The organism is Nocardia sp. NPDC049149 (assembly GCF_043197455.1).
Lineage (GTDB): Bacteria > Actinomycetota > Actinomycetes > Mycobacteriales > Mycobacteriaceae > Nocardia.
On record NZ_JBICTD010000003.1, the window covers coordinates 687,130 to 802,472 of the forward strand.

At 66.7% G+C, this 115,343-nt stretch carries 82 protein-coding genes and 1 tRNA gene (1 of these 83 running past the window's edge); 44 read left to right on the forward strand and 39 right to left on the reverse strand.

The features are described 5' to 3' along the window. Positions 1 to 548: 548 nt before the first annotated feature. Positions 549 to 1,433 carry an NAD(P)H-binding protein gene (locus tag ACGFNJ_RS14055; protein WP_393447115.1) on the reverse strand — a complete coding sequence of 295 codons (885 nt, stop codon included), beginning with the start codon at positions 1,431 to 1,433 and terminating at the stop codon, positions 549 to 551. 226 nt (positions 1,434 to 1,659) lie between these two features. Between ACGFNJ_RS14055 and ACGFNJ_RS14060 the strand changes: the two genes are divergently transcribed. From ACGFNJ_RS14060 to ACGFNJ_RS14080, 5 genes are all read left to right on the forward strand, one after another. Continuing rightward, a complete protein-coding gene (locus ACGFNJ_RS14060) occupies positions 1,660 to 2,010 on the forward strand; it encodes a hypothetical protein (RefSeq protein WP_393447117.1) in 351 nt (116 codons plus the stop codon). Next, on the forward strand, positions 2,007 to 2,435 hold the full coding sequence (locus tag ACGFNJ_RS14065) for a MerR family transcriptional regulator (protein ID WP_393447119.1): 429 nt from the start codon (positions 2,007 to 2,009) through the stop codon (positions 2,433 to 2,435). Before ACGFNJ_RS14060 ends, ACGFNJ_RS14065 begins: the two co-directional genes overlap by 4 nt. A gap of 858 nt (positions 2,436 to 3,293) precedes the next feature. Further along, a complete protein-coding gene (locus ACGFNJ_RS14070) occupies positions 3,294 to 3,917 on the forward strand; it encodes a transglycosylase SLT domain-containing protein (protein WP_393447121.1) in 624 nt (207 codons plus the stop codon). Positions 3,918 to 3,990: 73 nt separating this feature from the next. Then, positions 3,991 to 4,305, forward strand: a complete 315-nt coding sequence (locus tag ACGFNJ_RS14075; protein WP_393447123.1) for a hypothetical protein — start codon at positions 3,991 to 3,993, stop codon at positions 4,303 to 4,305. An 84-nt stretch (positions 4,306 to 4,389) separates the two neighbouring features. Further along, on the forward strand, positions 4,390 to 4,878 hold the full coding sequence (locus ACGFNJ_RS14080; protein ID WP_393447125.1) for a DUF1992 domain-containing protein: 489 nt from the start codon (positions 4,390 to 4,392) through the stop codon (positions 4,876 to 4,878). A 90-nt stretch (positions 4,879 to 4,968) separates the two neighbouring features. Here ACGFNJ_RS14080 and ACGFNJ_RS14085 read toward each other — a convergent pair whose 3' ends face one another. Beyond that, positions 4,969 to 5,436, reverse strand: a complete 468-nt coding sequence (locus ACGFNJ_RS14085; protein WP_393447127.1) for a MarR family winged helix-turn-helix transcriptional regulator — start codon at positions 5,434 to 5,436, stop codon at positions 4,969 to 4,971. Between the two features lie 63 nt (positions 5,437 to 5,499). Between ACGFNJ_RS14085 and ACGFNJ_RS14090 the strand changes: the two genes are divergently transcribed. Together ACGFNJ_RS14090 and ACGFNJ_RS14095 are read left to right on the forward strand one after the other, a co-directional pair. Continuing rightward, entirely contained in the window at positions 5,500 to 6,477 is a 978-nt protein-coding gene (locus tag ACGFNJ_RS14090; protein ID WP_393447129.1) for a pirin family protein, read from the forward strand. A gap of 134 nt (positions 6,478 to 6,611) precedes the next feature. After that, positions 6,612 to 6,905, forward strand: a complete 294-nt coding sequence (locus ACGFNJ_RS14095; RefSeq protein WP_393447131.1) for an excalibur calcium-binding domain-containing protein — start codon at positions 6,612 to 6,614, stop codon at positions 6,903 to 6,905. 62 nt (positions 6,906 to 6,967) lie between these two features. Here the strand turns inward: ACGFNJ_RS14095 and ACGFNJ_RS14100 are convergent, their stop codons facing one another. Next, positions 6,968 to 7,189 (reverse strand): DUF3618 domain-containing protein, encoded by a 222-nt coding sequence (locus tag ACGFNJ_RS14100; protein ID WP_069159793.1) that lies wholly within the window; start codon positions 7,187 to 7,189, stop codon positions 6,968 to 6,970. Positions 7,190 to 7,424: 235 nt separating this feature from the next. Between ACGFNJ_RS14100 and bcp the strand changes: the two genes are divergently transcribed. Beyond that, positions 7,425 to 7,898: a thioredoxin-dependent thiol peroxidase gene (gene bcp / locus ACGFNJ_RS14105; protein ID WP_393447133.1), complete on the forward strand. Its 474-nt coding sequence runs from the start codon at positions 7,425 to 7,427 to the stop codon at positions 7,896 to 7,898. A gap of 321 nt (positions 7,899 to 8,219) precedes the next feature. After that, complete coding sequence (locus ACGFNJ_RS14110; protein ID WP_393447135.1) at positions 8,220 to 8,444, forward strand: hypothetical protein; 225 nt, start codon at positions 8,220 to 8,222, stop codon at positions 8,442 to 8,444. A 111-nt stretch (positions 8,445 to 8,555) separates the two neighbouring features. Here ACGFNJ_RS14110 and ACGFNJ_RS14115 read toward each other — a convergent pair whose 3' ends face one another. Next, positions 8,556 to 9,302 carry a TetR/AcrR family transcriptional regulator gene (locus ACGFNJ_RS14115; RefSeq protein WP_393447137.1) on the reverse strand — a complete coding sequence of 249 codons (747 nt, stop codon included), beginning with the start codon at positions 9,300 to 9,302 and terminating at the stop codon, positions 8,556 to 8,558. A gap of 99 nt (positions 9,303 to 9,401) precedes the next feature. Between ACGFNJ_RS14115 and ACGFNJ_RS14120 the strand changes: the two genes are divergently transcribed. After that, complete coding sequence (locus ACGFNJ_RS14120) at positions 9,402 to 10,358, forward strand: ABC transporter ATP-binding protein (RefSeq protein ID WP_393447139.1); 957 nt, start codon at positions 9,402 to 9,404, stop codon at positions 10,356 to 10,358. A 68-nt stretch (positions 10,359 to 10,426) separates the two neighbouring features. Continuing rightward, positions 10,427 to 11,155, forward strand: coding sequence for an ABC transporter permease (locus ACGFNJ_RS14125; protein WP_393447840.1), 729 nt, complete (start codon positions 10,427 to 10,429; stop codon positions 11,153 to 11,155). A 58-nt stretch (positions 11,156 to 11,213) separates the two neighbouring features. Here the strand turns inward: ACGFNJ_RS14125 and ACGFNJ_RS14130 are convergent, their stop codons facing one another. Then, the gene (locus ACGFNJ_RS14130) at positions 11,214 to 12,506 is read right to left on the reverse strand and encodes a hypothetical protein (protein ID WP_393447141.1); all 1,293 of its coding nucleotides are present in this window, start codon (positions 12,504 to 12,506) and stop codon (positions 11,214 to 11,216) included. A 236-nt stretch (positions 12,507 to 12,742) separates the two neighbouring features. Here ACGFNJ_RS14130 and ACGFNJ_RS14135 point away from each other — a divergent pair, with 236 nt between their 5' ends. After that, a complete protein-coding gene (locus tag ACGFNJ_RS14135) occupies positions 12,743 to 13,363 on the forward strand; it encodes a TetR/AcrR family transcriptional regulator (RefSeq protein WP_226887505.1) in 621 nt (206 codons plus the stop codon). Between the two features lie 2 nt (positions 13,364 to 13,365). On the opposite strand, the gene ACGFNJ_RS14140 is transcribed toward ACGFNJ_RS14135, so the two are convergent. The 3 genes from ACGFNJ_RS14140 to ACGFNJ_RS14150 all read right to left on the reverse strand — a co-directional run bounded on the left by ACGFNJ_RS14140 (position 13,366) and on the right by ACGFNJ_RS14150 (position 24,265). Next, positions 13,366 to 14,181 carry an alpha/beta fold hydrolase gene (locus tag ACGFNJ_RS14140; RefSeq protein ID WP_393447143.1) on the reverse strand — a complete coding sequence of 272 codons (816 nt, stop codon included), beginning with the start codon at positions 14,179 to 14,181 and terminating at the stop codon, positions 13,366 to 13,368. Positions 14,182 to 14,451: 270 nt separating this feature from the next. After that, positions 14,452 to 14,889, reverse strand: coding sequence for a holo-ACP synthase (locus ACGFNJ_RS14145; RefSeq protein ID WP_069159786.1), 438 nt, complete (start codon positions 14,887 to 14,889; stop codon positions 14,452 to 14,454). 10 nt (positions 14,890 to 14,899) lie between these two features. After that, positions 14,900 to 24,265 (reverse strand): fatty acid synthase subunit beta domain-containing protein, encoded by a 9,366-nt coding sequence (locus tag ACGFNJ_RS14150; RefSeq protein ID WP_393447146.1) that lies wholly within the window; start codon positions 24,263 to 24,265, stop codon positions 14,900 to 14,902. A gap of 387 nt (positions 24,266 to 24,652) precedes the next feature. Here ACGFNJ_RS14150 and ACGFNJ_RS14155 point away from each other — a divergent pair. Next, positions 24,653 to 24,734 (forward strand) — tRNA-Leu (locus tag ACGFNJ_RS14155). A 578-nt stretch (positions 24,735 to 25,312) separates the two neighbouring features. On the opposite strand, the gene ACGFNJ_RS14160 is transcribed toward ACGFNJ_RS14155, so the two are convergent. Further along, a complete protein-coding gene (locus tag ACGFNJ_RS14160) occupies positions 25,313 to 26,665 on the reverse strand; it encodes a lipase family protein (protein ID WP_393447148.1) in 1,353 nt (450 codons plus the stop codon). Between the two features lie 374 nt (positions 26,666 to 27,039). Between ACGFNJ_RS14160 and ACGFNJ_RS14165 the strand changes: the two genes are divergently transcribed. The 3 genes from ACGFNJ_RS14165 to ACGFNJ_RS14175 all read left to right on the forward strand — a co-directional run bounded on the left by ACGFNJ_RS14165 (position 27,040) and on the right by ACGFNJ_RS14175 (position 30,664). Beyond that, positions 27,040 to 28,473 (forward strand): ATP-binding protein, encoded by a 1,434-nt coding sequence (locus tag ACGFNJ_RS14165; protein WP_393447150.1) that lies wholly within the window; start codon positions 27,040 to 27,042, stop codon positions 28,471 to 28,473. Positions 28,474 to 28,551: 78 nt separating this feature from the next. Beyond that, positions 28,552 to 29,592, forward strand: coding sequence for a GlxA family transcriptional regulator (locus ACGFNJ_RS14170; RefSeq protein WP_393447152.1), 1,041 nt, complete (start codon positions 28,552 to 28,554; stop codon positions 29,590 to 29,592). 178 nt (positions 29,593 to 29,770) lie between these two features. Further along, positions 29,771 to 30,664: a DMT family transporter gene (locus tag ACGFNJ_RS14175; RefSeq protein ID WP_393447154.1), complete on the forward strand. Its 894-nt coding sequence runs from the start codon at positions 29,771 to 29,773 to the stop codon at positions 30,662 to 30,664. A gap of 7 nt (positions 30,665 to 30,671) precedes the next feature. Here the strand turns inward: ACGFNJ_RS14175 and ACGFNJ_RS14180 are convergent, their stop codons facing one another. Beyond that, positions 30,672 to 31,118: a MarR family winged helix-turn-helix transcriptional regulator gene (locus ACGFNJ_RS14180; protein WP_393447156.1), complete on the reverse strand. Its 447-nt coding sequence runs from the start codon at positions 31,116 to 31,118 to the stop codon at positions 30,672 to 30,674. Between the two features lie 69 nt (positions 31,119 to 31,187). Between ACGFNJ_RS14180 and ACGFNJ_RS14185 the strand changes: the two genes are divergently transcribed. From ACGFNJ_RS14185 to ACGFNJ_RS14195, 3 genes are all read left to right on the forward strand, one after another. After that, the gene (locus ACGFNJ_RS14185; RefSeq protein WP_393447158.1) at positions 31,188 to 31,562 is read left to right on the forward strand and encodes a cupin domain-containing protein; all 375 of its coding nucleotides are present in this window, start codon (positions 31,188 to 31,190) and stop codon (positions 31,560 to 31,562) included. A 33-nt stretch (positions 31,563 to 31,595) separates the two neighbouring features. Next, entirely contained in the window at positions 31,596 to 31,970 is a 375-nt protein-coding gene (locus tag ACGFNJ_RS14190) for a cupin domain-containing protein (protein ID WP_393447160.1), read from the forward strand. 160 nt (positions 31,971 to 32,130) lie between these two features. Beyond that, on the forward strand, positions 32,131 to 33,165 hold the full coding sequence (locus tag ACGFNJ_RS14195; RefSeq protein ID WP_393447162.1) for an asparagine synthase-related protein: 1,035 nt from the start codon (positions 32,131 to 32,133) through the stop codon (positions 33,163 to 33,165). A 41-nt stretch (positions 33,166 to 33,206) separates the two neighbouring features. On the opposite strand, the gene ACGFNJ_RS14200 is transcribed toward ACGFNJ_RS14195, so the two are convergent. Both ACGFNJ_RS14200 and ACGFNJ_RS14205 read right to left on the reverse strand, forming a co-directional pair. After that, positions 33,207 to 33,590 (reverse strand): RidA family protein, encoded by a 384-nt coding sequence (locus tag ACGFNJ_RS14200; RefSeq protein WP_393447164.1) that lies wholly within the window; start codon positions 33,588 to 33,590, stop codon positions 33,207 to 33,209. 10 nt (positions 33,591 to 33,600) lie between these two features. Continuing rightward, positions 33,601 to 34,947 carry an MFS transporter gene (locus ACGFNJ_RS14205; RefSeq protein ID WP_393447166.1) on the reverse strand — a complete coding sequence of 449 codons (1,347 nt, stop codon included), beginning with the start codon at positions 34,945 to 34,947 and terminating at the stop codon, positions 33,601 to 33,603. A 107-nt stretch (positions 34,948 to 35,054) separates the two neighbouring features. On the opposite strand from ACGFNJ_RS14205, the gene ACGFNJ_RS14210 reads away from it, so the two are divergent. Beyond that, positions 35,055 to 35,960, forward strand: coding sequence for a LysR family transcriptional regulator (locus ACGFNJ_RS14210; protein WP_393447168.1), 906 nt, complete (start codon positions 35,055 to 35,057; stop codon positions 35,958 to 35,960). Positions 35,961 to 35,967: 7 nt separating this feature from the next. On the opposite strand, the gene ACGFNJ_RS14215 is transcribed toward ACGFNJ_RS14210, so the two are convergent. Further along, positions 35,968 to 36,765 carry a hypothetical protein gene (locus ACGFNJ_RS14215; protein WP_393447170.1) on the reverse strand — a complete coding sequence of 266 codons (798 nt, stop codon included), beginning with the start codon at positions 36,763 to 36,765 and terminating at the stop codon, positions 35,968 to 35,970. A 208-nt stretch (positions 36,766 to 36,973) separates the two neighbouring features. Further along, entirely contained in the window at positions 36,974 to 37,204 is a 231-nt protein-coding gene (locus tag ACGFNJ_RS14220) for a hypothetical protein (RefSeq protein WP_393447172.1), read from the reverse strand. Positions 37,205 to 37,727: 523 nt separating this feature from the next. Between ACGFNJ_RS14220 and ACGFNJ_RS14225 the strand changes: the two genes are divergently transcribed. Next, entirely contained in the window at positions 37,728 to 38,825 is a 1,098-nt protein-coding gene (locus ACGFNJ_RS14225) for an ATP-binding protein (protein ID WP_393447842.1), read from the forward strand. 37 nt (positions 38,826 to 38,862) lie between these two features. Next, the gene (locus ACGFNJ_RS14230) at positions 38,863 to 39,465 is read left to right on the forward strand and encodes a hypothetical protein (protein WP_393447174.1); all 603 of its coding nucleotides are present in this window, start codon (positions 38,863 to 38,865) and stop codon (positions 39,463 to 39,465) included. A 4-nt stretch (positions 39,466 to 39,469) separates the two neighbouring features. Here ACGFNJ_RS14230 and ACGFNJ_RS14235 read toward each other — a convergent pair whose 3' ends face one another. Both ACGFNJ_RS14235 and ACGFNJ_RS14240 read right to left on the reverse strand, forming a co-directional pair. Continuing rightward, positions 39,470 to 44,809: a hypothetical protein gene (locus ACGFNJ_RS14235; RefSeq protein WP_393447176.1), complete on the reverse strand. Its 5,340-nt coding sequence runs from the start codon at positions 44,807 to 44,809 to the stop codon at positions 39,470 to 39,472. A 364-nt stretch (positions 44,810 to 45,173) separates the two neighbouring features. Beyond that, entirely contained in the window at positions 45,174 to 47,747 is a 2,574-nt protein-coding gene (locus ACGFNJ_RS14240) for a LuxR C-terminal-related transcriptional regulator (RefSeq protein WP_393447178.1), read from the reverse strand. A 68-nt stretch (positions 47,748 to 47,815) separates the two neighbouring features. On the opposite strand from ACGFNJ_RS14240, the gene ACGFNJ_RS14245 reads away from it, so the two are divergent. From ACGFNJ_RS14245 to ACGFNJ_RS14275, 7 genes are all read left to right on the forward strand, one after another. Beyond that, positions 47,816 to 48,664 (forward strand): hypothetical protein, encoded by an 849-nt coding sequence (locus tag ACGFNJ_RS14245; protein ID WP_393447180.1) that lies wholly within the window; start codon positions 47,816 to 47,818, stop codon positions 48,662 to 48,664. A 95-nt stretch (positions 48,665 to 48,759) separates the two neighbouring features. Then, complete coding sequence (locus ACGFNJ_RS14250) at positions 48,760 to 49,533, forward strand: hypothetical protein (protein WP_393447182.1); 774 nt, start codon at positions 48,760 to 48,762, stop codon at positions 49,531 to 49,533. Positions 49,534 to 50,003: 470 nt separating this feature from the next. Further along, positions 50,004 to 50,507, forward strand: a complete 504-nt coding sequence (locus ACGFNJ_RS14255) for a hypothetical protein (RefSeq protein WP_393447184.1) — start codon at positions 50,004 to 50,006, stop codon at positions 50,505 to 50,507. A gap of 137 nt (positions 50,508 to 50,644) precedes the next feature. Further along, the gene (locus ACGFNJ_RS14260; protein ID WP_393447186.1) at positions 50,645 to 51,157 is read left to right on the forward strand and encodes a hypothetical protein; all 513 of its coding nucleotides are present in this window, start codon (positions 50,645 to 50,647) and stop codon (positions 51,155 to 51,157) included. Between the two features lie 199 nt (positions 51,158 to 51,356). Further along, complete coding sequence (locus ACGFNJ_RS14265; RefSeq protein WP_393447188.1) at positions 51,357 to 52,082, forward strand: hypothetical protein; 726 nt, start codon at positions 51,357 to 51,359, stop codon at positions 52,080 to 52,082. Between the two features lie 409 nt (positions 52,083 to 52,491). Continuing rightward, on the forward strand, positions 52,492 to 53,709 hold the full coding sequence (locus tag ACGFNJ_RS14270; RefSeq protein ID WP_393447190.1) for a cytochrome P450: 1,218 nt from the start codon (positions 52,492 to 52,494) through the stop codon (positions 53,707 to 53,709). Between the two features lie 142 nt (positions 53,710 to 53,851). Continuing rightward, on the forward strand, positions 53,852 to 55,684 hold the full coding sequence (locus ACGFNJ_RS14275) for an acyl-CoA dehydrogenase family protein (protein WP_393447192.1): 1,833 nt from the start codon (positions 53,852 to 53,854) through the stop codon (positions 55,682 to 55,684). Here ACGFNJ_RS14275 and ACGFNJ_RS14280 read toward each other — a convergent pair. Next, complete coding sequence (locus tag ACGFNJ_RS14280) at positions 55,662 to 67,112, reverse strand: winged helix-turn-helix domain-containing protein (protein ID WP_393447195.1); 11,451 nt, start codon at positions 67,110 to 67,112, stop codon at positions 55,662 to 55,664. The two genes, ACGFNJ_RS14275 and ACGFNJ_RS14280, sit on opposite strands and share 23 nt — an antisense overlap. Before the next feature lie 512 nt (positions 67,113 to 67,624). Here ACGFNJ_RS14280 and ACGFNJ_RS14285 point away from each other — a divergent pair. After that, positions 67,625 to 68,170, forward strand: coding sequence for a hypothetical protein (locus ACGFNJ_RS14285; RefSeq protein WP_393447197.1), 546 nt, complete (start codon positions 67,625 to 67,627; stop codon positions 68,168 to 68,170). Between the two features lie 22 nt (positions 68,171 to 68,192). Here ACGFNJ_RS14285 and ACGFNJ_RS14290 read toward each other — a convergent pair whose 3' ends face one another. The 3 genes from ACGFNJ_RS14290 to ACGFNJ_RS14300 form a co-directional block, all read right to left on the reverse strand. After that, entirely contained in the window at positions 68,193 to 70,781 is a 2,589-nt protein-coding gene (locus ACGFNJ_RS14290; protein ID WP_393447199.1) for an AAA family ATPase, read from the reverse strand. 94 nt (positions 70,782 to 70,875) lie between these two features. Beyond that, complete coding sequence (locus tag ACGFNJ_RS14295; RefSeq protein WP_393447201.1) at positions 70,876 to 71,424, reverse strand: hypothetical protein; 549 nt, start codon at positions 71,422 to 71,424, stop codon at positions 70,876 to 70,878. A gap of 14 nt (positions 71,425 to 71,438) precedes the next feature. After that, on the reverse strand, positions 71,439 to 72,281 hold the full coding sequence (locus tag ACGFNJ_RS14300) for a glutamate ABC transporter substrate-binding protein (protein ID WP_393447203.1): 843 nt from the start codon (positions 72,279 to 72,281) through the stop codon (positions 71,439 to 71,441). A gap of 292 nt (positions 72,282 to 72,573) precedes the next feature. Between ACGFNJ_RS14300 and ACGFNJ_RS14305 the strand changes: the two genes are divergently transcribed. Continuing rightward, a complete protein-coding gene (locus ACGFNJ_RS14305) occupies positions 72,574 to 72,951 on the forward strand; it encodes a hypothetical protein (RefSeq protein ID WP_393447205.1) in 378 nt (125 codons plus the stop codon). Between the two features lie 302 nt (positions 72,952 to 73,253). Here the strand turns inward: ACGFNJ_RS14305 and ACGFNJ_RS14310 are convergent, their stop codons facing one another. The 5 genes from ACGFNJ_RS14310 to ACGFNJ_RS14330 all read right to left on the reverse strand — a co-directional run bounded on the left by ACGFNJ_RS14310 (position 73,254) and on the right by ACGFNJ_RS14330 (position 78,597). After that, positions 73,254 to 74,174, reverse strand: coding sequence for a transglycosylase SLT domain-containing protein (locus ACGFNJ_RS14310; protein ID WP_393447207.1), 921 nt, complete (start codon positions 74,172 to 74,174; stop codon positions 73,254 to 73,256). 330 nt (positions 74,175 to 74,504) lie between these two features. Beyond that, on the reverse strand, positions 74,505 to 74,927 hold the full coding sequence (locus ACGFNJ_RS14315) for a hypothetical protein (RefSeq protein ID WP_393447209.1): 423 nt from the start codon (positions 74,925 to 74,927) through the stop codon (positions 74,505 to 74,507). A gap of 3 nt (positions 74,928 to 74,930) precedes the next feature. Next, positions 74,931 to 75,260, reverse strand: a complete 330-nt coding sequence (locus ACGFNJ_RS14320; RefSeq protein WP_393447211.1) for a hypothetical protein — start codon at positions 75,258 to 75,260, stop codon at positions 74,931 to 74,933. 96 nt (positions 75,261 to 75,356) lie between these two features. Then, positions 75,357 to 76,091 (reverse strand): MerR family transcriptional regulator, encoded by a 735-nt coding sequence (locus tag ACGFNJ_RS14325; RefSeq protein ID WP_393447213.1) that lies wholly within the window; start codon positions 76,089 to 76,091, stop codon positions 75,357 to 75,359. 139 nt (positions 76,092 to 76,230) lie between these two features. Further along, positions 76,231 to 78,597 carry a tetratricopeptide repeat protein gene (locus tag ACGFNJ_RS14330; RefSeq protein WP_393447215.1) on the reverse strand — a complete coding sequence of 789 codons (2,367 nt, stop codon included), beginning with the start codon at positions 78,595 to 78,597 and terminating at the stop codon, positions 76,231 to 76,233. A 217-nt stretch (positions 78,598 to 78,814) separates the two neighbouring features. Between ACGFNJ_RS14330 and ACGFNJ_RS14335 the strand changes: the two genes are divergently transcribed. Beyond that, on the forward strand, positions 78,815 to 79,267 hold the full coding sequence (locus tag ACGFNJ_RS14335) for a hypothetical protein (RefSeq protein ID WP_393447217.1): 453 nt from the start codon (positions 78,815 to 78,817) through the stop codon (positions 79,265 to 79,267). Positions 79,268 to 79,330: 63 nt separating this feature from the next. Here the strand turns inward: ACGFNJ_RS14335 and ACGFNJ_RS14340 are convergent, their stop codons facing one another. From ACGFNJ_RS14340 to ACGFNJ_RS14350, 3 genes are all read right to left on the reverse strand, one after another. Then, on the reverse strand, positions 79,331 to 80,278 hold the full coding sequence (locus ACGFNJ_RS14340) for an EamA family transporter (protein WP_393447218.1): 948 nt from the start codon (positions 80,276 to 80,278) through the stop codon (positions 79,331 to 79,333). After that, a complete protein-coding gene (locus ACGFNJ_RS14345; protein WP_393447220.1) occupies positions 80,271 to 81,134 on the reverse strand; it encodes a prephenate dehydrogenase in 864 nt (287 codons plus the stop codon). The genes ACGFNJ_RS14340 and ACGFNJ_RS14345 overlap by 8 nt, the downstream gene beginning before the upstream one ends. A gap of 377 nt (positions 81,135 to 81,511) precedes the next feature. Beyond that, entirely contained in the window at positions 81,512 to 82,288 is a 777-nt protein-coding gene (locus ACGFNJ_RS14350; protein WP_393447222.1) for a TetR/AcrR family transcriptional regulator, read from the reverse strand. Positions 82,289 to 82,724: 436 nt separating this feature from the next. Between ACGFNJ_RS14350 and ACGFNJ_RS14355 the strand changes: the two genes are divergently transcribed. The 4 genes from ACGFNJ_RS14355 to ACGFNJ_RS14370 all read left to right on the forward strand — a co-directional run bounded on the left by ACGFNJ_RS14355 (position 82,725) and on the right by ACGFNJ_RS14370 (position 85,390). Next, positions 82,725 to 83,582, forward strand: coding sequence for an NAD(P)H-binding protein (locus ACGFNJ_RS14355; RefSeq protein WP_393447224.1), 858 nt, complete (start codon positions 82,725 to 82,727; stop codon positions 83,580 to 83,582). Continuing rightward, entirely contained in the window at positions 83,579 to 84,094 is a 516-nt protein-coding gene (locus tag ACGFNJ_RS14360; protein WP_393447226.1) for a DUF1772 domain-containing protein, read from the forward strand. Before ACGFNJ_RS14355 ends, ACGFNJ_RS14360 begins: the two co-directional genes overlap by 4 nt. A gap of 169 nt (positions 84,095 to 84,263) precedes the next feature. Further along, positions 84,264 to 85,142 (forward strand): hypothetical protein, encoded by an 879-nt coding sequence (locus tag ACGFNJ_RS14365; RefSeq protein ID WP_393447228.1) that lies wholly within the window; start codon positions 84,264 to 84,266, stop codon positions 85,140 to 85,142. Then, positions 85,139 to 85,390: a hypothetical protein gene (locus ACGFNJ_RS14370; protein WP_393447230.1), complete on the forward strand. Its 252-nt coding sequence runs from the start codon at positions 85,139 to 85,141 to the stop codon at positions 85,388 to 85,390. The genes ACGFNJ_RS14365 and ACGFNJ_RS14370 overlap by 4 nt, the downstream gene beginning before the upstream one ends. A 122-nt stretch (positions 85,391 to 85,512) precedes the next feature. Here the strand turns inward: ACGFNJ_RS14370 and ACGFNJ_RS14375 are convergent, their stop codons facing one another. Next, positions 85,513 to 86,958 (reverse strand): MFS transporter, encoded by a 1,446-nt coding sequence (locus ACGFNJ_RS14375; RefSeq protein WP_393447232.1) that lies wholly within the window; start codon positions 86,956 to 86,958, stop codon positions 85,513 to 85,515. A 391-nt stretch (positions 86,959 to 87,349) separates the two neighbouring features. Here ACGFNJ_RS14375 and nadA point away from each other — a divergent pair, with 391 nt between their 5' ends. From nadA to ACGFNJ_RS14390, 3 genes are all read left to right on the forward strand, one after another. Further along, a complete protein-coding gene (nadA, locus tag ACGFNJ_RS14380) occupies positions 87,350 to 88,381 on the forward strand; it encodes a quinolinate synthase NadA (RefSeq protein WP_393447844.1) in 1,032 nt (343 codons plus the stop codon). A 45-nt stretch (positions 88,382 to 88,426) separates the two neighbouring features. Next, positions 88,427 to 90,028 (forward strand): L-aspartate oxidase, encoded by a 1,602-nt coding sequence (locus ACGFNJ_RS14385; protein WP_393447234.1) that lies wholly within the window; start codon positions 88,427 to 88,429, stop codon positions 90,026 to 90,028. A 518-nt stretch (positions 90,029 to 90,546) separates the two neighbouring features. Beyond that, positions 90,547 to 93,006 (forward strand): ATP-binding protein, encoded by a 2,460-nt coding sequence (locus ACGFNJ_RS14390; protein ID WP_393447236.1) that lies wholly within the window; start codon positions 90,547 to 90,549, stop codon positions 93,004 to 93,006. Positions 93,007 to 93,010: 4 nt separating this feature from the next. On the opposite strand, the gene ACGFNJ_RS14395 is transcribed toward ACGFNJ_RS14390, so the two are convergent. Beyond that, on the reverse strand, positions 93,011 to 93,517 hold the full coding sequence (locus tag ACGFNJ_RS14395; RefSeq protein WP_393447238.1) for a DUF4254 domain-containing protein: 507 nt from the start codon (positions 93,515 to 93,517) through the stop codon (positions 93,011 to 93,013). 391 nt (positions 93,518 to 93,908) lie between these two features. On the opposite strand from ACGFNJ_RS14395, the gene ACGFNJ_RS14400 reads away from it, so the two are divergent. From ACGFNJ_RS14400 to ACGFNJ_RS14410, 3 genes are all read left to right on the forward strand, one after another. After that, complete coding sequence (locus ACGFNJ_RS14400) at positions 93,909 to 94,904, forward strand: zinc-binding alcohol dehydrogenase family protein (protein ID WP_393447846.1); 996 nt, start codon at positions 93,909 to 93,911, stop codon at positions 94,902 to 94,904. Positions 94,905 to 95,093: 189 nt separating this feature from the next. Beyond that, entirely contained in the window at positions 95,094 to 96,317 is a 1,224-nt protein-coding gene (locus tag ACGFNJ_RS14405) for a hypothetical protein (protein WP_393447240.1), read from the forward strand. A gap of 227 nt (positions 96,318 to 96,544) precedes the next feature. After that, entirely contained in the window at positions 96,545 to 97,813 is a 1,269-nt protein-coding gene (locus ACGFNJ_RS14410) for a hypothetical protein (RefSeq protein ID WP_393447242.1), read from the forward strand. Positions 97,814 to 97,821: 8 nt separating this feature from the next. Here ACGFNJ_RS14410 and ACGFNJ_RS14415 read toward each other — a convergent pair whose 3' ends face one another. The 6 genes from ACGFNJ_RS14415 to ACGFNJ_RS14440 all read right to left on the reverse strand — a co-directional run bounded on the left by ACGFNJ_RS14415 (position 97,822) and on the right by ACGFNJ_RS14440 (position 106,466). Then, positions 97,822 to 100,488: a discoidin domain-containing protein gene (locus ACGFNJ_RS14415; protein WP_393447244.1), complete on the reverse strand. Its 2,667-nt coding sequence runs from the start codon at positions 100,486 to 100,488 to the stop codon at positions 97,822 to 97,824. A gap of 161 nt (positions 100,489 to 100,649) precedes the next feature. After that, positions 100,650 to 101,537, reverse strand: a complete 888-nt coding sequence (locus ACGFNJ_RS14420; protein WP_393447246.1) for a helix-turn-helix domain-containing protein — start codon at positions 101,535 to 101,537, stop codon at positions 100,650 to 100,652. A 98-nt stretch (positions 101,538 to 101,635) separates the two neighbouring features. Continuing rightward, on the reverse strand, positions 101,636 to 102,463 hold the full coding sequence (locus ACGFNJ_RS14425) for an SAM-dependent methyltransferase (RefSeq protein WP_393447248.1): 828 nt from the start codon (positions 102,461 to 102,463) through the stop codon (positions 101,636 to 101,638). 133 nt (positions 102,464 to 102,596) lie between these two features. Beyond that, complete coding sequence (locus ACGFNJ_RS14430) at positions 102,597 to 105,215, reverse strand: LuxR C-terminal-related transcriptional regulator (RefSeq protein ID WP_393447250.1); 2,619 nt, start codon at positions 105,213 to 105,215, stop codon at positions 102,597 to 102,599. Positions 105,216 to 105,370: 155 nt separating this feature from the next. Next, positions 105,371 to 105,970, reverse strand: a complete 600-nt coding sequence (locus ACGFNJ_RS14435) for a dihydrofolate reductase family protein (protein WP_393447252.1) — start codon at positions 105,968 to 105,970, stop codon at positions 105,371 to 105,373. A gap of 181 nt (positions 105,971 to 106,151) precedes the next feature. Continuing rightward, positions 106,152 to 106,466 (reverse strand): WhiB family transcriptional regulator, encoded by a 315-nt coding sequence (locus ACGFNJ_RS14440; RefSeq protein WP_393447254.1) that lies wholly within the window; start codon positions 106,464 to 106,466, stop codon positions 106,152 to 106,154. 140 nt (positions 106,467 to 106,606) lie between these two features. Between ACGFNJ_RS14440 and ACGFNJ_RS14445 the strand changes: the two genes are divergently transcribed. Next, positions 106,607 to 106,987, forward strand: coding sequence for a DUF1707 domain-containing protein (locus ACGFNJ_RS14445; protein WP_393447256.1), 381 nt, complete (start codon positions 106,607 to 106,609; stop codon positions 106,985 to 106,987). A gap of 44 nt (positions 106,988 to 107,031) precedes the next feature. On the opposite strand, the gene ACGFNJ_RS14450 is transcribed toward ACGFNJ_RS14445, so the two are convergent. Next, the gene (locus ACGFNJ_RS14450) at positions 107,032 to 108,576 is read right to left on the reverse strand and encodes an amino acid permease (protein ID WP_393447258.1); all 1,545 of its coding nucleotides are present in this window, start codon (positions 108,574 to 108,576) and stop codon (positions 107,032 to 107,034) included. Positions 108,577 to 108,755: 179 nt separating this feature from the next. On the opposite strand from ACGFNJ_RS14450, the gene ACGFNJ_RS14455 reads away from it, so the two are divergent. Next, positions 108,756 to 109,811, forward strand: coding sequence for an SPFH domain-containing protein (locus ACGFNJ_RS14455; protein ID WP_393447260.1), 1,056 nt, complete (start codon positions 108,756 to 108,758; stop codon positions 109,809 to 109,811). 22 nt (positions 109,812 to 109,833) lie between these two features. Here ACGFNJ_RS14455 and ACGFNJ_RS14460 read toward each other — a convergent pair whose 3' ends face one another. Together ACGFNJ_RS14460 and ACGFNJ_RS14465 are read right to left on the reverse strand one after the other, a co-directional pair. Continuing rightward, on the reverse strand, positions 109,834 to 114,705 hold the full coding sequence (locus tag ACGFNJ_RS14460; RefSeq protein ID WP_393447262.1) for an NAD-glutamate dehydrogenase: 4,872 nt from the start codon (positions 114,703 to 114,705) through the stop codon (positions 109,834 to 109,836). An 84-nt stretch (positions 114,706 to 114,789) separates the two neighbouring features. Next, positions 114,790 to 115,343, reverse strand: partial view of a hypothetical protein gene (locus ACGFNJ_RS14465; protein WP_393447264.1) — the 3' portion only. Its footprint extends 130 nt past the window's final position; 554 of the gene's 684 nt are visible here — the last part of the coding sequence; its start codon lies beyond the right edge, outside the window — the gene reads right to left on this strand; it ends in the stop codon at positions 114,790 to 114,792.

Genomic DNA, 115,343 nt, shown 5'->3' on the forward strand with positions numbered 1-115,343 from the left:
GCCTGACGACGCGGAGCGCGAAGGCCGTCGGGATACACCCGAGAAGATGGGCAGGAAAGAGCGAAGCTCCGAGTCCGTTGCCGGATCGGAGCTTCGAGGTCGATATCGCCGAAGTGACTGGGAGAGTGGAGGTTTCACAGCAACTCAGCGGGTGAAGGCGCAGCTGTGGCGCTGCAGAAATCATCACTTAAGGCCCGGATCGTTGTCAACGGCCCGCATCGACTCGGCACGGCGTCTCACCGAACCTCGGCGTGCGGGCCGCTCGGCCCGAGCTCCGGACCAGCGCGGCAGACTCCGGAGTTACCGAGATGTCTCACCGATCGATCGGCCCGCAGGCGTTCCTAGTGCGCTAACACACACTTCGAATAGTCTCCCTGCAGATCGCCACCCACCCACCACGACCGTCGAGAGGTCCCCCGTGAGCGCCGGAGCTGCGTGCTTGCCGGGCAGGATTCACCGCGGTCGCCTGCGCACTATGCGTGTATCGCGCTGGAGGTGGCCGGGGTCGTCGCGTTGCTGGTCACCGGAATCTTTGCGCTGAGCGCGAATCAGGTGCTCGACTTCTGTCGATCGGTCAACGTTTCCCATTCGGCGGCAATGGAATCCGCGATCGGAGTGGTCGGATGGCCGATCAAACGGCTCAATTCGCCTGTGACGGTGGATAGTTGGCCGCGGGCGATGGCGGCGTCGGCGTCGGCTACCGCGGCCGCCTCGGCCGGCGGGACACCTGCGTCGACCATGAGCCTGGTGTAGTCGGCGACAGAGAGATCGGTGTAGGCGATGCGACGGCCGGTTCGGCGGGAGACCTCGGCGGCGTAATCGGGCATGGTCCACGCCGTGTCGCCGGACAGTTCGTAGGTCATGCCCTCGTTGCCCTCGGTGGTGAGCACAATGGCCGCAGCCTCGGCGTAGTCGGCGCGGGCGGCGGTGGCCACCCTGCCCGCACCCGCGGCGCCGAAGACGGAGTCGGCCGCCAATGTCCAATCGAGGTGGCCGGTGTAATTCTCGTTGTACCAACCGTTTCGAAGCAATGCGTAGGGGACGGGTGCGGCGGTGACCAGCTGCTCGGTGTCGTTGTGCGGGTCGGCGATGTCGAAGGTCGCGGCGGGGCCGCCGAGGATGCTGGTGTAGGCGAGCAGCGCCACCTCGGCCGCGGCGGCCGCGGCGATCACGGCGCGATGCTGATCGACGATGCCGGTCATCGAACTGGTGGAGATGAGCAGGACACGATCGCCGCGATGGAACGCGCCGCGCAGGGAGGCGGGGTCGTGATAGTCGGCGACATGGACCTCGACGCCGCGGGCCGCGAGGTCGGCGACCTTTTCGGGGTTGCGGACGAGCGCACGCAGTCGGTGATCCGGCGCGCGCCGCAACAGCTCCTCGACCACCAGGCGGCCGAGTTTTCCTGCGGCTCCGGCAATCACGATCGTCATCACGGCCCTCCCTCGGTCGGCGCGGACGTCACGCGTCCGCAGATTCAACTGTAAGCAAGATTTGGGCGCTTGCGCAAGACATTTGCCTAAGGCTTTCGCTTTAGACTTTTGTCCTATCCGAGCCGCGCGCTTCGACCCGCACGGCCGAGAACCTGTGACGACCGAAGGGGCAAAAGCCCCTTCAAGGCTTGCAATCGGTACCCGGGTACAGGCTTACCGTGGGGATATGACGATCCACAGCACGTCAGGGAGCTGGGTTCCGGATGCCTGCACCTTGCCCACCGCGGCGCAGCCGCTGCGCGTGGCCGAATTCGACAGGTTCTTCGCCACGTACGTTCTTCGGTCGACCCGACCGGAACGCACCCGGCTCGAGCTCCACATCCCCGTCGACGCGATAGCACCCGGCAAGGATCTAGCGCAGCGTGAAGTCGCGTGCTGTTCCTTCTTCACGTTCGACTTCGACCTCGACGCCGCAGGCCCTGTCCTGCGCATCGAGGTTCCGCCGACTCGTGTCGACGTCCTCGACGCAATCCAGGATCGGGTACAAAACGCAGTCGGACAAAGAGATTCACGATGAGCGCAGAACTGCGGACCGGCGAGGTCGCCGCAGCCGCCGGGGTGAACGTGCAGACATTGCGGTACTACGAGCGACGCGGCCTGTTGCGCGATCCCGGCCGGTCACTGGGCGGGCACCGGCTCTACCCGGCGGAGACGGTGACCACCCTGCGGATCATCAAGGCGGCACAACGCCTCGGTTTCACTCTCGATGAGGTCGCAAAACTGCTTGCGGACAACAACTTTCGCAGTGACCACGACGGCCTGCACGCGCGAGCGGGCGCGAAGCTCGCCGAGGTCGACGCCAAGATCGCCGAACTGAGCACGGTGCGCGACGCTTTGCGCGCGGCACTGGCCGCCGGATGCGACGACCTGCTCACCTGTAGCGAAATCCCCAACTGTCCACTGCCATTCGGCGATCCCGACGCGTCGACAGCCGGTCACTGACACAGCGACGCCACCGCCGACGCGACCCCTCAACACTGAGAGGCCGCGCCCAACGCAGGCTGCGCCGTTGAAGGCTGCGCTTCGTCATCCGGCTGCCAATTCACACCCCACAGCTGAATTCGAAGCCAAATCATCTCGAGTATGACAACGGGGTCTGTGGCGAACTATCCGCCGAACGGCGGACAGCGAGCCGAGCGCCTGCCCGTCGGCACCACTCGGCATGTCCAGCCCGTGATCGGGCTGCATCATGGCTCCCAATCCAGACCAACACCCCACCGTCACACGCGAGATCCGTGGCGTTAGCCGGAAATTTCTGTGACGTATCGCACGTTCGGTTTAGCGGCAAACTCCCTGCACAGGTAACGAATCGGCATCTACCCGGGGGTAACTCCAAGATCGGTAGCACCATTCGTTCAGTCTCCGTTTACCGTGCGTTAACTTATTGTGACCATTCTGCGATCAGGTCATAAAGCGACCTGGAGTTTGGTTACACCGAGGAGTTGTTCACACGCATTCGGAAAACGACCGCAATGGTAGGCCCAATGCCCGCCGCGGTCGGCGGAGCGGGATCCGGCAACGGACCCGCGAACCCCAACTTTCCCAGTCTCTCCGCATTGAGGATGCGGAGTTCCGCGACATCGCGGCCGGGCTCGCAGTGAGCGCCCCGGCACCGCAGCCCTAGCGCGTCGCGTCCAGGGGACGAGCCCGTCCCCGTCGAGGGGACCAGCCCGTCCCCCACAACAAAACCCACAACTGCATATCGACCCGTCCGGCGAGCGCACACCACGCCCGTCCTGGATCCGTGCTGCCTGCGCACGCCCGGATCGCCCTGTCCCCGAGCAAGGAACTGATTACGCAATGCCTGACAGACGCTTTTCTTCTCTCCGCCGCACGTCGCTCCGCGAGGGCGTGACGATCGCGATCGCCGCCGCAGGCGTCGTGGCCGTAGCGGCCTCCTCCGCGGTGTCCGTCGCCGACGACGGCGTCTCGTTTCGCATCGCCATGGTCGCCGAGCAGGACCCGGCCGCCGCTCCCGTCGCCGCGGCCCTGCCCGCGCCGATGCCTGCGCCACTGGTCGTCCCCGCGCCGCTGACGGTCCCCGTGCCCGAGCCGATCCCGGCACCCGAGCCGATCCCGGCGCCGATGCCTGCCCCGGTCTACCCGAACAACCTCGACGGCTGGATCCGCCAAGCCCTCGACGTCATGCAGGCCAACAACATCCCCGGCAGCTACGAGGGCATCCGCCGCAACGTGATGCGCGAGTCCACGGGCAACCCGCAGGCCATCAACCTGTGGGACTCCAACGCCGCCAAAGGCATCCCGTCCAAGGGCCTGCTCCAGGTGATCGACCCGACCTTCCGCTCGTACCACGTCGAAGGCACCTCCTGGGACATCTACGACCCGGTCGCCAACATCGTCGCCGCCTGCAACTACGCCGCGCACAACTACGGCTCGATGGACAACGTCAACAGCGCGTACTGAGTCCAACCCCCGCTGGCTTCGCCGGCGGCCTTCCCCTAGGGTCGTTCACCATCCGACCCTTTGGACTCCCGCGATGACCGATTACGCACACAGCGACACGGCGGCCAAGAGCCGCGCCGAGAAGGCCAAGCGTCTCGCGAGCTATATCTGGCACCTGGGCATCACCGGACCCGAGCTGCTGGCGATGCCGGTGACGACCCGGCGCAAGCTCGCCAGAGCAGCCGAAACGAATCCGCCGAGCACCGAGGAAACCTGGCAGACGGTCGCGGAGCTGCTCGCCGAGAAAGACGAGTGGGCCGCGCGAAACCCCGACCACCCCTCGGCCGGGCGCAAGCACGTCGACGAGAAGTTGATGTGGGTGAAGCCGCCGATCACACCGTGGTTGTGAGGCCGAAACCGTTGTAGCGCACCAGCTACTGCGTCGGCGCGATCGGTAGCATGGTGGCATGCACCCGCCGTCGAGGATGACGCGATGACCGAGCGCAAACCACCGAGGCAGTCCTTCGAATCGTGGATCGACGCGCAGATCCGCGAGGCGACCGAGCGCGGGGAATTCGAGAATCTGCCCGGTGCCGGTAAACCAATTCCCGTCGGGAACGACGACGAGAATTGGTGGCTGACGGGCTACCTCCGTAAAGAAGGGGCGAACGCAGCGGCGCTGCTCCCTCCGTCGCTGGTGTTGCGGCGCGATATCGAGCGGCTGCCGGAGACCGTGCGCGGGTTGAGTTCGGAGCGGTTGGTGCGGGACGAAGTGCGCGAGCTCAACAAGCGGGTGGTCGAGTGGTTGCGGCTACCGCACGGGCCGTACGTGCCGGTCGCTCCGGTGGACGCGGACGAGATCGTCGCGCAGTGGCGGGCGGCGAGGCAGCCGAAACGTCCTGCCACGCAGGCAGATACGCCGAAGGTGGCGAAAGCAGCCAAGAGCCCCGGCTGGTTTCAGCGCCTCTTCCGCCGCCGCTGATCGACGCAGGCGCGGGAGCCACGGGCACCCTCTAGATCAACGAGACCCGGTGGAGGCCATCGACGCGGCTCATCAGTCCGCCGATCATTATCAGACATCGATCGCGGCACGGGTCGAGTTCTCCACCGCGGCAACGACTTTGTCGGACAACGCCCGCATCGCGCGCGCCTCGGCGGGAGTGACGCGATCGATGAACACCTCGCGCACCAACTGCACGTGATTGGGCGCGGCCCGTTCGAGCAGACTACGGCCCGCCGCGGTCAACTGGACCAGCACGCCGCGCGCGTCCTCGGCGACCGGCTGCCGATCGACCAGCCCGCGCGCGTCCATCCTGGCCAGATGCTTGGACAACCGGCTCTTCTCCCAGCACACCTCGGCGGCCAGGTCCTTCGCCCGCAAACAATCCCCTGGCGCCGCCGACAATGCGACCATCAGTTCGTAGTCCGCCGCCGACAACCCGTCGCTCGTCAATCCGGCCGCGAGCGCCGCGTCCAATCGCTGCCGCATCCGCACGTAGGCCAGCCAGGTCGCCTGCTCCTCGTCACTCAGCCACTCCATGGGAATGAAGTCTAACCGCCTTTGGTTGACATGGACACCAACTCCCCTCCCCAGGAGGTCACGATGCCCGCCATCACCGTCCCCGACATCATGGTCCTGCCGCGCCTGCCCAAGCCCACCGAGGCCATGCGCAACCGCACGGTCCACACCGTCGTCAACGCGCCGAAACAGCGCGAAGGCGCGGGCTTCGAAGTGCGCAGGCCGTTCCCGAGCCTGGACCTGCGCACCGCCGATCCCTTCATCCTGCTCGACCAGATGGGCCCGGTCGCCTACGAGCCGCACGAAGCCAAAGGCGCACCGTGGCACCCGCATCGGGGATTCGAAACCGTCACCTACGTGCTGGACGGAACTCTCGTGCACCACGACTCCAACGGCGGCGGCGGCGTGATCAGCGAGGGCGACACCCAGTGGATGACCGCGGGTTCCGGCATCCTGCACGACGAGCTGCCCGCCGAGCAATTGGTCATGACCGGCGGCTGGTTCCACGGCATCCAACTGTGGGTAAATCTGCCGCGCGCACAGAAATTCGCCACTCCGCAGTACCAGGACTTGCGCGGTTCGGAACTGACGCTGGTCAGCTCGCACGACGGCGGCGCACTGGTTCGCCTGATCGCGGGTTCGGTCGGCGGCTTCGACGGACCGGGCTCCACCCATACGCCGATCGCCTACGCGCACGCGTCGATCAGCCCGGGCGGGCAGCTGGAAACCCCATGGCCGCAACATTTCACGGCAATGGCGTACGTGCTGTCCGGTTCCGGCACGGTCGGCGTCGATCGTCGGCCGGTGCGCGAGGGACAGCTGGCGGTCTTCGGACCCGGCGACGCGCTCACCATGAGCGCCGATGCGCTGCAACATAATCGGACCGGTGATCTGGAAATGTTGTTGCTCGGCGGGCAGCCGATCCGGGAACCCGTTGTCCAATATGGTCCGTTCGTGATGAACACGCGCGCCGAAATAATTCAGGCAATGGACGACTACCAGGCAGGACGGATGGGAAACATCCCGGCCGAGCACCTGGCGGGCCACCGATTGGGCGAATGAATCGCCGCCAGACACCGATCCCCTAATGCCCTAGTTCTCGGGTGACGCAGTTGACAAGAGGGCGAGCCGTCACAACAGTGGATGCGGCGTCCGGTCGGACGCCTATCCACCGCAGCAACTATCTAGAGGAATACATGAACGTTCGCCGGCTCACCCTCAGCTTTGCCGTCGCGGGACTGACCCTCCTAGCGGCGCCGGCCGCGCTGGCCCAGCCCTCAGGTTCCGCAGGAACCGGCTCGTCCGCCGTCGACACCGGCTCGGCCGCAACCGGATCGGCCGGTCTCACCCAGACCGGTTCGGCAGGCGGCGCCTTCGCCAACTGTGACGACGCCAGGCGTGCCGGACGGGCACCGCTTTTTCGGGGGGAACCGGGCTACGGCCCGCACCTGGACCCAGACGGCGACGGGTTCGCCTGCCCCACGGTCTGACCGCCGTAAAAACAGAACACCCGGTGTGAGCACACACCGGGTGTTCTGCTGTGTGCGCTAGCTCAGCGGAAGATCTTGAGCAGGATCAGCCCGAACACCAGCGCGGCCGCGCCGATCAGGCTGTACTTCACCTTCGGCTCGTTGAGCTTGCGCAGCACGATCTGCTTGCTGTCGCTCGCAATCCGCTGCGGATCGGCGCGCACCGCGAGTTCGTCGAGCGTGCTCGCCAGCTGTGTGCGCGCGGCCTCGATCTCCTGCTCGATCCGCTCGGTATCCCTTGCCACGTTCAGGCCTCCTGTGTTTGATGTGCCGCGCCCAGGGCTCGAATCGCGGTGCGTCCTCGGCCTTCGCACGGTCACCCTCAGCTCCCGGACGAGTCTATCGGTCCGCCCGAGGTACTCCGGCGAGCTGTCCGTCCGCACAGTGATCCGGCGCCGGATTCCAGGCCTGCCTGTCGGTCCGCACAGTGTCGTTCCGTCCGTGCGCACCATGTCCGAGGCTTCGGTTACCGTGCAGGACGTGACCGATACCCCACGACTCTCCCCGGGTGACACCGCCCCCGATTTCACGCTCCCGGACGCCGACGGCAAGGACGTTTCGCTCGCCGACTACCGCGGCCGCAAGGTGATCGTTTACTTCTACCCCGCCGCGAGCACCCCTGGCTGCACCAAACAGGCCTGCGACTTCCGCGACAACCTCGCCGAGCTCGACGGTGCGGGGATCGACGTGCTCGGCATCTCGCCGGACAAGCCCGCGAAGCTGGCCAAGTTCCGCGATGCGGAGCAGCTGACCTTCCCGCTGCTCTCGGACCCGGATCGGGCCGTGCTCACCGCATGGGGCGCGTTCGGCGAGAAAACCATGTACGGCAAAACCGTCACCGGCGTCATCCGCTCCACCTTCCTCGTCGACGAAAACGGCAAGATCGAGGTGGCCCAATACAACGTCCGAGCCACCGGCCACGTAGCCAAACTCCGCCGCGACCTGTCGGTGTAGTCGCGATCCGCCTCCACTGGAGCTGGTCAGCTGATCACCGGGCACTGATGGCGGCATCGCCCGAGAAGCCCCCGCCACCAGTGCCCCCTCGGCCCGAATCCACCCTTGGTCCCGAGGCGACGGGGCTTGGGTGCCGATACCGTGCCGCTGGTGGTGGCGTCAACCGGAAGCGGTTGTCCCACTGGGGATATGGCTTCGGGGTGAAGGGCTGCTTGGTGGGCCCACGGGATCGGGGGCGTTGCAATATCTGTCTGGTTTGGATGGTGTCGTCGTCGTTGACTGTTCTCGGTCGGGATCTGAGGATCGAAAAGGACAGGGATTATGCGTATTCGACGAGCGATGGCGGGTGTGCTGGTGGCTGGTGGCTGTGTGCTGCCGACAGTGGGCGCACCGATCGCGATGGCCGACACCGCCGTTGGGGTCGGCGAGCGAGGAACGGGCAGCAGCGAGCAGGGGACGGGCAGTTCCACGAAGGGGCTGCTTTGCTTGTTGCACAACCTGACTACCGGGTTTGCGCCGAGCCCGGAACTCTGCGGAACCTGGTAACCATCGGAGGGTGAGACCGCGCTCGCTGTCGGTGCATCGACGAGCGCGGTTCACTTTTCTCGACGGGCCAACCATCGACCATGTCGCCGAACCGCGCCTAGATCAGTCACTCTAGGACCGTTGGTCGAAGGAGCGGATGAAGGTCTCGTAGCCGTCGAGTAGGCGGTCGAGGCCGAAGCGGAGGTCGGCGTCCCATTCTTTGATGTCCTCTTCGAAGGCTTCATCGAAGGCCTGCGCGTTGAGGGCCCGCGTCAACGCTGGGAAGCGCTGCGGGTCGAGCACTCGGCTCAACATCGCCGGGTACTCGTCGTTGTCGTCGTCGTCGGACATCTCGCTGCCCACCCGCATGCGGCCGATCATGTAGAGCGAAACGTTCAGCACCAGTTGCAGTTTGATCGGTTCCGGCACCGGCGTGTCGGCGAACATGGCGAGACCCCGATCGAGCCACGCCATGTTGCACGGCCCCATCGGCGGCGTGGACAGCGGTAGGTCGAGGAACCACGGGTGTCGTCGGATCGACTCGGAGACCGCCCACGCCCACGCCTCGATCCCGGCCCGCCACTCGCCGCCGACCGGCAGTTCGGGCGGCAGGCCGATCGCGCGATCCGACACCAGCACCAGCAACGTGTCCTTGCTGTCCACGTATCGGTAGAGCGACATGGTGGTGAAGCCGAGATGTTTGGCGACCCGGCTCATCGAGAGTGCCCCTGCCCCTTCGGCATCGGCCACTTCGATCGCCGCGTCGATCACCTGATCCAGACTCAGCCCGCGCTTCGGTCCGCGCGTCCCCGGTTCGTCCAGACCCCACATCAGCGCGAAAGCCTTGGCCAGCGGTCCCTCGGCGTCCGGCGTTTCCATCGCGTCGCCCCTTCCTCTCGATGCCTCTTCCCTCCCGGCAAAAACTGCGTACTATATAAACCAAGTTTAAGACATACACAGTTTCTAACCGAGGACACCATGACACTCCCATCCAACTCCGCCGTCAGCATCAGCGGGCTGACCAAAGCCTTCGGCGACAAGACCGTGCTGGCCGGCGTAGACCTCGAGGTCGCACCGGGAACGGTCTTCTCGTTGCTCGGTCCGAACGGCGCGGGCAAGACCACGATCGTGCGCATCCTCGCCACCCTGACCAGCGCGGACAGCGGCGAGATCCGCATCGCCGGGCACGATCTGGCGCACGAAGCCGACGCCGTCCGCCGCCTCATCGGGGTCACCGGCCAGTACTCGGCGGTCGACGACGTGCTGACCGGCGCCGAGAACCTCCGGCTGATGGGACGGCTCCTGCACCTGCCCAAGCCGGAGGCCGACGGCCGAACCGCCAGTCTCCTGGCACAATTCGACCTCACCGACGCCGCGGCTGCCCGCGTCGCGACCTACTCCGGCGGCATGCGCCGCCGCCTCGACCTGGCCATGAGCCTGATGGGCGACCCGAGGATCATCTTCCTCGACGAACCGACCACCGGCCTCGACCCGCGCAGCCGCCGCGAGCTGTGGCAGGTGATCCGGCACCTGGTCGCGGACGGCGTGACGATCTTCCTCACCACCCAGTATCTCGAGGAAGCCGACCAGCTCGCCGATCGAATCGCGGTGCTACACAACGGAAAGATCGTCGCAGACGGCACGCCGGAGGACCTGAAACGGCTCGCTCCTGGCGGTCATATCCAACTGCAGTTCGCCGATCGGCACGGCCTGGCCGCCGCCGCGCAGGCGGTGCCCGATGCCACGATCGACGTCGAGCAGCTGCTGCTGCAGATCCCGTCGGACGGCAGCGTCGGCACCGTCAAACACCTGCTGGACCGGTTCGAGGACCAGGCGATCGCGATCGACGACCTCGCCATCCACACCCCCGACCTCGATGACGTGTTCTTCGCGCTCACCGGGCACCCCACCACCGAGAAAGTAGCGGCACAGTGACGATTTCCACCAAGCAGGCCGTCGATCCGCGTGCCGCGCTGACCCGTTCCGCGCAGGACTCGGCCACCATGTTGAGCCGCAACCTGCGGCACACCCTGCGCAGCCCGGACACGGTGATCATGACCATCGCGCTGCCGATCATGATCCTGCTGATGTTCACCTACGTGTTCGGCGGCGCGATGAACGTCGACGGCGAATACATCGACTACGTCGTGCCCGGCATCATCCTGCTGTGTGCCGGATTCGGTTCGGCGACAACGGCGGTCAGCCTGTCCACCGATCTGTCCAACGGCATCATCGATCGCTTCCGCACCATGGCGGTGGCGCGCTCGTCGGTGCTGACCGGGCATGTGGCCGAAAGCCTGCTGCGCAATCTGATCACCACCACCTTGGTGATCCTGGTTGCGCTCGTGGCGGGCTTCCGACCGACCGGCGACCCACTGCGCTGGCTGGCCGCCTATGGCGTCATCGCGCTGTTCGTGCTCGCGCTGTCCTGGCTGGCGGCCGCGCTCGGGTTGCTGGCGAAGAATCCGGAGGCCGCGAACGCCGTCACCTTTGTCTTCATGTTCCTGCCGTATGTGAGCAGCGCCTTCGTGCCGCCGCATTCGATGCCTGCCGCGCTGCACTGGTTCGCCGAGAACCAGCCGGTGACTCCGGTGATCGAGACGTTGCGCGGGCTGCTCATGGGCACCCCGATCGGCAACAGCGCGTTGCTTGCCGTGCTCTGGTGCGCGGGCATTGCCGCAGTGGGTTATCTCGCAGCCGGAGTGCTGTACCGGCGCAAGACAACCCACTGAACGGCCACGAGGCCCGGCACCGAAGGGGGGTGACGGGCCTCGTGGTTGTCCGTATGCGTTATGTGGGCATCAGCTGCTGGGCCGCCCACTGCACCATCATCCGGAAGTGGTTGTCCCACCAGGTGTACGACTCCGGGGTGAACGCTTCCGGCGGCGGCTTCTCGCCGGGGAACAGCAACGACCCGTTCGGCGCGCCGACCTTGGTGGTCGGCGCAGGAAGACCGGAGCCGGAAAACAGTGGCGCCGCCGCGTTCGTCTCGGCGTCCCGCGCAGGCTCGGCGGGCACCAGCGACTCCGGCTGCTCCTGCGGGCCGATGCCCCACCGCTGGGCCGTGTACTGCGGCCCGACGTCGAGCGGATCGTCGATGGTGACGATGGTCAGATCCGGCACAGTGGGCCCGTGGATCGGGGCCCTACGGTCCGAGACCGCACCATCGGCGCCGTTGCGTCCCTCACCCGGCTTGCCCGCGCCACCGGTCTCGCTGCGGACCACCTTGGCGTCAGCGGTCACGTGGGCGTCCCTGACGACGGCGCCGGGTACCCGCGCCGAACCACCGGCCACGTAGACGCCACCGACGACCAAGCCACCCGCGAGCACGCTGGCCGCCGCGAAAACCGCGGTGCCACCTCGCACGCGCCGCACCCGCTCCTCGGGATCACCGACCCCGGCCACATCGGCCATGGCATACAGCGCGGCACCGGCCGCCGCACCGGCGGCCGCGGTCTTGCTGGGGATCACCGGCGCGCCGAAGCCGTCGACGGCCGCGATCACCGCGGGTTTGTTCGCGGCCGACCCGATCAACACCACGGCGTCCGGCCGGACCGCCGCGGCCTCGAACTGGTCCCATGCCGCCGTCACTGCGGCACCGAGCGACTCCGCGGTCGCGCCGCCCGCCTGGCTGAGCGAGGCGAGGATCCGGCGACGGCCACGGTCGATCAGCGTGAATGACTGATAGCCGGGCACGATCTCGCAGATCAGCAGATCGTCGAATTCGTCGAGCCAGCTCATCACGCCTGCCACGCTGAGGTGCGCGGTCTTAGGCGAGACGAGCGAGGCGGTGTGCCACCGTCCGGACGCCAAGCGGGTGACGATCGCGCGGCGCTCGGCGGCGTCCCGGTAGGTGACCGCCGCACCCGCGATCTCGTGGTCGGGGCCGAGCTCGGCGGCGAGTTCATCCATCACCGTCTCGACCGCTTCCGCCACATCGGCCTTGGTGTCACCGTGCGTCTGCTGCACCCGATGCAGCAGCACGCGCTCGGGTAGCCTCGCGCCGGTATCGGCGAAAGCTACCGCGTGCACGGCGCCACGTTCGGTGGAGACGCCGAGAGTTACCACTGATCGAGCTACCACTGATCGCGCCTTCCTGGTCCTTTCGCGCGTCCGAAGCCACGCGCGCTCGGTATGTGTTCGGTGCCATATTCGATCCGGATGGGTAGTGAAATCGGACAGAAGCGGAACACGCAGATGCCGTGCGCGTGTCGCCTGCGTATCCATACCGTTAGCCTGGATATGTGGAACTACGCGCGGAGCCCAGGAAACAGCGGCTGGACCCTGCGTTGGAGCTGCAGGACGACCCACAGGAGCTCATGCCGCGGCGACGGCCGACGCAGGAACGCAGCAAACGGAAGTTCGATGCGCTTTTACAGGCGTCAAGGGAACTTCTCGTCGAAGTCGGGTTCGAATCGTTCACCTGTGAAGAGGTGGCGGCGCGCGCCGAGGTTCCCATCGGCACGCTCTATCAATTCTTCGCCAACAAATATGTCATCGTCTGCGAGCTGAATCGACAAGACCTCGTTGCCGTTTCGCGCGAGCTCGCCGACTTCCACGGCGAGATCCCTTCGCTGGACTGGTTGCGGCACATGAATCAGTTCGTCGATCACATGGCGAACCTCTGGATGACCGACCCGTCGCGGCGCGAGGTGTGGCTCGCCATGCAGTCCACCCCGTCGACCCGCGCGACCGGCGCCATCCACGAGAAGGAATTCGCCGAGGTCGTCGCGCAGATGCTACGGCCGCTGACCCCGCGCACCCCGCGGGCGCGGCGCACCATGATGGCCGAGGTGCTGGTGCACGTCGTGTATTCGATGCTGAACTTCTCGGTGCAGGACGAGCAGAGCAATGCCGAGGCGGTCTCCGAACTCAAGCGACTGATGGTCGCGTATCTGCTGGTCGCCGAGAAGGAATCGCGCTCGGCCAGTCAGCGCTGAGGTCAGACGGCCGACTGCCGCACCGGGTGGGCCGGGGAGATCCCGTCCCGGATCGTGTCGACGATCAGCTGCGGGGCGTCCCACATGGGCAGGTGGCCGCACCCGGGCAGGATGATTTTCCTGGCGAGTGTCGGCAGTTCCGGGTAGTGCTTGCTGCGCGGCGGGACCATCCGGTCGAGGGCGCCGAACGCGACGGTCACCGGCACGGTGATCGCTTGCCCGCCTTGGAAACTCATGGACTTTGCCACCTGAAGCGCGCGCCGCAGGGTCGGACCGGATCGATCGAGATCGCGCGCTAGATCGATCGCCTCGGCCGGGCTCAGCTGTTGCGGCTTGGCAACCACCGGCCACAAGGTCAACGCGCGCATCATCTTTCGGCCGAGCAGGGCGCCAGCCCTGGTCCTGGTGAGCCGTGCGCCGAGTAGTCCGGTCCGGAATATCAACTGCAGCCGCAACGGCATTCCGTTGCGCCACAACCCCGCTGGCGAGAGAGCGACGACGGAGCTCGCGAGCCCGCGCTTCGCGGCCTCCAAGGCGACGAGCCCACCCAGGGAGTTGCCGACCAGATCCACCGGGCCGTTGATGCCGAGGCGACGCAATTCGGTGCCGAGTTCATCGGTGAGCCAAGGGAGATCGACTTCGACGTCCGGTCCGGGCGCGGGGGTTTCTCCGTGCCCGGGAAAATCGAGGGCAAGGACGCGCCGATCGACGCTCAACTGGTCGAGCACCGGCAGCCAGCAGCTCGCCGACGCACCGCCGCCGTGCAGCAGCACCAGCGGGCGCCCGGTGCCACGTTCGATGCGATTCCATCCGGTCATCGGCCAACTCCTCGATCGTTCGGTCGGGGGTGGGCGCAACCTTGCCGCACTCGGCGTGGAACACCGATGTTTGTCTAATTCTCTAAACGCACGACTAGGCCACGTTGCCCTGAAACCAGGATCGCCCGGCAGAATGACTGAAGACTATGGAATCGTAGCTCAAGTTTGCTGATGCTCTTTGTTGCTGATTACAAATCTTGGATATCCGTCGAGGTCATGACAATACTCGGCGCGTGCACGGCAACCGCCGCGCACGCGCCGAGAATCAGGTCAGTCCTGCCCTTCGCGACCCGCGATGAGGTCGGCTAACTCACCAGGATCTTCCAGCACCACCATCGCGGCAGCGGTGTCGCCGTCGTGGGTGAGCGACAGGTGCACCCGAGCGCGGGGCAGGAACTCGGCGGCCAAGCCGTGCAGCTTGATGCTCGGCCTACCCCACGCGTCGTTGACCACTTCGATGAGCGGATACGGGTTGTCCCCGATCTGTGGGCGACGGGCGAAGCGCGACGAGGCCCATGCCTTGATCACCGCCTCCTTCGCCGCCCACCGCACCGCGTAACTGCGTGCCGGGTCGGTCCCCTTGCTCTGACAGTAGCGCCGCTCTCCTGCCGTGAAACTCTCGCGGAGCATCGTGGTTCCGGCACGTTCGAGCTGTTCGGCGAACTCGGAGATGGTCACCAAGTCCAAGCCGATACCGAGGATCGTCATACGCCGGAGCCTACGAGGTGCTCTGGTCGCCGGGGCGCGAACCATCCCCGGCAGCCAACATCCCGGCGCCACAACCGAACCCGTCCGCCCGATACTTGCCCTCGCCGTTGAGGCGCGCGTCGGTCGACAGCAGCACGTCGGCTTCCAGCTGACGCGCCTGCTTGGCAGGCGTGCCGTCGCCACCGAGACGACGGTCCGCCGGACGCTCGTACAGCGGCGCCCCGCCACACATGGCCTCGGTGAACCGCTGCCGCCCCGCCAGCTGACGCTGCTGCGCCCGCGCCTGGTAGTCCGCGCGCCGCGCCGGGTCGATCGCCTGGATGAACGCCTCCGGATGCACCACCGCGACAAGGCCGTTGACGTGGCCGAAGCCGAGCGAGGTCAGCAGGCCCGCCTTGAGCGCGAACCGCTCGCCGAAGCGCAGCGTCTCCCGCGCCCACACCAGGTGCGGGTAGGCCTGCATCTTCTCGTCGACACAGTCGAGGCTCCGATTCGGCGGCACCACACCGTTTTCCAGCACCTGGCACAGGCCGATCAGCTGGAACGCGGCCGCGCCGCCCTTGGCGTGCCCGGTCAGCGCCTTCTGCGAGATCACGAACAGCGGTGCGCCGTCGGAACGTCCGATGGCCGAGGCGAGCCGCTCGTGCAGCTCGGACTCGTTCGGGTCGTTCGCCGCGGTGGACGTGTCGTGCTTGGACAGCACCGCGATCTCGTCCGGCCCGACACCGAGCTTGCGCAGCTCGGCGGCGAACCGGGATTCGCGGCCGCCACGCCCCGCACCGAGCGCACCGAGGCCGGGCGCAGGGATAGAGGTGTGCACGCCGTCGGCGAAGGACTGCGCGAAGGCGACAACGCCGAGCACCGGCAGGCCCATTTCCACCGCAACGTCACCGCGAGCGAGCAGCACGGTGCCGCCACCCTGCGATTCCACGAAGCCGCCGCGGCGGCGATCGTTGGCGCGGGAGAAGTACCGGTCGCTGATGCCCTTGGCGCGCATGGCCGCCGAGTCCGCGGTGGCCGACATGTCGCCGAAGCCGACGATGCCCTCGATGCCGAGATCGTCGAAGCCGCCTGCCACAACCACTTCGGCCTTGCCGAGGCGGATCTTGTCGACGCCCTCTTCCACCGACACCGCGGCGGTGGCGCACGCCGCCACCGGGTGCACCATCGCGCCGTAGCTGCCGACGTAGGACTGCACCACATGCGCGAGCGCCACGTTCGGCAGCGCCTCCTGCAGGATGTCGTTCGGTCGCGACTCGCCGAGCAGGTTGTCGACGTAGAGCGAGCGCATCGAGGACATGCCGCCCATGCCGGTGCCCTGAGTGTTGGCGACCAGGCTCGGGTGCACCCAGCTCATCAGCTCGGCCGGACTGAAGCCGGAGCTGATGAACGCGTCGACCGTGCAGACGACGTTCCAGAGGGCAACGCGGTCAACGGAATTCGCCATCTCGGCGGAGATGCCCCAGATGGTCGGATCCCAGCCGGTGGGGATCTGGCCGCCGACGGTGCGCGACAGCTTCGCCTTGCGCGGCACCCGAATCTCGGTGCCCGCCTTGCGAGTCACCACCCAGTCGGCCGAATCGGCGACCGGAACGATGACCGTGTGCTCGGGGTCGGCCTCGTGGAAGGCGCGGGCCTCGGCCTCGCCGCCGACCGTGAAGGTGAGGTCCTGGTCGAGGAACACCGACGTCATCAGCGGCGCGGTGTTGTCGATCATCGCGCCGTCGTCGCCGTAGCGGCGCACGCCGCAGCGGGCGACCACGGCGTCGTGGTACTTCTCGGCCAGCTCGTGTTCGGGTACGTAGTCACCGGATTCGGCGTCGTACCAGCCGGGCTTGGGGTCGTTCTCCCAGGTGACCAGGCCGGTGGTCCAGGCGAGCTCGAGCACGCCAGCGGCCGAGAGCTCGTCGTCGACCTCCATCTCGAACCGGGTGCGCGCCGAGCCGTAGGGGCCGAGCTCGCCGGCACCGACGATCACCACCATGTCCGCGAGATCGGTGCTGACCGTGCCCCATTCGGGGACAGGAAGCACCGAGGACATGGTCGGCGGCGCGGGCAGCGCCGAAATCGTCACGCCGGCCTCGGCTGTCGCTTCGTCGGCCGCCGCCTGCTCCGCGGCCTGCTTGGCCAGCGCGGGCAGATCGAGCTTGGCACTGGCCAATCCGCCGGTCAGGTCGATCTGTTGCGGGCCTGCCAGGGTGACCTGGCGAGCGCGCGAGGTGCACCACTTGAGCAGCTCGTCGGCCATCTCGCTGGTGGACCAGGTCTGCACGCCCGCCTGCTCGACGGCCGCGACCATCGGGTCGTTGTGGCCCATCAGGCCGGTGCCGCGCACCCAGCCGATCAGCGCGTGCACCAACGTGACCCGGGTGGACCACGACTTCTCGGCCCGCCACTTGGTGACCACCGCGTCGAGGGCAGCCTTGGCCTCGCCGTAGGCGCCGTCGCCGCCGAAGAGCCCGCGGTTGGGCGAACCCGGAAGCACCACATGCAGTTTCGCGTCGACGTCGTGGTCGGCGCCGAGGGTGGACAAGCCACCGATCAGCCGCTCGACCGACCAGAGCAGCACGCGCATTTCCATTTCCGCACGGGCCCCCGCGTCGGAGAGGTCGCCTGCCACCCGCGGCGCCGCGAACGGCAGCAGCATGGTCGGCGTCATCGCGTCCTTGGTCTTGATCTTCGCGCCACCCGCGTTGTCGACCTGTTCGGTGCCGACCCAGTCGATAAGCGCGTCGATGTCCTGGTAGGACGCCATGTTCGCGGGCACGATCCAGAGGGCGGCGCCGTGGCGGGCGTTGTCCCGGTACAGCTTCCGGTAGAAGCCGAGCCGCTCGTCGTCCAGGCGCGAGGTGGTGACCACCACGGTCGCGCCGCCGCCGAGCAGGCGCCCGGTGACCGCCGCCGCAATGGAACCCTTACTGGCGCCGGTGATCACCGCGATGTCGCAGGACCACTGACCCGGCTCCTCGGTGCTCGCCGCGGCAGCGGCGATTTGCTCGTAGACGCCCGCCAGCACCGAGCGTGCCTCGTGCTTGGCCCGCTCGCGCCACCAGTTGGCCTGCGCGGCAACGGCGTCGCCCGCACCCACGTACCCGTTCAGCGGCAGCTCCGCGGTCTCGGCGTCGACGCCGAGCCACAGCCTGGCCAGATCCTCGCGGGCAGTGGCCCAGCGGTCGTCGAGCAGGACGGCCTTGCGAGCGTCGAACGCGGGCGCGACCAAACGCGGCCAGTCCGAACCCAATTCGGCCGCGACCAGGTTGACCAGCGAGTCGTCGGTGGCCTCGGGCGCGGAGATCTGCTCGGTCAGGCCGAGCTGCTCGAGCACCACCCGCGCTGCCGTGGCGAGCACGCCGTCGCGGCCGGTGATCTGCTCGGTGAACTCGCCGAGCGCGGCAGCGTCGACGGTGCCACCGCCGCCACCGCCAGCCGAAGGCAGCGAGACCGCGATACCGCGGCGGGCCGCGACGGCCTGCACGGCGGCGTCGATCGCCGCGTCGACCGAGGCGCCGTCGCTCAGCGCGCCGGAGACCAGCCCGCCGAGGTCGCCACCGCGGACGCTGGCGCCCTCGCGGGTGCCGAGGGAGACCTCGGCGGTGACATGGCTGCCCCAGCCGTCGCCGAGCTGCCACACCTTTGTGACGCGCTCAGCGATGGCGGCCGGGCGCTTGCCCGACGGTCCGAATACCTTGCGCAGGTGATCGCCGATCGAATCGGCGAGCACCGAGCCGAACGGCTTGTAGGTGCGGGCCAGCCGCTCCACCGTGGCCGACAGCGCGCCCATGTCCGCATCGGCGGCACCGTCGATGGCGCCGAGCGAGAGCTCGGAGCCGAGGTCGACGAGCAGCTGGTTGCGGCGCGAGGAGACGCCGTCGCACAGGCCCTCGATGGTGTCGACCGGGCCGATCTGGTCCAGCCGCAGCTTGGTCCAGAGCGCGATGAGCACCCGGGTGGCGTCGGCTGCGGTGAACACGATGTCGTCCGGACGCGGGCCACCGGTCGGGGCGGCCACCGGAGCGGCGGCCACCGGGGCGGCCTGCGGTGCGGCCGAAGCGGTTTCGACGATCTCGTCGGCGGGCTCGTCGACCGGCGCGGGATCGGTGTCGGTGGCGTACACGACGCCCGCCTCGCGCTCGATGTTGAGCACCTCGACCGTCGCGCCGCTGAACGCGGGCAGCTTCAGTGTCTGGCTGGCCAGGTTCACCACGGTCGGGGTTGCGCCCAAACCGATTTCGACGAACCGCTCCACCCCGAGGCCGCCGTGCGCGGCATCGGTGAACAGCAGGTCCTGGGTCTCGATCCAGCGCACCGGGCTGGCGAACTGCCAGGCGAGCAGCTCGATCAGCACCACGCGGCACAGGTCGGCCGGGCGGGCCGCCCACGACTCGAAATCGTTGAGCGCCTCGGCAAGTGGCTCCGAGGGCACCAGATCCGCGATCTCCTGGATGAATGCGCGCTCGAGCGAGAACGGGCGCGGCACCAGGTTCGGGATGTAGCGCCCGACCAGGATCTCCGGGTGCAGGTCCTCGGGCAGCAGCTGGGCGAGCTTGGTCCGGAACTCCGGAACACCCTTGCGCAGCACCGTCGAATGGAACGGCACGTCGATGCCGGGCACCAGGATAAACGCCCGCTTGCCGCCGAATTCGGCACGGCGCCGGTCGATCTCGGTCTCCAGTGCTTCCAGCCCGGCCACCGTGCCCGCGATCGCGTACTGCGAGCCGCGCAGGTTCAGGTTGACGACCTCGAGGAACTCGCCGGTCTGCGCGCCGATGCCGGAGACGAAACCGATCACCTCGTCATCGGGCAGCCCGATCTGCGAGGGACGGATGGCCGCCATCCGATAGTTGCTGCGACCCTGGGCATCACGCGGCACCAGCTCGTGCATCGCGGAGCCACGCTGGAACACCACCTCGAGCACCGCCTCGAGCGGCAGCACCCCGGCGACCGCGGCGAGCGCGTTGTACTCACCGACCGAGTGCCCGGCCAGCATCGAGCCCTCGACGAAGGCTCCTGCCTCGCGCAGCTCGGCGACCTGAGCGACACCGAGCACCGCCATGGCGACCTGGGTGAACTGGGTCAGGTGCAGCACGCCGTCCGGATGCCGGTGCTCGACACCGCGCGCCTTGAGGTAGGTCGGGTTGTCGCGAACCACGGCAAGGATGGAGAAGCCGAGCGCGGCCCTGGTGTGCTTGTCGGCGCGCTCCCAGATCGCCTTGGCGGCCTTCGAGCGGGTGCGCGCGTCCAGGCCCATGCCCTTGCGCTGGATGCCCTGGCCCGGGAACGCGTAGACCGTCCGCGGCGCGGCGGTGCGCCCGGTCGCGGTCATCACCAATTCGCCTGCGGCGCGGCAAGATACCTCGACGATCTCGGCGCCCGCGTCGACCGCGATCCGCTCGACGCGCACGTCGATCTGCGCGCCGGGGCGAACCATGCCGAGGAACCGGGTGGTCCACGCCGTCACGGTCCGCGCGGGGACCGCGCTCGACGGGTCGATCGCCGACACCGCGTGCTGCGCGGCGGCCGAGAGCCACATGCCGTGCACGATCGGGCTGCCGAGCCCGGCGAGCTTGGCGGCGGAATCGCTGGTGTGGATCGGGTTGTGGTCGCCGGAGACAGCAGCGAACGCGTGCATGGCGCGCGGCGCGACCATCGTGACATCGCGCCTGCGGCGGCGCGGGGTGTCGATGGCAGCCTCGGACACGGCGCCCGCCGCGCGCGGCGGATCGGTCAGCTCGCCCGCACCGTTGCGGCCGCGAATGGCGAAACGCTCGACGAGCGTGGCGACCTTCGGCATGGACAGGCCGGTTTCCGGCTTGTCCAGCATGCCGGTGATCTGCACCCGCACCTCGACCACGCGGCCGAGGTCGGTGTCGAGCGCCTCGCCCGCGGTCGCCCGCACCACCAGAACACTGGGGCTGGTGGGCAATTCGCCGGCCAGCTCGATCTGGTGGTCCAGGTGGACCAGGTCGAGCATGCCCTCGATGACGCCGACGCCGTCCGTGGCGCGTGCCTCGCCGAGCACCGCGAACACCGCGGGCCAGCAGGCGCCGACCAGGACGTCGGGCGCGGTGCGGCCGAGCGTGCTCAGCGCCGCGGGCAGGCCGGAACCGGTGACGCCCGCGTGATCGGCGATGAGGTCGGGGGTCCACGCAATGTTCAGGTGCGCGGTCCCGCCCTTCACCTCGGGCAGCGACTGCCCGGCGGCGACGGCGAGCAGCGCGGTCATCGACTCGTGCGCGTCGGCGACGGTGACGACGGGGGCGCCGCCGTTGAAAGTGGAGGTCGGCACGGTGATGCGAATGCGAACGACGTTGCTGCCCAACAGCGGAACGGTCAGCTCGACGTAGGCATTGTCGGCATCCGGGCCGGTGGTTTCGGTGAGCGTCGCCCCGCTCGGCGGGTGCACGGCGCCCTTGCCGTCCACGGTCCAGTCGGCGTGGTCGCCGAGCCGGTGCACCGGGTTGACGGTGGTGCGTCCGGCCCATTCGATGTCCGGCGCGGCAAGCACCGTGTCGATGGGGCCGGTGGTCACGCCTGCGACGCGGCGGGCGTCGACGGCCACCGGCACGACGCCTGCGCGCACCAGCGAGTACGCGGTGTCCTGCTCGAAACGGTCGAGCAGTTCGCCGACCGGCTCGTCGACGCGGGTGATGCCTGCGACGGCGACGGTGCCGGGGATGACGCAGACCTGATCGGCCGAGTAGCGCGGATCATGGGCCTGCCACAGCGAATCCGAGCGCCACCAGCGGCGCACATCGCCGTCGACGACAGGCACGAAGTTGACCGGCTTGCCGGGGGTCTTGCACAGCGTGACGAAGAACGGGACGTCGGCCGGGTGCAGCAGGGTCTGCTCGGCGGCCGGGTACTGCTCCTTCAGCGCGCACAGGGCGGCGACCGGGTTCTCGAACGCGGCGTCGTCGGCGAACAGCGTCGGGATCTCACCGCGGTCGGCCGGATGCAGGCGAGATTCGGTGCGGCGCATCATCTCCGCGAACCGGTCGCGCCAGGTGATGTCGAGCCACACCGAGCGGGTGGCGTCGGCGATCGCCTCGCCGAGATCGGTGCCGCAGTCGAAGTCCTTGCGGCGGTCCAGACCGACGGCCAGCTCGACGTAGCGCTCGAGCCAGTCCTGGTAGGTCATCGACGCCACATCGCCGAAATACGGCTTGGCCGTGGCGTTCAGGGCCGCGATGATCTCCTCGCGGCGGGCGGCGACGGCGTCGGCGTCACCGGCGACCTCGTCGAGCAGCCGGCCGGTCCGCGAGGCGGCATTGTCGATCTCGTGGATGTCGGCGCCCAATTGGCTACGGCCCGAGGCCATTCCGCCGGACGCGGTGCCCGCGCCGACCCAGTCCGGGGTGCCGGGGGTGTCGACGAGCAGCTGCTTGACTTCGGGGGCGGTGGTCGCCTCCAGCGTGGCCATCGCCGCGGTGCCGACCAGCACACCGTCCAGCGGCATCACCGGGTAGCCGTGCTGTGCCGCCCACTCGCCGGTGAGGTATTCCGTTGCGCGCTCGGGGGTTCCGATGCCGCCGCCGACGCAAACCACCACGTTCGCGTGGTTGCGCAGTTCGGCGTAGGTCTCGATCAGCAGGTCGTCCAGGTCTTCCCAGGAGTGGTGCCCGCCTGCCTTGCCGCCCTCGATGTGCATGATCACCGGGTAGTCCGGCACCTCGGCGGCGATCCGCAGCACGGCCCGGATCTGGGCGACGGTGCCCGGCTTGAAGGCGACGTGCGAGATGCCGACCTCGGTGAGCTCACCGATCAGCGCGACGGCCTCTTCGAGCTCCGGAATGCCCGCGGTGACAATGACTCCGTCGAACGGAGCGCCCGCGGTGCGGGACTTCTGCACCAGGCGCTTGCCGCCGAGCTGCAACTTCCACAGGTAGGGGTCGAGGAACAGCGAGTTGAACTGGACCGCGCGACCCGGCGCAAGCAGCGTCTTCAGCTCGGCCACCCGGTCGGCGAAGATCTGCTCGGTCACCTGGCCGCCACCGGCCAGCTCGGCCCAGTGGCCCGCATTCGCGGCGGCCGCAACGATTTTCGCGTCGACGGTGGTCGGCGTCATGCCTGCGAGCAGGATCGGCGAGCGACCGGTGAGCCGGGTGAACGCGGTCTCCACCACGATCCGCCCGTTCGGCAACCGGACCGGGCGGGGTGCGAAGGTCTGCCACGGCGCTGCCGTCTCCGGTGCGGCGCCGGGGGTGAGCAGGCTGCGCTGCCCGGTCCTGGTCGCGGCGGCCACCATGCCGACGCCGGTGCCCTTGAGCGAGCCGCCGGTGACGCGGGACAGCAGATCGCCGGGGCCCATGTCCAGAATCCATTGCGCGCCTGCGGCAACCACGCCGTCGACGACCTCGACCCAGTCGATCGGATCGACCAGGATCTCCTGGGTGAGCGCACCTGCCAGCGCCGCGTCCACGCCGCACTGGTTCGCCCACGAGGTCACGAGGTCCACCGTGTCGGCCAGGGCCGGGTGGTGGAACGCGACGTCGACGAGAACGTCCTCGAAGACCGGTGCGAAGATCGCGCCGCCACGTTGCTTGGCCTCACGCTCGCGGGCCTGTTCGTCATGGATCCTGGCGCAGGCCTGGCGCACTCGCTCCAGCTGGGCAGGCGGGCCCGAGAGCACCGCGCGCCTGCGTCCGTTGCGGATCGAGACCACCGCAGCCGCGGCCGGGTCGACGCCTTCGGACACCTCGGCGACGACGGCACGCAACTGCTCGGGGTCCACGTTCGACACTGCGACCATCGGCGAACGCTCGCCGATCGGCATCAGTCCGCGCCTGCGGGCCACCAAACCGGCCGCCGCGCCGATCAATTGGCCGATCGCCAGGATCTCGGCGTCGCGCTGCCCGCCGGACTCGACGGCCGTGGCCGCCAGCCTGCCCTGCGAGTGCCCCACAATCGCCACCGGCGCGTGCACAGCCGCATCCAGCCCCTGGAGCCGCAGCGCGCGCACCGCAGCCAGCTGCGAGAGCAGCACGCCGGGCATCGATACCGCCGCAGAGCGAAGCACCTGCGGGGACGGGGCCGCCGAGATCTCGCCCTGGTCGGTGTCGACCAGTTCGTCCTCCAGCATCCAGCCGATCGGGTCGAAGCCGACCGGCCTGACCACGAGCAGTTGGGCCGCAACGGGTTCGAGCAGCGCTTCCGCCTCGTTGACCAGTGCGGTCAGTTCGGGCTCCAGCGCGCTGTCGCGGCCGATCTCTTCCAGTTCATCGAGCCACTGGGCGCCCTGTCCGCCGAAGGCAAGCGCGTACGGGATGCCGCTCAGCAGCCGATCCAGCAGAGGCGCCCTGGTTCCGCCCGCTTGGGCGGATGCAACCGCCTTCGCGCTCTGTCCGGTACCGGTCTCGGTGCTCTCGTTGATCGTCAAGTCGGTTCGACTTCCTTCTCCTGGCGGCATGCCCTCCGAGGCACGCCGCTCCCTCCGGTGCGCAGGTGTTCCTCAGCGTTGGGGCCTGATAACGGCGAGGATTCCACAGAATCATGAGGAAATCCTCACGTTTGCTCGCCGCCCGAGGCTCTACCGCCGAGTATTTAGGTACTGCCGTACCAGAATCGCGCCGAACATGACCCTCCCTCATGTTTGAAGCCGCTGGTCTGTCCGGTTACTAACGCGTACGAAACATGAGCGCTCCTCATGTTGACAGTTATCAAATCGTTATAATCCCTGGTAGGGTTACTCGTCAGTACGCCACGCCCGCCCGGAGCTTCGCGAAGTCGGTCAAGCCCGGTAGAGTTTGCACGGTCGTACCATCACGCGCGAGTGGCGAAATTGGCAGACGCGCCAGATTTAGGTTCTGGTGTCCACGGACGTAGGGGTTCAAGTCCCCTCTCGCGCACCCACGGCGCCCCTCGGGGCACCACAACGGAACCCGCGTTCCAGCGAGCGGGACTCACCCGGTAGAACCGCACTGAACTGCAAAGACGCCCCGGAGCATGCTCCGGGGCCGCTCAGCGCTTACTTCCGTCCCGAATCAATGGGCCACGATCCGCCGCGCGGGCGACGATTCCGTAGACGCGCCAACGGTCAGCAACGGACAGACTCGTCGCCTCCCCACCGCCCCTACCCCGTTGGTAGCGCTCCCCTATGACCGCGACGACGTACCGGCGTGTCGCCCATCATCGATGCTCACCAATTCCCCATCCAGCACACCCCGAGCAGACTAAGATGATTGCCCAAAAATCGCCGGTCGCCGGTTTCGCCCTCTATGTCCACCTCTGCATAGTCCCCCGACCGTTCAGTTTCCTGACTGCGCCCGCGATCTCAGTCACATCGCCGCCCCCACCAGTGAACTGTCGGTGATGACTCGATGAGTGCTGGCGCCTGCCCCGGACCCCACCGCGCGGCGCCCGGCGACCGGACTCCGACTCGTCCAGGTCGATCTGCGGGCAGGGTCGCCGCCTGTGCGGCGCTGAGTCACCGTTCGCCGGGTATCGAGGTACAGGTTCCGGTCGCGGGCACACCACGCAATCGCTGATCCAGCCAATCCATGGTGGCGCCATAGGAGCTGACATAGGCGGCCAGATGATCACCGCCGACGATATTCGACGTCGCCGCCACGCCCAGCGCACATTGGTCGCGCCAGAGCTGCGCGGCCTCGGACGCGGGAATCCACGGATCATGGACACCGTGGTAGATGAACAGCGGCACTCCCGATTTCCGGCCGTCCATACTCAGATGTTGGAAGATCGCCTCGGCTGCCCTGCTGTCGAGCGGCTTATCGATTGTCGCCACCGCATCGAACGGGATCGGCATTACTCCGAGGGCACCGAAGCTACCGCTGCAGTTTTCCTTGAGGGGTGACGTCGCCACCCATTGCGCCGCATGGTTCATCAGGCCGAGGATTTCGGGATGTTCCCGGCCGAGTGCGAGCACGGTGGTGAGGACGAACGCGGAGATATAGGAACCGTCGAAAACGTGCGCGAAGCGGCGATAGTCGGTGATCAACCCACCGAAGCTCGCACCACCGAAATGCGGGACCAGTTCCGGCGCGTATTCCTGCACCAGCACGGCTGCGGCGTGCGACGCAATGGCGCCGCCGGAGTACCCGGTCGAGGCGAAATTGCTCTCGCCGAACTGATCCGGTGCGAAATTGCGGACCGCGCGGATGGAGTCGAGCAGGTTGTGTCCGGCGACCGTCGGCTCCGAATACGCCATCAGGGGACCCTCGTGGTCGGGGATGACCAGCGCGTAGCCATGCTCCATCGCCCAGGTGGTCGGCGACGGTGTGAAGTCGTTGCCGGTAGGGACCTCCATGCCATGGGAGAGCACGTAACCGGGGGTGCAGCGCTTGTTCAGCGCGTTGGTGGCCGGTGCGTTCACCAGGATGGGCTGGCCGCCGGGCGCGGTCCATGGGGTGGGCGGAAGCACCAATGTCGCCGTGCCGATGGATGGCTCACCCGCAGAGTTGGTGGTGCGGAATTTCAGCAGAGTGGCACGTGAAATGGTGGTGAGGTTCAGCAGGAGCATCGTCGGCGTTGCGGTCGCCGTGACGTCTCGCCACTCCAGAATGTCGCCAGGCGCATAACGGGCGAGATCCGCGGGCCAAGTGTCGAACAGTGGGTCACCGGTCGGTGCGGACTGCAGCGCTTTCCAGAGCATCGTCAGTTCTTGTGGCAGATCACTCGGCGCCCCAAGGGGCTTTGCCGCTTGCGGCAGCATTTTCGTCGGTGCGGGAATATGGGTTTCGATCCACTGCTGGAACGGGTTCGGACCTTCCTCCCCGCGCAGGGACGGGTCGGACGATATCGAATATTCCGGCGTATCCACCTCAGCTCGGGCAGGTATCTGCCCGGCAGTAATGGAAAGACCCAGAACTATAGTCGCCACAGTCAGCAGATGCTTCACGAGTCATCAAATTACGTCATCAATGCGCGCAAACGTGAGATTTACGAACCCCTGCAATTCCGCGCGGTTCGAGGCGGCCGAACGCCGCGATCCGAAGATCTGTGCCGGCCCCGAGATCATCCCGGCACATTGGCGTCGGCAGCACGTCAACAATTGCGGAGAAGCGCGCATCCTTTGGACACTCCCCCGCCACACCGACATGCGGTGACGAACACCGGCGTCGCCTCGACCGTCGGAGCCTAAGTTAGATAGCATCTAACTTAGATAGCATCTAACTTAGATGACGGGAGTCGTTGATGGAGTTCACAGGTAGAGCAACCGACCTCGACCTGCTGGGCCGTCAGTTGGCACTGACCGTCGGCGACAAGGGCGACACACAGGGTCGAGCAGTGATCGTGACCGGGCGGCGCCGGGTGGGTAAATCACGGCTGGTCCAGGAGTTCTGCGATAGGTCCGGCCGGGAGTACGTCGTTTTCCAGGCCACTCGAGGACGCAATCCCGTGGCAGAGCGCGATGATTTCATCGCCACCATCACTCATTCCGCGTTGGGCCAGGCAGAGCTGATCGCTGGGCTACATGCCTCGGACTGGAATCAGGCGCTGCGCGCGCTGGCCATCGCCTTGCCCGATGACAGGCCCACGATCGCCGTCATCGACGAAGTGCCTTGGCTGACCGAAAAAAACGCCGAGTTCGAAGGTGCACTACAGACGGTCTGGGACCGCCAGCTGTCCGCTAAGCCTGTCCTGTTGGTGCTGGTCGGCAGTGACATTTCGGTCATGGAAGCACTGCAGTCTCGCGACCGCCCGTTCTTCGGCCGAGCGACGAAGATGACCGTCGAACCGTTGCATCTGGCCGACGTTGCGGCCATGACCGATCTCGACGCCGCCGCTGCCGTGGACGCGCTGCTGATCACCGGCGGGTTCCCTGAAATCGTCCAGTCGTGGGAACCGGGAATGAGCAGAACCGAGTTCCTGCGAGCATCCACCACCAATCCCCTCTCACCGCTGTTGGTGGCCGGCGAGCTGTCTCTGCTCGGGGAGTTTCCCGAAGCATCACGCTCGCGGGCGGTACTCGAAGCCGTCGGCACCGGCGAACGCACCTTCAGCACCATCGCCGCCCAGGCCGGCAGCTCGGGCGCGCTGCCAGCAGGAACCCTCACCCCGCTACTGAACACCCTGCAGGCCAAACGAATCGTCGCTGCGGACCTGCCGCTCTCCACGAAACCTGACACCAAGAACAAGCGCTACCGCATAGCCGATTCCTACCTACGCTTCTGGCTGGCGTTCCTGCAGCGAGGCATTCCGCTCATCGAACGTGGCCGCGGAGACCTCGCCCTGACTCGGATCGAACGCTCCTGGACCACGTGGCGCGGACGCGCCGTGGAACCACTCATCCGGCAATCGCTGCTACGCATGGTGCCCAACGACCAATGGCCCGAAACCGAAGCGATCGGCGGCTGGTGGAACCGCCAGAACAACCCCGAAATCGACCTCGTCGGCACCGACCGTGAACCCGTCGCCACAGCCATACAGTTCATCGGCTCCATCAAATGGCAAGACGACCGCAGCTTCGACCGGCACGACTATGACGCGCTCACCCGAACAATCCTGTCGGTGCCAGGCACCGACATCCACACACCCCTGATAGCCGTATCACGCTGCGGCGTCGAGCCTGGCCTACCGCTGGCAACACACTGGGGGCCAGAAGATCTCGTCAACGCCTGGCACTAACCGTGGTGGTGGGGTGTCCTGAAAGGTGGGAGATGTGGCCTTGTGGTCATGGCGAATGGCCGTGACATATTGGGAGGTATGCGAACTCGACGGGTGCTCTTCGTCACGTACCCGGGAATGCACAGCCTGGATCTGACCGGTCCGTTGGAAGTGTTCGTCAATGCGAACGACTATCCGCCGGCGGGGTTTCGCGGTCCCGCATACGACGTGGCCACCGGGAGCCTCGGCGGCCTGCCGGTGCGGACCTCCAGTGGTCTGCAGATCACCCCCGATGTCGATCTCGCCGCCGTCGCGGACCTCGACATGCTGGTCGTCCCAGGTGGATTACAGGGCGGCCTCCCCGATCCACCGGTCATCGAGTGGCTACGCCAGCACGGCTCCCGTGCGCGGCAGTTGGTTTCGGTATGCACGGGTACGTTCTTGCTGGCTGAGGCCGGTCTGCTGGCGGGTCGCCGGGTCACAACGCATTGGGCCAAATGCGAGCAACTGGCTACCGAATATCCCGACCTGCACGTGCTGCCCGAGCCGATCTTCGTGCGCGAGGGCCCCATCGCGACCTCGGGCGGGGTGACCGCGGGCATCGACCTGGCACTCGCTCTGGTCGAGGAGGACTGCGGCCGGGACACGGCATTGGCCGTCGCTCGGGACATGGTGATGTTCCTGCGGCGACCAGGAGACCAATCGCAGTTCAGCGTCCAGTTGGCGACTCAGATGGCCCAGCGCCGGCCGGTCCGCGACGTTCAGCAGTGGATCGCCGAGCATCCCGAAGCGGATTTATCGCTGGCCGCCCTCGCGCAACGGGCCAGTATGTCGCCGCGCCACTTCACGAGGGCGTTCACCGCCGAGGTCGGGATGTCCCCTGGACGCTATGTGGAGCGGGTGCGCATCGAAGCGGCGCGGCGTCGGCTCGAAGACACCAGGGACAGCATCGAGGCGACCGCCCGTGCCTGCGGATACGGCACACCCGAGACGATGCGCCGAGCATTCGTCCGTGCGCTCAGCGTCAGCCCGGCCGAGTATCGGCGCCGGTTTCAGCCGATGCACCCGCAGCTGGGCAGGCACGAAACCGATTCGCGGGTACCGCCGGTTTCGGCTACTGTCGGCGACGATCGCGTATAGGGTTCCGCGCGCACACCGCTTGAGCGACAACATAATCAGGTGTGCGTGGACTGGACCGAGCTACGCCTCGGCGGCCAGGGAACTGGCCCCACCGCCGACATCTGAAGGGATAAAAGCCTGGAGGACTCCACTGTGCTGCCCCGGCGACGGGGCCGAATGACAGAGAGTCGTCCGAATCATGGCTGTTGCCTTCGCATCACCGATCGTTGCCGTTGCTTCCCCTTCCGGCATCTCCGCCGCCATCCTGGTCGCCACCCTCGCCGCTGCGCTGTTGCACGCCAGCTGGAATGCGATCGCACACTGGATCCCCGACAAGATCGCCGCGATGACTCTGGTGCCGCTCGGTTGTGTACTCACCGCTATTCCGTTGATGTGCATCGCAACTGGCCCCAGCTCGAGTAGCTGGCCGTACCTGGCCGTCTCGGCAGTGCTGCACACCCTCTACAACGGTCTGCTGATGCTGTCCTACCGACTCGGTGACCTCAGCCAGACCTATCCCCTGGCACGGGGCACCGCGCCGCTGGTCGTCACCGGCGCCGCAGCCGTACTGCTCGGCGAAACACCACGCACAGGACAGTTCGCCGGTGTGCTGTTGATCTCTGCAGGCCTGGCCTGCCTGGTGTTCTGGGGCCATCGCACCAACCCGAGCCGACCGAGCGCCATCGCCGCCGCGCTGGCCACCGGCGTGATCATCGCCAGCTACACCGTCGTCGACGGGATCGGCATCCGACTGGCCCACAGCACACTCGGCTACATCGCATGGCTGATGCTGCTCGGCCAGGTCGCTATCCCGTTCCTGGTCTTCTGCCGGTACCGGCGCGGGTTGGGCACGCGGATCCGACCCGTCTGGCACATCGGGCTGACCGGTGGGCTGCTCAGCATCGCGGCTTACGGATTGATCCTGTGGGCGCAAACCCGCGGTGCCCTGGCCGAGATCGCCGCGCTGCGGGAAACCAGCATCATCGTCGCCGCGGTCGTCGGCGCCACGCTGTTCGGCGAGAAGTTCGGCGCACCCCGAGTACTCGCCACCTGCACGGTCACCGCTGGAATCGCCCTCGTGTGCCTGACATGAGAGCTGGTCACAGTGGCCGGAAACCCCGGTCTACCGCGGAACCCGCCGCCGCTGCGATGATCTCCGCGAGCACGGCGCGCACAGTGGCGACCTGGTCGGCGCCCGTTCGGGCGATGAGCTGCTTCTCGTAGTCGGCGTGGAACTCACGGACCGTGGCGAGGATGTCGCGGCCCCGATCGGACAGGTGCAGGATTTTGGCGCGCTTGTCCGCTGGGTCCGATCGACGTTCGACGTATCCGTGCCGGACCATCTCGTCGACCACTTTGGCGGCGCCCTGCGCGGTGATGCCCAGCTGTCCGGCCAATTGGGTTGCGGTGAGCGGGCTTTCGGCTAGCGCGCGGAGCGTGTAGCCGTAGGAGGCGCCGGTCAGCTGGTAGCCGTGCGCGGCGAGATGGGCGTGCAGCTGCTGCACGAATCCTTGATAGGCCTGTCCGAGCATGACTCCGAAATCCATCCTTGACGCTCCCGCTCTGATATGTTCAACTCTAGTTGAACACCTTAGTTGAATATCTGGAGATACACCATGCCCCTCATCAAGTCCGCCGACGCGCCGACCTTCCAAGCCCCGCTCATGACCGCCGTCGGCCTCGCCGCGCCGAGCCGGGGCTCCACCGAGAACAGCGTCTGGCGCTTCACCATGCACCCCGGCAACCCCGGTCACGCGCACGCGGTGTCGCGGGAGGAGATCTTCGTCGCCGTGTCCGGGCGTGCCCGCGTCACCATCGACGGCGAGACCCGCGACTTCTGCGGCGGCGACGCACTGGTGGTTCCGGCAGAAACCGTTTTCAGCATCGCCGTGCCAGGCGACGAACCGTTCGAGGCTGTGGCGATCCTGCCCGTCGGCGCGTACGCCCAGGCGCCAGGGGGCGACCCGGTCAGTCCGCCCTGGGCCCAATAGTCCACTCCACCAAACAATTTCGTAGGAGACACCATGCCACTCATCACCGCCGCCGAAGCCCCGCACTTCGAGAACGAGCACGCGAGCTTCATCGGCCTTGCCGCGCCGAGCCGCGGTTCCACCGAGAACTGCGCGTGGCGGCTCACCATCAAGCCGGGCGTCGACGCCCCGCCGCACGCCCTGGATCGAGAGGAGATCTTCATCGCCCTGTCCGGCGCGATGAACGTGACCATGGACGGTGAAACCTTCACTGTCGCAGCCGGAGACGCGCTCATCGTGCCCGCACACCAGCAGTTCGCCATGGCCAATCCGCACGAGGAACCCTTCGAGGCGGTAGTCGTGCTGCCCGTCGGCGGGCAGGGGCTCATCCCGGGCCAGCCGCCGGTCATCGCGCCGTGGGCGCGATAATCGACCGGTTTGCTAACCGAACATCAGATTCACCGCTCTTTTCACGGTGCTCGCGGTGAAGGCGATCAAGGACCTGCGTTTTCCACGCGTGGGAGGCTGGTGATCTACGTGCGAAGGTAGGTCGGCCGTATTCCTCCCAGCCCGAGGGGCCTCGACAGCCATGACCGCATCGCCTCGGATCGACGGCGGCACCGCCGATCAGACCGGCGAGGCGGCGCAGTATGTCGCTGATCTGCGCGATGTCACCTCGCCCGCTCCGGAGCTGCGGTCAGTCTCCGATCCCGTCGCGGCGGCGGCGCTGATCCGAGACGAGCTCTTGTCGCGGCTCGAGGCTCTCCTCGGGGCGTACACCGGTGATCCGGTGGTGTTCCTGTCCGGCGGCGTCGATTCGATTCTGGTCGCGGCGGCGTTGGCGCACCTCGGGATTCGTCCGCACGCGATCACGATGGTGACCGCCGCAGGCACCGATCGAGCGAACGCGCAGGCCGCGGCGTCGGCGCTCGGCTTGTCGCACGAGATCGTCGAATTGGACCAGGCCGCGCTGGTCGCGTTGGCGGGCGAGGCGATCGCGCGGCTCGGCATTCCCGAGCTGTGGTCGGTCTCGTACGCGATCCCGCTCCTCGCCGCGGTACCGGTGCTCGACCGAATCGGCCCGGTGGGTGCGATTCTCACCGGCAGTGGCGCCGACGTCATTCTCGGCGGCGGAAAGACACCACCACACCCCATCGACGCTCCGCAGGCGACGCACGACGTCGACCGGATGATCCGCGAACAGGTGGCAAGCAGCTTCAGCTACTACCGGCTCGTCCCCGACTTCTATCCCCTAGTGCTCGACGGATACGCGGACCGCTTCGTGCGGGTATTCCAGACGATCCGATTCTGGGAAATCGCAGCGACGTTCGCGCCGCAGGCGCTCTTCCGCGCAAGTGACAACCAGGTGATCGACAAGCTCTGCCTGAGAATCGCATGCGACCAACTGCTCCCAGAATCCGTGAAATCGCTTGCCTGGACCAAGAAATCGCCGTTTCAGCGATCGGCGGGAATCATGGACGCACTCGCCACCGCCGCAAGGAGTTTCGCGGCGACCTTGCCAGGCGCACAAACACACCGGGATCCGATGGTCGAACCGTACGAAGATGTCGCATCGCGCCTTTTCCTCGCACTGCTCGCTGATACCGCTTCTGCTGCCGAGTGATTCGTCCGGGCCGCCGGTTACCGCGGCAGGTCCGGCACTGATCAAGCTGCGGCGATGACGTCGATCTCCAGCAGCCACCGTTCATCGAAGATTCCGGCGAGCACGACCGTCAATGCGGGCTCGTGGCCGCCGAGGACCTCGGTGCGGACCGCCGTATTGACCGCCGCGAGGGAGCGATCACTGAGATAGGTCGTCACCTTGACGATCTCAGCGACGGTCAGTCCGGCGTGCGACAGCGTCTCGACGATATTCGCCCAGATCAAACGGCATTGGCCCGCAGCGTCTTCGGGCACCTTTCCGTCGCGGTCCTCCGGGATCTGGCCGCTGACGAACAACAGTCGCCGCGCGCCGACCACCTCGAGCCCGTTGGTGTAGCCACCGATGGCCGCCGGGACCGAATCCGGATCGTGCGCAATCATTTCCATGTTCGCCAACCTATACGCCCAGGCCGGGGCCGTTCGTCACCGCGGAGAAGATGAGCAAGGCCGCCACACAGACTGCCGCGGAGATCAGCAGCGACCAGCCGGGCCCGGTGAGCGCGAAGGCGCCCATGATCGCGACGCCGAGGGTGGCGCCGACCTGTCTGACGGCGTTGAGGAGCCCACCAGTCGACCCTGCCGAACCCGGTGGCGCCGCACTGACGGTCGCCGCCACCAGCGCTGGCAGGGCGCACGCGACACCGAATCCGGAGAGCAGCAGGCCAACGGCGAGGATCGGATATGCGGCGGAGGTGAAGATCGCGCTCCCGAGCACCGCGCCGCCCGTCGCAAGCAGCGCGAGGCCCGCCATGATCGGACGGCGCGGGCCGATGCGGGCCACGACTTTGCCTGCGAAGGGTGGGATGACCGCGAACGGGATGGTCAGCGGCAGGAAGGCAAGACCGGTCAGCAGTGCGCTGAGCTGTCGCTGCTGTTGCAGCAGCAAAGGGAGCACGAACAGGGCACCGGTCAGCGCGAAATTCACCGCCGCGCCGGCGAACAGACCGGCACGCACCCGACTCGATCCGAGCAACGCTCGATTCAATACTGGTGCGGTGCTGCGCCTTTCGAGCAGCAGGAACAACAGTGCGGCTACTGCGGCGCCCGCGGCAAACCAGGCGGTGTCATCCCAGGCCTGCGCGCCCGCGGCGATCAGCGCACCGGTGCACAGTGCGAGCACCGCGGCTGCCGCGCATTGCGCAGGCCAGTCGATGCGGTTGTCACCCCGGGCAGTGGTGACGGATCGCAGCGTGAGGGCAAGCACCACCAGCGCGATCGGCACATTGATCAGAAATATCGCGCGCCATCCGGCGACGCCGACCAGCGCACCACCCGCAATCGGGCCAGCGGCTACCGCGGCGCCGCTGATAGCCGCCCAGGTCGCGATCGCGCGGGCACGCTTGGCGGGTTCGGGGTAGAGCTGGGTGATGATCGCCATCGACGCGGGCACGCAGCCCGCAGCGGCGAAGCCGAGCAGCACCCGAAGCGCCACCAGCACCCATAGATTCGGCGCGATCGCACTCAGCAGCGAGGCGACGCCGAAAACCACTGTGCCACAGCGAAAGACTCGATCGGCGCCGTATCGGTCGGCGAGCGCGCCCCCGGAGAGCAGCAGCGCGGCGAAGGCCACCGTGTAACCGGTTGTCGCCCATTGCAACCCCGCGATCGAGGTATGTAAGGAGGTCGCCAAATCCGGTTCGGCGACCGAGAGCACGGTCATATCGAGCAGCACCATGAAGTAGCCGAGGGATACTCCGGCCAGTGCCTTGGCTCGTCCGGTGGGGACGGTGTGCAACGTGATCATGCGCGGTGTGATCTCCCGATCTTGTCGGCGGCGTGACAGTTCGACTCTGCGATGGCCAGGCCTGCAGCTCCACCGGCACCGCCGCACGCAGCGTTCGGAATATCCGAATGCCCGAAGAAGTTGCCAGCAGCATGGAGCTACGGCAGCTGCGGACCTTCGAGGCGGTAGTGCGTCATCGCACGGTCACGGACGCGGCGGTCGCCCTCGGACTCGCGCCCTCTTCGGTCTCGCAGCAGATCCGCACACTGGAGGACACGCTCGGGGTGACGCTGTTCGTTCGCGACCCGAAGGGCATGCGACTCACGGCCGCGGGCACCCGCCTGACCGGGTGGGCCCGCCGCTTGCTCGAGCAAGCCGAGCAAGCCAGACACGAAGTGCGCGCGGAACATCCGGTGCTGCGACTCGGCGCATTGGAGACCCTCGCGAGCACCTACGTTCCGCGGGTGCTCGCCAGGCTCGCGGAGCGCAGGCCCGATCTCGAGGTCGATGTCCGTTCGGACAAATCCCGTGCCGGGCTGCTCGCTGATGTGGCGGGTGGCGCGCTGGAAGCGGCGTTGCTCCTCGACTCCGGTGCGGCGCTCGGCGATCTCGGCTTTTCGACTCCTGCCGAGCGGTTGGCTTTTGTCGATCTCGACCCGGTGCCGCTGGTGCTGATCGCGGCACCCACCCATCCGCTGACGACCAAAGTCGGGTTGACCCCTGCTGATCTCGCCGACGAGCGGCTACTCGTCAACGTGCCGGAGTGTTCGTTCTGGATGGCTGCCGACAAGGCCTTCGGTCCGGCACCCGCCAGGGTCAAGGCGGGCGCGGTGCCAGTCATGCGCGCCTGGGCTGAACACGGCCTGGGGATTTCGCTGCTACCGGAATTCGCCGTCGCCGACAGCCTCGAGCAGGGCACACTGTGCAGGCTCGACTTCTCGGTGCCCGACCTCAGTCTCCGGCTGGTGTGGCGGGCCGACAGCGAAACCATGCCCGGCATGCGTGACGTGCTGTACGCGTCGACCAATCCGTGAGCGGCGATTAGTCCAAGAATCGGATACCGAGATCCTCGAGAATGGACCGTGGTGGGATTTCTTCCACATCATCCAGCCGCCTGAACCATATCGCCCCCGCATATTTCAGCCTTGACGTCGCGTCTGTCAGGGGTGGATTCGGCTGACCATCGACGAACCGAAGCCCGGTCTCTGGTACATGCTCGGCGTTGATCATATGCCCTTCGCCGGTGATGTATCTGATCGCAACCATGCCGCGCCATCCCGGCCTCCTGAATGCGTGGTATAAGCCGTTGATACCGGTCTTGACCCACCCCTGCGCCCAGGCCAACGAGGAATGGTTACCTTCTATCCCTTTGATCAGGGTATCAGCAACGGGCCCTGCTTCCACATTTAATCCACGCCGTCGCAATTCGTACGCGATTGTGACAGCACTGCAGTTGCGACGCCAATTGGGATCGTCCTTGTCATATCCAGGGTTGACCCGATGCAAGCAGTCATCGATCTCTCGATTGACACGGGTAGCGGACGACGGGTTGAACCAGTCGAAATCTAAATCGTAACCAGTACCGGAACCGGAAGGTATTCGGGCATTCAATCCCGCTGCGGCAATTGCCGGATCACGAAACGAATCCTTGGTAGCAAGCCGATTCAGTGCATTTCGCCTGTCCACATCGTTGGCTCCGTTCACGACGCCCCGGACCCTCTCAGACACACGGCCTCGGTACAGCTCGACCAACGCCCCGCCGAGCCGATCGGTCATTGCGGTACTTATCTGAACCGTCGCATCATTCAACGCGGAGACGGCACGGTTGATCCCGCTCATGTTATTGCCGCATCGGATGCGTTTCGGACATGCCGCTCACCTTCGCCTCCCCAGCACACCTCCGGTATTCGAGCTTGTGCCGGACCTACATGCTGCACAGGCAACTGTACGGTGCACGAACAAGTTGCACTCTCAACGATCCCAGAAGTGGGAACGCGCCCCGTCGACCTCGATGTCGACGGGACCGGTCAACCGGATTGTCCGCGACTCACCCCGCGGTGCGCGGCAAAGACAGGATCGCGGCTCCCTGCCCGTGGGCATCATCGAGCAGACCGAGATCGAGCATCTCGTGCGCGATCGTGTTCGCCGCGTAATCCATTCCCGCCGCGCGCAATTCGCGGATCCGCTGGTAGAGCACTTCGACGCTGCCAACCTGTGCGGCAATGTCCGACAGATCGGCCGGACGCTTACGGAAATCCCTGAACGAGCACACTGACATTGAACTTTCACCCTTCCTGCCGCACGACCCGTGCCCACGCTGGGCAACACGCTTGCCGGGTACTACTGACAGTCCCCCGGTAGGTAGGCGTATGGCATCGGTAGGCGCAATCACCGTTATGCCCGATATGCCTATTGGCGATCATTCCCCGCTCAGGAGCGTCTCCGCTGCGCCAACGAGCCGAATTGGTCACGGGCCCAGAAAACGAGCGGCCGGAAGAAATCCCTATGCTTAGGACACAGAGAATCTGTGGACAGTATGCGTGTCCCGCGGCGGGAAGCAAGGCTGCCGGCGAGGCATTCGACATGCGCCCACTGGGCCGCGTGCCCGGCTCAGCGGCAGGAACCACCTCCCAGATCTGGCAAGGCGCCACCACCTGGCGGATCGGTACCGTCGAATCCCAGCCATTTCGAAGTGTGTGATGTCAGGGTAAGGGGTTGTTGTGACGGACGCTGAGTTGCCCGCACTGCTGCACAGTCTGTTGCGCGCGGTCGGAAACCGCCCGGACGACATCGCACTGCGGATGCACCTGGCGACGTTGCTGATGAACGCGGGCCGATCCGCGGAGGCGGTCGCCCACTGCTCGGCAGTGCTGCAATGCGATCCGGGAAATTCTGCCGCGATCGACCTGCTCGCCACTGCCGCCTCCCGCCTGCACATCGATTTCGGCACCGTCGTGACACCGCCCCAGTTCGACTGGCACGCAGCCGAAGCCGAGATGGCCGACATCGTCCAGCCGACGATCGCCGATCTCGAGTGGCCCGAAAGTCTGCTTGCCGACGTCGGTGGCCTCGACACCGTCAAACAGCGCCTCGAGCTCACCTATCTCACGCCGATGCGAAATCCCGACCTGCGCAAGGTGTATGGGCGCGGCCTGCCTGGCGGATTGCTGATGTACGGGCCGCCCGGGTGCGGAAAGACTTTCCTGGCCCAGGTTGTCGCAGGCGAGCTCGGCGCCCGCTTCTACCCGATCGCGATGTCCGACGTGCTCGGGGCCGCGGTCGGCGGCGAACAGAATCTGCACGAGGTGTTCGAGACCGCGCGGCGCAACGCGCCCTGCGTGCTGTTCCTCGACGAGGTCGACCTGCTCGGCTTCCATCGGGCATGGCCGTGGCCGGACAACAGCCTGCGCGAGGTCATGAATCAGCTACTGAGCGAGATGGATTCGGTCGCGAGTGCGGACGAGGGCGTCTACGTCCTCGGCGCGACCAGTCAGCCGTGGGATGTCGACAGCGTGCTGCTGCGGCCCGGCCGATTCGACCGACTGCTCCTCGTCGAACCGCCCGATGCGGGTGCGCGGGAAGCCATTCTGCGCTTTCATCTCCGCGCGCGACCGACGGAGAACATCGACCTGGTGGCGCTGGTGCTGCGCACCGAACACTTCTCCGGCGCCGACATCGCCTACCTCTGCGACCTCGCTTCGGAACGAGCGCTGTGGGATTCGGTCCGCGAACACCTCCAACGGCCGGTCCGGATGACAGATTTCGACGGCGCCTTCGACGAGGTGCGGCCGTCGGTCACCACGTGGCTGCAGAGTGCGCGCGACATCGTGATGTTCGCCGACACGATCGGTCGGTACGACGACCTGGTCGACTATCTGCGGCGACGGCGGATGGTGTGAACTCGGTAGATTCCTCAACAGCGGTACGATGACCGGGATGCCGTTATGGAGGCGACGCCGCTGGGGCTATGTCTTGCCGCTGGTGGCAGGCGTGCTGTGTCTCGCGGGGTTAGTCGTGTATTCGACCGTGCATGGCAAGGCCGAGCAATCCGAACCACCTGCTGCGGCTCCGCCTGATCTGTGCCTCGCGATCGGGCCGACCACGATGGCGCGCCTCGTGCCCGACGGTGTGCCGGAGACCGCGTCGAACTATTCCACCGGCCCGGATGCCGCCTGCATTTATTCGACGGCCGACGGCCGTCCTGTCGGTAGCACCGACTACGGATATCTGCGTGTGCGGCTGCTGCGCTACGGCCGGATCGGCTGGGACACCGGCGCCGAGCGCGCGGCGAAGGCGCTCGCCGAGTCCTGCGAAAGCACCGCGACCGCAGGACAATTCCTGCGCACCCGGGCCTTCGGCGACGAAGCGTGCGCCGCCTACAGCGATGTGGGCGATGGGGGCACCGCCCACGGTTCGGCGGTGGTCCGTCGCAACGCCGACCTGTTCTGGGTGGACTACTACACGCACCCCGGCACCGAGAACGACGCCCAACGTGCGGTCACCGAGGTCGTGTCGGCCGCGTTGACCGGTGTCCGGTAGCTCGTCACTGGCCGTCCGGCACCTCTGACACCCGCGCGAAACCGTCTGCCAAATCCTGTTCCACGCCTTCGATTTCCGTCGCCAGACTGTTCGATGTGCCAACCAGACTGATCATTTCGTCGATTCGTTGAACCCGTTGCGCACGGTCGAGTGCGGCGAGGGCCGACGGTGTCGGCTGGTCCTGCAGTAGTCGCCGCAGCCGCTCCACTGTCAACTGCACTCGCCTCGGTGACAATTCGCGGGTGTCGGTGCGGCCGAGCCTGGCGAGCTCGCGCACCAGGAGGTCGTGCTCCACCGATCGCATGCGATGCAACGGCTCGACCCGTAGTCCGTCACGGCCGACGTACTCCGACTTCGCGATGCCGTTCGTCGCGCCGAGCTCATGTAGCTGCGCGTCCGTCGCCGCCTTGTCGCGCAACGCCAACTGCCGTCTGCGCGCCACGCTGTCCAGGCCACGGGCCAGCTCCTCGACTTCTCGCCACCGCGCCGCCCAGACATTACGTTCGTCGAGATTCCCGGCCAGGTCCTTCCATATCCTGATCTGACCGAGCTTGCTGTCCAACGCATCGATAGCGCCCGCCCAACTGCGGACCCGGTGAAACCGCTCGCCGGCCGTGATCATCGAGTCGACGGCGCGGAACAGCGCCAAGGTCTTGCTCGCCGTCGAATCCGGTTCCGCCCGTTCGATAGACAGCTGTTCGTCGACCCACTCCGCGGTCACCTGGTCTGCGTCGACCGGCCACCGGCGCGCGATCTCAGACGCCGCGTGCGCGCGCAACCGCGCGAGCCGTTGTGACGTATCCGACTCTGGCGCCAGGTCCCATATCGAACGGACACCGACCGCGGCACCCTCCGTGATGACCAGCGAGGTGGCACGGTCACGGATGTCGGCGACTTCCGCACGCAGCGCGAGCAGATCGCTGCGCGGAGCGCTGACGTCGCCGAGACTGGCTAGCATCGGGTCGCTCGCCGAGTGCGAATCAGCCGGTCGCGCAGCAAGATCCGACAACCCGGCATCCAGCTCCTCGGCTCGTCGCCGAATCTGCTCCCGTTCTTGGACCGCCGTGCGCCACTCGGCGATCAGCCGAAGTTCACGGAAGTCACCGACCAGCGACGGCACGATGGCTGATTTCACCTTCTCCCATACCTGCGCAAGGTCCGTATCCGTTGTGTCGAGGCTGGCGTCCGAAACCGGTTGCCAGCTCGGATCGACGCGTGCCTGCGCACCGTCGTCGCCGGTGTATGCGCCCGTGTGTCGCCCGAAGCGGGCCGCCTGCCCGCGGTCGACGAGCTCCTCATCGGACAACAGTTCAGGATCGACTCCCAGCGCGAACTGCAATCGGCGACGAATCGACTCCAGTAGCGTCTCGGTGCGCAGCCAGGTGCCCGGATCGGCGCGCAAGCCCGTGAATCGCAGGCCGTGCTTGGTGCCGATATAACGCAGCCGTTCCATATCCATCGTTGCCTCGGTAGCCGCCGCACCCATTCGGGCGATCGACGCGGCGATCGTTTCGAGACGCTCGACATGAACGAACATCCGGAGAAAGGACGACCTGGATGCATCGATGGACTGCGAGCGCTGCGCTACTGCCCGCTCGTAGTCCGAATAGACAGATTTGAGCTGTCCGCCAACCCAGCCGATGGTTTGCCGCCGACCTTCTGCCAGATCGTATTCGCGCAAGAATTGCACGACATTGAAGACGGGAATGAACGAATCCCACGCTTCGCTGACTTCCGGCGAGTCGCCGCTGCGCTCCTGCGTATCGCGCACCAGCTGGAACACCGTGTCACCATCATTCAACATTTCGGGACGGATCCCGGTGGCCCCGGCGGCACGCAGCGCCTCGAACAGGGTGTTGCGCACCCGGCTCAGCTGCTCGGCCAGCATTGCCCGTGACGGGTGTAGTGCATCCCGCAATATCGCCTGAGCGTCATCGAAATCAGAGAGCCGTTGTGTGATGGCGCGTGCCAATTGCCTGCTCGCTAACGTCGAGGTATCGAGCACAGCACGCAAGCCCGACCCCAGCTCCCCTCGATAGTCCAGCCTGGCCACTGATTCGCCGACCTCGTTCGTCAATTCGACCCATGGCCCAACGGATTCGGCCCTGAACAGTTGCACGTCCTCGATCCGACTGGCCAAAGCCTCGAGCTGCTCCCGTTGCTCCGACCGAGGGTCGGCGGCGTCGCTGGCACGCATCGCGGCAATTTCCTGGAGCAGATCATCCAGCGCGGTGGTACCAGGGCGCACATCGCCGATGTTCAGCTCCCGCGAAAGATCGGCGATCTCGCCCCAGAGATCAGTGATGCTGTCTTCCTCGGCGACCAGGCGCGCCGCTCGCCCGTCGAAATGTGCCGTCGCCTGCGCCAGGTCGCGTGACCATGCCTCGCAGGCGGTCAACTCCTCAGCGGCCAGGACGAACTCGTCGAGCTGCAAATACTGCAACCCAGCCGCCGCCACCGCGGTGGGATATCGAGACGGAGCGCGCCACACATCGTGCAGTTGATCGCGGAGGGCACCCATGGGCAGCAACTCGGTCAACCTCGCGCGCGTTGCGTCACGCAGCGCACGCACCCGCTCGAGGTGTTCCTGCGGCGTGATCGGTCCTTCGCCGGCGAGGTCAGGCACTCGCATGCGCGCCAGCTCCAGTTGTCTCTTGGCATAAGCGCGCAGGTGTCGTGCCTCGCGAAGTTCCCGCAAGATCCTGTCGAGTCCCTCGGCAAGTGGCTGAATGATCGCGAGATCCGCGATGCTGTCGAGCAGCACTCGCACCAGCACCAGGTCACGGCCGGTGTCGGTCGTCTCAGGTGCGTCGATGCGTCGCTGTTCGATCTGCTCGACCAGTGCGGTGTCGAGCACATCCTCGAAGTCCACGCCGAGACCCGCCGCCATCGCCGCATACCGACCGAACAGCTGGGCGTGAATGCCCTCCAGCTCCGCCAGCTCCACCGACTCGATACCGAACAAGGGCGCTAGAGCGGTGACGGTCTGCTTGACCTGTGCATATTCCTCGGAAACCACGCGGTACAGCGTGTGCGTGTCATCGCCGAGTTCCGTTGCCTCGTCGGGTGCCGCACCTCCGATCGGGAACAGCGGCAACGCACCAGCGTCCGACGGTTCGCCGGATTCGCTGTCCGAGTGGCCATCTCGACCGGCAGCATCCGCATCCGCAGCCGGTCTGTCGTCTGCTGGTCCGTCCTGCGGTGCGTCGGACTCGGCATCCATCGTTATCGATATCGGCGGGACCGCAGGCGGCGCGGACGACGGTACATCGCCGACCGGTGGCAGCGGCTCTCGCACATCCCCGATCTCGGTGGGGTCGTCGATCCGGCCGGGCTGCCTGATCTCGCCCGGTTTACCCATGGGATCGAGTTCGGGTTTGTCGAGTGTCGGATCGTGCGGCGCGCCTGGGCTTTCCGGATCCGGTTGGACCGGAAGAACCGGCACGATCGCCATCGGTGGTGCCGTGGTGGTGGCCGCGCTCGGGGGGCCCGTCCCCGGCCCAGACACCTGTGTGCCCGCACCGCGGCCGGTGCCAGTCTCGGACACGGCGGGTGCCGCAACCGGCGTGCCGGTCCCCGACCCTGACGCCTGCGTACCCGCACTACGGCCGGTGCCAGTCTCGGACACGGCGGGTGCCGCGATCGGACCGTCGTCGCGGCTGTCGGCAGCAGACCGTGGCCTGCTGGTCGAGTGGTCCGTGTCGGGTCGCATGGCCGACGGCTCGCCCGGCTCCGACGTCATCGGTCGCTGCGGGGAGACATCATGCACGACAACACTTTCCGGCTGCGGACGGGGCAACTCCAGCACTGCGGGTCTGCTCGTCGATCCGTCGTGCACCGGCGCACCCGGTCCCGATTCCCACCGTCCCGACATCGAGGGGTGCCCGCTCATCGCAGGCCCGTCGTTCGGGCCGAACGAACCAGGGTCTGGTGTCGAGCGTGGTCCATGGACGTCGAGGTTTCCCGCTCCCGAGTATTCGGTACGCCAGACCTGGAACCGCGCCGGTGCCGGGCCAGCGCCGCCACCGCCGGTCGGCTGACTCCGCGGCGGCGAAATTCCCTCGCCACCAACGGGACTCGGAAACACTACGCCGTCGCCACCACCGGAACCCGGCATCGTCGAGCCGTCGCCGCCACCTGGAACAGCACCTGCCGCCAGCGAACCGCCATCGGAGCCACGCACGCTCGTCCCGTCCGGCGGCCGCGACCCATCGGCGCCACCACGGCCGCCCAACCCGCCCGGACCCACGATCTCGACAGCGTCCGAGCGCCACAGCGCGTCCATCGATGCACGCTCGGCCATGCGCGACAGTGTCGCCAGAAGATCCGGCGGATTGCTGAACTGTGGGGTATCACGCTGCTGCGTACTGGCTTTCACCAGATCCCGCGGCGAATCCGGCACAGCGAGCGACTCTTCAGGTGCCGCTGAAGGTTCCGGTGCCGCCGAACGACGCGGTTCCGGTGCCGCCGGAGGGCGCGGTGCGGAATCCGCGCTCGCCCGCGCGCCGACCGCCATCCCGATAGCCGCACCGCCGAGCAACTGCGCACCGTGCACCTGGAACTCTCCGGTCGCCAGCGACACCGCGCCCGCACCGCCGAGCACGCCGCTCGCACCGGCCGCTCCGGCGACGAAGAGGCGTCCCCACGATGTTTGCGCCGCCGAAGCATTCGTCGCGAGTCGTGCTCCGACCATGCCACCTACACCGGCGCCGACGCCTGCCAGCGCGGCCAGCATGATCGACTCACCGTCGAGTTCATCTCGATGGTCACCTTGCGCCAGCTGCACGGCGACGTCAACGCCCGCCTGCAATGCGCCGAAACCCAACGCGCGCAACGCGAACCGGACCGCAGCCGCTGCCGATTCGCTGCCGACTGTCGCGACGAGCTTCCCCAGCATTGCCAAGAATCGCTCCCGCGCCTGCGTCGCGACCCCGATCCCCGCGATGCCGCCCCACCCGCCAGCGCACAGCAGCTGATACATCACGGCCACCGCGAAAACCGTCATCTCCCACTGGGCCTTCTCCACGGAGAGGGCGTTCTGCTCCAGTTGCCGCGCTTTTCCGGCGCAGAATTCCGCGGCCTGCGCCAGGTCTTCGCGCAACGCACTCGCATAGGCGGCCACCGAGGCACCCGCTCGGCTCGACTCGCTCAGCGCAGCCGCTGTGTGCACCTGCACGGCCTCGGCCTTGCGCCGCAAGTCGGCGTACAACTCGCCCCGCACGCGCCACGCCTGCGCCGCCCGTCGCATCCGCTCGGGATCGCCCTCCGGGAACGCGCGACCGAACACCATCTCCTGCACAGGAATCGGGATCTCGGCACGCAGCTGCTGAGCCGTACTCGCCATCACCTTCCTCCACCGGGCATGGCACCGGCTTCGCTCGGACAGGCGCCTACCTGTGCCGAATACAAGCTCTCACAGCCGCGTTGGCGGCCCCTCCCACCGCTGAGAGGGGCCGGTTCGACTATTGCGCGGCAGCTCGGTATTCGACAGGACCGAAGGGCGACTGCACAGCGTCCGCCGCGCTTACCGCGATGGAGAGCCGCCCTACCCGATCGATCTCCATGTCGATCCGCTGGCCGTGACCGACCGCGGAAACCCCGGCGGGCGGCCCGGTGGACGAGGCTGCCAAGCATCGGCCCCGCCGACGCTGATCACGTGCTCAGCAGGCACGCCCGCGCACGCGGGAACCGCAGTGGCGCAACCGGAGTCAACGGCGGCGTGGGCGGTCTTGCGCGGCGTCGCGCACCCGGGGACGTTGATCGGCAGGGATTCGATCGATGACCTCCGTGCGGGAGGTGATGTGCAACTTCTGGAAGATGGTCGACATTTGGGCGTCCACGGTCCGATACGAGCTGCCGCGCCGAGCGGCGATCGCGCTGTTCGTCCAGCCTGCCGCCGCCAGCACGGCGACATCCTGCTCGGACTCGGTGAGGTCGAGCCAGGCCGCCGCGACGTCGTCCGCAGGCACGGTGTCGGCGCTCTCGGCGCGGATCGAGAAGTCGCCGAGTGCCAGGCGTTCCGCCTCGGCGAACTCGTACCGGAGCGAAACACCCTCGGCGACCACCGCGTCGTAGACCTTGGCGCCGAGGACGTTTCGAATCGTCTCGATCGCCCTCGTGTGCTCATCGGCGAGCAGGCCCTGCTTGCCGAGCACGATGCCGAACATCCTGCGCTGCGTCTCGGCCCCGCCGATCAGGTGCGCGGCCTCGCGGGCCAGCTCGCGGGTGGCCGCCCGCTTGTCGACGCCGTCGCCGCGGGTCGCGATGATCTTCGACAGCGACCACACCCGGACGTGCACGGCCCACAACGCGCCGACCCGATCGCCCATCGGGACCTGGTCGGCCAGCGCGGCCCGGCCTGCGGCGAGCGCTTCGACCGGGTCACCGTGCTTGGTCAGCGCGATCGCCCTGGCCACCTGAGCCCATGTCATGGCCATCGTTGCGCCTGCGCGGGTGGCGTTGTCGAGGTAGCGCCGGGTCGTCGCCATCGCGATCGGCGCGGTCCCGAGCAGGCTCGCGGCCCACGACTCGATCATTTCGCTGATCGCCGCTACGCCGTAATCGCCACGGGCGGTGGCCAGCTCGCGCGCACGCGCGAGCACCGTGACGGCGCGCGGATCGCGCTGGGCCAGCATCAGCTCACAGCCCCTGGCGAATTCGACTTCCGGCGCGAGCCCGAGGTCGGCGTCCGGCCGGTCCCGCCAGCCCGCGCGCGCCGCCGCGTCGGGCAGACAGGCCGCGACGGCCGCCTCCAGCAGGCGCTCGGCCGCGCGATAGCCGCCCTCCGACATCAGACTCCAGACCAGCAGACCCATCGCGGCGATCTCCAGCTCGGTGTGCGGGTGCCCCGGCCGTCGCACCGCCGCCAGCGCGCTCTCGGTCCAGCGGCGGATCTCGGGCAGCGACCCGACGAACAACGGCGCGCGCAGCGCGAGCAAACCGAGCGAGATCTCCAGGCCGATCGACGCGTCCTCGGGGGTCGCGACGCTCGACTCGATCGCGATGCCGAGGTTGTCCCACGACCGCCGCGCCCATTCGAGCAACGGCTTGTCCTGTGTGCTGAACCAGCTCGCGCGGGCACGCACGACCCGGTCGCGGTAGTACCGCCGGTGCCGTGCGAGCAGCATCGCGAACTCGTCGTCCCCGTCCCGCTGCTGCCACAGTTGCTGCTGGGCAAAGATCCGAAAGCTTTCTGCCAGTGCGTAATAGACGGCATCGGTCGAGAGATGCGAGGCCACCAGCGAGCGGTCGACGAGGCGCTCGAGCAGCTCCGGTATCTCGGCGGCGCTGAGTCGTGGTCGTCCGTCGGCGCCGTCCTCGTCGGCGCACACCGCCACCACGGCGGCCAATTCCGCTCCCCCGCCGCCGGATTGCCCGCCGACGACGGCATCGTCGGTGGGCACGTCGACATCGACGGCGAACACCGCCATCCGGCGAAACAGCAGCTGTTCGTTGTCCTCGCACAGTTCGTAGGACCACGCGATCACGTCGCGAATGCTCCGGTGTCGCTCGTCGGCACCGCCGAGTGGCGGCTGTGACCACTGCATGCGCCGGTCGGACGCGGCGCCGTTGAGGTCGCGCAAGATCAGCGGCAGCGGCTGGCGGGTGAGCCGCGCGGCGGCCAGCCTGATGTGCAGCGGGAAATAGTGCATGTGCTGGCAGATCTCGCCTGCCATGCTCGCATCGTCGGCGCCGGCGAGTGGCTGGCTGACGAGCTTCGCACGATGCCGAAACAGCGAAAGAGCCTGCTCGGAGGTGAGCGGCGGCACCGGTATCAACCGCTCGTCGACCCAGCCGATCGGCTCCCGGCTCGTCGCGACGATCGACAGCCCGGGCACCACGTCGAGCAGCTCGGCGATGAGATCCCCCGCCGCGGCGAGGACGTGCTCGCAATTGTCGAGCACGAGCACCGACTGCACCGCCACCCCCACCGCATCCGTGCGGCTGAGCCGGTCCACCACGGCATTCCACCGCGAACGATCGGAGAAGTCGAGATCGACAACGGCGTGCGCCACTTCGAATTCGAGCGCCGCTACCTCCGCGCCCGCGGCCGTGCCCGCCAAACCCACCCAATAGACGGGAACTTTCCGGCTCTTCGTGTAGCGGGACACCGCCTCGGCCGCCAAGCGAGTCTTGCCGATGCCGCCCGCCCCGACCAGGGTGACCAGCCTGACCATGCCGGAAAGCAACTCGCCGAGCTGTCGAAGCTCACGGGTCCTGCCGACAAAATGGCTGGCGATCGAAGGGGGATTCCCCTGACCGAGCCGATTACTCTTGGCCATGCGGCAAGCTTCCCACGAGCGGTGAGCACGCACCGAGATCACGCATCGTCGGCTTCTAAACTCGCATGATGGTGCAGCCAACACCCTGGCAAGCGGGCAAGAATCCACCCGGGCACACCGGCCCGACGAGCCGCACCGCGCGGGCTGGATTGGCCCGCCGGATCGAAGTCGCGCACCTTGTCACCTCTCTCGGACCGCACGTCGCCGCGTTGCGCGGGCAGTGGGGCTACCTGTTCGCGGCGATCGGCAACCTCGTCACCTTCTCGGTGCTGTTCCAGCCGTGGATCAATGCCGCAACGCTCGATGGCTGGATCAAGGCAACGCCCTTTGGAAAATACGAGGTTTCGAGCTCCCTCGTCTTTCTCTGGTCTGGGAAGCCACCGAAACCGACGGTGGTCAACGGCACGTGGGCAGTCCTCGCTACCGTCGCCGTCGCCTTCACCGTCTCCGCCGTGGTGATCAATCTGTGGGCACGCACCGAGATCCTTTTCCGGGTGGCCGCCGGATCCTCCCTTGCCACGGCATTTTTCGTGGTCTGCGCGCTGATCCACATGAACCGCAAAGGGCCGGAACTGCGCGACATGTTCGGGTACGGCAACACCAGGGATCTCGGTGGACAGATCGGTTTGCTGATGCGCTGGATCAACGGCAACGGCAAATACCCCGTGCCGGGCCTCGACAAAGTTTCCCAGGTCACCGCCAGTCTCACCGCCTGGGCCTGGTTCGGCGCCGCGATGGCGGTGATTTCGGCAGTGACCGCATGCACCCAGTGGATGCGTAACCGTCCGGCCGGCCCGCTGCGCATCCACCTGCGCATCCCGTCGCAGCTGCCCATCGTCATCACCCGCAGTGCCCGGCCCGCCACTCGCGCACCGGAGTCCGATCCCGCCCCGGCTTCGGCCGAACCCAAGGCCTGAGACGCACGATCCGCGCCGGCACTGTCCGGCAACACTTCCCGGCAGTGGTGATGCGGACCACGATTCGCCGCGGTCCGGCCCCCTAAACTGGTTCGATGGTGCAGCCAACGCCGTGGCAAGCGGGCAAACAGCAACAGGCACAAGCTATTACGCCAACGCCAACGCAGCGCGCCGCGCGCAGGCGACACCTCGACGCCGTGGCCACCGTGACCGCGCTGCGACTGCAGCTGGCCTGGCTCCGCGGCCACTGGGGTTATGCCTGCGCCGCGATGGGCAACCTCATTACCTTCTTCGCGTTGTTCCAGCCGTGGATCAGAGCGTCGGCGACCGACGGCACGATCAAGGCGACGCCGTTCGGGAAGTACGAGATTTCCAGTTCCCTGGTCGCCCTCTGGTCGACTTCGCCACCACAAATGGCGAAGATCAACGGCACCTGGGCCGTCCTCGCCTGCATCGCCGCCATCCTCACCGTCGTCCTCGCGGTGCTCAACCTTCGAGCCCGTACTCAGGCGCTGTCCACCGCCGTGATGGCGTCCTCGGTGGCCATGTCGCTCTTCGTCGCTTTCGCCCTGGTCAACGTGAACCGGCAGGCGCCGAACGTCAGGAACATGGTCGCGAACGGGCCGCCGCGCGACCCAGGCAGCGTGGCGGGCCTGCTGATTCGCTGGGCCTCGGGCAACAGCACCTATGCGCTGCCCGGCGTCAACAGATACACCTGGGCCACCGCCGGTCTCACCTCGTGGGCGTGGTTCGCGGGCGGGATCGCGGTGTTCTCGGCGCTTGCGGCGACCGCGCAGTGGGCGCGCAATCGCCGGGCCGAGGTCGATCCGGCACCGGTGCGCGTGTCGCTCATCAAGTCGGGCAACTGACACCCCGCTGAAGGTGTGATGCATCACGATCAAGTGGCACGTCATCTGACGTGCCATTAGTTATCGATCAGCTACGCGGAGCCGAAACCCGCCCGTCAGCCCAGCAATTCGCCGAAATTGGTCAAATGTCCTGGAAATCTACGGGCCGCCAGACGACGGCAGGGTCGGCCCGACACGCCTTGACCACTCGAACTCGGCAGCCCTAGCCTGGTGCCAGATGGCCACAGACGCCCATCGATTCTGATTCGAAAAACTCCGCATTCGCAGCGACGCGTACCGGTGGAATCCGACCCGTCAAACACACCTCGCGAAATGATTCAGAGAAGATGGCTAACTCACCTTCCGTAGCAGTCCCATGTCCCGCCACGCCGCGCCAAGACCGGAAATTCTGGTTCATTGCGGCGTTGAGCCTGTTGACCTTCGGCTTGCTCTTTCAACCCTGGGTTTCGGCCACCGGGCCGAGGGGTGATGTGAGCGCCAACGCCTTCGGCCGGATCGACCGCGAACACCTGCACGCGACGATGCCGGGCAACGACTACATCTCCCTGCACAGCACCTGGGGCATGTTCGCGGCCGTCGCCGCACTGACCACCGCCTGCGCGGTAGTGCTGTACCTCGGGACCCGTAGCAACCTCTTCGCACTGCTGATGGTCGTCGGCAGCGCGGTGACCGCGGTGTGCGTGTGCGCGGCACTGCTCTACCTGCACAGCAAAGCACCGGAGCTGCGTGACATGACGACATCGCCGCCGAGCAATTTCACCTCGGGTGTCCGGGCCGTGCTGCACCAACTCCTCGGGTCGGCAGCCGGGGAGAACCAGATCCCCGCCACCGCGAAACTCGATATTCCCGCGATGATCGCAGGCATCAGCAGTGTCGGCGCCGCCATCGCCGCCATCGCCGCAGGGCTCGGCCACGTCGTCGCCGGTTCGCCGGAGCGGGTCACGTACGACATGCGCCACGCCGTCCCGGCCTGATTCCGGATTCGGCGTCTTTCCACCCCTGGTGAACCCTTCGTTGCGTACCGTTACTCAGCGGCACATCATTTGATGGTACGCTGTTGCTTGCCGGGCTCGGACCTCGTCGGCAAGCACGACACCGACGAAGGATGACGATGTCGATGATCACGACCGGTCGAGCAACTCGATCCACCCTCCCCCGCCGACTCGCCGCGGCCGTGCTGACGACCGGACTGCTCGGCCTCGGCGTCGTGTCCGGAGCAGCGCACGCCAGCCCAGGGGCCGACTGCCTCTGGGCAGGCGCCGCGCATGCACCGGGCAGCACGGTCGTTGCCGGCGGCTGGGAGTTCACCTGTGGCTACGCACGGTGGCTGCGCGGCCCGCGAACGGACGCGCGCACCACCGTGACGAACCCCGGCGCCAAGGCCAATCCGCGCGGCAGGTTCAGCGCGGGCGCGCTGCAACCCGGCACCGATTACACCGACTACTGCGTCGGCGATCAGCTCATCGATGGCCGCGACGATATTTTCGAGGTCATGCAGGACGGGAACGGCTCTCTGTGGTGGAAAGCCGCGGGGCCGATCTCGGGCTGGCACTTCGACGGAACGACGCCGCCGCCGGTGTCGTGGCGGCGCTCCAGCCTCTGTCGCGATGGTGAACTGATCTAGCGCACCACATCGGGCCGGTGCCGCAGGTTCGCCGCGGCGGCGTCGGCCGGGCACGCAGGAACCTCGCCGGTCGACCTTCCCCCCAGTCACCCTGGTAGGTAGGTATGCCACGGGATAGCCGTCAGGTATCACCCCATGCGCGCAGGCCGCCGAAATCCGACGATTGTGCTGGACGTATCAGCACGCAGATCGGATCGCCATGGTGCCAAACAGTCTCCTCTGGACCAACTTTCACGGGCCGGAGAAATACGCCACCGATGATGTCGTGATCACCGCGCTGACCGCCGCCGACGGTCGCTGTGTCGGGGTGACGCTGCCGATGCTCGACCAGCGCGACACCGCCTACCAGCAGTACGCCGGGAAGCGGATTCGCCGGGGTGATCGTTACTTCAGTCTGGTCACTCCGTTGCCAACGGGCCGAGGTGAACCGCAGGCATGGGACTTCGGGCCCGCACGCAGAGCGCCTTGGCACGACGCGGTGCTCGCGGCCGGTGCGCCGCCGATTCTGCTGCTCACGCACGTGCGCTGCGGCCGCGCGGTCATCAGTGTGCTGCAGGATGGTCTGCCGACGTTCGCGTGCGTCTCCGGGGAGACGCTCGGGCGGCTGGTCGCCAACCATCCGATCTTCCGGCGTGCGCTCGCCGCGAATCCGGGTAGTCCGGTGGTGCTGCCGATTCGGGAGTACGGCGACCCGCATCCGTTGGTCGGCCCGCCCGCCGCTATGGCATTGCAGCGCAGCGGTGTCGATCGAGATATCCACACGGTCAACGGCATTCCGGTCCTGCGCGTCGGCAAGGCGGGAAGCTGGTCCCAGCTCGGTATCGAGCCGAGGCAGGATCCGGCGGGACATCCGATGCCGCCCTTCTACAGTTTCGCCGCAGTGGATCGGGTTGCCGCGCGGCAACCCGCGGCGGCCCAGCACTGAACGAGCCTGCCGCGATTGCTGTTCCCAGCGCCGGGAACAGTGACGGGTGCGGCGCTGCGTATCGTCAGAAGAGATTGACTGAAAACTGTTGCATTCGAACATCTTCGAGATACCGGCCGGTTTCATGAGCAGGACCCCCAGGTTGCTCACCGGCCTGCGCGAGCAGAGGAGTTCCAGCGTGTCCACGTTCCATCGTGCGCCCAATCCGCTGCCCTCGAACCTGTTCCCGTTGTTCCGATTACCTCGGTAGGCACGCCGAGCCACCACACCTCCACCGCGATCCGGATACCCCGGTTCGCGGTGGCTACGTGTGTGCGCACATAGCGGCAATCCCACACCTCTCGCCCGACCAAGGAGAACCTCGGCAGTGCCTGTGCACGCTCAAACCGCCCCAACGACTAATCCCCCCATGCCGATCGAGGCGGTCGGACCGCGAATCCCGATCTATACCGAGGAATTCGCGGCCGATCCACACGGCGCATACCGCAGTATGCGCAACCGCTACGGCACCATGGTGCCGGTCGAAATCTGGCCGGGTGTGCCAGCCACCTTGGTGATCGGCTACCGCACCGCGGTCAGGATTCTCAATGATCCCGAGCACATGTCCGCCGATCCCCGGCCATGGCAGAAGACCGTTCCCGCGAACCTGCCGATCATGCCGATGGTCGAATGGCGACCGAATGCGTTGCGCAGCAACGGAAACACGGTCGAGCACACACGGTATCGCAAGGCGACAAATGACGCATTGGCCGGGGTCGACCAGCACGCCTTGCACGGCATGGTGGAATCGGCCGCCCTGCCGCTGATCAACGCGTTCTGCGAGACCGGGTCCGCGGATCTGTTGAGCGACTACAGTCTTCCGCTGGTATTCGCGGTGCTCAATCAGATGCTCGGCTGCCCGCCACAGATCGGTCAGCAGGTCGCCGAAGCGAGCAAGGCACTGTTCGAAGGGGTCGACACGGCCACCGTGAACGCGATGCTCGACGCGGCATTGCTCGACCTCACCCGGCTCAAGCGCGCGGTGCCCGGCGACGACCTCACCACCCGGCTGGTGCGCCATCCGGCGGAACTGACCGACACCGAGATGATCCATCAGCTCGTCACCTGCTACTCCGCGGGCATCGAGATACCGCAGAACCTCATCGCCAACACGGTGCTGCTGATGTTGACCAACGAAAAGCGGTTCATGGGCAACGAACTCGGCTTCGCACCGTCGACCACCTCGGCGCTCGACGAGATCTTGGCGACCGATCCGCCGCTGGCCAACTACTGCATCACCTACCCGCTGCAACCCATCGTGATCGACAACGTCTGGCTGCCCGCGAACCAGCCGGTGATCACCAGCATGGCGGCGTGCAACAACGGCCCTGAGCTCAACACCGGCGACTACGCGGGCAACGGATGGAATCTCGCGTGGGGTTCCGGACCGCATGCCTGCCCCGTGCTCGCCAGGTCGTTCGCGCAGCTGATCGCACACGACGCCATCGACCTGCTGCTCGACGCATTGCCGGAACTGCGGCTCGCCGTCCCCGCCGACGAATTGGTATGGCGCCCTGGGCCGTTCCACCGCGCCCTGTCTCAACTGCCGGTCGTCTTCCCCAAGACGCCCCCGATGAATCTCAGGTAAGGACCGTGTATGGAATAGCCGCGCACCAGCGAACCGATGACAGCACCGGGCCGCCCACCGGCGTCCGCCCGGACAAACCCGCCCGCGCGCCACCACCTCGAGCGATTCTGTGCGGGCCGAACCCAGCGTCAGGGTGAGTGCAATGACAACTTCAGACGTTACCGCCAACGAAACGTACGCCGAGCCACCGCTTCGGCCTTTCGAAACCGCCGCAACCACAACGACTGTCGAGGCGCTGCGGGAGGTGATCTTCGGTGCCCACACGTCGCTGCACACCCAGGTGCGCGACCTCGTCGTCGGCCTGTCCGACCTGCCGCCCTCCGGACTCACCTTCGCACGGGAAACCGAGATCGCCCCCGCGCTGTTACGCGCGGTCATCGCCGGGCTCGGGCGCCCGGCCAGCGAGATCGCCGCCGACGCGCATTTGCGCGGCGCGCTCTGTGATTGGGCGCAGGTCGCAGCCCCCAGGCTATTGCTTGTGCTCACTGGGCATTTCGACCTGACGGTCGGCGCCATCCTCGCGCTCGGCAACGGGTCGCGGTATCAGCAGGACTGCCTCGCCGAGCTGGACACCGGCGCCGCACTCGGTGTGCTGATGCTGACCGAACTCGGCGGCACCAACGGCGCCGACCAGCAGACCATCGCGCGCTGGGACACTGCCGCAGGCGAATTCCGGCTCAGCACACCGGCGGCCAGCGCGGTCAAGATCATGCCCAACGTCGCCGACGCCCGCGTGCCGAAAACCGCGGTGGTCACCGCGCGGCTGCTCGTCGACGGACGCGACGAGGGCGTGCTGCCCTTCCTGCTCCGGCTGCGCACGCGGCACGGGCTGGCCGACGGCGTGCACGTAGTGCGCTTGCCGGACAAGGATTCCGCGCCGATGGACCACGCGATGATCCGGTTCGACGACGTGCGGCTGCCGCGCGCGGCGCTGCTCGGCGGGGACTGGGCACAGATGTCCACGGACGGCCGCTTCGACTGCACTTTGCCGCCGCGCAAGCGATTCCACCGCGCCATCAGCGTGCTCGGCAACGGCCGACTCGACCTCGCCAACGCGGCGATCGCCAGCGCTCGCGCCGCGCTGGCCGGGCTGGTCAACTACACCCGCCAGCGCAGGCCGGGCGCCGGAATGCTGATGGCCGATCGCGATGCCGTGCAACGAGATCTGGTCACCGGACTCGCCGCGGTCTATGCCGCAAGCGGTCTCGGGCTTCGGCTGCGCGACCTGCGGGCGACCACCACAGGCAGCGGCCAGGAGCACGCGGTGTGGTCGATGCTCGCAAAACCGTTGCTGTCCAACACCGCTCATCAAGTGCTCATGATGTGCAGGCAGCGCGCCGCGGCCCAGGGTGCACTGCGCGTCAACCACATCGTCGACTGGGTCGGCAATCTGGAGGCGATCATCACCGCCGAGGGTGAGAACCAGATCATGCAGATCACCGCGGGCAAGCAGGGCCGAGACCTCACCGCGCTCCGACTACCCGATACGCCGCGCATGCCTTGGTACATCGACACACTCGCGGAACGCGAACGTACCATCGCCGCAGACCTGCACAACGGCAGCTACCACTCGGCCGGCCATGCGCTCGGGCCGGACTCGGCCGCCATCGAACTGGCCACCGCGACCGCGGAACGGCTGGCGGCAACAGCATTGGCCACCGCGGCACTCAACACCAGCGACCCCACCGCCAAGGAACTGATCGGCGCCGCGGCCGGGGCGTACGCACTCGAACGCATCCATGCGCGCGGCACGTGGTACACCGCGCACCGACGCATGTCGCCGGATCTGGCGACATGGGTGACGACCGAGCTGAACCGGCTGCACGGGGTACTGAGCGCGCACCTGCCGATCATGGTCGCCGCCTTCGACATTCCCGATCTCCCCGGACCCATTTTCGCCACAGATTACATCCGGGCGTGGCAGGACTATGCGGGCTGGGACGACGAAATATTCACTGCGGTGGATAGTCGTTGAACCGGTAGCCGACACCGCGGACCGACTCGATGCGCGGGTCGGTCCGATCGGTGTCGCCGATGCGGGCACGCACTTTTTCGACGAGTCGCTGCACCGTCGGGATCGGCACCCCCTCGTTATCCCAGACGGCTGTGGCGAGCTCCTGGTAGGTAACGACGCTCGGCGAGCCGATCAATGTCCGCAGCACGCCGAGCTGTTTCGGGCCGAGTTCGACCGTCTCGTCATCAATGAACACCTGTGGCGGTGCCGTTTCGACCCGGATGCCATGGCGGGTGCGAACTGTCGACCCCGACTCGTGCCGGGCCTCGGCCGTATCGGCGTCCGAGGCATCGGGTTTCGCTTCGAGATCGGTCTCGAAGCGAAACCCGATGCCTTCGACGTACTTGATGCGCCGGACGCGGGGATCGGTGTCGCCGAGCTTGTTGCGCAGTGCAGTGACAGCAAGCATCAACGAACGGGTATCCAGCTGTTCTCCCGTCCATTCCTCGCCGAGGAACGCCGTCCTCGGTACGACCCTCCCTGCGTTCGCCATCAACAACGCCAACACATCGAACTCCGCTCGGGTGAGGTCGACGAGAACGCCACGATGGAAGACCCGACGCCCATGCGGCTCCCACCGCAACCCATCGATCACGAGAGCGTCATCGTCGACGAGAACCGGCGCACCGATCCCGTCGAATCGCCAACCGAAACCGGGAACGAGCGCAATCGACGTCGGACCGCCGAGTTTCAGCCGCAGCCGCTGCAACTGTGAACCGAGCAGCTCGTCCGATACGCCGTCGGTACCTACCACTGCCCGAAGTTCTTGCCATCCGCTGATTCGGCCCGCATTTCTCATCAGCAGCTCGAGCAGATCGAACTCCAAGCGGCCGAAGGCGATCAGCTCGTCGTCGACGAAAACCCGCCGCCCAGGCGGCTCCAACCGGACGCCGGCGACCTCGATTGCGCCTTCGTCGACGACGACACGGTCACCGACACCGTCGAATCGCCAGCCGAAACCCTTCACTGTGGCAATGGATTGCGCACCGAGCCTGCGACGGACGGCGGCGACAAGTGACCGCACCGCCTCTTCCGTTCCTACTCCGCCGTACAGCTCGTCGATGATCGTCTGCGGTGAAACAATGCGTCCGCCCTGTGCAATGAGCGTTCTTATCAACGCATACGCAGGCAGTCCCTTCGCCACTCGTCCTTGCGAATCGAGCGACGCCGCCCTGCCGTTGACGTACAGACGCAAGTCACCCGACTCGGTGGTCTCCAGCACGACACCGCCTGTCGCACTGCCGAATCGGCAGCCGAGCTCGCGAACGACCAGGGCCGGAGGCAGATCCGGGATCTTGCGTCGCAATTGCACGAACGCTCCCCTGACCGCGATAGACGTTTCATCGAGGTCCCGGGTCCTCGGCATTGCTCCCGCAGGCAGCGTCCGCCGCATGGTCGCCCACGAGACGATCCGGCTCTGATTCCGCAGCGCGAACTCGAGCAGATCGAATTCCAAGCGGCCGAGCTCGACCAGCTGGTCATCGACGAATACCCGGCGGCCTGCGCGTTCCAGCCGAATGGGCCCTGCCTCCACGACATCCGTTTCGACGACGATTCGGTCGGTGACGCCGTCGAAACGCAGACCGAAACCGGATACGGTGACGATGCTCGCGCTACCGATCGCCTGACGCACATCGTGCAAGGCGCGGTTGACCATTTGATAAGGCGCGTCACCCACCGCACCCACAAGCTCCCTCTGCAGAATGTCCCACGGCACGATCCGCCCGGGCTCGGCCATCACCCGTGCCAGCAGTCGGGTCGCCGTCGAATTCAGCGGCGGCACCTCGCTACCGGCGACGAAAATTCGGGCTGCCCGCTGCTCAGCGCCGCTGACGGAGGGCAGATCGACACGGACACCACCGATCTCCAGTGCCGCGGGTCGGTCCGGGCGACGAACGGTCGGCGGGTCCGAGGGTGCCGCAGGGGCTGACCGAGTGGACCATGGGGTGCCCCCGACGCCAGCCGCCACCGCGCGGTCGGGCGTGGACCAGGGCGTCTCGGGCCGACTGCCAGTGGGTGCTTCGACCCGAATATCCGCCGCTACCACGGAAACTCGCCGACCACGCAGGTCGTGCCCCTCGCCGGTGATGCCGGGCACCACCCCACCGTTGTGCAACACCGCCATGACACCGGCGGCGGTGGCCGTCGAGACCGCCTCGCCCAGCATTGCGGACAGCTGCAGCACTCCGTCCGCGATACCGTCGTCAGGGACGACAACGACGTCGTCGACGTCTTCGAACAGAGCCCGGGCTACCTGCGTTTCGACCGCATCGGGCCCATTCGCTCGGATCGCCGCCGCGAGCGTCGGTGTGCTTTCCGGAATGGCAACGAGGACAAGGCGTTCGCGCTGTACGCCGCGACCGTCGATGTACTCGTTGATCGCCCGCGCTCGTTCCGCGACAGTGGCTAGGTCGCCGGACAGGACAATCACGTCCGAGTGCGGTCGTTGGGCGAGAGCGGCCGCCAGCACTGGATCTGGGGTGGCGACATCTTTCAACGTAGCGACATCTGCTGGCGTTGCGGCCTGTGCTGGCGTTGCCGAGATTTCAGGCGGGACAACACCTTCCGGCGCGGCAGGCGAGCTCGACGGCCGTTCCTGCTGCTCGGACCCGGAGGCCAGCATGATGCCGAGATCTACTCCGGTGAGCTTCTTCACGGCCCGCGGGCGCACGACCCGCACTGCGGGCGTGTCGGATCGAGACGTGGCGTCAGCGCGTGCGGGCGACGCGGCTGCGTCCGGATCCGGACCGGGCGGCGGGCCATGGATGCGGCCGCGCGGAATCTGGCGATTGCCCGCGTTATCCGGGTTCATGCCGTGCAGCGGATCCACCGGGACGTCGCCCTCGAAGGCGAGTGCGTGCACACCCGCGGCGGCGGCATCCGCCGACAGCATGGCCGCCCAGGCGCGCACCGCATCGTCGCCCTCGATGTGGCGGACCCCCACCACGGGATTGCCTGCGTCGTCGTGCTGCAACTCGGGCTCGGCGGCGACAACGCGGCCGTTGTCATCCACCTTGATCAGCACCGCGTTCGCGCCCGCATTCGCATCGATCGGCTGGTAATCGAGGGATAAGACCGCGGTACGCCGCAGTCCCGCCGCGCGTTCGGAGCGCGGTGACTCGGACACCCACTCGAAGGCCGCCGTCACATCCCGGAAACGACGCCAATTCGCGCCCGCCCACCGCGCCGCGTCGTGACCGTCGACGCCGGACAGCACGATCTCGTCGATCTGCTCCTCGGGTATCCGGAATCCTGGCCGCGGGCCATCGCCCTGCGCGGCCTCGTGGAACATCACGACCAGACAGGTCAACGGAGCATTCAGGACGATGTGCCGCCGATTCGCACCCGCGCCCCACGATCCGGCCTTCGCGAATTCGACATCGAGTCGATCATCGAGATCACCAAGTTCTTCCCACGCCTCCTGCCGCGTCTCCGCCTCGGCGATCAGCTCTTCGCGAGTGCGCGCCATGATGTCGAGATGCCAAGCAAGATCGGTCAATTCGGTGAGACGGGCATCCCAGCCGAAGCCGGGCCCGGTGTCACGATCCCGCCACAACCGCGCCTGAACCAGACCCGCGTCCACCGCGTCGATGGCGCGCACCCAGGACTCGGCGCGATGAAAATCCGCAGCAAGGTTGAGCAGCAGTTCCAGCTGATGGTAAGACTCGAGTGCCTCCAGCAGATCCGGTTGGGCCGACAGCGCCGCCGATGGTTCGAGCAGTTGTTCCTCGGCCCACTGCCACGTCATCAGGTCCGGGTCTGCCGATACCCGTCGAGCGATCTGGGCGCGCAGCTCCTCGGACAACTCTTCGAGTTCCCACGCTGCCGAGGAACCCGGCCACAACTGGGTGATGGACTCGATTCCTGTCCCTGGGGAGGCATCAGAAAACCGTTGCGCCGCCCGAGCGGCCAGCCCGACGAGCTCGCCGCGCAACGCGAAGAGACTGGCCCCGAGTCGATCCCGGCGCGCACGATCCTCGGGACCATCGGGGGGCGGCTGCTGCCCCGTCACCGACAAGTCGAGCGCCGCATCGGCTACCGCGTCGTCCACCGCCGTGTTCAGCACGGTCAGCTCGCCACGTCGCTGATGCGCGGCCCGACCCCAGTCGGCGTATTGCCGAAGCTCGAGATATTCCTGCACCAGCGCGTCCTTGAATAGCAGCCAGTCCGCGTCCTGGTCGGCCAACCCCTCCCATTCGAATCCGGTGGGGACGTGAAAAAGGTCGGCCGAGTAGGGAACCCGTGCCGCGGCATCGGACTGTTCGTCGGGTGGCCGCGTCTGTTCCTGCAACTGCGCGGCAGTCAGATCGGCAGGATCGGTGTCGATGATCGACCGCAAACGGTCGTGCGTCAGCCGTAGCTTGCTGAGCAAGCGTCGCTGGATATCCCGGCCTGGTTGCAGCTGTTCGTGCGGCAGCGCGTATTTGACCGACATCTGCTCGACCCAGCCGTCCTCCAGCCCCGGCAGCACCGGTCTCGATGCGACCACCTGGACGGTTGTCGCCCAGCGATCGACGCGGTAGACCAGACTCAGCATTCGCAGGTAACGCGCTGCCGCATCGTCGAGCACGGGACCGGGCTGGTCCAGCACCTCGGTGAACGCCATCCGCGCGTCGAGCAGCGCTCGTTCCATGGTGTCGATAACCTGGATGCGCGATCGGAGCCGATCGCAACCCGCGATGACCTGCAGTTCGTCGAAAGTCTGCGCGAAAACACCCCACGCCGTGGCCAGTGTCTCGTTGCGGCCGTCCGCGGTGAGCGTGTGCACCACGTCCGCGATATCGGCGACCCGGTCGGGATCGGTCAGCTCGGTGGGGAGCAGCTCGATTCGCGCCGCCTGCGCCAGCGCGTTGATCACTGCCGACGTCGCCAGTTCGAGATCACGGGCCAAATAGCGGCGTACCCGGGAATCCTTGCTCAGCGCTTTGTCGATGTCGCCGTCGAAGCCACCTGCGGCGAGGATGTCGGCGAGATCCGCACGCAGCGAACCGAACTCGTCTCCGGCGTCGCCGCGCAACCCAGCGACGGCGGCGGTGAGCACGCCGCCTTCCTCGATGGCTTCCGCCTGCGTCTGCAACCGGGAATACAGCTCCTCGAATCCACGAATTTGTCTGTCCCGCAGCCGATTCAACCGTTCGACTACCGAGGTCGGGTCTCGGGATTCGGCGAGCCGCTCGGCGATCTCGTTCTCGGTCTGGGCAACCAGATCGGCCTGTTGCCGCGCATCGCCTGCGGCAGTTCCTATCTCCTGGGTCACCCGCCGCAGATCCGCGAGCAAGTGCGCGCACTCGCCGAACGTCTCAGCAAGCGACAGGCTCTCGTCGACGCCTCGATAGTGCCGGTAGAGTTCGTTGACCTCGGGCGAGTACCGCCGCGAATGGGCATGCAGCGCTTCGAGATGCGTGGAAACCGGGCCGGGCGGCAGCAATTCGACGAGCCGTGCCCGTGCGTTCTGCCGCAGCCGTTCCAATTCGAGCAGATCCGGCGCGCCCTGGAACAGACCCGGTATCGGCGCCGTGGCAGCACGGGCAACCAGCTGCCGCGCGGCGTGCTCCCGAAGCACCGTCGCGCCGCGTAACGCCTCCTCCAGCAGGTCGATCCAGTGTTCGAGATCTGCCCTCTCGTCAGTGCTGCCGATGTCTGTCCAGCTCCGTAGCAGCTCGCGGAGTCCGGCGATCGTCTCCGGCCAGTCACTGCTCGGCGTGTGGCCGTGCGGTATCTGCAGCCGGGTGGCGTACTCCTCCCGCTCTCGCGGGTCGAGCGGGCGCAGCGGGCGTCCGTTGGCGTCGAACAGGATCACCAAGTGCTGGAACGCCTCTCGGGGCGTGTCGGTCGAGAAATCGCGCACCCGGGATTCGTCGACGGACAGCACCGTGCCGTCTTCCTTCGCCACTTCCCCGTCCCGCTGGTTGACCGCCAGCTCGACATGCCCCTGCGAACCCTTGTCGTCCGGGACCTTCCACTGCGTGAGCACCAGCGCCGCTTCGGCCGGATCGGCCGGGTCGAGCAGGCGGGCGCGCAGCTCGGCGCGGCTGAGATCCTCCGGGGCACCGCCCGCCGCCGCAATGATTTTCCCGAGGTCGGTTCCCGCCAACCTCCGCTCATCGGCCATCACTCGAATGTCGCTGTCCGGAAACAGATCTCGGAGTGTGAGCAAGGACGACACCGCACAGTTGCCCGCGCCGTGGTTCGGTGCGGCCGTAGCATCCACGGCATTGGCAGCCGCCACCAGCGCGACGAGTTTCTGGTCGAGAATATCCAGCGCTTGCGCCCAGTCGTATTCGGCGGGTCCGTCGGCGGTCGCGTGCGCCAGTGCAGCCCGCAGCCGTGCGGCGGCCAACCTATCGATCAACTCGAGCTGTCGTCGGCGCCCGTCGGATTCTTCGAGATCCCCTGCTTTCCTTGTGGTTTCGACAAGTGCCAGCCGTTGCTTGGTGAGGCGGCGAGCCAATGCCTCCCGTGCGCGATCCGCCGCCGGGCTGACTACATTCGGATCCTCGGGCGCTGCCGGGTGCGTCGGTGGGCCATACTCCAGCTCGGCCCTTTCGGCCGCGAGTACCAGGTGTTGGTAGAGCAGCCATTCACCCTCGGTCGGTTCCGCTACGGTGCCGGCCGGTAGCTGTGAATACATCGACACCTGAACAAATGCCTCGGCAGGCGCCTCGATTTCGTCGGGATCACGCTCACCGAGCATGTTGACCCGGATGCCGTAGCCGCTGTACTGCTCGACCACCCATGCTTCATACCCGGTATCGGCGCCACGAGTTGCTTCATAGTGACCATAGACAAGGTTGACCGCATCACGCTCTACATCGCGGCCTCCCGCGTTGCTCAGTCCATGTCCGAGTTCATGCTGCACGAGGCGAACCATCGGATCGTCGGCTCCGCCCCGGAAACGCCCCTCCGCGTCCGCCTTTATTGCCTCGATTCGAGCCAGCTCCCTGCTGATGGCGAGCCGCTCTTGGAACATGAGCGATGTCCCCAGTGGTGTGTCTCCGTCGCGGCGCGGATACGCCGTGCCTTCCAGCGTTCCGCGTAGCGGCGCAAACCCGGATTCGACGAGCCTGATCTGCGGGTGTTCGACGAGAGTCGCGCGAACGGTCGTGACCAATTCGCGCACCGAGGCACTGTCGAGGCCGGGTATTTCAAAACCGAGGAGAGCGGCGCCGTGTGCTCGCGCCATCGCCTCGCCCAATGCCATATTCACCAGGGTTTGTGCCCGCTCCGATTCGTTCGTGGGCGGCACCAAACGTGAGTGCCGCGCGGACCACACTCGAGCCATTCGCTGGATCAGATCATGCACCTCGAGTTCGGCGAGGGACGCGTTCGCCCGATCGATCCGCACCGCGAAGTGTGACGCCACCAGCGCGGCCCGAACATCGAGAGTCCCGTCGCGGTAGAACGCCTCGGCATTCAGCTGTTTTCGGCCCCAATCGGCGAACGATTCCGCGTCGCCGCGAGTACGCATCCACAGTTCGCGCAGCAAACCGGGCAGATACTTCTCCGCGCGCCATCGTCCGGCCTCGACCAGGACGTTTCCCAGTTCTGCGACAACCAGGCAATACACTGGCCGATCCGGCACCACCAACCGAGGGTTGGCCTCGACCAACGCCTGCCATGCCGCGCGCAACAGATCGGGATCGTCCACATACTCTCGGTTCAGGTACAGGGCCGACGACCGCAGCCCACCCAATTGGTTCGACGTCGAAGTGTCGGAGACCCCCTCGACGCCATACGGATCGCCGATGCGGATCGTGTACAGATTGGCCGCCGTAGCACCGTGGTCGAGAATCGCCAGAGCCATCTCGCGGGCGGCAGCAGGATCGAGATCGGCGCTGTCGACTTCGAACTCGACGCCGCGACCGCGGCGCAGACCATCGATCACCTCATCGACGGTCGAACACTGCTCGGGGTGCCAACCAGCAGGCAGCGGGTGACGCTCGACGACCCCCTCATCGACGTAGGTCTGAAGCTCGCGTCTGGCGAGAACGAATTCGATCTGCCGCCGGTCGTACTCCGCCGCACTCTGTTCTTCGTCCTGATCGACCGCACCAGCCACAACGCGGGCGTAGGCAGCGCCCGCCTCGCGCAGCCGCTGTTCCCGTTCGGCGTAGCGCTCGAATAGGCGATCCGCATGACCACGCTCCGAAACGACCTGTCCGCGCCGGACAATCGCGGTGACGAGTGGAAGATCGCCGACGTCCTTCACGAAGGTCGAGAAGATATCCGAATCAAGGACATCGGCAACCACCCGAACTATCTCGGCACCTGCACCGGTCCCGACCAAATGGAGCCTCGGTGTGACCCCCGCTGTCCTGCTCGCCGCGGACAGCAACTGCAACGCCAGCTCACCCGCTGCCCGATCGCGGCGGGCGCTGTCCAGCGCACCCCCCGACGGGTCGTACGCAACCACCGTCACCACCGCCGCCTTAGCGAACCGCCGCGCCACGACCGCATACAGATCCGCCGCCTGGTGCACCATGGCGGGCAGCGCGGTCCAGTCGACCGCCGGGTCCGGCACGAACCCCCACACCTCGTCCACGTCCGCCATGTCGCCGAAGGCAAACATCGCGGTACTCGGCGACAAGAGATCCGCTGTACCGGTGGACGATTCGACGCCGAGCACCGAGACTGACGGCGGACGCTGCGGCTCGGCCGCCCGGATTTCGGCGGTCTCGAACACCAGTCGCATCGGATCGAGAAAACGCTCGTCCGCCGTGGCGTTGCTCGTGGCGTCGGCGTACTCGTCGGACCTCAGCCACGGGGGAGGCTCGACCGGCCCGATGTCTTGACCTTCAGTCGGCTCAGCGGATCCGTCCTGGGTCGCAAGCTGCACCTCCGTCTGCTCTGTTGTGCTCTGATCGGTGGTTCCGTCGGCAGGCGCGGCAGATACACCAGGCTGCCCACCAACGGTGTCGCCCCGGCCCGGGTCGGTGGTCCCGTCCGGAGCCGCGGCAGGCACACCAGTCTGCCCAGCAGCGCTGTCGCCCCGGCCCGGGTCGGTGGACCCGCCGGGGTCGGCCGAGGCGGCGGCACCCGCGTTTTCGTGCGCAGGTTCCGTTGGTCCGGGTTCGTTGGCTGCTCGAAACCGGATGGGCTCCACCGGGTTCGGCATCGTGGGAGGTACATCGGACACCGGTGCCGCCGGCCTTGGCAGATCGTCGGGGTCCGAGGGACTTTGGACTGCGCCCGGGCGCGCGAGCACGTGCGGATGCGGGTTCGTCTCGTCCAGCTCTGGCGGCCGCAGTGTCGGATCGTCCGGTGCGCCAGGACTGTTCGGGTCCGGCGCCACCGGTCCCCACGGCTGCATCGCGGGCACCCAACCCGGGCCACCAGTAGCTGCACCGCCCTGCCTGGTCACCGAGGGCTGCTGCGCCGTGGCAGCCGTCCTCGAGGTGGCGGGTGGCTCAACTGTCGGTGGGGTCGCTGGCGACTCAACTCTCGTGGAAGTCGCAGGCAACTCAACCCTCGTGGGAGTCCCGGGCAGCTCAACTCTCGTGGGAGTCCCGGGCGACTCCACCGTCCCGGGAGTCGCGGGCGACTCCACCGTCCCGGGAGCCGCAGGCGACTCCACCGTCCCGGGAGCCGCAGGCGAATCAACCCTGCCCGGAGTCGCGGGCAGCTCAATTGCTGTGGGGGTCGCGGACGAATCAACCCTCCCGGGAGTCGCGGACGTATCCATTGTCGCGCGGGTCGCAGGCGACTCGACCGACCCGAGGCTCGCGGGCGGCTCAACCGTCCTGAGAGTCGTGGGCGGCTCAACCGTCCCGAGGCTCGTGGACGACTCGACCGACTCGCGAGTCGCGGGCGGCTCAACCATCGAGGGAGTCGCTGGTGACTCGAGTTTCGGGGGAATCGCTGGTGACTCACCGAGCTCTACTGCCGTATCCGTACGAATGCCAAGCTCTCGCAGCGGATTTCGCTCCAGCACGCCTATCGGTCCGGACTGTGCCTCCGGCTTGGCGACCGAACCATCGGGCACGGCACCGCCGGCATCTCGCCACACCGACGACAAGCCGAGGTCGGTATTCATCGACGCCGGGGCGGTGCCTGGGCTGTCTCCGCCGCGCGCCGCTGCACCGAACACGCTCATTCGGTGTGTGCCCGCTCGGTCCGTTGTCGAGTATCCACCGAGCTCGGCGGGAAGTCCACCGCCAGGCTCCGGGCCGGAGGGCCGCGCCCCGCCGCCGTCACCAGGCGGCCGCGTCGGGGCGTACCCGCCGTCGCCACCACCGCCGTCGAACCCGTTGAGCCAGAATATTCCGCGCGATTCGGGTTGCCCAGCAACACTATTCGGGTCCGCCAGGAAGGCGCCGTCCCCGCCGGGCCGCCGGCCGGGACCTGCGGGACCAACCAGCTCCACCGACGAGCCATCCCCCGACGACAGCGCCATCAGCTGTTCGCGCGCCCCCTGCTCGGCCAACTGCGCCAGCCGGGCCACGGACTCGCCGTCCCCGATCGATTCCGAAAACAACAGCCGCTCAGCGGCCGCGGACTTGCCGTCGATCAACAGCCGCTCAGCGGCCACGGACTTGGCGTCGGTACCGGTCGGCGCATCGAGAGGCGGGGCACCCTGTCGCGCCGCGCTGATCGTGTGCGCGGCCAACCCCAGCACGCCGCCGCTGATCAGTTGCGTCACAGGCGAATCGAGCCGTCCGATGGCCACCGCGCCGCCGAGTGCACCGAACACTCCGGCCCCGGCGGCAACAATCGCACGCCCCCACCCGGCGGATATATCCTTACCGACGACCTTCGCGACCACTCCGGCACCGAGCCTGCCGCCCATCGCGGAACCGACGCCCGCCAGGCCCGCCGTGCCAACCAGCGCCCAGTCCACACCATGCCGGGTGGGCTGGGCCAACTGGATCCCCATGTTGAGCCCCGCCTGCGCCGCGCCGAACGCAACCCCTTCCGCCACGAACAGGCCGGCCCGCGCCATCGTCACGGCTGCCGATCCCGCGCCGATCCGACCGACCAACCCCTCCAACAACGCCAAAAACCGCGCACGCGCCTGCGCGGCTGCGGCTACCGAAGTCCCGGCACAGAGCACCATGAGCACGAGCAGCGACATTTCCGTGATGGCCAACTCGACGTCGTTGGCCACGTCGTCCAACCAATCCGCTACGGCCACAGCGAATCCCGACAGCTGTTCGGAATGCTTCGTCAGCGCCGCCCCCGACTCGTGCACCGCACGACCGACGTGACTTCCCACGTCGACGGCACCCGCCAAGTTCTGGATACCGCCCGCAACCGACGCCCGCACATCGGCTGCGCCCGTAGCGATCTCGCGCCAGGTGGCCGCCAGCCGACGCAACGCCTCGGGATCTCCCCTCGGGAATTGCCCCCCGAACACGAGCTTCTCCGCGAACTCCGATACCGGCGAACTCATCGAGGCACCCCACGGCCGCACCGATCAGGCCGGCGCACCCACTGTCGAAACCGCATCATCGCTCAGTCCGTACCGTCGAATGCCACCCGCTCGGCTCGAGCGCGACGCCACCTCATTTCACCGATCGAGAATCGTTGACAGACATTCTCGCTCCGCTCCCGTTGTGCCCTGGTTACCACGGCTGGGAGGTTCACTCGCCCCTTGTTACGTTCGCGGTTCCGGGATCTGGAGGAATTCCGCTGAGCAAGAGCCCGATCGCCACCCTCATCGACTTCATGGGTCGATTGGTCGGCGTTGTCCGGGATGAATCGAAGGTGCTGCACGATCACACCCGCGCACCCGGAACTGCGGCAAAAAGAGTGGTCGAGGCGACGGCAACGGTCGACCGATCCGCCGCACCCGACGTGGCACCACCTACTCAATCGCACGCGTACGCCGCCGCAATCTCCGGCCGTGGTCCGCTGGCAGGCCTCGGCCCGAAGGTCGACCGCTTCGTCGCGAGGTTCGACCCCGTGCTGGCTCAACTGGCCCGCGATCTCAAAGCAGAAGGATGGACAATTCGTTATGGCCCGAAGGGCCAAGGCAGTTGGACTCGACACGACCTCCGCGTGATCGAGATCGATCTCGCGCACCACAACGACGTGCTGATGACCGTCAGAGTCCTGGCCCATGAAATCAACCATGCTCATCCCAGTGGCTATCACCCGAAAGAGATTCCGCTGGAGAACACCACGAAGGACGACTGGGTGATCGCCAACATACTGGAGCGTTTCAAGTCCGAGGGCGATGCGGACATAGCGGCACGCGACTCACGTCAGTGGATTATCGACCACGACGGACCCGATATCGGAATATCAACGAACACAACGGAAGTGAACGCAATTTACGCGGAATACCGCAGCGGTGCGAAGACCAGAGAAGAGGCCGCCGAGGAAATCGGCTACATCTACGGCACCTCGCCGGTGACCAACGGCGTCGACTCCAAGCGCTTCACCCAATTCGATTCCTATAGCAAGGAATACGACGCCAAGTGGGACGACCTCGTCGGCGACGACTGACCTCGCTCGACGACGACACCGATCACCTGCTGCGCGGACCTGGCTCGGTGCGTCCGCTGCCCGCGGATCTCCTGGTCGGTCGCTCGGCCGCTTCGGCGCGTACCCGCTCCAATTCCGCGCCTGGAACGAACCGGATGATCTCACCGCGCGAGGTGATCATCAGTTTCTGGAAGATCGTAGCCATTTGCGCATCAACGGTTTTGAACGATTTGCCCCGGCGCGCGGCGATCGCGGTGTTCGCGAATCCCGCGGCCGCCAACAACGCGACCTCCTGCTCGGCGGCGGTCAAACCGTCCCACGGCACCGAGCTGTGCGCGGGCCTGGTCCGGCTGCGGCCGAGCCGGTCGAGGTTCAGCAATCCCAGTGCGAGCGAATGCACTTCCCTGCGTTCGGGCCGCAAACGCTCGCCTTGACGCACCGCCGCTTCGTACTCCTCCGAGCCCAACGCGCGACGAGCGACGTCGATCGCATGGTCGGTCGCATCCGCGAACGGACCGAGTCCTTGAATCTCGATGCCTATGCTGGCAAGCAATGCGCGAGTTCCGCCGACCAGACGGGCGATTTCGATGCTCGGCGGGCCGATCCCTGAATCGCCTGCCTCGGTCATGTCGGCGACCACCCGCGCCAACGTCCACATCCGGACGTGGACCGCCCACACTGCTCCCCACTGATCACGAATCTCCAGCTGGCATGCCAACGCCGTGCGCCCGATCGTCAACGCGGCGTCGGTATTTCCCTGTCTGGTCGACGCGACCGCCCACGCCAGCTGCGCCCACGAAATCGCCGCTTCGGCGCCTGCGCGCGTGGTGCGGTCGAGGTGGCGCTCCGCGATCTCGACCGCTTGGTCGACGGATCCGACCAGGCCCGCGGCAAGCGCCTCGAACAGCTCGGCCACGGCGGCGGCGCCGTCCCTGCCGAGCACCAGGTACTTTTCGCTTGCTCGGCCGAGCACGCCGATGGCGCGCGGGTCGCGGTCGAGCATCATCAAGGCGACACCCAAGAGGAAGTCGAACGGTGCGAGCAGCTCGACTCGATCACACTCGCGACGCCAGTCCGGATCGGGAATCACCATCGCCAGGCACGCCTGCAGCGCGTGCTCGGCGTCCGCGCGCCTGCCCTGGCAGAGCGCCACCCAGCAGATCAGGGCCTGCGCGTTGATGTGGGTCGCCACATTCTCGCTGGTGGTCTGGCGCGCGGTGTCCAGCGTGTGCTGCATCCATTGCCTGACCTCGCGCAGCGATCCGCGCACCATCGGCGCGCGCAACGCGATCAGGCCTGCGGCCAGCTCGACACCGACCGCGGCGTCCTCCGGCGTAGCGAGACTGGCTTCGATCGCGATGCGCAGGTTGTCCCACGCCACCCGCGCCCAGTCGACCATGCCCTGGCCCGCCGGGCTCAGCCAGTTCGTCTGTGCGTCAACCACTTTGGTCCGGTAGTGGAACAGGTGCCGCCGTTGTAGCCGCCGCCATTCCTGCGGTGCCCGCTCGTCGAGGCGTTCCCGCACGAAGACCCGGATGCTCTCCAGCAGTGAATACCGCACGATGTCCGCGCCGAAGTGCACCGTCACCAGCGACCGGTCCACCAGACGGCCGAGCAGCTCTTCGATCTCGTCCTGTCGCAGCATCGGTTCCGCCGCGTCCGCCTCGTGCTCGCCGGGCGGCCGATCCGCGCACACCTCTTCGATGGCAGCCAATTCCGCCCCGACGGCGCTGCCGTCCTCGTCGTCTTCCGGATTCGCCTCGTAACCGGCGGCAAAGACGGACATGCGCTGCAAGAGGATGCGTTCCTGCTCGCCACACAGCTCGTAGGACCAGTCGATGACATCGCCCATCGCTCGATGCCTGCTGTCCACGCCGGTCTGCGGTCCGTGCGACCACCGCAGTCGACGATCATCGGCGGATCCGCTCAGCTCACGCAGCACTCCAGGCAACGGCTGGTACCGCAATCGAGCCGCGGCCAACCGGAGGTAGAGCGGGTGGTAGTGCACGTGCCTGCAGATGTCGGCAATGGTCTCGGCGTTCTCGATGCCGAGCGGCATGCCCGCGGCCGCCGCCCGCTGCTGGAACAGCTCGGTGGCCTGGTCGCGGGTCAGCGGCGGTACCACAACCAATCCCTCGTCGACCCAGCCGATCGCCTCCCGGCTGGTAGCCAGAATCGTCAGTCCTGGAACCGATTCCAGCAACTCCGCGATCACCTGACCCGCCGCGGCGAGCACGTGCTCGCAATTGTCCATCACCAGCACCGTCGGGACAGCGCCGTCGGCTGAGCTGAGGCCGATCAGATTGTCCACCAACACATCCCACGCGGATCGGTGGGAGAAGTCGAGCTCGACAACCGCCTGCGCGACCTCTTCCTCGACCATCGCCACGTCGGCATCCCGCGCCAACCGCGCGAGCCGCACCCAATAGATCGCGGCGCCGGTGTCGTGGCGGTAGCGCCGCATGGCCTCGGTCGCCAACCAGGTCTTCCCGATACCGCCGGAACCGATCAGCGTGACCAATCGGACCGACTCGGACAGCAGCGCCGCAATCTTCGCCAATTCCCGGTCCCGGCCGACGAAACCCGCGGCACGGTGAGATCGACCGCGGCTTCGTTCGAGACTGTCCGCCATGCGCCGGAGCATAATCGCCCGAGGTCACCACGGGGTTACCTTTGCCGACACGCGGCGCGTCCGCCGACTCGGGCGGCAGTGGCCCGACCGCAGGCTAGGTCAGTCTGTCCTGCACATCTGTCAGTGTCCCTGCTACGCGAGCCACGAGCATCGCCTCGATCCATGGCAGCAGGAACGGGCCGCGCACCACGGCGAGCGCTTCGGTCAACACATCGATGTCCACCCATATCGCCAGCAAGGTGGCATGGACCGAACCTTCCATCCCCGCGATCTGCCGAGGCACGGCGGCGCTGTGCCGGTTCAAATACCGCGTGTATTCCTGTAAGTCGGCGATGCGGTGCTGGTAGCCGGTCGCCAGCTCGGAGGTACCGTCGGGGCTCGTCACCCCCGCCCAGTTCAAGAGGTTTCGGATATCCGGTATCGCAGGCGGTCCCGACGTTGTCGAGGACATCAGTTCCTCGAGCACCAGTCGCAACCAGGCCTCGGCCATGTCGACCACAGCCCCGAACGCCAGTGAAAGACCAGGCGGGCGTGGGAGATTCACGAACGCCGAATTCCGCAGCGGCGGCGGTGACGAATCGGGCTCGGTGGGCTGTTCGCCCGTGGTCGCGAAACCTTCGGTGATCACCCGGAATTCGCTCATCCGCCGCCGCCAGCTCAGTAGCGGTCGACGACGGGCGGCGTCAGCGTCGAACCGCTGAGCGGGCCGATCGTGGTCTCGAAGGCCCGTTGCCACGAGCCGTCGGCGACCATCTCCTCGATCGCATTGTTGATCTTTTCGCGGGTGTCCCGGTCGCCCTTCTTCAGGCCGATGCCGTACTTCTCGACGCTGAACGTGGGGCCGACCAGCTTCAGTTCGCCCGGCGCCAGCCCGGCGTACCCGGCGAGAATGATGTCGTCGGTGGTCACCGCGTCGACCGCACCGCTTCTCAGCTGATCGACACACTTCGAGTAGGTGTCGAGTTCGAGCAGCTGAATGTCCTTGGCGTAGTTGTCCTTGATGTTCTGCACCGGAGTGGAGCCCTTGACCGAGCAGACCTTCCTATTGCCGTTCAACGACTCGACGCCGGTGATATCCGTGTTCGTCATCCGCACCAGCAGCGCCTGTCCCGCCACGAAGTACGGCCCGGCGAAGTCGACCTTTTCCTTGCGGCCCTCGGTGATCGAGTAGGTGCCGACGACGAAGTCGACCTCGCCGTTCATGATCATCGTCTCGCGTTGCGCCGACGGCGCCTCTTTGAAGGTGATGTCCGCGGGCCGGACACCCAGTTTGCCCGCCACATACTTGGCGACCTCGACGTCGTACCCGCGGAACGAACCGTTGGCGTCGCGAATGCTCAGGCCAGGCTGGTCGAACTTGATGCCGATGGTCAGCTTGCCGTCCTTCGCTTGACTGCCTCCGGTCCCGGCGTCATTGCCACCACCGCATCCGGTGGTCGAGGCGGCGATGGCGATGGCGACGGCCCCGATACCGAGGCGTAGTGCATGGCTGATCCTCATCGAATGCGCTTCTCTCTCATGGTGAGTCGCGAGGCCGGAGCGGTTGGCCGGCCGCGAGTGGTACGCCATCTTCACCTGTCGAGCCCGGTACCCGTATCGAACGTCTTCCCGTCGGTGGGAAACCGAGTCGAGAAAGCCGACGTCGCTGCCGTTCGGCGGCCCTTTCCTTACCAGCACCGAGAAGTGGGCGCCGACACATCATCGCTCCACCAACTATCGTGCCATTAAATAACGGTACGATGAGCAGTGATTAGGCGTTTCCGACGAGTCCTGCTCGCGATGGGAGACCCTCATGTCCACGACCACCACCCGCAAGACGATGGCACGTCTGCTGGTCGCCGCCGCGATCATCGGTTCAATGACCGGGGTAGCCGCAACCCACGCACCGGGAATTGCGGATGCCAGGCCCGAATCATCGTCCGACGGCAACTCGAACAACTCGGACCGGCCCGAACGGCGCACCGACCCGCTCGGCTACCACAGCCCCGCAGTCGACGCCAGGGACCGTGCGCAGATCGACCAGAACCGGCGCGACTACTACAACCAGCAGCGCTCGCGGCAAGCACAGTCAGGCGGACGCGACTCCGACGGGCAGACCCCCACCTGGACTCGCGTGCAGCGGCCCGACGGCAGCTGGTACGTCTGCAAGCCCAACGCCGCGAATTGCTGAGTCGGCGCACAGAATCCGCCGTAGTCGAGGCGACGGCCAGCCCGCCTGACCGCCTCGTCGACGCGGTCGCCGCGCACCGCGACAGTGTGAGTCGCGGTCTTCGCTAAGCCTTCCGCTGTGCCGCGGGGCGATCGCGGCCGATCGAGCGACTCCGCCCGAAACGGCTCACGATCAGGCATCGCCGCCGAACCCCGCCGGGCACGTGACGGCGCACATATCCATGGGCGCCGACAATGGTGCCTGAGCACGGTGCCGCCATTGATTCACGGAAGCTACGGCCTGGTGCGCGAACGGCCCCAGGATCAGTACCCCATCGGAGACCGACCGGCGTCGGCCTGCTGCACGTTCGCGGTCAGGTTGCTGCCGTCGCGGCTGACCTTCCACCGTTGCATGACGTAGTTCATGCTCGCGGCGATGTTGGCGGTGGGATCGGTGATCGAGTTCGACGTGCCCGCAACGTGATAGCTCGCGAACGTGCCAGGAATGGTCTGGGTCAAACCCTGAGACGGGATGCCTGCCCTGGCGTTCGAATCCGTCAGGTTGATGGCGTTGACATTGTTACCCGATTCGCGCTCGATCAGCACGAGATAGCCTTTGGTCCAATTCGCCCGTGCCACTGGATCGGTGATGCCGAGCTTGTCGAGCGCCTGGCCGATGTAGGCCTCCACCTCCGGCCGACTCAGTACGTGACGTTGACGGTTCCCCGAAGCGGCGGCGCTCGGATCGATCTTGTCGGTGTACGTGCCGTCGTACCCGCTCGCACCGCGCATGGCCCGGCTCGGACCGGCCGCGCGGGCAGGCTGCGAGCTCGGCCCGGCAAAACTCATCGGTGCGGAATTCGTCGGCGCGGAACCATTGGATACGGGAACGGTGTTTGTCGGCCGCAGCGGGAAATTGTTCTGACCGCTGATATTGCGTGCCTCGTTCTGCATGCGCGAGTGGGCATCCGTGACATGTTTGTGCACCTCGGCGACGGCCGCATACACGGCGGCTGTCAATTTACTCTCCGTTGCCGCAGATAAATACTTCTGATCTTTTATCGGTGGCGGCGCGGAATCCAGCACGTCATTCAACTGCTTGATCGTCAGCTGTATTTTTCCCCAAGCTTCCTCGGGTATGGTCCCGACGACATCTTTCGACGTGTCGACCACCTTGTCCTGCTCACCGAATCTGGTTTTGAGGTCACTCAGTTCCGTCACCTCATTGCCGAGTTCGTCGACCATGACGGACTGACCGTCGCCATCGAGGAGCCCACTCTTCCGCAGCACCTGAATCGTGCCGGAAGTCAGGCCGGGGTTGCCCGCACCGAGCAGATCGACGGAGTCCTGCATCTGCCGCTCCGAGGAATCGATCACCGAAAGCAGCCCTGGCGTCGCCGCTCCTGGGCGGTGCAACGCCACCTTTCTGGCGCGTACGGCGATCGTTTTCATCGTGGCCCATTCTGCAGCTAGAACGTGTCGATCTGCAGCATAGCCCGGCTATGTGTCATTCCGGCCCGACCACTACCCAACCCTGGGAATGGCGTAACAAAGACAATCGGCGTCAGTTTCCGATCATCGAACGGGACGCTGCCAAGAACTACCGCCGATAATGAACTTCGCGGTAATCGAGCCGTCGGTTCTCTTGTCACCGTGCACGAATACGGTATCGCCGACCCGCACATCGGAAAGATGATTTCCGCCGATCATCAAAACTTTGGTGTGCACCGTGGCATACACAATCGTCTCGGCACCGAGGAAACCAGCGACGGTGATCATGGCGCCATTATTGGTGAGCACTTTTCCCGCGGTAACGCCGAAATCGATCGGCGGGTTGCTTGTCATCACCGACCGGCTCGCGGCGACCGAGGGCGCGGGCTCGTCCCTGAGGAGACAGCCCGCGATCACCGCAAGCACGAGAAGGCAGATGCCGATGACAACGGAGAATGCGATGCCGTGGCGCGGCCGTTCGCCGTCCGGATGACCGGAGGTGGTCATCGATCAGTACGCGCTGCCGGACCACCACGACGAGTACCCGCCTGGGTACCCGCCATACCAACCGCCTGGGTACCCGCCGTACCAACCGCCTGGGTAACCACCTCCCCACCACGGTGGCCGCAACGGATACCACGGCCCGGGGCGCTGAATCTCGTGCGTCGCGCCTGCCTGCTCCGGCTCGACCACCACAGGTTCGATCGCCATCGGTTCAATAACTATCGGTTCGGCATGGGCCGAGGCGGCGACCGTGATAGGCGCCGCGGCGAGCGCGACCACCACTGCGATCCGCGCGACCATCGACCACGACCGGTTGACTCGATTGGCTGCATCCATGGAGTTCCTCGTTTCGGTACGCATCAGCCACCTAAGTGACCCATATAACGTACCGCTACCTAGCGGAACATTCAACAGTGGACCGACGCCATCGGATCAGGATTCCGCGAGCACCTCAGCGAATTCGGAATCGAGCTCCAGATACCGGACCAAGAGCCGGTGCGTGAGGTCGGCGGCGGCCCGGCCCGGCGCCGAGGTGGCCACCGTCAGTCGACGCGCGAGCTCGGCGCGATCGTCGGGGGTTCGCTCGGAGGATCGGAAGTCCTGCCCGGCAGTCCGATCGAACAGGTCGGCGCACCGCCGCGCAATGCGCTCGCAGTCGGCCCGTAATCGCTCGACCTCGTTGAGCACCTCGGTGTGCGGAACGCCCGCCTCGGACAACTCATCCGCGAAGCGAACCAGTTGCCGATCGGCGACGCGGTAGGTCGTCGCGTCGACCGGTTCGTACAGCCCGGCCTGCACCACCCTGGCCAGCCCGTTGGGCACGTCGCTGTAGAGCTCGCCGAGCGCGGTCGCCGCGATGGTGTCCGCGCCGGACGCAATCGTCAACTCCGGCTCGTCACCCTCACTGACACCGAGGATGTCGCCGAGATCGTCGCCACGATCCCACGCCTCCAGCAGTTCCCTGATCCCGTTGAGCTTGATGCCGCGCGACAACAGGCGCGAGATCGTGTGCACCCGGTTGAGATGGTCGGTGCCGTAGTACCCGGTGCGCCCCTTCACCTGCGGTGACGGCAGCACTCCTCGCTCGTGATAGACGCGCAGGGCTCGCACGGTCGTCCCGGCCTCGCGCGCCAGTTCATCGATCGTGTATTCAACACCCGCGGTCATACACAAAGGAAACCACATCCGAGGGTCCATGTGCGCTCGGCATCCCGGTCGGGCAGCACGTATTCCCAGCCGTATCCGGCACGCACACAGCGCCGAACGCACCGCAACTCGAAAGATCGCCGACGACCGGCGCGCGCGCTCACCAAACCGTCGTCGGACGCAATTGATTGGCCAGATCGACGAGCCGATAGCGGTGCAGCCGATCGGGTGCGGTCCTGGCCAACGCGCGCAGCCCGAATTCCAGGCCGCGCTGCATGCCCGGTTCGTTGAACGGGAATTCGAAGAGGGACGGGTCGGGGTCCTGTGGGTGATAGCCCGCCCGGAACCATTCCAGGGCGGCGCCGAACACGATGATGCGCAGTTGCAGGGCCCTCGGCTCGTCCGGCAGCGCGAGCAGCCTGGCCGCCGCCTCGCCGAAATCGGCCTCGGTGATGTCTTCGATCGGCCGCGAGACCGAGAGCACACAACCGGTCAGGCGGGCCAGTGCGTAATTGCGTGATGCCTTCGGCACCCGATCCAGCACCGCGACAGCTGCATCCGGGTCGGTCGCCGCGAGCATGCGGGCCAACCCGAACGCCGCGCTCACCACGCCGTGGTTGGTGCGCCACACGGTCCGATAGTGCTCGACTCCCGCGCGCCGCCACCGGTCCGCCTCGGCGGGCCCCGCACGCTGGAGCACCAGTTCGGCGCAAGCGGCCAAGGCCAGCGGCGGCGCGATTTCACCGGGCACCGCCGTGTGCACGGTGTCGAACAGCCGATACGCGCCGTCGTAGTCGCCGCGCAGCAACGCGGAAACGCCTGCGTACCAATCGAGGCGCCAATCGGCGTCGTAGGTGGGACGCAGCTCGGCGAGCAGCGACGCGGCCGGGTCGTACTCCCCCAGATCCAGGTGTGCCCGGATCGCGGTGAGCGCGCTCTCCAGTTCGAAAGACGGTGGGGCGGAAATCGTTCCCGTTTCGATCCGATCGCGGGCGCGGCGCACCGCGTCGATGGCCCGCTGTGGATCACCGTGCAGCAGCGTCGACAGCAATTCGGCGCTCGAATCCTCGCTGTCGATCAACGGCACCGGCAGCGCGGCGATCACGCTCGATACGTCGAGGCCGGGGGCTCGGTGAATGCCGTCCACCATGCCGTCGGTCTCACCGAGCAGCGTGTCGGTGCCGAAATCGCCTCGTAGGCTACCGAATTCGATCGAGGCCTGCGGGTGCTCGCGCTCGGAGTCCACCGCAAGCACCATCCTGAGGACGCCGCCGAGCTGACAGTACATCGAGTACGCAGAGGGAAAGCGGCTCAGCGGATCCGGGTCGGTCGCGCGCTTGAGCAGCCGGTGCAGGAACGGGTAGCGCCGCAGCACCGCATGCTGCTCCAGCGCGGGCAGCTCGTGCACATAGTTGCCGTCGGGACCGATCGGCACGGGCAGGGTCAGCACCGCGAGCGTGCGGCCCACCGCGTAGATATCGGATTCGACAGTGGGTCCGGTGGTGGTGATTTCGGGCGCCTGATAGCCCGGCGTCCCGTAGAGGCTGCCGTAGGACTCCATGGCCGCCACCGCACCGAGATCGATCAGCTTCACCTCGTCCTGGCTGACCATGATGTTGTCGGGCTTGAGATCGTTGTAGGCCAGGCCGAGCGAATGCAAATAGTCCAGTGCCGGAAGCACTTCCATGACATAGGCGATGGCCTGGGCCACCGGAATCCGCTCTGGCGCGTGCTCGTCAAGCAGCTTACGCAGCGATCGCCCGCTCACGTACTCCATGACGATGTAGCCGTCGGGCACCCCGCGCGCGGAGCGATGCTTGACGAAGTTGTAGATCTTGACGATGCCGGGATAGGCCATCTCGGAAAGGAACTGCCGTTCGGCGAGCGCGACGACATGCGCTTCGAAATCGAGGGGATTCTGCAACCCCTTCAGCACCACCCACCGATCGCTCACGTTGCGATCGACGGCGAGATAGATCCAGCCGAGCCCCCCGTGCGCCAGGCAGCCCTGCACCTCGTACTGGTCGGCGACCAGCTCACCCGGTTCGAGCAGCGGCCGGAAGTTGAACGGCGCACTACATTTCGGACAGTCGCCGACCACCTGCCCGGGCTGCGACTCGGTCGTCCGGCCGATGGGTTCGTCGCATTTCCAGCAGAAGCGTTTGCGCTCAGGGACTTCGGGGTTCGGCAGCAGCACGGTGCGCGGATCCACCTCGGCGCTCTTCGGCAGCTGCACGAGACCGGCGCCGAGGCGGCGCCCGCTCGGGCGTGAGCGGCCGCTGCGTCCCGAGGACGGTTCGGTGCCCGGATCAATCGCACCCGAGGTGGCCGCCTCCAGTACCGGCTCGGCCGCCACCAGCGGCCGCGTCGCCCAGGGATGCGAGAGCCGCTGGGCGACATCGAACTCGGACGGCCTGCGACCACCCCAGGGATGGGTTTGCCTGCGCGACAGCATGGTTCGGCGCGTCCGCCGATTCGCCCATGGATGCAGCAACGGGCGGTCGGTTCCGTTGGGGTGTTCCGGCATGCGAACCTCTCGAACCCGCGGACTGAATCGCTGACTGATTGTCGTTCGGTCGCCGTCGATGCGCGCACGCCGAAGCTCCCACCACTGGGAATGCGCTAGCGGATGCTGCCTGGACCGGCGGAAACCAGCAGGTGAGCGGCTACCGATGCACCTGCGGTACCTACGGCCGCACGCTCGAAGCAGCCGAACTTTTCACCAAGGACGTTGTGAGGAAGATATGTCCACCTTCGCCATCCCCTCCGTGTCGGAGATGTGCGCACGGTACCGGGCCGACAACGGCTTCGATGCCGCCGTCGACGACCACGGCCAGATCCTGCTGCGGACCGGCAGCGTCGATGGCATTCAGCTGCCGATCGGCCTCGCCGAACGCGTACTGGGGGAACTGATGCGCCGCGATCTGCCGACGCCGGTCATCGCCAATCGCCGATCGGATTTCTGGATGCTGCTGACCCAAGGGGCGCGGGCAGCCGACCGCTCGGTGCCGCGCTTCGGCGCGCTGTACCGGCATCGCGTGCTGATGACCGCCGCGGGAGCGTTGATCACGCTGCCCGGCCCTGACTACCGGATCCGGTACTGGGAAGTGGCGCCGCACGACACCCGACGCCCCCCGTTCAACGAGCTCGTCGAGATCACGCTGCGACTCGCGCACTGCATGCCCGAATCGGCCTGAATCGAGCGAGCGGGACCGTGCTTGGGTGCTTAGGTAGCTCGGCCATAAGCACCCACCCGGCCATCAAGTCCCGGCGTGATACGGGTGCCTGATCCGGTGGGCCAGCGGCGCGAGCCCGCTCGGCATCCGGAGCTGCCACGCCGCGCCGCGCTGCTCCAGACCACCGAACTGGGCGGCGAGCACCAGCAGAATCCCGGAGATTTGCAGGAAGGTCAGCCGTTCCCCCGCGAACGACCAGCCGAGGGTTACCGCGACCACCGGTCCGAGCAACATCAATCGGGACGCCGTCGTCGCCTCAACCCCGTGGAAGAGGCCGCCGAAGAAGAAGGCGAAGGCCACCGCGGTTGCCGCGATCGCCAACCAGGCCGTCGCGAGGAATTGGTCGTAGGTCAGCGTGGGTGGTGGTCCTTCGAGGGCACCGGCCAACGGCAGCAGAATCACCCCGCCCGCCAGCATCTGCCACGCGACCGCACTGACCGGGTGGGTGTTGGGCGGCACGCCCCAGCGGCGGGTGAGCACCATGCCGGTCGACGAGAACAGCGCGAGCGCGCCCGCCGCGGCGACGCCGACGACGTCGAGCCTGGTGTCGCCGCGCAGGACCAGGAGCCCGACGCCGAACAAGCCGAGTAGCGGCACCGTGAATTGGCGCAATCCGACCCGCTGTCCGAACATGAGCACGATAAACGGGACGACAATGCATTGCGCCGCGGAGATCGTGGCGACCACCCCGCCGGGCAAGCGATGTGCGGCCAGTGCCTGCATCCCGAAGAAGCCACTGAAGTTGAGCACGCCGAGCACCGTCATGCGCGACCACCAAATCCCGTGTGGCAGTGCAGGACGAATGGCGATCAGCAGTAGTCCGGCGGGAAGTACTCGGAATGCCGCATTCCACAGCGGCAACGGCGGAAGCAGTTCGAGTGCGAGAAACGCGGTGCCGAACAAACACGGTCCGGCGGCGCACGACAGCAGCATGGCGGATTCGCCGTGTAGCACGACGCGATGATTAACCATGGTCGGCTCCGCGGTGCTCGCCGATCAGCAAGGCGCGACCGGTGTTTCCGCGGCGCAGCAGTGCGGTCATCGCGTCGGCGTCGGAGCCCAACGCCTGCGAGACCGCCGTCAAATCGGCGGCGATTTCCGACAGCACCTTCGAGACCTCGGTCGCGTTCGCCCGAAGTATCTGGGTCCACAGCGCGGCGTCCCCTGCCGCGATCCGCGTGGCGTCCTTGACCCCGGCGCCGCAGAGCCCCAGCATCGCGTCGTCGGCGCTGTCGAGGCTGGCCGCGAGCGCGGCGGCGATCACGTGTGGCACATGCGAGGTGCGCGCGACGATGCGATCGTGCTCCGCATGCGCCATCATGATCGGCCGCGCTCCCGTCATTCGAACCACATCGATGACGGCGCTGAGGGTTTCGGCGCTGGTGGTGGCCAGCGGTGTCAGCACCCAGTTCCGGTCGCGGAACAGATCGGGCCTTGCGCCGGCCGGTCCGGATCGCTCGCCGCCCGCCATGGGATGCCCGCCGAGATAGGTCGTCAGATCACACCCCATGGCCTCGGCTTCGGCCAACGGCGCTGTTTTGACGCTGCCAACGTCGGTATAGGCGCGAGCCAGCTTCTTTTCCTGAATTTCCGCGAGCACCGCCGCGATGCCCGTGGGTGGCACCGCAACCACGGCGAGGTCGACCGCGGTCGACGGTAGGCCGAGAATCCCGGCGCCCCGGGCGGCCGCAGCGGCGGCGGCAGCGGGATTCCGATCATGGAGATAGGTGCGAATGCCTTGATTGCGTAGCGCCAGCGCGACCGAGGTGCCGATCAGACCGGTGCCGATCACCGCAACCGTGCGCGAATTGTCCGTCCGTGTATTCATGGTCGTGAACCACACATATCGAACCGACATGGCGCCAAACCAGCGGATGCCATGTTTTCCATTTTTTAACCCGACCTCGTCCAGTCGCCCAAACAGTGTAAAACCACCGCTCGGTAACGATCTTCGATTCGCTCACGATACGAGGGCAAAACCGGTCACTCAATAGGTATCGATTTTAGGTAGCAACTCACCGCGCACCCCCTTATGCGCGGAGACACCTTATGCATGGCGCAAATCGAATACCGATGTGTCGAGCACGTCACCGCGATATTGCGGCGACGTGCACGCATCAGCGACATTTCCGAAGAAATTGCAGAGTCGAATCAACGACCTCGTCGATACCGCAGGTAAGGCCGGATGGACGACCCCTACGAGGGTCACGGGTGGTTCGGCGATCCACTCCCCACGATGGCCTGGACCCCGTCGAGGATGACCCCGAGACCGAAGAGGAAGTTACTCTCGGGATCAGCGGGATCGTCCGTCGGCGGCGCCGAGCGCGACTCGAAGGTGCCGACCGCGAACAACTCGGCCGCGTCGGGGAACCGCGCGGGCGCCACCAGTTCCGCCATCTCCTGCCCGTACTCGCGCGCGGCAACGGCGGGATCGACCGTGCTCTGCCGCCAGCCTTGTTCGAGTTGCTGCGCCATCCGCGCCGCGAAATTCACGTACCCACTGAGCAAGGTCAGCGTGCCCACCTTGGTCATCCGGTCCAGGTCGATGTCGCGCATGGCCCGTAGTCCGGCGTCCATCCAGGCGATCGCGCTCGGCCCACGCGGCGGACTGGAGATCGGTAGATCCGCAAGCCATGGGTGCACCTGGTAGGCCGACCAGAGCTCAATTGCCCACGCCCGCAATCCCGCACGCCACGATGTCGCGATGCCCGCGAGTTCCGCGCTCCGCGCGAAGGCCATGTCGCCCATCAGGGTGAGCAGTTCGTCCTTGGACCCGATGTAGCGGTACAGCGACATCGGGGTGACCCCGAGCTTCTCCGCGATCTTCGGCAGGGTCGCTCCCGCCAGGCCCGCACGATCGGCCAGCTCTATGGCCGTACCGACGACGGTGTCGATATCCAAGGCGGCCCGGCGGCCGAGCCCCGACCCGGTCGGCAGCCGCCACAGCCGGACCAGTTCGTCGGACAGTTCGCCATCCGCCATGACCTCGACACTCCCTCGCCGCTCGCGTGCATCGGCCCCGAACCTACCCGCAGGTACGCGGGCGTCATTACTATGCAAACTATACTATAGATCATATTGTAATGACTCCAGCGTATCGACGGTTTCCAGTTCCCGAACGTATGTTCGGTAGACGAAATATACTATTGCACCTATAGTATAGATGATAGAGTTAAGGTCCGGTCGCCCACCGAGGTGGCGTCGAAGGTGCCGTCAGGCGACAGTGCAGCCGCCGGACTCCGGTGCGCCGGAACCCGATCACGAGGAGATCCCACAATGCGTTAATTCGAATCAGTGACCCATGCCGCATTCCAAGAGAAATGCGAAAGAACAATCCGGCCGATCGGCCATCTCACCACCATTCCACGGGTTGATTTGCGCTGCTTTCTCCCCGCGAAAATCAAGCAAAGGCAATATCATGAGCAATACACCAGATAATTTCCCGCCGCGCCTGACGCTCGTCACCGGCGCCACCGGTAAGACCGGTCGCCGCGTCGCCGATCGACTCGTTCAGCTCGGTCACGCCATTCGGTCGGGATCGCGCACGGCGGACATTCCCTTCGACTGGGCCGACGCCACCACCTGGGCGCCCGCGCTCGCCGGCGTCGACGCGGTCTATATCGCGTACCACCCCGACCTCGCGGCGACGGGCGCTCCGGCGATCATCGAGGAGTTCGTCAAGGCGGTGGAGCAGGCCGAAATCCCCAGGGTCGTCCTGCTCTCCGGGCGCGGTGAGCCCGAGGCCGAAGAGTGCGAGGCGTTCGTCCAGAATTCCGGTCTCGGCTGGACGATCGTGCGCTGCAATTGGTTCTCGCAGAACTTCAACGAGGGCGGGTTCCTCGATTACATCCTGGCAGGCGAGATCACGCTGCCCGCAGGCGATGTTCCCGAGCCGTTCGTCGACGCCGACGACATCGCCGACGTCGCGGTCGCCGCGCTGACCGATCCGAAGCATCTCGGCGAGATCTATGTGCTGTCGGGACCGCGCGGACTCACCTTCGCCGAGGCCACGGCGGAGATCAGCGCGGCGCTCGGGCGGGAGATCGGGTACGCGCCGAGCTCGCGCCAGGACTTCATCGACTCGCTCAATCACTATCAGATGCCGCTGGAGCAGATCGACCTGCTCGACTATCTGTTCCACACGGTGCTGGACGGGCGCAACTCCACCCCGACCGACGGAGTGGAGCGGGCGCTCGGCCGCAAGCCGCGCGACTTCACCGAGTTCGCCCGTGCCGCAGCGGCATCCGGCGTCTGGAGCACAGGAGAGACCCGATGAGTGACCGTGCGCAGTCCCTGCCCGGGGTCACTGCGCTCATCCTCGCGCTCATCACGACGGGGCTGCTCGCAGGCCTGTTCTATGCCTACTCGGTGTCGGTGATGATCGCGCTCGGGAAGTTCGACGACAAGACCTTCGTCGAGGTGATGAACAAGATCAACGTGGTCATCGTCAATCCGGTGTTCATGCTGAGCTTCCTCGGCTCGGTCGGCTTCTCGATCATCGCGGGGTTGTTCTTCCTGCGCTCCGATATGCGGTCGGTGTTGATCTGGATCGGCATCGGCGCCGCGCTCAACATCATCAGCCTGGTGGTCAGTGGTGGGTTCAATATTCCGTTGAACAACGCGATGGCGGTGGCGAACGACGCGACCGGCCCGATCGACTATGCCGGGCTGCGGGAAGCGTTCGAATCCTCCTGGGTGACTTGGAATATCGTGCGTGGCCTGTTCAACACCGCCGCCATCGGCGCCCTCGGCTGGGCACTGGTTCAGTACGGCAGGCTCACCGCCTGAACCCGGCGCCAGCGAAATGCCCTGTCGTCGCTGACAATTCAGCGTCGACAGGGCATTTCCCGTGCCTGCTTCGCTGCGCACCGAGGCAGCCGATACCCGCAGGAATGGGAACAGTGCACCAGCGGTCCGCGCCTACGATCACGGTGCAAGTGGTCTCGAGGTGAGTGGAGTGGGTCTTGATATCGCCGCGACGGTGCTGCGGGCCACCGCACGGTCGGTCGGCAAAGCCGGTCACGCCGTCAGCACGTTCTATCGCGAGTCCATTGTCCACACCACCGAGCGCGGAGTCGGTGGCCTGCTCGCCGCCGACGCGCCGAGCCATCCTGGTATGAATCCGGTCGGGGCAGGCGCACCCGCTCCGACCTTCCTCGGATCGAGCACAGCGAACCAGTTCCTTGCCCAGATTTATGGGAATCAGTTTCACACCGACAACTCGTGGCGCGCTATGTTCAGCGCCGAGCACTTGGCTGGTCTGCCTCAGCCATTGCACGATCGTGTCGCCGCCCACATGCGCACATCACCACATGGCGGGATCTGGCTGGGCGAGGACAGCGTGGTCGATATCGGGCACCCGGCCTGGCCCAAGGGCAACGTTGCCAACCAGCAGCCACGAGGGTGGCCGAAAGGAACGACGTGGCGCGATGTCGGCGGTGTCTATCTTCCTGATCATCGGGCGATGCTCATCGGCCACACCCAGCGATCCGACCACTTGACCGGGCGGCACGAGTTCGGGCACGCGGTCGATGCGGCCCTCGGTTACCCGAGCCAAGAAATGAAGTTCAAGGCGGTGCACCAGGCAGTGCTCGGCCACTTTTCGGGGATGAATTCCGAAGCACTCAAGTACATGGCCCAACCCGGCGGCGTAGGTCAGAGTGAACTCTTCGCCCAGGCTTTCGCCTGGTACGACTACGTCCACAAGACCCAGGGCCAAGGCATCCTGCTGCCCCCAACGACGCCGGCGCTCACCTTCCTTCGATCGCCCGCCGCCGCGCAGCATCTGATCGCCTATTTCGACCATCTGTACACAGTGTTGAGGATCCAGCCATGAGTACCGACCACCCGCTGGCCAGTCGTCTCGACGACGGCCGAATCATGGTGCAGTTCTTCGCACACGGCCCCGGCGGCGAGTTCATCCGCGGCGCGACGATCATCGGCCCTGATCATCCCGAATACCCAGCCTGGGACGCCGAACTCACCGAATGGGAGAACAATCCGGTGGTCGACGACATGGCGGACTACCGCCCCATCGACTTCGAGAAGTTCGACGCGGCTGCGGAATCCGACGACAACCCCTGACCATGCCTCGCCTCGAGCAGACACCGGTTACCCGAAAGATCCGGCGCGGCTGAGCAACTCACGCAAAAGGCGCGATTCGGCCCCGAGGACGCGGGGCCGAATCGCGCGGCAGCGAATCCGGGTCAGCGCAGCTGCACCGTGGGGTTCGCTGCCTCCGGCGGAGGAGCCTTCGACAGGGGTTCTGCGATGTCCTCCAACGACTTTCGTTCGGCGTTGACGCCGAAGTACCACGCGATCACGCCGCCGGTCACCATGATGACGGCGCCCATCACATAGCCCGCGGTCAGCGGGTTCCGGTCCGGATTCGGGTTGTCTTCGCCACCGATGAGGTGCCCGAACAGGAAGGGCGCGATCACGCCGCCGACGCCCTGGGAAATGGCGAAGAAGAACGCGATGGCCTGCCCGCGCAGCTCGAGCGGGAAGATCTCGCTGACGGTGAGATATGCCGACGACGCACCGGCCGAGGCGAAGAAGAAGATGACGCACCACAGCAACGTCTGCGAGGCGGCACTGAGGATTCCGGCGTGGAACGCCCAAGCGGAAACGAACAACAGCGACCCGGATATCACGTAGGTGCCGCAGATCATCACCCGGCGACCGATCGTGTCGAACAGCGGTCCGAGCAGCAGTGGGCCGAGCAGATTTCCGATGGCGAACGGGAAGAAGTAGTAGCCGGTGTGCGACAGGGGCACGTCATAGAAGTGCACGAGCACCATGCCCTGGGTGAAGAAGATCGCGTTGTAGAGGAACGCCTGGGTCGCCATCATGCTGAACCCGAGGAATGAGCGCCGCGGATACTTCTTGAAGAAGACGTTGACCAATTCCCAGAGGGTGAGGCGGGGCGGGTTCGTAATGGCGAGCTCGTCCTTGGCCGTTACCGGCGTCAACGCGATCCCGTCGGCGCGCATCTGTCGCTCGATTACGTCGAGGGTCTGCTCGGCCTCCTCCGCGCGGCCGTGGGTCAGCAGCCAGCGCGGGCTTTCCGGGATGCTCTTGCGCACGAAGATGATCGCGAGCCCGAGCAGGGGTCCGATGAAGAAGCCGAGCCGCCAGCCCCATTCGATCGGCACCATGTTCTCGTTGAACAGCACCAGCGTGGCCGCCGCGCCGATCGCGGCGCCGCCCCAATAGGTTCCGTTGACGGCGATGTCGACCCGGCCACGGTATTTGGCCGGGATGATCTCGTCGATCGCGGAGTTAATCGCGGTGTACTCGCCGCCGATGCCCATGCCTGCCACGAATCGGCAGACGAGCAGCATCCACCAGTCGAACGACAAGCCTGCCGCGCCGCTGGCCAGCAGATAGATCATCAAGGTGATGATGAACAGCCGTTTGCGACCGAGCTTGTCGGTGAGCCGTCCGAAGACGAGCGCGCCGACGACTTGACCCGCCAGATAGACCGACGCCGTCGCACCGACCTCAGCGCTGGTCAGATGCAGCGTGTGCGGGCTCTGCAGGGCGCCGCTCATGCTGGACACGATCTGGATCTCGATCCCGTCGAGAATCCAAGAGACTCCGAGACCGACGACGACCAGCCAGTGGAACTTCGTCCATGGCAGTCGATCCATCCGTGCCGGGATGGTACTTCGGACTATCTCGGGTGTTTGGGCTACCTGCCGCACCGCCACCGCGCTACCTCCACCTCGATGTCGTGATCCACAACGCTGGCGCGATGTGTCGCGCCTCACGTCGGACGTTAAGTAATGTACCGTTAAACATCGGTACATTCAATGTGTCACGGCGAGTCGGGAGTGTCATTCCTACGCAGTCGCGCGCGCATCCGTAGCCGCACCACCCGATGTGCGACCCCTACGGACCGGAGAACGCTCAATGAGCACGCGACGCCCGCCGCCCATGCACCCGCGCGCACCGAGCCGTCCGAGGCCGATGACGTTGTCCGCCTACGCCTCTCGGTGAGCCGACACCTTCAGATCGACAAGGAGAGGAGCTGTGGCGACAGTGCCGACGACCGAGCGCGCCACCGACGAAACCCCGCAGGCGCCGAGTGCGGCGACTCCGGAGTGGGCGCGGGAGGTCAAGCGATTGGCTCGCGAACGGAACGCGACGATTCTGGCGCACAATTATCAGTTGCCCGAGATTCAGGACGTGGCCGATCACGTGGGTGATTCGCTGGCGTTGTCGCGGATCGCGGCCGAGGCGGCTGAGGACACGATCGTGTTCTGTGGTGTGCATTTCATGGCCGAGACCGCCAAGATCCTGAGCCCGGCCAAGACGGTGCTGATCCCGGATCAGCGGGCGGGGTGTTCGCTGGCGGACTCGATCTCGGCCGAGGAGTTGCGGGCGTGGAAGGCCGAGTACCCGAACGCGGTGGTGGTGTCGTATGTGAACACCACCGCCGAAGTCAAAGCGCTGACCGATATCTGCTGCACCTCCTCGAACGCGGTGGAGGTGGTCGCCTCGATCGACCCCGACCGGGAAGTGCTGTTCCTGCCCGATCAGTTCCTGGGCGCGCACGTCAAACGCGTCACCGGCCGGGAGAACATGCATATCTGGGCTGGTGAGTGCCACGTGCACGCGGGGATCAACGGAGACGAGCTCACCGAGCAGGCCCGCACCCACCCGGACGCGGAGTTGTTCGTGCATCCCGAATGTGGTTGTGCCACCTCCGCGTTGTACCTGGCCGGGGAGGGCGCGTTCCCGTCCGAGCGGGTACACATCCTGTCCACCGGCGGCATGATCGACGCCGCCCGTGAGGTACGCCAGCGCCGTGGCGGTGGGTCTACTCAGGTGTTGGTGGCTACCGAGATCGGCATGCTGCACCAGCTGCGGAAAGCCGCTCCCGGTATCGACTTCCAAGCCGTCAACGACCGGGCCTCGTGCAAATACATGAAGATGATCACCCCCGCCGCGCTGCTGCGCTGCCTGGTCGAGGGCCGGGACGAGGTCCACGTCGACCCCGAAACCGCAGCCCGCGGCCGTAACTCGGTCCAACGCATGATCGAGATCGGACAACCCGGTGGCGATGAATAGCCGTGCGGACCTACGCGTGCCGACCCGGCGCCGCAGCTGGTCGCCATGAGTGCCCCGGTGATCGAGTGGGAATCGGGTGCCGATCTGGTGGTGATCGGGGGTGGCATCGCCGGGCTCACCGCCGCCCGCACCGCGGTGGCCAGGGGGCTGCGGGTGGTGGTGCTCGCCAAAGGCGGCCCGCTCGACACCGCGACCCACTACGCCCAGGGCGGGATCGCTGTTGTTGCGCCGCAGGATGATTCGGTGACATCCCATGTGCGCGACACCGTTGACGCCGGCGCGGGATTATGTGATCCGGCCGCCGTGCGGTCCGTCGTCGGGGGCGGACCGCACGCGGTGGCCACGCTGACCCGGCTCGGCGCGGTGTTCGACACCCGCGCCGACGGCGCGGTCGCGCGCACCAGGGAGGGCGGGCACAGCACCAGGCGGGTCATCCACGCGGGTGGCGACGCGACCGGCGCCGAGGTACAGCGAACGCTCAACGCGGCGGGATTGCCGGTGCTGTTCGGCGCGGCGGCGCGCGACATCGTCACCGGGCCGAACGGGATCCAGGGCGTTGTCGTGCTGTCCGACAAGGGATTCGGGGTGGTGCACACGCCTGCCGCGCTCGTGGCCACCGGCGGCCTCGGCCAGCTGTACGCGTCGAGCACCAACCCGCCAGGCGCCACCGCCGACGGCATCGCGCTTGCCCTGCGCGCCGGCGCCGCCGTGGCCGACCTCGAGTTCGTGCAGTTCCACCCGACCGTGCTGTACACGCCGGGTGGGCGCGGTCGGCGGCCGTTGATCAGCGAGGCGGTGCGCGGCGAGGGCGGGGTGCTGGTGGACTCGGACGGGCAGTCGGTGACCGCCGGTGTTCATCCGCGCGGCGACCTCGCACCCCGTGACGTGGTCGCGCGGGCCATCGCGACCAGGATGCGCGCCCTCGGCACCGATCACGTCTATCTGGACGCGCGCGCCATAACCGGTTTCGCCCAACGGTTTCCGACGATCACCGGATCCTGTCGCGCGGCAGGCATCGATCCCGAGGCCGACCTGATCCCGGTCGCCCCTGCCGCGCACTATCAATGTGGCGGCGTGCTGACCGATCCGCACGGCCGCACCCCGATCCCCGGCCTCTATGCCGCGGGCGAGGTGGCCAGAACGGGCCTGCACGGCGCGAATCGGTTGGCGTCCAACAGCTTGCTGGAAGGTCTCGTCGTCGGCGCACGAGTCGGTGTGGCCGCCGCCGAACGCCGCGGTGTCCGAGTACGGGTGCGCGACATCCCCACTCGGGTAGACCATGCCGCCGACCGCACGCTGCTCCAACGGCTGATGACCGATCATGCCTCGATCGTGCGCGAGCGAGCCGGACTCGAAGAGGCGCTCGAGCGAATGAAAGCCGTTACGGCACAACGTCGAACGCTGCGCACCAAGCCTGCGGACACGACAGACCCGCGACCGGAGACCCATCCATCCGCGCAGCTCATCTCCGGAATCGAGGACACCGCCCTGACCCTGGCGGCACAGACAGTGCTGCTCGCCGCGATGGCCCGCACCGAAAGCCGGGGCTGCCACACCCGGTCCGACCACCCCGACCCCGACGACCTACTGCGCCAAAGTTTCTCGGTGCGGCTGGACGACGACGGCCACCCGATGCTCAGCCAGTGAGCAGCTGGTGGCGAACTCACAGCCAACCCCTTCGGCGGGATTCGACGGGTCACGTCCGGCGGTCCGGTAGCGCTGTCGACCAGTTCCGCTCTCGCGTTTTCGCTGCCGGAAGTTGCGACACCTCCCACTCGACCGTATTCGCGGCGATAGCGGGCCCGCCTGCAATTCAGGTACCCCACCGGGGCCGCCCCTCGACGTCTCCCGTTCTGCACGGCCATAACGGCCTCACATTGAACGGTCGACCAATTAAGCCTCGAACCGAGTAGACTGCTCTGGCGCTGATCACCCGGTGGCCACAGCGCATGCCCCGTCACGGATCGGCGGGACCGGCACCGAGTACGCCGACGACAGACTTCCGGACTCCCACAACCGGATTCGCAGCCCATAACGGCAAATAGATGACTAGTCTCACAAATGTGTCAGCACCACGTTCACGCAAAGCTGGTGCGCTACCACCGGCGACTACCAACGACTTCATCGGCCGAGAATCCGAGCTCGAACATATCAATACGCTCTTGATGGGCTCAGCTCCGCTGATCACCCTGATCGGTGCGGGCGGCATCGGCAAGACCCGGCTGGCCGCCGAAGCCGTGCACCGGTACCACAAAGCCAAACACCTGCCGGTGCGCTGGGCGCGCTTGGCCAGGCTGGCCAAGGGCGCGAGCGCGGAAACGGTCGCGGAGGAGATCGCGCACTCGATCGTCGAGGCCGACTATTCCGGGCGGTCGGTGTGGGAGACGCTGATCGATACGCTCGGCGGCTCCGTGGCGAAGGGGCAGTCGGTGCTGGTGCTCGACAATTGCGAGCACGTGCTGGACGGAGCAGGCCAGGTGATCACCGGTCTGCTCGACGCGGTGCCAGGCCTCACTGTGCTGGCGACCAGCCGCGAGGCGATCGGCTGGGTCGACGAACAACTCGTCCCCGTCCCCCCGCTGTCGCGCGGGCATGCGCTCGACTTCTTCCGGCAGCGCGCCGAACTGTCCGGCCACGCCATCGTCGACGAAGACCAGATCACCCTCGCCGACTCGATCTGCAGGCACGTGCACAACCATCCGCTGCACATCCAGTTGGCGGCCGCGCGGCTGCGGCGCCAGCCCTTGATGATGATCCTGGACGACCTCACCGGCGGTGCCGGCGATCGCAGGCTCACCTGGTCGCACGGGCCGCGAGCCGGCGCGGACGAACGCCAGCAAGGCATCCGCAACGTCATCGCGTGGTCATACGACCTGTGCACGCCGAAAGAGCGCCTGCTGTTCGAACGGATGTCGGTGTTCTCGGCGGGCTACGACATCGCACCGGACGACAAGGGCAGCGCCGCCGACGGTGATGTCGGCGCGGAGCTGGCCGCGATCGAGGCGGTCTGCGCCGATGCCGACTCCGATGGCGGCGCGGAGTCCATCGCCGTCCACGAGGTCGCCGGACTGCTCGAACGCCTCAGCGATCAGTCGCTGGTGCTGGTGCACATGACACCGAACTCGGTCAGGTACTCGCTGCTGGAGAGCTGCCGCGTGTTCGCCCAGCAGCGGCTGCTCGATCGCCCAGGCGACGAGTGGACCCGACTGACCGGACGCCACCGCAGGTACTACCGCGACATGGTCGCCCGCATCCAGTCCACGTGGTACAGCACCGCCGAGGTGGAGTTGTTGAACTGGGCCCGCGCGGCATGGGACAACATTCTCAGCGCCATCGACGGCAGCCTGGCCACCCCGGGGGAGGCGCAAATCGGCCTGGAGATCGCCGTCGGGTTGATCGGCTCTCGCGTCCCGTTCTACAAAGGCTCGCTGCGCGAGGCCCGGCGCTGGGCCGAACAAACGTTGGCCGCCACCCGCGCGCTCGACCCGCCGCCGCGCGAACTCGAAGTCGGGGCCTTGGCGCTGATCAGCTGGGTCGGCCTCTGCCAGGGCAAGGTCGATGAGGCCATGCGGACGCTGGACCAGTGTGTCGCGCTGTGCCTTCCCGAGGCGAGCGCGGCCGACTGGCGGTCCGAACCCACGCGTGATCTCGGTCTGCCGCCGCCGGTGGAATTCGCGAGAGGGTGCCAGTTGATGCTGGTGGACCGCGCGCCCTGCGCGATCCCGGTGCTGGCCAGGGCAAGCAAACAGTTCGCCGCCATGGGCGATCCGGGCGGCGCCGCGATGGCCGAATTGTTCCGGGCGCTTGCCGCGGGATTCCTCGGGACCGCCAAGGAGGCACGCGAGATCACCGCTGCGTATGTGGCGACCGTCACCGAGTCCGGCGCGCAGTGGACCCAATCGTGGGCCGAAATGGCCTGGGCGCTCGCGCTGACCAAGCACGGCGACCCGCTGCAGGCGGTCACCATCCTCCGAAAGGCGTTGGCCTACCAGGATTCGACCAGAGACCAATGGGGCGCGGTCTGGGCGATCCATTTCCTGGCATGGGCGCTCGCGCAGCAGGTCGCCGACGCCCGCGCACCGCAGGGCAGACAACCGGAGCAGGTGCTGCGGTGGTCGCTGGAAATCGCGCGGCTCACCGGCGGCGCCGCGACCTTGCGGCACCGCGTCGGCGCCGACATCAAGAATCTCGGCCCGTTCTCCGATGAGACGGAGAAGGCCGCCGAGGTAGCACGCCAGGTGCTCGGGCCGGAGGCATTCGCCGCCGCCGAACGCGAAGGCGCGATGTTGCGACCGGAGCTGGGCGAGGTGACCCAGCTGGCGCTCGGCACCTTGTCGCTGGACCGACTGCCGGTGGATCACCCGGTCCGACAGTATCGGCCTTCGGCGTGGCACGAACTGTCCGCCGCCGAACAAGACGTCGCGGTGCTGGCGGCAGCCGGGTGGACCAATTCGGCGATCGCCACGCGGCGCGGCAGTTCGAACCGCACGGTGGACGCCCAGATGGCCTCGATCCTGCACAAGTTGGCCATCAGTTCACGCGAGGACATCCATGCCCTAGTCCCCGCCGATCAGCAGCCACGGGTCGCCAGTGAGATCGAACGTCGTCGCGCTCGGGCGCGCTAGCTCGTCACCCGGCTAGGTCACCGCTCATCCGATGGGGCACCGGTAGCCGCCGGTGCCCGGCGACCACCGCGGTCACCAGATCGTTGTAACCGTCGACGAGTTCGGCGAGGCGATACCACGCCGCGTGCACCTCGGGTGCGCTCGCGTTCGGGTTTCCCGTCAGCACGGCGTCCGCGCGAACCTGCGCGGCCGCCATACGATCGATGACCGAGCCCAATGTTTCGGTGTGCACAGTGCCGCCGCGACGATGCTGCGGCACGATGCGTTCGATCCACACATCGATGTCGTGCACGAGATCGGCGTGTGCGCCGCGGTGCGCGGCCGCACCGTGCGCGCTCTCGTCACGACGGTGCAGGTCGGCGAGCCGAAATGCCAAGCGCGCGAGCGGATGATTGTTGTCGAGTGAGCCGCGGATGGCGTCGAGTAACTCCTCCGCGGACAGCAACGGTTCGATCCGACCAGCACTCGCGCCCTCCACGACGAGCCGACGGTTCCGTCGCGGAAACACCATGTGCGAATTCTCCATAATATGCACCGCCGATATATGACAACGGCAAAATACCGCAGCCCATCGCCATTCGCCGAAACTCGAATTGCCCCCGGAAAGTCAAAATGAGGAATCGCCAATGATATCCGGAGGTTGTCGAGGTCCTGAACAGAGACAAACCCAGGATACGTGCCATGTCGAGACCTGCTTCCCAGCATTGAGAAAGGCAATCTTCCGATAGATGATCTATCGCCGAGACCGCCGCTGACACTGATTCGACGAACCTACCTATGCGCCTAGCGTGCCCACCTAAGAGTCACGCCAGATCGCACAGAAATGGATTCCGATGGGCAACGTCAGCACCTCGAATGAGCTGAACCTATCCGGGCCGCGAATGCCCGGCACACCAACGACGATGCGGGTCTGGCGGGTCACCGAGCCGGGGCCGCTCGCCAGTAATCCGGTGGCGCCTGGTTCCGCGCCGGTCCCCGAGCCGGAAATCGACGAGTTGCTGGTCCGGGTGCTCGCGTGCGGCGTGTGCCGCACCGATCTGCATGTCACCATGGGCGATCTGCCAGTGCACCGCGAGCACGTCATTCCAGGACACGAGGTGATCGGCGAGGTCGTGGCGGGCGGGTCGGCCACCAGCACACCGATCGGCAGCCGGGTCGGGATCTCGTGGTTGCGCCGCACCTGCCGCACCTGCCGGTTCTGTATCACCGGCGCGGAAAATCTGTGTCAGGAATCCGAGTACACCGGCTGGGACAGTGACGGCGGGTTCGCCGAATTCGCCACAGTGCCCGAGGATTTCGCCGTCGCGCTACCGGAGCAGTACTCCGATCTCGAAGCGGCGCCGCTGCTGTGCGCCGGGGTGAGCGCCTACCGGGCACTCAATCTCGCCGACCTGCCCGAGGGCGGTGTCGTCGGTATATACGGCTTCGGAGGCAGCGGCCATATCGCCGCGCAACTGGCGCTGGCCCGTGGCGCGCGGGTGCACGTGATGACGCGCAGGACCGATGCCATGGAGTTGGCGATCGAGCTCGGCGCCAGCTCGGCGCAGGGCGTTGCCGATCCGCCGCCTGAGCCGTTGGACGCGGCCCTGTTGTTCCCGCCGGTCGGCGATCTCATGTTGCCCGCGCTGCAGGCGCTGGTCCCCGGCGGGATCCTGGTGCTGCCCACCATCTACCTGCCCGACATCCCGGCGATGGACTATCACCGCGACCTGTTCTGGGAGAAGCAGATTCGCAGCGTCACCGCCAATACCCTCGACGACGCACGGGAATTCATGGACTACGTCGCCGCGAATCCACTGCGCGTGACGGCCAACAAGTACTCCCTCGACGAGGCGGACAAGGCGTTGCGTGATCTCAAGGGTGGCCGGTTCACCGGCGCTGCGGTCCTCGTGCCATGACCCGATACCCGGCGGGGTTCGGCAGTGACCGAACCCCGCCGGATTACCCCAACCGACGAGTATTTCGAGCACTCAACCCGATTGGCGTCGTGACCCTCCCACTGCCGAGAAGACGAGCACGCCCGGCGCGGCAAGCGGCAGTAGCATGTGCTGCACTCGAGGGGGCCGCGGACTACCGGGTGAGGATGGTTGTTCAGCCAAGCCATAGAAAAGCTCGTTCGGATCACCCAGCGCATCGGCGACCGTTTCGCACAGATCACCGGCTCGGGAATCCGCCCCCGCTATCAGGAAACCGTCGACAACGCCAAGACGGCTAGCCGCACGTTCACAACACAAGATCGGCGGCGGCTCGAGCATGCCGACGACACTCCGGCCGACGCCCCCGTGCCACCGTTCGAACACGCCACAACGACGCCGCGCGGGTTGGCGCCACCACGCGTATGGACGGTCCGAGAGTACCTACACCGATTCGAGCAAAGAACAGGTCGCGAGCTGACTTTCGAGGATGTGGACACCATCACGCGCGGCGGCTGCGTCGGAGTCGTCGCACATTACCTCGGTTTGACCAACGGCGAGATGATACCGCAGCACAACGTATTCGCCGATCCGCACGCGCACCGGGTACTGGCCCTTGTCGAAAACACGCTGTTGCACGGCGATCAGTCAACCGCCATGATTCGGCGGCTGCGAAAACTTCGGACCGTTGCCGAAGAAGACCACCGGCTACAGCAGACCGCGTTTACGCGCGACGTTCTCAAGGGTGCCGACGAGATCCTGAAGGGGGCCGAAAAAATAGCAGAGGGGGTGTTGGCACGGATGCCTGGGCAATTCCGGGAACAATTGCTCGATTATCGTGTCGAGGTCAGGAAAGAGGGCAACTGGAATACTTTCAAAAGAGTTTCCCTATACGAGGAAAGGTTGATGCACATATTCCGGAATGCTACCGATGCCGATGTGGCTGAGCGCATGATGCGCGACGACAGAACACTGTCACAGATACCAAGCCTCCGCCTCGATCTACCCAACAGTCCCCCCGACCAGTGGAGCGTCGTGACGGTTCACCACAGATTCTGGACCGGACAGGACGAGATAACCGACCGCGAAGGACTCGTCGGCACACCGATCCCCAACCCGTGGGCATTCACACCGAACGCCGAGACCTGGCAGCTCGATATGACAGGGGATCGGCAACTGGCCAAGCCTGGCGGAAACCCGAATTTCGATTTCGCCGTCTACGAACCGCAGTCGAAGAGCTGGATCGGCGCGAATAACTCGATCGTCCAGGACGGCAGTCCGATGCGCATACTTCAGCGCACCGTGGATCAACAGTTCACACCGACGCGGGAGAACCCTGCGTATGACGCCGAGGGCCACATCATGTACGTCACCGATCGGATTCCCATCGCGAGGTGATCACCGCCGACGACGCCGGGCACGACTCTGCCTAAGTAGAAACCGATGCGTATGCCCCGTGTCTCCTGATGCGTAGTGCGACCCGAGAGTTGCACGATAACGGCGATCTTGGACACACATTGACCGACGCCCCAACAGCATTCGTTATCGAGAGTTTCGGATCGACCGAGCTTTGCGTTACCGAGCTGGTGCACCCGGTGCGGCGGCGAGCGACACACGAGGCCCCGATGAGTCAAGTCCTGCAAGTTCTCGGCGCACTACTCCTGTTATCCGGATTCATCGCCGCTCAGGCCGGCGCAGTGAAAGACAGTTCTGCTTCGTATCTGACGGTGAACGCCGTCGGCGGCACCATGCTTGCCGCGCTCGCCTACATCGGTCGGGATTATGGCTTCCTGCTGCTCGAAGGCACCTGGGCAGTGGTGTCGGCGATATCGCTCTACCGCGCCTTTCCCGCTGGGAAGCTCGCGACGCCGGACCCAGCAGCGGCCTTCTCCACTGCCGCTGACGCCGACAAGGGCTTGCCGCTGCCCATGTCTCGCAGCGTCCAGCTCAACGGTGACGAGTTGAGCACCGAGCAGCGTCTCGTCCGATACTTCCGCAACTCCTACGCGGGCTCGCAGGGCAGGCAATGGCTGCAGCCGCACATCCTGTGGTGGTCGCTGGCCTTCCTGCGCGACAACGGTATTCGGATCGACTTCGACACGCTGGTCGCGGCGGGGGAACGGGCGAAGACGATGCCGCTGCCCGCCGGGCACGCCAAGGTGCACCCCGCCGACCAGGCGGAGCTGAACTTCGCCTTCTGGTGGTCGATCCTGATCGACATCGCCCGCGTGGTGTACCGCCGTCAGCGGCGCTTCCTGCCCGGCGCCGCTTTCGCGCTGCCGACTATCGCCGACCTGCAAAGGCGCGCTTGGGACCTCGGGCTGCGGCCGTGGATGTCCAGCGCCACCACCGAGGAATTGGCCGGGATCGCACACGCGCTCGCGATCATCGACGACCACGAACGCCAGCGGCCCGCCGACCCCGACCTGATCATGAGCAAGGTGCTGCTGCCCGAACTGCTGCTCGTCGAGTTGCACTGGTTACACACCCCCGGCGGTCGGGTCCGCGCCGATGGTCAGCCTCGGGTCGACGTCGTACTCCTGCGCCGCTATTCGCGGGCGCAACTCTGGTGGGCCGACGACCGCTACCTCGATCCGCTCGACCACATGTACCTGCGCGCAGGCGACATCCTCAATCATCTCGCCAGGCTGCCGGAGGAGTCGCAGACCCCGACCATCCAGTCGATGCTGGGCATGTACGAGGAAGTGCTGACCGCCGACGCACAGGGCACGGTCGACCTGCCGAGCTCCCCGGCACCGCTCGACACGGCTCAGAATCCCTCGACTCAGGTCGACGTGATTCCCAGTCCCCCGACGCAGGTCGACACGATCCCGGGTCCTCCAGCGGGGACCGAAGCCAGGGTGATCGCGCCCGCGACCGCGAGCGTGCCGTAGCGCACGGCTCATTGCTCACCGCCTATCTCCAGTTCCCGCACCGCGGGCCGGGTCGTCGGGTCCGTCGCCGTGACGTCGAGCTGGACATAGCGGGTGACTGTCGGCGTCGGCAACGCTCCGGTCACTTTGTCCACGAGAACCGTTGTCCAGGTGCGGTTGTCCCCCGATATCTGCACGGTGGACGTGATCGGCGCAGCGGAGGCCCAGTGCGGCAGCACTCGACCGATGCGGGTGGGCCCGCCGAGATCGACGGTGAGGTTGCCTTGCGGCCCGTCCGGCGCCCAGCTCGTTGCGGCGCTGCCGTCGATGGCCGCTCCCGCGTAGCTGCCTGCCTCATCCGAACTGGACGAAACCTGCTTGCAGCGCGCGAGATTGCCGGTGCGATCAGGGCGGCGTGTCGGAACCGTCAGCGTGCTGCCCTTGCCGACCTCTTGCACTCCCGCCGGTGTCCGAACCCGCATCGGCGCACCGGTTTTCAGCGTGATCGTGGTGCTGTCCTGGCCGAGCTCTGCGTCGAAAGTCCGCCCATGCCATTGCATACCGCGCAGATGCGGTGCGGTGCCGAGTTCGGCAGGCAGGACCGGGTCGAGCTCGACCTCGTCGGCCCGCCACCGCAGACCGAGTAATCCGTTGGTGACGGCCTGCACGAACGCACCCGCCGCGGCGGGCCGCCCATACGGCGCTCGCGCGAGCGGGCGGACCGCGCGCTCGAGAAATGCAGCCGTCACACAACCGGGCGCCCCGACCGCCGCGGCGGCGACGGCATGCATCCCATCGGTCGTCGCCGGGCCGTCCGGATCGGTTCGCGCCGCATAGTATTGCCGCAGATCGGCCGAAACATCCTGAGGTATAGGCCATTCCAGCGGGTAGACGAGCAGGACCGCGTCCGCCTGCTCGATCGGAGCACCTGCATAGCCGTCGTACTGCGGGAAGACGTTCCCTGCGGGGTCGAAGGGCATCCGCACGTGGTCGGCGATCGTGCGCCACTCGGCGGGAAACCGCTCCCCCAGCGCTTCGGCGGCCTGCGCGGCATTGCGCAAAGCCAGTGCCGCAACCGCATTCGTGTACACGCCGTCGTTGACACCGTTGCTGTTCTCGTCAGGTCCTGCGACATTCTCCAGCGAGAAACTGCCGTCGGGATTCGGTGTGACCCGCGACGCGAAGAACTCCGCGATGCTCTGCATGATCGGCCAGCCCCTGGTCCGCAGCTGATGTTTGTCGCCGGTCGCCAGGTAGTACCGCCAGACGGCCAGCGAGATGTCGCCTTGCAGATGAATCTGGGTAAGACACCGCGGCGGCGCCCAGCCGCGGCACTCGTCGAGATCGCCGCGACTGCCGCTGGTCAACGGGTAGAGCGCGCCGCGAAGCCCGAGTCGCCGCGCATTCGCCTTGGCCGCAGGTAACGTCCGAAAACGGTATTCCAATAGCGATCTCGCCGACTCCGGCACGAACTGCAGCAACGCAGGCAGCATCGAGCGCTCGGCCTCACCACGGATCTGACCCGCGTACTCATCGCTGCCGAGACCGACCGGCGAGATGCTGTTGTCTTGTCGCGCAGCGGTATTGGCGTACAGCGAGTACAGCGCGGCGCGCGCCGAACGCTGCAGATCGGCGCGGCCGGGCAGCTCGATATCGCCCGCCCACAGGTCACGCCAGGCGGCCGCGGTGCTCGCGAGTAGCCGGGGCCATCCTTTGAACGCCGCCCGCCAGGCGGCGGCGAATGCGGATTCGGCCGGATCCGCTGCCGTCAGCGCGGTGTCGACGCCGACGAATTTGGTGACCTCGTAGGTGTTTCCGGCGACCACCGGGAATCGAGCGGCCTGCGCGACGGTGAGATCACGACCCGGTGCGCTGCGCACCGTCGCCGAGGTGTCGGTGCGCAACACCGACGCGACGGACCCGGCGACCGCGGTGCCCTCGGTGCGGAACTCGACGCGGACACTGTCGTCGCCGGGCGCGTCGGTGCCGGTGCGGGTGATCCGGCGGGCGCCTGCGCCGTCGAGCACGTCGGTGACGGTGATGTCGCCGGACCAGTGCGGCACCAGGGTGAGATGGACTGCACCCGCGTGCTGGTCGGACCGATCAGCGAGCACCTCGTAGACCAGGTCGGTGGCCTTGCCGTTCGCCGCGGTCCAGGTGAGGGTGGTGCGCACCAGCCCGCAGCGCAGGTGCACCGTCTGAGCGAAGTTCGAGATCCGGGTGGCCGCGGTGCTCGCGTCGTACTGCTCGCCGCCGACATCGACCGTGAGCGTCGACCAATTGGGAAGGGCCGCAATGACTTCACGCCCCTCGTCGGCCGAGGGCGACACGGCGAACAGTCCGGCGACGAACGCGCCGTCGTACTGCGGCCGCCCGTTCTTGTCGCCGTTGGCCGCATAGCCCATTCCGCGCGGCGGGACGCGCAGTCCGAGATATCCGTTGCCTGCGAACGGATGCCGGTCATTCGGCGCATCGATGTCGGTATGGGTCGGCGCCCACTCCGCCGAGGCGGACCGCGCGTCCCCCGGGCACACCGCGTTCGCCACCGGCGCCGCCGAACCATGGTCGACGACGATCATCGCCACCGTGATCACCAGCGCGATCACCGCGCCGAGCCCGATACCCGCCACGAGCCTGCGGCCCACTCGCCCGGATCGGGTTCCTGGAGCCGACAACCCGATTCCTCTCTGCGTCACACCAACCTATTGTACCGCTATTTAACGACACGTTAGGTAACGGCGCAACCAGTGGACGGTGCACCGCTTGAACCACGTTGCTGCCGATCGAGCGACAGCGTCAGACCACGGACAGGACGACAAGCAGCGCGGCAGGCAATTGGTCGTGCGTACGGCCGACGTCAGCTCTTGGCCAGATAGTCCGACAGCATCAGCGGGGTCCGCTCATGCGAGGCGGCCGCCACCGACAAGCGGCTCGCCACCGCGAGATACGCGTCGAGATCCGCGCGCTTGTCCAGCAACGCGCCGTTGGTGAGCTGTGGCACGAAGACCACGTCCGTCACCTCCGGTTCCACGAAACGCAAAACCGTGAACGGTCCACCGGCAATGGCGGACCCGCCCGCGTCGTCCGGCAATATCTGGATCGTGACATTCGATTCCGCGACAGCGTCAACGAGGCATTCCAGTTGTGCCTGCCAGATCTCGGTGTCGCCGAATGGGAATCGCAATGCCGACTCCGTGACGACGTACCACACCGAAGGTGGCTGCCGCCGATCGAGAATCTCTTGCCTGCGTAGGCGCAATGTGGCCCTGCGCTCGATCATCTCGTCCGGTTCATCGGGGTGCAGAAAGCGCAGCACCGCACGCGCGTACTCCGGAGTCTGCAAGAGCCCAGGCACGAATCGCGGCTCGTAGCCACGAATCAATTGGGCGGCCTGTTCGAGCCCGACAAAGGTACCCAGCCAGCGCGGCAGCCAATCACTGTCGCGCTGCCACCAGCCCGAGGCGTTCGCCTGCCTTGCCAAGGCCAAGAATTCTTCGCGCTCGGCGCGATCGGTGAAACGGTAGAGGGTGAGTAGATCCTCCAGATCACGTTCCCGGAAAGGCACCCGGCCGAGCTCGAGCCTGCTGATTTTCGAATCGGACGCCCGGATGGCGGCTCCGGCGTCCTCTCTGCTCACACCACTGGCTTCGCGCAATCTTCGCAGGCGTGCACCGAGCACCATCCGTAATATGGTTGGCCCGCCACTGGCCATCCCGATCACCGGAATGTCCGGGATTTCGGTCACGTCACTGTCCCTTCGTCCACTCACACCAGGCCGAGCACCGCGCGGCGTGCTCGGACCGTTGCGCCAACGATATCGGCGTACCCGCCGCGTCATTACGCTTACACGCTCGGTTGCTTGACGCCGACCGCACCGAAAAGTGACGCGGTCCTTGGTGAATCGAGTGCGCCGGGCCGCCATTGCCACGGCCGGACCAGACCGGGCTCTACCAGGTCGTACCCCTCGAACAAACTCCGGATCGCACCCTGATCACGCAGCACCAACGGCACCGTCGCGCCCGCGAACCCGGCCTGCCATCCGTTCTGCTCCTCGCTGGACATGCCGTCGGTGGTGAGATGGGAAAGGGCGATGCATGATCCTGGCGCCTGCTTGTCCCGGAAGGCCGCCACGATCCCCGCCGGGTCGTCCGCGGCGGTCACGAAATGAAATACCGCAATGAACAGCACGGCGACCGGCTCGTCGAAGTCGATCATCTCCAGCGTTGTCGGATGGCCGAGTATCGAGGTGGGATCTCGCATATCCGCGGTGATCACCCGAGTTGTGCCGCTGCGGAGCAAGGCTTGACCGTGCGCGGCCACAATCGGATCGATGTCGGCGTAGACGACTCTGGCATCGGGGTTGGCTTCCAGCGCGATCTCGTGCGTATTGCGCACGGTCGGCAAGCCGGAGCCGACATCCAGAAATTGGCGGATACCGCGTTCTTTCGACAGATACTCCACCACCCGCCCCAGAAAGCGCCGGTTCTCCATGGCCGTCGAACGCACCCTGGATTCACCGATCAGTTGGTACAGCCGCGCATTCGCCGCGCGGTCGACCTCGAAATGATCCTTTCCGCCGAGCGCCTCGTCGTACATGCGCGCAGCGGTCGGCTGACCGAGCGGAATATCGGCGTGCGTGTCGTCGTCGACCGAGTGCGTTTCCTCCGCCATATTTGCTGCCTCTCGATCTCGAATCTTATGTCGCCCAAGGTATTTCGAGTGACTCCGAAAATCGTATCGGTCGGGAACGGCTAATGCTGTTCCCAGCGACGGGACTGCCGGTACGCCGACGACGGCCATGGCGTCACGACACGCGCTGCGCCCGTGCCCGGCGACGAGGTCGCTGCACGGATTCGGCGCGCACCTGATCGACCTTGTCGTCGGGCACCAGTCCGATAATCTCGCCGCGCGAGGTGATATTCAGCTTCTGGAATACCGAAACCATCTGGGCGTTGACGGTTTTGAACGAACTTCCGCGCCGGGTCGCGATCGCGGTATTCGTCCAGCCCGCCGCTGCCAGCACCGCGACTTGTTCCTCCGCGAGCGTCAAATCGTCCCAATACGACGGAACATGCTGGCGGGTGGGATGTTCCGGCGGCAGGTCGTCGATCGCCAACGTGCCGAGCGCGAAGCGCGGTAGTTCGTCGGACTCCGCGCCGAGCAGCGCGCCCTGTTGCTCGGCGCGGGTATATGCTTCGTGCCCAAGGAAATCGGTCAATATCTCGATCGCCCTCTGGTGCCGATCGGCATAGGGGCCGAGGCCCGAAATGTCGATACCGAGCCGCGCGCGCAACGTGTTGGCGCCGCCGATGAGCCGGGCGGCTTCGATGGCCACCTCGACCACATCGCGCCTGCCGCTGCCTGCGGTGCGCGCCGAACTCTCGACCTTGCGCGCCAGCGACCACACCCGCGATTGCACCGCCCACAACGCGCCCCAGCGATCACCGGTCGCCACCAGTCGCTGCAACGCCTGCCGCTCGAGTGTCAACGCGCGCACGGAATCTCGATGCCGGGTCAACGCACCTGCGGCGATCAGATCGGCGACGGCCATCCCCTCGCGCACGCCCTCGTGCTCGGGCCCGCAATCCCCCGGCTCCTGGCCCGGTTCGACCGACCCGAGCAGACCGGCGGCCAGCCGTCTGGACAGTTCACTCGCCACCACGCCTGCTCGATCGCCATCGCGCCGGTACTTGTCGCGCGCCCTGGCGAAGACGATCGCCGCACGGGCGTCGCGGCGCACGAACACAAGCTCTATGCCCCAGGCGAATTCGGCGGGAGCGGGCAGTCCGGCGTCGGTTTCGGGATTGCGCCGCCATTCGGCCGTGGCAAGCCCGCATGCCGCGAAGCACTCGTCGAGCAGGGGCGCCGCGATCTGAACGTGGCCCTGGCACAGCGCAAGCCAGGCGACCATCGCCCTGGCCGGGATATCGGGCCGGTCCGGTCGTGGCGGCGTCGGGTCGCCGATCGCGAGCACCCGCTCGATCCGGTCCCGCAGCTCGGCCACCGAATCGCCGAGGAAGACCAAGGGCAGCGGGAACATTGCCGCGACGAGGTCGACGGCGACCGCGCGCTCGCCGGTGTCGGTATCGCTGAGCTCGAGCGCCGCAACGATGTTGTTCCACGCCGGACGCATCCAGTCGTCCCGTGCCACGCGCTCGGCGGGCCCGCCCCAATCGGCCCGCGCCCGGATCACGATGTCGCGGAAGTACCTGCGATGCCGTTTCGTCAACCGCGCCAACTCATTCGGCCCGCCGTCCGCCCGCTCGCACAGCCTGCGCCGCGCGAACAACCGGACGCTTTCCACCAGGTAGTACCGCACGCTGGTTTTGGTGATCCGCCGGGAAACCAGGGACCGATCCACGAGACGCGTGAGCAGCCCTTCGATCTCGTCGCGCGCAAGCCCAACGGCGCCGGACCCGGGCTCCTCATCGACACAGATCGCAAGGATGGCGTCCAGATCGGCACCGCGACCGACGCGGCGGCCGTCGGATTCCTCGGCGGGATTCAGGTCGAGATCGGCCGCGAAGACCGACATCCGTTCGAGGAGTAGACGTTCCGGCAACGCACACAGGTCATAGGACCAGCCGATCACGTCGCGAAGCCGCTGGTGCCGCGCTTCGGCGCCGACCCGAGGCCCGTGCGACCAGTCCATCCGCCGATCGGAGTCGGTGCCGCTCAGTTCGCGCAGCACCACCGCCAACGGCTGCCGCAACAGCCGCGCGGCCGCCAGGCGGACGAACAACGGATGGTTGTGCACCCGAACGCAGATCTGCGCCACGGTGGCGAGCTGATCAGGTTCGCCGATCCGGGAACCGGCGAATTCCGCACGCTCGCAGAACAACTCGACGGCTTCCTGCCGAGTCAACGGCGGCACGCTCAGCAACTGCTCGTCGACCCATTCGATCGGTTCGCGACTCGTCGCGACGATCGTGAGCCCGGGCACCGTCTCGAGGAGCTCTGCGATGACCCGGCCCGCGCCATCGATCACATGCTCGCAGTTGTCCATCATCAGCAGGATGCGCCGTTCGCCGCGCGCGGCACTCAGCTCCGCCACCGCAGCTTCCCACTCCGCGGTCGCGGAGCCGAGCACCGCTCTGGTGACCTCCGCCGCGATCGCGGTGACCGCGGCGCCGCCCGGCAGGCGCGCCAGGCGCGCCCAGTGCACGACGACCCGATGATTGCGCTGGAAGTCGCCGAGCGCTTCGGCGGCGAGCCTGGTCTTGCCGATACCGCCCGAACCGATCAGCGTGATCAGCCGGGCCGGGCCGAGTAGCAACCGCGCGATCTGGTCCAGCTCCGCGGCGCGTCCGACGAAACCACTCGACGCTGTCGTTAAGTGATCAGGTCGGGCCGCCGCTCGCTGTTCGACCAATGGCACCTCGCGCGGTCGTGCGGCAACCGCGGTACCAGCGAGTTCCAGCATCAGCGTTCCCTCTCGGCAGGCTCTCGTGCACGTGCATATGCTCCTGCATATGCAGGGTATCCGCCGACTGTGACATAGCACAACAAAACGGGCAACGAAAGTCGTTCGGGGGGTATACACCACCCGGCAGCAGGCGTCCGCCGCCGCATGACGAACTAGGACGCGACCGCCGGCATGCATCGGGAGGACACCGGAACCTGCTGGTAGTGCATCTGGACGACCGCGCTGTCGAACGTTGCGATGTCCACCAGCTGCAGGCCCGACGTGTCGACGGTGGCCGGGAACAGCGGAACGCCGCCACCGAGCAGCAGGGGATGCACGAACAGCCGGTATTCGTCGATCAGATGGTGCTTCATGAAGGTCGACGCCGTCTCGGCGCCGCCGAACAGCACCATGTTGCGATCGCTCCGCTCCCGCAGCGCGGTGATCTCCTCGACCAGCGACGTGCCGACCACCCGGGTATTCCAGCCCGCGGTGCGCAACGTGCGGGAGAAGACGAGCTTCGGCGTCGACTTCCAACACCGCGCGAATTCGACGTAGAACGGCGAGATGGCGGGATCGGCGTCCGCCGTCGGCCAGAAGTTCGCCATGATCTCGTAGGTCCTGCGCCCGTACAGGAACAGGTCCGCGGAGCGCAATTCATCCAAGAACGACCCACACAACTCTTCGTCGACCACTGGCCAGTGGATTCCCTCGTCGGGCCCTTCCGCAAAGCCGTCGAGCGACATCTGCATCCACAGTGTCACGTTTCCCATGGCAAACCCCTCTGCCTCCTCGTCGAGATCAAAGTATCGATGGAGGAGGGACGGGGACACATCGGTAGATCCGTCGCCAGATCTACCTAAGCAGAGCGGGACGCCATGCATCAACCTGCTCTACTGCAGAGTACTGTACCACTAAATAGCGGCACATTTAACTATGGATCGCCAAACAAAGCTACGAAGCGGGCGCGGCCTGGCCGGGTGCCGGCCTGCGCCGGTTCCGGTCCCAGTAGCGCCGTCGCTCGTCCTCCGACATCCCGCCCCAGATCCCATACGGCTCGCGGGCCGACAGCGCGAACCTGCGGCACTCGTCGCGGACCGGGCACACGCTGCAGATGGACTTGGCCCTACGCACCCGCGCGTGCCTCGACCAACCCCGCTCGCCGTCCGGCGAGAAGAACACCGATGAATCAAGACCACGGCACGACCCATGCAGTTGCCAGTCCCACCGTTCGGTGAGCGAACTGTAGATTCCCCTTGCACTGGTCACGCTACTCCTCGTTCTCTGCGCACCTGCGATTGAGCATAGGATCTCCCCACCGTTGGGAGTTCGGCTGAGCGACAGGCATATTCCCCATTCCTGGAAAGCCACTATTTCGAGCACTTACCGCAGGCGAATATTCTTCCGTAATGGTGGAATTGCCAGGATCCAGGATTACCGCCGATGCGCGCGAGCGCGCGTTGCGGGAACTGTCCGCGCATCTCGTCGCAGGCCGGCTGAGCCTGGTCGAGTTCGACGAACGCAGCACGCGCGCGGCCGCCGTCACCACCAAGGCCGAATTGGCCGCGCTCTTCGCCGATTTGCCCGGCCAGACGCCGACCGCGCACGCCATGGCGCCCCGGGATCCGATATCGACACGGACGCTGCTCATCGCGGTCGGCGCAACGGCCGTGATTGTCATTGCGCTGCTGACGGGTTACGGGTGGTGGCTGCTTGCCGTCGCGGGCGCGGTGGCGGTCGGCGGCGGCGCCCTCGCGGTGGTGCGCGCACGAAAATCGTCCGGACAGTAAAACGTGGCCGCCCCGAACCCGGGGCGGCCACGTCGCGGATCGGGTCAGCGAGTCTCGTTGTCCTCGTCGGATTCCTCGACGCGGACGACGACGGGATTGTCCTTTCGCTCGGGCCGCTCGGCAACGACCGGGAACTGTCCGGTGTAGCCCTCGCGCAGCGTGGCAATGTTCAGCACCCGCTTCCGCGCGAGGAACCAGCCGATGACCAGCGCGGGAGCCGCGCCGAACAGCACGGCGAACACCGCGCCACGCTGCACCGGGTCACTGCTGGTCGCCATCAGCACGACCACCGCGGCCAGGAACACCAGGGTGGCCAGACCCGTATACGGCGCACCGAACAACTGGAATTTCGGCCGCTTCATCAACCCGGCCCGCGACCGCTGCCACAGCCGCAACTGACAGAGGATGATCACCGCCCATGCCGCGACGGTGCCGAGCGCGGTCATGTTCAGCACGATCTCGAACGCCTGCTCGGGCACCAGTGCGTTGAGCCCGACGCCGAACAGCGCAATGACACCGGTCAACAGAATGCCGACGTAAGGCACACCGCCGCTGGACATCCGCGACGCCACACCGGGGGCACTGCCGTTGACCGACATCGAGCGCAGGATCCGGCCGGTGGAGTACAGGCCCGCGTTCAGACTGGAGAACGCCGCGGTGAGCACGACGAGGTTCATCACCGATCCGGCATTGTCGATGCCGAGCTTGGCGAAGAACGTCACGAACGGGCTCTCCCCCGACTTGAAGGCCGTGTACGGCAGCAGCAGCGCGAGCAGGACCAGCGAGCCGACATAGAACAACGCGATCCGGGCGATGACCGAGTTGATCGCGCGCGGCATGATCTTTTCGCAGTTCTCCGCCTCACCGGCCGCGGTGCCCACCAATTCGACTCCGGCATAGGCGAAGACGACGCCGGTGGTGACGAGCACCAGCGGCAGCAGGCCTGCTGGCAGCAAGCCGCCGTTGCCGGAGATCACGCTGAATCCGGTCGCATGTCCGTCGAGGTTGAACCGTCCGCCGAGGAAGATGGTGCCGACGACGAGGAAGGTGATCAACGCGGCGACCTTGATCAGGGCCGCCCAGAATTCCAATTCGCCGAACCAGCGCACCGAGATCAGATTCAGGCCGACCACCAAGGCGAGCGCCACCAGGGCGATGAGCCACTGTGGCAATACCTCGAAGGCGTGCCAGTAGTGCATATAGGTGGCAATGGCGGTGATGTCGACAATGCCGGTCATGCACCAGTGAAAGAAATAGATCCAGCCGACAGTGAACGCGAGCTTTTCGCCGTAGAACTCGCGCGCATAGGAGACGAACGAACCCGAAGAAGGGCGATGCAGGACCAATTCGCCGAGTGCACGCAAGACGAAGAACACGAAGACACCGCAGACCGCGTACACCAGGAACAGGCCGGGCCCGGCGTTCGCGAGCCGACCGCCCGCACCGAGGAACAACCCGGTGCCGATCGCACCACCGATCGCAATCATCTGCAGCTGGCGTGGGCGTAGCGCCTTGTGATAGCCCGCGTCTTCGGCGTTTAACCCGTAGGCGGGCGCGGATGCTTCCGCGGGTGGTCGAGTGGTGGTCATGGGATGCCCTCTCCAGTGACGACGATCATATCGACACTCAATGTACCGTCACTTGACGGTACGTTCAATACGGTATCTTCCAGGCGTGGGATGACAGAACCCCAGGCCAGGTCGACCTCGGTTGAGCGCGCCACCGAATATCGGTACGCTCAACGGGTATCTGCGCAGATGGAGCTGCTATGGCTTGGTTCGATAGAGAGTTCATCGCCGTCCCGGACGGCAACAAGAACCAGCTGGTCTACAAATGGCCGGATGTGAACATCCGCCGCTACTCCCGCGCCATGGTCAACGCCGACGAGATCGCGCTGTTCGTCAAGTCCGGCCACGTGATCGCCACCATGGGACCGGGCAGACACCGGGTGGACGCGAACGAACTCCCGGTGCTCGGCGCGCTGGTGGACGGGCTGACCGGCGGCAACTTCTACCGTGCCGAGCTGTACTTCGTCACCACCAGGGAGACCACCGGCATCAAATTCGGTGGGCGGCTGGCCGACATCACCGATCCGGTCAGCCAGCAGGTGGTGACGCTGCGCGTCTTCGGCGAGTTCGCGCTGTCGGTGCGCGACCCGGCCGAACTCATCACCGCCCTGGTCGGCACGACCGATCTCGCCGCACCAGCGGTGGTGGAGAACTGGTCGGCGGACCTGCTCCTCAAGTCGATGAAGGTGGCAGTCACCCAAGGCATTTCCCGCGGCGACTGGCCGGTGCTCGGCCTCGCAGGCGAGTTGGAGCCGATCGAGTCCGCGGTGCTGCGGCAGACAAACATCGCCCTGTACGAGTACGGCTTGCGCATTCCGCGGCTCGGCAACTTCGACATCACGCTCGCCCCCGAAGACGCCGAGCGGCTCAAACGGCTGGCAAAGGACACCACCTACATCCGGCTGGCCGGCGACTTCCAGCGCTACGCGGCAGGTGAGCTCGCACTCGGCGCGAGCGAGGGCTTCGCACGGGGCGGCACCGGCGGCGAGGGCGGGTTCCTCGGTGCGGCCTTGGGCCTCAACGCGATTCAGCAGCACACCGGAAACAACCACCCGCCCGCCCCTGCGTTACCCGTTGCCGCGCAGGCGATCTGCGCCGATTGCCGGACCCCGAATCCGGCAGGCGCCCGGTTCTGCATGCACTGCGGCACGCCACTCGCCGCCAGCCCGACACCGCGGTGCCGCACCTGCGACGCGGAATTGACCGCCACCGCGAAGTTCTGTGGCGCGTGCGGAACCCCAACGGCGGCAGGCTGATCCTGCCGCCGCAGTATCGGTCCTAGTCCACCATCGCGGCGGCCACCGTGGCTTCGCCACCGCTCGCCATGCCGCGCACCTGCCGCGCCGCGACCGAGAGCGTCGCGAGATCGTGCGTGCCCACCGAGACGATCTGCTCCAGTGACGCGCGGGCGCGGGCGAGCCTGGCCCGATTGGTCGACTCCCAGTACGCGATCTTCTCCGCCGCGCTCTCCTTCGCGTCCGACACCGCGAGTACGTCGAGCGTCAGCGCGCGCAACGAGCTGTACAGATCGTCGCGCAGGGCGAGCCTGGCCAGCGTCTGCCAGCGATCGACCCGCTCGAGATCGCTGACCGCGGTGAGCAACGGCTCGATCGCCAGATGCTCGTCGAGTGCGTAATAAAGGACCATCACCTCGGCTTGGTCGCGGTCGGCCAGGTCGGCGAGATCGAGCACGTCGAGCAGCGGGTACCGATAGATCAGCAGGAAGACCTCCTCGGCAAGCTCACGCGGCGCGCCGCCCTCGACGGCGCTGTGCGAGCGCCGGACCATGTCGAGGGCGATGGGCGCCGACCACGACGGCACCTTGCCCGACAGCTCGCGGACACCGGCCCGATAGCGCGCGATGTCCGCGCCGATCGCGATGGGCTGCGGCCGATTCGCCAGCAGCCAGCGCGAGGCACGGTCGAGCGTGCGCTTGGCCTCCAGCTCGAGTTCGTCGCGCACCGAGGTCGGCATGGGGCCCGTGCGGATGCGATGCCACAGCGAGTGCAGGTCGAAGATCTCGGACGCGGTCACGAAGGCGCGCACCGCGTCATCGGTGCTGGCGCCCACCTCTTCGGCGAGGCGGAAGGCGTAGGTGATGCCGCCGTTGTCGACCATGTCGTTGATCACCATGGTCGCGATGATCTCGCGGCGCAGCGGATGCTTGCCGATGGTGGCGCGGAAGCGTTGCCGCAGCGGCGTCGGGAAATACGAGAGCAGTCTGCCCGCGAAGGCCGGGCTGTCGAGCAGCTCGCCGGCCAGCAGGTCGGCCTTGAGGGTGAGTTTGACGTGCGCGAGCAGCGTCGACAGTTCCGGCGAGGTGAGCCCGCGACCGCGCGCCGCCCGCTGCGCCAACTCCGCGTCCGAGGGCAGCGCCTCCAGCTCCCTGTCCAGGCCACGGCGGGCCTCCAACTCGGCGATCAGCCTGCCGTACACGCCGACCATGGGCGCGGCGTTGGCCCGTGCCACCCCGAGCAGGACGTTCTGCGAGATGTTGTCGCGCAGCACGAGTTCGGCGACCTCCTCGGTCATCTCGCCGAGCAGGGCGTCCCGCTCTTCGGCGGCGAGCTCGCCGCCCGAGACCGCGGCATCGAGCACGACCTTGATGTTGACCTCGTGGTCGGAGCAGTCGACGCCCGCCGAGTTGTCCACCGCGTCGGTGTTGCACTTCCCGCCCGCCGCGCAGAACTCGATCCGGCCGAGCTCGGTGATCCCCAGGTTGCCGCCCTCGCCGATCGCCTTGACCCGCACCCGGTTCGCGTCGACCCGCACCGCGTCATTGGACTTGTCGCCGACGTCGGCATGCGTTTCCGCGCTCGACTTGATGTAGGTGCCGATCCCGCCGTTCCAGAGCAGGTCGGCCGGTGCGAGGAGGATCGCCTTGATCATCTCGGGCGGGGCGAGCGAGGTCACCGCCGCGCCGAGGCCGAGCGCGGCCCGGACCTCGGGGGTGACCGGAATCGCCTTGGCGGACCGGTCGTACACGCCACCGCCCGCGCTGATCAGCGCGGTGTCGTAGTCGGCCCACGACGAACGCGGCAGCGCGAACATCCGGGTGCGTTCCAGGAACGACTGCGCCGCATCAGGATTCGGATCCAAGAAGATGTGCCGGTGGTCGAAGGCGGCGATCAGGCGAATGTGCTCGGACAACAGCATCGCGTTGCCGAAGACATCGCCGGACATGTCACCGACGCCGACGACGGTGAAGTCCTGGGTCGCGACGTCGAGATCCTGTTCGGCGAAATGCCGCCGCACACTCTCCCATGCGCCCCTGGCGGTGATGCCCATCGCCTTGTGGTCGTAGCCCACCGAGCCGCCGGAGGCGAAGGCGTCGCCGAGCCAGAACCCGTACTCCCCGGCGACTTCGTTGGCGATATCGGAGAAGGTCGCCGTGCCCTTGTCGGCGGCGACGACCAGATAGGTGTCGTCACCGTCGTGGCGCACCACCCGGTCCGGCGCCAGCACCTCGCCGGTGCCCTGCTCGATGTTGTCGGTGAGGTCGAGCAGACCGCGAATGAAGGTGCGGTAGCAGGCAATTCCCTCGGCCTGTGCGGCCTCCCGGTCCGCCACCGGATCGTCGGTCGGCGCGGGTGGCTGCTTGACCACGAAGCCGCCCTTCGCGCCGACCGGCACGATCACCGCGTTCTTGACCGCCTGCGCCTTGACCAAACCCAAGACCTCGGTGCGGAAATCCTCCAACCGGTCCGACCAGCGCAGCCCGCCGCGCGCCACCGAGCCGAAGCGCAGGTGCACGCCTGCCACCCGCGGCGAGCACACGAAGATCTCGAATCGCGGCCTCGGCTTGGGCAATTCGGCGATGGCGGCCGGGTCGAGCTTGAACGACAGGTACTCCAGCGGATTTCCGGCCTCGTCGCGGCGGTAGTAGTTGGTGCGCAAGGTCGCGGTGATCAGTCCGAGCAGCGCCCGCAGGATCCGGTCGGCGTCCAACCCGACCACCGCATCGATCTCGGCACGCAGCCTGGCCGCGATCATCGCGGCCCGGTCGGCGGCGGCGGCCGTGTCGCCGTCGGGATCGAAACGGGCATCGAACAATTCGGTGAACATCCGCGCCAGCCTCGGATAGGCGAGCAGCACCCTGGTGATGTTGCCGAACGAGTAGGCGAAGCCGGCCTGCTGCAAGTACTGCGCGTAGGCGCGCAGCACCGCGATCGGACGCCAGGCAAGGCCGGCCCGCAGCACCAGCTCGTTGAGACCGTCGATCTCGACCATGTCCTGCCACATCGCCCCGACAGCCGCCGAGATGCGCTGGTGCACAACGCTGTCGGAGAACTCGTCGGCATCGGCCTGATCAGCGGACGGCCGTCTGGCCAGTGTGGTCCGCGCGGGTCCCTGCGGCACGCGCAGGCCGAAATCGTAGATCCACCGCGGTGTTCCGGCCTGCAACGCGACGGCATAGGGTCGCTCGTCGATCACCTCGACGCCGAGGCTCTGCAGCATCGGCATCACCCGGCTCAGCGAGATGCCCGCGCCGGCGTACAGGGCGAATCGCCACTCCCCCGCCGGTGCGTCGGGTTGCCGGTACAGGTAGGTGTCGATGTCGTCGTCGCCGAGCCGGTCGAGCCTGCGCAGATCGGCGAGCGCCCGCGCCGGGTCGTGATCCTGTTGATAGGCGGCGGGATACGCGGCGGCGTAGTCTTGCAGCACCGCGGGCTCGACGGTTGCGGCGGCCACCGCGACGAAGCGATCCACCCACGTCCTGGTCGCGGCGAAGATCAGCTCCTGGACCCGCTGCCGGTTCGCGTCGGAAATGTCGGCCCTCGGCCCCGCGGCCAGCCGATGCACCGTGAAATACGCTATCGCCAAATCGGATTCGGTGACCCGCGCCGAATAAACAACGCGCTGACCGTCGAACTCCGCCTGCAGGATGTCCTGGATCCGCCGCCGTACCTCGCTCGAATAGCGGTCGCGCGGCAGGTAGACCAGGCAGTAGAGGGTGGTGCCACGCGCACCGGGCCGCAGGAACAGGCGAACCTGCCGTCGGGCGCCGAGATTCGTTACGGCGGAAACGGTGTCGAAAAGGCGACGCGCATCGGCGGTGAACAATTCGGCACGCGGGTAGGACTGCAGAATTTCCAACAGCGCCTGGCCGGAAAAGGAATTCAGCTCATATCCCGCCCAGTCGATCACCTGGCGCACCCGCCGGGAAATGACCGGAATATCGAGCACGTTCTCGTGCAGCCCGGTCACCGTGAAGGTGCCGAGAAACACGTACTCCCCCACGATCGGTCGCTCCGGCTCACCATCGGGGCCCGGCACGGCGGCGCCGTATTCGGCGACACCGATCAGATAGACCTCGCGCGATCCGGGGAGCGCGGAATCGACCGAACCGTTGGCGATCCGCACCGGCGGCCCATCGAGCCGGAACGTCGCGAGCTCGGCCTCGTCGCCGCCGGGCTCGCGCAAGACGCCGAGACCGGTGCCGTCGACCGGTCGCACCTCGGGGATCACCACCGAAGCGCCTGCGCGGAAACGGTATCCGTGATACCCGAGAACCGTGAAGTTGCCGTCGGCCAACCAGGAGAGCAGGGCCGCATACTCCGGGTCGAGCGGATCGGCCAGCGAGCGCAGGGTCGCCATCATGGCCGGGGTGTCGTCGGTGACCTGCCGCAGCTCGGCGAGCACCCTCGGCAGTTCCCGCTCGATCCGGTCGGCCAGCTGCTCGTCCTCGGCCGTGCCGAGCTGGACGTGAATCCAGGATTCCGCGAGCCACGGCCCGGTGCCCGCATCGTTGGTCGCCGCGCCGTCGGCACGCCGAGCGGCGATCGCCCGCAGCCGACCGCTGTCGTCGCGGGTGACATCGAAGATCGGATGCGCCACCTCGGTCACGGTCGCGCCGAGTTGCCGCAGTGCCTCGGTGACCGAATCGACCAGCAACGGCATGTCGTCGTTCACGATCTGGACCGTCGGCCCGAGCCCGTCCTCGCCGTTCGCGCGATACACCCGGGTCAGCGCGGTGCCGCTGCGCCGGACCGCGCCGAGTTCCAGGTGGGTGCGGACGATGTGCTCGACCCGCTCGGTGATGGCCGACGCGGGCGGGTCGGAGGTGGTCCAGCGAAAGTACGCGGCTTCCAGATCGGTCGGATCATCGTGGAATCGCCGGAATGGGCGCGTAGGCCGAGTGGTTGTCACTGTGTTTCCCTAACCTTCGAGATTCGCCGCCCGGACCACACGCCGCTTGGACACTTACTTAATGTAACACTATTTAGCGGTACGTTAGGGACGTCCTGTGACACCTAGTCCGGTGCGGGCGAGAAAAGTCTGTGCGGCCGCGCGGCCGGAGAACGCCTCGGTTTCCAGGCGGAACCCGGTGCGCTGATCGGCGAACCACACGGTCGAGGTCGGCCCGATCGCGGCGAAGACGGGGCCGTCGGCGACGGTGACGCCGCCTGCGGTCCGCCACTGACCGAGCGTCTCGATCAGCCGATCCGGCGGCAGCACCGCCATGGTGAAGGCCATCGGCCGCCCGCCCGCGATGCCCCCGAGCAACAGCGGATCGTTCGCTCCGATGACGCACTTGGTTGTTCTGGTCGCCCCGTCCGGCCGCTCGCACTGCGCCGCGGTCCGCAGTGCGACGGGCAACGACCTGGACGGGTCGGCCGTGGCAAGCGACAACGTCGGCAGCGAGCACGCGCGAATACCGAAGAACCCGAGCACCGCGAGCACGACCACGCCGATGATCCCGATACGCCACGGAATATGTTTGGCGACAGTCTTTTCCACGCCCTTGACGACATTCGCCGCGCCTGCCACCGCGGCCTCGGCGGTGC

Bases quoted from the DNA above. Each gene is read 5' to 3' on its own strand.
- ACGFNJ_RS14055 (WP_393447115.1), bottom strand. From the start codon at position 1,433: ATGACGATCGTGATTGCCGGAGCCGCAGGAAAACTCGGCCGCCTGGTG.
- ACGFNJ_RS14060 (WP_393447117.1), top strand. From the start codon at position 1,660: ATGACGATCCACAGCACGTCAGGGAGCTGGGTTCCGGATGCCTGCACC.
- ACGFNJ_RS14065 (WP_393447119.1), top strand. From the start codon at position 2,007: ATGAGCGCAGAACTGCGGACCGGCGAGGTCGCCGCAGCCGCCGGGGTG.
- ACGFNJ_RS14070 (WP_393447121.1), top strand. From the start codon at position 3,294: ATGCCTGACAGACGCTTTTCTTCTCTCCGCCGCACGTCGCTCCGCGAG.
- ACGFNJ_RS14075 (WP_393447123.1), top strand. From the start codon at position 3,991: ATGACCGATTACGCACACAGCGACACGGCGGCCAAGAGCCGCGCCGAG.
- ACGFNJ_RS14080 (WP_393447125.1), top strand. From the start codon at position 4,390: ATGACCGAGCGCAAACCACCGAGGCAGTCCTTCGAATCGTGGATCGAC.
- ACGFNJ_RS14085 (WP_393447127.1), bottom strand. From the start codon at position 5,436: ATGGAGTGGCTGAGTGACGAGGAGCAGGCGACCTGGCTGGCCTACGTG.
- ACGFNJ_RS14090 (WP_393447129.1), top strand. From the start codon at position 5,500: ATGCCCGCCATCACCGTCCCCGACATCATGGTCCTGCCGCGCCTGCCC.
- ACGFNJ_RS14095 (WP_393447131.1), top strand. From the start codon at position 6,612: ATGAACGTTCGCCGGCTCACCCTCAGCTTTGCCGTCGCGGGACTGACC.
- ACGFNJ_RS14110 (WP_393447135.1), top strand. From the start codon at position 8,220: ATGCGTATTCGACGAGCGATGGCGGGTGTGCTGGTGGCTGGTGGCTGT.
- ACGFNJ_RS14115 (WP_393447137.1), bottom strand. From the start codon at position 9,302: ATGGAAACGCCGGACGCCGAGGGACCGCTGGCCAAGGCTTTCGCGCTG.
- ACGFNJ_RS14120 (WP_393447139.1), top strand. From the start codon at position 9,402: ATGACACTCCCATCCAACTCCGCCGTCAGCATCAGCGGGCTGACCAAA.
- ACGFNJ_RS14125 (WP_393447840.1), top strand. From the start codon at position 10,427: ATGTTGAGCCGCAACCTGCGGCACACCCTGCGCAGCCCGGACACGGTG.
- ACGFNJ_RS14135 (WP_226887505.1), top strand. From the start codon at position 12,743: ATGCCGCGGCGACGGCCGACGCAGGAACGCAGCAAACGGAAGTTCGAT.
- ACGFNJ_RS14140 (WP_393447143.1), bottom strand. From the start codon at position 14,181: ATGACCGGATGGAATCGCATCGAACGTGGCACCGGGCGCCCGCTGGTG.
- ACGFNJ_RS14145 (WP_069159786.1), bottom strand. From the start codon at position 14,889: ATGACGATCCTCGGTATCGGCTTGGACTTGGTGACCATCTCCGAGTTC.
- ACGFNJ_RS14165 (WP_393447150.1), top strand. From the start codon at position 27,040: ATGGAGTTCACAGGTAGAGCAACCGACCTCGACCTGCTGGGCCGTCAG.
- ACGFNJ_RS14170 (WP_393447152.1), top strand. From the start codon at position 28,552: ATGCGAACTCGACGGGTGCTCTTCGTCACGTACCCGGGAATGCACAGC.
- ACGFNJ_RS14175 (WP_393447154.1), top strand. From the start codon at position 29,771: ATGGCTGTTGCCTTCGCATCACCGATCGTTGCCGTTGCTTCCCCTTCC.
- ACGFNJ_RS14180 (WP_393447156.1), bottom strand. From the start codon at position 31,118: ATGGATTTCGGAGTCATGCTCGGACAGGCCTATCAAGGATTCGTGCAG.
- ACGFNJ_RS14185 (WP_393447158.1), top strand. From the start codon at position 31,188: ATGCCCCTCATCAAGTCCGCCGACGCGCCGACCTTCCAAGCCCCGCTC.
- ACGFNJ_RS14190 (WP_393447160.1), top strand. From the start codon at position 31,596: ATGCCACTCATCACCGCCGCCGAAGCCCCGCACTTCGAGAACGAGCAC.
- ACGFNJ_RS14195 (WP_393447162.1), top strand. From the start codon at position 32,131: ATGACCGCATCGCCTCGGATCGACGGCGGCACCGCCGATCAGACCGGC.
- ACGFNJ_RS14200 (WP_393447164.1), bottom strand. From the start codon at position 33,590: ATGGAAATGATTGCGCACGATCCGGATTCGGTCCCGGCGGCCATCGGT.
- ACGFNJ_RS14205 (WP_393447166.1), bottom strand. From the start codon at position 34,947: ATGATCACGTTGCACACCGTCCCCACCGGACGAGCCAAGGCACTGGCC.
- ACGFNJ_RS14210 (WP_393447168.1), top strand. From the start codon at position 35,055: ATGCCCGAAGAAGTTGCCAGCAGCATGGAGCTACGGCAGCTGCGGACC.
- ACGFNJ_RS14215 (WP_393447170.1), bottom strand. From the start codon at position 36,765: ATGAGCGGGATCAACCGTGCCGTCTCCGCGTTGAATGATGCGACGGTT.
- ACGFNJ_RS14220 (WP_393447172.1), bottom strand. From the start codon at position 37,204: ATGTCAGTGTGCTCGTTCAGGGATTTCCGTAAGCGTCCGGCCGATCTG.
- ACGFNJ_RS14225 (WP_393447842.1), top strand. From the start codon at position 37,728: ATGCACCTGGCGACGTTGCTGATGAACGCGGGCCGATCCGCGGAGGCG.
- ACGFNJ_RS14230 (WP_393447174.1), top strand. From the start codon at position 38,863: ATGCCGTTATGGAGGCGACGCCGCTGGGGCTATGTCTTGCCGCTGGTG.
- ACGFNJ_RS14235 (WP_393447176.1), bottom strand. From the start codon at position 44,809: ATGGCGAGTACGGCTCAGCAGCTGCGTGCCGAGATCCCGATTCCTGTG.
- ACGFNJ_RS14240 (WP_393447178.1), bottom strand. From the start codon at position 47,747: ATGGCCAAGAGTAATCGGCTCGGTCAGGGGAATCCCCCTTCGATCGCC.
- ACGFNJ_RS14245 (WP_393447180.1), top strand. From the start codon at position 47,816: ATGGTGCAGCCAACACCCTGGCAAGCGGGCAAGAATCCACCCGGGCAC.
- ACGFNJ_RS14250 (WP_393447182.1), top strand. From the start codon at position 48,760: ATGGTGCAGCCAACGCCGTGGCAAGCGGGCAAACAGCAACAGGCACAA.
- ACGFNJ_RS14260 (WP_393447186.1), top strand. From the start codon at position 50,645: ATGTCGATGATCACGACCGGTCGAGCAACTCGATCCACCCTCCCCCGC.
- ACGFNJ_RS14265 (WP_393447188.1), top strand. From the start codon at position 51,357: ATGGTGCCAAACAGTCTCCTCTGGACCAACTTTCACGGGCCGGAGAAA.
- ACGFNJ_RS14270 (WP_393447190.1), top strand. From the start codon at position 52,492: ATGCCGATCGAGGCGGTCGGACCGCGAATCCCGATCTATACCGAGGAA.
- ACGFNJ_RS14275 (WP_393447192.1), top strand. From the start codon at position 53,852: ATGACAACTTCAGACGTTACCGCCAACGAAACGTACGCCGAGCCACCG.
- ACGFNJ_RS14280 (WP_393447195.1), bottom strand. From the start codon at position 67,112: ATGAGTTCGCCGGTATCGGAGTTCGCGGAGAAGCTCGTGTTCGGGGGG.
- ACGFNJ_RS14290 (WP_393447199.1), bottom strand. From the start codon at position 70,781: ATGGCGGACAGTCTCGAACGAAGCCGCGGTCGATCTCACCGTGCCGCG.
- ACGFNJ_RS14295 (WP_393447201.1), bottom strand. From the start codon at position 71,424: ATGAGCGAATTCCGGGTGATCACCGAAGGTTTCGCGACCACGGGCGAA.
- ACGFNJ_RS14300 (WP_393447203.1), bottom strand. From the start codon at position 72,281: ATGAGGATCAGCCATGCACTACGCCTCGGTATCGGGGCCGTCGCCATC.
- ACGFNJ_RS14305 (WP_393447205.1), top strand. From the start codon at position 72,574: ATGTCCACGACCACCACCCGCAAGACGATGGCACGTCTGCTGGTCGCC.
- ACGFNJ_RS14310 (WP_393447207.1), bottom strand. From the start codon at position 74,174: ATGGTCGACGAACTCGGCAATGAGGTGACGGAACTGAGTGACCTCAAA.
- ACGFNJ_RS14315 (WP_393447209.1), bottom strand. From the start codon at position 74,927: ATGACCACCTCCGGTCATCCGGACGGCGAACGGCCGCGCCACGGCATC.
- ACGFNJ_RS14320 (WP_393447211.1), bottom strand. From the start codon at position 75,260: ATGGATGCAGCCAATCGAGTCAACCGGTCGTGGTCGATGGTCGCGCGG.
- ACGFNJ_RS14325 (WP_393447213.1), bottom strand. From the start codon at position 76,091: ATGACCGCGGGTGTTGAATACACGATCGATGAACTGGCGCGCGAGGCC.
- ACGFNJ_RS14330 (WP_393447215.1), bottom strand. From the start codon at position 78,597: ATGCCGGAACACCCCAACGGAACCGACCGCCCGTTGCTGCATCCATGG.
- ACGFNJ_RS14335 (WP_393447217.1), top strand. From the start codon at position 78,815: ATGTCCACCTTCGCCATCCCCTCCGTGTCGGAGATGTGCGCACGGTAC.
- ACGFNJ_RS14340 (WP_393447218.1), bottom strand. From the start codon at position 80,278: ATGGTTAATCATCGCGTCGTGCTACACGGCGAATCCGCCATGCTGCTG.
- ACGFNJ_RS14345 (WP_393447220.1), bottom strand. From the start codon at position 81,134: ATGAATACACGGACGGACAATTCGCGCACGGTTGCGGTGATCGGCACC.
- ACGFNJ_RS14350 (WP_393447222.1), bottom strand. From the start codon at position 82,288: ATGGCGGATGGCGAACTGTCCGACGAACTGGTCCGGCTGTGGCGGCTG.
- ACGFNJ_RS14355 (WP_393447224.1), top strand. From the start codon at position 82,725: ATGAGCAATACACCAGATAATTTCCCGCCGCGCCTGACGCTCGTCACC.
- ACGFNJ_RS14360 (WP_393447226.1), top strand. From the start codon at position 83,579: ATGAGTGACCGTGCGCAGTCCCTGCCCGGGGTCACTGCGCTCATCCTC.
- ACGFNJ_RS14370 (WP_393447230.1), top strand. From the start codon at position 85,139: ATGAGTACCGACCACCCGCTGGCCAGTCGTCTCGACGACGGCCGAATC.
- ACGFNJ_RS14375 (WP_393447232.1), bottom strand. From the start codon at position 86,958: ATGGATCGACTGCCATGGACGAAGTTCCACTGGCTGGTCGTCGTCGGT.
- ACGFNJ_RS14385 (WP_393447234.1), top strand. From the start codon at position 88,427: ATGAGTGCCCCGGTGATCGAGTGGGAATCGGGTGCCGATCTGGTGGTG.
- ACGFNJ_RS14390 (WP_393447236.1), top strand. From the start codon at position 90,547: ATGGGCTCAGCTCCGCTGATCACCCTGATCGGTGCGGGCGGCATCGGC.
- ACGFNJ_RS14395 (WP_393447238.1), bottom strand. From the start codon at position 93,517: ATGGTGTTTCCGCGACGGAACCGTCGGCTCGTCGTGGAGGGCGCGAGT.
- ACGFNJ_RS14400 (WP_393447846.1), top strand. From the start codon at position 93,909: ATGCGGGTCTGGCGGGTCACCGAGCCGGGGCCGCTCGCCAGTAATCCG.
- ACGFNJ_RS14410 (WP_393447242.1), top strand. From the start codon at position 96,545: ATGAGTCAAGTCCTGCAAGTTCTCGGCGCACTACTCCTGTTATCCGGA.
- ACGFNJ_RS14425 (WP_393447248.1), bottom strand. From the start codon at position 102,463: ATGGCGGAGGAAACGCACTCGGTCGACGACGACACGCACGCCGATATT.
- ACGFNJ_RS14430 (WP_393447250.1), bottom strand. From the start codon at position 105,215: ATGCTGGAACTCGCTGGTACCGCGGTTGCCGCACGACCGCGCGAGGTG.
- ACGFNJ_RS14435 (WP_393447252.1), bottom strand. From the start codon at position 105,970: ATGGGAAACGTGACACTGTGGATGCAGATGTCGCTCGACGGCTTTGCG.
- ACGFNJ_RS14445 (WP_393447256.1), top strand. From the start codon at position 106,607: ATGGTGGAATTGCCAGGATCCAGGATTACCGCCGATGCGCGCGAGCGC.
- ACGFNJ_RS14450 (WP_393447258.1), bottom strand. From the start codon at position 108,576: ATGACCACCACTCGACCACCCGCGGAAGCATCCGCGCCCGCCTACGGG.
- ACGFNJ_RS14455 (WP_393447260.1), top strand. From the start codon at position 108,756: ATGGCTTGGTTCGATAGAGAGTTCATCGCCGTCCCGGACGGCAACAAG.